The 80,946-nt window shown below is 66.9% G+C and carries 75 protein-coding genes and 3 tRNA genes (1 of these 78 cut by a window edge); 55 read left to right on the top strand and 23 right to left on the bottom strand.

Annotation, left to right across the window (positions count from 1 at the left end):
* A protein-coding gene (locus tag RIL96_RS08115; protein WP_310548514.1) for an AI-2E family transporter crosses the window boundary here: on the bottom strand, positions 1-1,019 show its 5' portion. Its footprint begins 388 nt before the window's first position; the window shows 1,019 of its 1,407 coding nt (coding positions 1-1,019); its start codon is at positions 1,017-1,019; the stop codon falls past the left edge of the window.
* Between the two features lie 254 nt (positions 1,020-1,273).
* Here RIL96_RS08115 and RIL96_RS08120 point away from each other — a divergent pair, with 254 nt between their 5' ends.
* From RIL96_RS08120 to RIL96_RS08130, 3 genes are all read left to right on the top strand, one after another.
* Positions 1,274-2,278, top strand: a complete 1,005-nt coding sequence (locus RIL96_RS08120; RefSeq protein ID WP_310548515.1) for a co-chaperone YbbN — start codon at positions 1,274-1,276, stop codon at positions 2,276-2,278.
* 107 nt (positions 2,279-2,385) lie between these two features.
* Entirely contained in the window at positions 2,386-2,724 is a 339-nt protein-coding gene (locus tag RIL96_RS08125; protein ID WP_310548587.1) for a DUF3039 domain-containing protein, read from the top strand.
* Between the two features lie 68 nt (positions 2,725-2,792).
* Positions 2,793-4,538 carry a DEAD/DEAH box helicase gene (locus RIL96_RS08130; protein WP_310548588.1) on the top strand — a complete coding sequence of 582 codons (1,746 nt, stop codon included), beginning with the start codon at positions 2,793-2,795 and terminating at the stop codon, positions 4,536-4,538.
* A 95-nt stretch (positions 4,539-4,633) separates the two neighbouring features.
* Here the strand turns inward: RIL96_RS08130 and RIL96_RS08135 are convergent, their stop codons facing one another.
* Both RIL96_RS08135 and RIL96_RS08140 read right to left on the bottom strand, forming a co-directional pair.
* Entirely contained in the window at positions 4,634-5,278 is a 645-nt protein-coding gene (locus RIL96_RS08135; protein ID WP_310548516.1) for an isochorismatase family protein, read from the bottom strand.
* A gap of 157 nt (positions 5,279-5,435) precedes the next feature.
* Complete coding sequence (locus tag RIL96_RS08140) at positions 5,436-6,800, bottom strand: nicotinate phosphoribosyltransferase (RefSeq protein ID WP_310548517.1); 1,365 nt, start codon at positions 6,798-6,800, stop codon at positions 5,436-5,438.
* 23 nt (positions 6,801-6,823) lie between these two features.
* Here RIL96_RS08140 and clpS point away from each other — a divergent pair, with 23 nt between their 5' ends.
* Genes clpS through RIL96_RS08175 form a run of 7 tightly spaced genes read left to right on the top strand, consistent with a single transcriptional unit; the run spans position 6,824 to position 12,426 of the window.
* Positions 6,824-7,132 carry an ATP-dependent Clp protease adapter ClpS gene (clpS, locus tag RIL96_RS08145; protein ID WP_310548518.1) on the top strand — a complete coding sequence of 103 codons (309 nt, stop codon included), beginning with the start codon at positions 6,824-6,826 and terminating at the stop codon, positions 7,130-7,132.
* A gap of 3 nt (positions 7,133-7,135) precedes the next feature.
* The gene (locus RIL96_RS08150) at positions 7,136-7,807 is read left to right on the top strand and encodes a DUF2017 family protein (protein ID WP_310548519.1); all 672 of its coding nucleotides are present in this window, start codon (positions 7,136-7,138) and stop codon (positions 7,805-7,807) included.
* Complete coding sequence (gene murI, locus RIL96_RS08155) at positions 7,804-8,874, top strand: glutamate racemase (protein WP_310548520.1); 1,071 nt, start codon at positions 7,804-7,806, stop codon at positions 8,872-8,874. Before RIL96_RS08150 ends, murI begins: the two co-directional genes overlap by 4 nt.
* The gene (locus RIL96_RS08160) at positions 8,865-9,698 is read left to right on the top strand and encodes an MBL fold metallo-hydrolase (protein WP_310548521.1); all 834 of its coding nucleotides are present in this window, start codon (positions 8,865-8,867) and stop codon (positions 9,696-9,698) included. The genes murI and RIL96_RS08160 overlap by 10 nt, the downstream gene beginning before the upstream one ends.
* 35 nt (positions 9,699-9,733) lie before the next feature.
* The gene (gene rph / locus RIL96_RS08165) at positions 9,734-10,507 is read left to right on the top strand and encodes a ribonuclease PH (protein ID WP_310548522.1); all 774 of its coding nucleotides are present in this window, start codon (positions 9,734-9,736) and stop codon (positions 10,505-10,507) included.
* Positions 10,504-11,250 carry an RdgB/HAM1 family non-canonical purine NTP pyrophosphatase gene (rdgB, locus tag RIL96_RS08170; RefSeq protein WP_310548523.1) on the top strand — a complete coding sequence of 249 codons (747 nt, stop codon included), beginning with the start codon at positions 10,504-10,506 and terminating at the stop codon, positions 11,248-11,250. The genes rph and rdgB overlap by 4 nt, the downstream gene beginning before the upstream one ends.
* 15 nt (positions 11,251-11,265) lie before the next feature.
* Positions 11,266-12,426: a 3'-5' exonuclease gene (locus tag RIL96_RS08175; protein WP_310548524.1), complete on the top strand. Its 1,161-nt coding sequence runs from the start codon at positions 11,266-11,268 to the stop codon at positions 12,424-12,426.
* Here the strand turns inward: RIL96_RS08175 and RIL96_RS08180 are convergent.
* Positions 12,370-13,170, bottom strand: a complete 801-nt coding sequence (locus RIL96_RS08180) for a hypothetical protein (protein WP_310548525.1) — start codon at positions 13,168-13,170, stop codon at positions 12,370-12,372. The two genes, RIL96_RS08175 and RIL96_RS08180, sit on opposite strands and share 57 nt — an antisense overlap.
* A gap of 141 nt (positions 13,171-13,311) precedes the next feature.
* Here RIL96_RS08180 and RIL96_RS08185 point away from each other — a divergent pair, with 141 nt between their 5' ends.
* Both RIL96_RS08185 and RIL96_RS08190 read left to right on the top strand, forming a co-directional pair.
* Entirely contained in the window at positions 13,312-14,658 is a 1,347-nt protein-coding gene (locus RIL96_RS08185) for an exonuclease SbcCD subunit D (protein ID WP_310548526.1), read from the top strand.
* Positions 14,655-17,831, top strand: a complete 3,177-nt coding sequence (locus RIL96_RS08190; RefSeq protein ID WP_310548527.1) for an AAA family ATPase — start codon at positions 14,655-14,657, stop codon at positions 17,829-17,831. The genes RIL96_RS08185 and RIL96_RS08190 overlap by 4 nt, the downstream gene beginning before the upstream one ends.
* Here the strand turns inward: RIL96_RS08190 and RIL96_RS08195 are convergent.
* The 6 genes from RIL96_RS08195 to RIL96_RS08220 all read right to left on the bottom strand — a co-directional run bounded on the left by RIL96_RS08195 (position 17,821) and on the right by RIL96_RS08220 (position 24,488).
* Positions 17,821-18,615 (bottom strand): alpha/beta fold hydrolase, encoded by a 795-nt coding sequence (locus tag RIL96_RS08195; RefSeq protein WP_310548528.1) that lies wholly within the window; start codon positions 18,613-18,615, stop codon positions 17,821-17,823. The genes RIL96_RS08190 and RIL96_RS08195 overlap by 11 nt on opposite strands.
* 5 nt (positions 18,616-18,620) lie before the next feature.
* Positions 18,621-20,117: a malate:quinone oxidoreductase gene (locus tag RIL96_RS08200; RefSeq protein ID WP_310548529.1), complete on the bottom strand. Its 1,497-nt coding sequence runs from the start codon at positions 20,115-20,117 to the stop codon at positions 18,621-18,623.
* 217 nt (positions 20,118-20,334) lie between these two features.
* A complete protein-coding gene (locus RIL96_RS08205; protein WP_310548530.1) occupies positions 20,335-21,975 on the bottom strand; it encodes an ABC transporter substrate-binding protein in 1,641 nt (546 codons plus the stop codon).
* 35 nt (positions 21,976-22,010) lie between these two features.
* Positions 22,011-22,094 (bottom strand) — tRNA-Leu (locus tag RIL96_RS08210).
* Positions 22,095-22,239: 145 nt separating this feature from the next.
* The gene (gene bcp, locus RIL96_RS08215) at positions 22,240-22,707 is read right to left on the bottom strand and encodes a thioredoxin-dependent thiol peroxidase (protein ID WP_310548531.1); all 468 of its coding nucleotides are present in this window, start codon (positions 22,705-22,707) and stop codon (positions 22,240-22,242) included.
* Positions 22,708-22,826: 119 nt separating this feature from the next.
* On the bottom strand, positions 22,827-24,488 hold the full coding sequence (locus tag RIL96_RS08220) for an AbgT family transporter (protein WP_310548532.1): 1,662 nt from the start codon (positions 24,486-24,488) through the stop codon (positions 22,827-22,829).
* Between the two features lie 243 nt (positions 24,489-24,731).
* Here RIL96_RS08220 and RIL96_RS08225 point away from each other — a divergent pair.
* Positions 24,732-24,807 (top strand) — tRNA-Lys (locus RIL96_RS08225).
* Between the two features lie 246 nt (positions 24,808-25,053).
* Here RIL96_RS08225 and RIL96_RS08230 read toward each other — a convergent pair.
* On the bottom strand, positions 25,054-25,614 hold the full coding sequence (locus tag RIL96_RS08230) for a hypothetical protein (RefSeq protein WP_310548533.1): 561 nt from the start codon (positions 25,612-25,614) through the stop codon (positions 25,054-25,056).
* Between the two features lie 44 nt (positions 25,615-25,658).
* Entirely contained in the window at positions 25,659-25,919 is a 261-nt protein-coding gene (locus RIL96_RS08235) for a hypothetical protein (RefSeq protein WP_310548534.1), read from the bottom strand.
* A gap of 155 nt (positions 25,920-26,074) precedes the next feature.
* Here RIL96_RS08235 and RIL96_RS08240 point away from each other — a divergent pair.
* The 9 genes from RIL96_RS08240 to RIL96_RS08280 all read left to right on the top strand — a co-directional run bounded on the left by RIL96_RS08240 (position 26,075) and on the right by RIL96_RS08280 (position 35,276).
* Positions 26,075-26,148: transfer RNA gene (locus RIL96_RS08240), tRNA-Pro, on the top strand.
* Between the two features lie 64 nt (positions 26,149-26,212).
* The gene (gene tig / locus RIL96_RS08245; RefSeq protein ID WP_310548535.1) at positions 26,213-27,640 is read left to right on the top strand and encodes a trigger factor; all 1,428 of its coding nucleotides are present in this window, start codon (positions 26,213-26,215) and stop codon (positions 27,638-27,640) included.
* Positions 27,641-27,842: 202 nt separating this feature from the next.
* Positions 27,843-28,451 (top strand): ATP-dependent Clp protease proteolytic subunit, encoded by a 609-nt coding sequence (locus RIL96_RS08250; RefSeq protein ID WP_310548536.1) that lies wholly within the window; start codon positions 27,843-27,845, stop codon positions 28,449-28,451.
* A gap of 50 nt (positions 28,452-28,501) precedes the next feature.
* Entirely contained in the window at positions 28,502-29,143 is a 642-nt protein-coding gene (locus tag RIL96_RS08255) for an ATP-dependent Clp protease proteolytic subunit (protein WP_310548537.1), read from the top strand.
* 160 nt (positions 29,144-29,303) lie between these two features.
* Positions 29,304-30,596: an ATP-dependent Clp protease ATP-binding subunit ClpX gene (clpX, locus tag RIL96_RS08260; protein ID WP_310548538.1), complete on the top strand. Its 1,293-nt coding sequence runs from the start codon at positions 29,304-29,306 to the stop codon at positions 30,594-30,596.
* 161 nt (positions 30,597-30,757) lie between these two features.
* Positions 30,758-32,068 (top strand): extracellular solute-binding protein, encoded by a 1,311-nt coding sequence (locus tag RIL96_RS08265; protein WP_310548539.1) that lies wholly within the window; start codon positions 30,758-30,760, stop codon positions 32,066-32,068.
* A gap of 26 nt (positions 32,069-32,094) precedes the next feature.
* Positions 32,095-33,054, top strand: coding sequence for a carbohydrate ABC transporter permease (locus RIL96_RS08270; protein ID WP_310548589.1), 960 nt, complete (start codon positions 32,095-32,097; stop codon positions 33,052-33,054).
* Entirely contained in the window at positions 33,054-33,905 is an 852-nt protein-coding gene (locus tag RIL96_RS08275; RefSeq protein WP_310548540.1) for a carbohydrate ABC transporter permease, read from the top strand. Before RIL96_RS08270 ends, RIL96_RS08275 begins: the two co-directional genes overlap by 1 nt.
* 105 nt (positions 33,906-34,010) lie before the next feature.
* Positions 34,011-35,276, top strand: coding sequence for an ABC transporter ATP-binding protein (locus tag RIL96_RS08280; protein WP_310548542.1), 1,266 nt, complete (start codon positions 34,011-34,013; stop codon positions 35,274-35,276).
* A gap of 55 nt (positions 35,277-35,331) precedes the next feature.
* Here RIL96_RS08280 and RIL96_RS08285 read toward each other — a convergent pair whose 3' ends face one another.
* Entirely contained in the window at positions 35,332-37,011 is a 1,680-nt protein-coding gene (locus RIL96_RS08285) for a glycoside hydrolase family 13 protein (RefSeq protein WP_374761866.1), read from the bottom strand.
* A 358-nt stretch (positions 37,012-37,369) separates the two neighbouring features.
* Between RIL96_RS08285 and gcvH the strand changes: the two genes are divergently transcribed.
* From gcvH to RIL96_RS08305, 4 genes are all read left to right on the top strand, one after another.
* Positions 37,370-37,756, top strand: coding sequence for a glycine cleavage system protein GcvH (gcvH, locus tag RIL96_RS08290; protein WP_310548543.1), 387 nt, complete (start codon positions 37,370-37,372; stop codon positions 37,754-37,756).
* Positions 37,757-37,804: 48 nt separating this feature from the next.
* Positions 37,805-38,242 carry an FHA domain-containing protein gene (locus RIL96_RS08295; protein ID WP_310548544.1) on the top strand — a complete coding sequence of 146 codons (438 nt, stop codon included), beginning with the start codon at positions 37,805-37,807 and terminating at the stop codon, positions 38,240-38,242.
* Between the two features lie 187 nt (positions 38,243-38,429).
* Positions 38,430-39,173 carry a transcriptional regulator FtsR gene (gene ftsR, locus RIL96_RS08300; RefSeq protein WP_310548545.1) on the top strand — a complete coding sequence of 248 codons (744 nt, stop codon included), beginning with the start codon at positions 38,430-38,432 and terminating at the stop codon, positions 39,171-39,173.
* Between the two features lie 280 nt (positions 39,174-39,453).
* Positions 39,454-40,089: a MerR family transcriptional regulator gene (locus RIL96_RS08305; RefSeq protein WP_374761867.1), complete on the top strand. Its 636-nt coding sequence runs from the start codon at positions 39,454-39,456 to the stop codon at positions 40,087-40,089.
* 77 nt (positions 40,090-40,166) lie between these two features.
* On the opposite strand, the gene RIL96_RS08310 is transcribed toward RIL96_RS08305, so the two are convergent.
* Positions 40,167-40,967: a ParA family protein gene (locus RIL96_RS08310; RefSeq protein ID WP_310548546.1), complete on the bottom strand. Its 801-nt coding sequence runs from the start codon at positions 40,965-40,967 to the stop codon at positions 40,167-40,169.
* A gap of 147 nt (positions 40,968-41,114) precedes the next feature.
* Positions 41,115-41,438 (bottom strand): putative quinol monooxygenase, encoded by a 324-nt coding sequence (locus tag RIL96_RS08315; protein ID WP_310548547.1) that lies wholly within the window; start codon positions 41,436-41,438, stop codon positions 41,115-41,117.
* A gap of 141 nt (positions 41,439-41,579) precedes the next feature.
* On the opposite strand from RIL96_RS08315, the gene RIL96_RS08320 reads away from it, so the two are divergent.
* Positions 41,580-43,040: a mycothione reductase gene (locus tag RIL96_RS08320; protein WP_310548548.1), complete on the top strand. Its 1,461-nt coding sequence runs from the start codon at positions 41,580-41,582 to the stop codon at positions 43,038-43,040.
* 87 nt (positions 43,041-43,127) lie between these two features.
* Positions 43,128-43,730, top strand: a complete 603-nt coding sequence (locus RIL96_RS08325) for a mycothiol-dependent nitroreductase Rv2466c family protein (RefSeq protein WP_310548549.1) — start codon at positions 43,128-43,130, stop codon at positions 43,728-43,730.
* 59 nt (positions 43,731-43,789) lie between these two features.
* Here the strand turns inward: RIL96_RS08325 and RIL96_RS08330 are convergent, their stop codons facing one another.
* Positions 43,790-44,554 carry an SDR family oxidoreductase gene (locus RIL96_RS08330; RefSeq protein WP_310548550.1) on the bottom strand — a complete coding sequence of 255 codons (765 nt, stop codon included), beginning with the start codon at positions 44,552-44,554 and terminating at the stop codon, positions 43,790-43,792.
* Between the two features lie 191 nt (positions 44,555-44,745).
* On the opposite strand from RIL96_RS08330, the gene valS reads away from it, so the two are divergent.
* From valS to ndk, 5 genes are all read left to right on the top strand, one after another.
* Positions 44,746-47,463, top strand: coding sequence for a valine--tRNA ligase (gene valS / locus RIL96_RS08335; RefSeq protein ID WP_310548551.1), 2,718 nt, complete (start codon positions 44,746-44,748; stop codon positions 47,461-47,463).
* Positions 47,464-47,783: 320 nt separating this feature from the next.
* On the top strand, positions 47,784-51,158 hold the full coding sequence (gene ileS / locus RIL96_RS08340) for an isoleucine--tRNA ligase (RefSeq protein WP_310548552.1): 3,375 nt from the start codon (positions 47,784-47,786) through the stop codon (positions 51,156-51,158).
* The gene (locus RIL96_RS08345) at positions 51,155-52,621 is read left to right on the top strand and encodes a bifunctional folylpolyglutamate synthase/dihydrofolate synthase (RefSeq protein ID WP_310548553.1); all 1,467 of its coding nucleotides are present in this window, start codon (positions 51,155-51,157) and stop codon (positions 52,619-52,621) included. The genes ileS and RIL96_RS08345 overlap by 4 nt, the downstream gene beginning before the upstream one ends.
* Complete coding sequence (locus RIL96_RS08350; RefSeq protein WP_310548554.1) at positions 52,621-53,157, top strand: DUF4233 domain-containing protein; 537 nt, start codon at positions 52,621-52,623, stop codon at positions 53,155-53,157. The genes RIL96_RS08345 and RIL96_RS08350 overlap by 1 nt, the downstream gene beginning before the upstream one ends.
* Positions 53,154-53,567: a nucleoside-diphosphate kinase gene (ndk, locus tag RIL96_RS08355; RefSeq protein WP_310548555.1), complete on the top strand. Its 414-nt coding sequence runs from the start codon at positions 53,154-53,156 to the stop codon at positions 53,565-53,567. The genes RIL96_RS08350 and ndk overlap by 4 nt, the downstream gene beginning before the upstream one ends.
* Positions 53,568-53,645: 78 nt before the next feature.
* Here the strand turns inward: ndk and RIL96_RS08360 are convergent, their stop codons facing one another.
* From RIL96_RS08360 to RIL96_RS08370, 3 genes are all read right to left on the bottom strand, one after another.
* Entirely contained in the window at positions 53,646-54,536 is an 891-nt protein-coding gene (locus tag RIL96_RS08360) for an ABC transporter ATP-binding protein (protein WP_310548557.1), read from the bottom strand.
* Positions 54,533-55,483, bottom strand: coding sequence for an ABC transporter permease (locus tag RIL96_RS08365; protein ID WP_310548558.1), 951 nt, complete (start codon positions 55,481-55,483; stop codon positions 54,533-54,535). Before RIL96_RS08365 ends, RIL96_RS08360 begins: the two co-directional genes overlap by 4 nt.
* 323 nt (positions 55,484-55,806) lie before the next feature.
* Positions 55,807-56,937 (bottom strand): hypothetical protein, encoded by a 1,131-nt coding sequence (locus RIL96_RS08370; RefSeq protein ID WP_310548559.1) that lies wholly within the window; start codon positions 56,935-56,937, stop codon positions 55,807-55,809.
* Positions 56,938-57,256: 319 nt separating this feature from the next.
* Here RIL96_RS08370 and wecB point away from each other — a divergent pair, with 319 nt between their 5' ends.
* The 3 genes from wecB to RIL96_RS08385 all read left to right on the top strand — a co-directional run bounded on the left by wecB (position 57,257) and on the right by RIL96_RS08385 (position 63,623).
* A complete protein-coding gene (gene wecB, locus RIL96_RS08375; protein ID WP_310548560.1) occupies positions 57,257-58,486 on the top strand; it encodes a non-hydrolyzing UDP-N-acetylglucosamine 2-epimerase in 1,230 nt (409 codons plus the stop codon).
* Positions 58,487-58,497: 11 nt separating this feature from the next.
* Entirely contained in the window at positions 58,498-62,274 is a 3,777-nt protein-coding gene (gene smc, locus RIL96_RS08380) for a chromosome segregation protein SMC (RefSeq protein WP_310548561.1), read from the top strand.
* Positions 62,275-62,381: 107 nt separating this feature from the next.
* Positions 62,382-63,623, top strand: a complete 1,242-nt coding sequence (locus tag RIL96_RS08385) for an MFS transporter (protein ID WP_310548562.1) — start codon at positions 62,382-62,384, stop codon at positions 63,621-63,623.
* Here the strand turns inward: RIL96_RS08385 and RIL96_RS08390 are convergent.
* Positions 63,589-64,986 (bottom strand): ammonium transporter, encoded by a 1,398-nt coding sequence (locus tag RIL96_RS08390; RefSeq protein WP_310548563.1) that lies wholly within the window; start codon positions 64,984-64,986, stop codon positions 63,589-63,591. The two genes, RIL96_RS08385 and RIL96_RS08390, sit on opposite strands and share 35 nt — an antisense overlap.
* A 190-nt stretch (positions 64,987-65,176) precedes the next feature.
* Here RIL96_RS08390 and RIL96_RS08395 point away from each other — a divergent pair, with 190 nt between their 5' ends.
* Positions 65,177-65,737 carry a GNAT family N-acetyltransferase gene (locus RIL96_RS08395; protein ID WP_310548564.1) on the top strand — a complete coding sequence of 187 codons (561 nt, stop codon included), beginning with the start codon at positions 65,177-65,179 and terminating at the stop codon, positions 65,735-65,737.
* A gap of 45 nt (positions 65,738-65,782) precedes the next feature.
* Here the strand turns inward: RIL96_RS08395 and ftsY are convergent, their stop codons facing one another.
* Positions 65,783-67,006, bottom strand: a complete 1,224-nt coding sequence (ftsY, locus tag RIL96_RS08400; protein WP_310548565.1) for a signal recognition particle-docking protein FtsY — start codon at positions 67,004-67,006, stop codon at positions 65,783-65,785.
* Positions 67,007-67,228: 222 nt separating this feature from the next.
* On the opposite strand from ftsY, the gene ffh reads away from it, so the two are divergent.
* From ffh to RIL96_RS08475, 15 genes are all read left to right on the top strand, one after another.
* Positions 67,229-68,857, top strand: coding sequence for a signal recognition particle protein (gene ffh / locus RIL96_RS08405; protein ID WP_310548566.1), 1,629 nt, complete (start codon positions 67,229-67,231; stop codon positions 68,855-68,857).
* A 193-nt stretch (positions 68,858-69,050) separates the two neighbouring features.
* Positions 69,051-69,488, top strand: coding sequence for a 30S ribosomal protein S16 (rpsP, locus tag RIL96_RS08410; RefSeq protein ID WP_310548567.1), 438 nt, complete (start codon positions 69,051-69,053; stop codon positions 69,486-69,488).
* A gap of 18 nt (positions 69,489-69,506) precedes the next feature.
* Positions 69,507-69,749 carry an RNA-binding protein gene (locus RIL96_RS08415; protein WP_310548592.1) on the top strand — a complete coding sequence of 81 codons (243 nt, stop codon included), beginning with the start codon at positions 69,507-69,509 and terminating at the stop codon, positions 69,747-69,749.
* Between the two features lie 23 nt (positions 69,750-69,772).
* Positions 69,773-70,375 carry a ribosome maturation factor RimM gene (rimM, locus tag RIL96_RS08420; RefSeq protein WP_310548569.1) on the top strand — a complete coding sequence of 201 codons (603 nt, stop codon included), beginning with the start codon at positions 69,773-69,775 and terminating at the stop codon, positions 70,373-70,375.
* Between the two features lie 5 nt (positions 70,376-70,380).
* Positions 70,381-71,139 carry a tRNA (guanosine(37)-N1)-methyltransferase TrmD gene (trmD, locus tag RIL96_RS08425; RefSeq protein ID WP_310548593.1) on the top strand — a complete coding sequence of 253 codons (759 nt, stop codon included), beginning with the start codon at positions 70,381-70,383 and terminating at the stop codon, positions 71,137-71,139.
* Positions 71,140-71,344: 205 nt separating this feature from the next.
* The gene (rplS, locus tag RIL96_RS08430) at positions 71,345-71,740 is read left to right on the top strand and encodes a 50S ribosomal protein L19 (RefSeq protein ID WP_310548570.1); all 396 of its coding nucleotides are present in this window, start codon (positions 71,345-71,347) and stop codon (positions 71,738-71,740) included.
* 54 nt (positions 71,741-71,794) lie between these two features.
* The gene (gene lepB, locus RIL96_RS08435; RefSeq protein WP_310548571.1) at positions 71,795-72,535 is read left to right on the top strand and encodes a signal peptidase I; all 741 of its coding nucleotides are present in this window, start codon (positions 71,795-71,797) and stop codon (positions 72,533-72,535) included.
* Between the two features lie 13 nt (positions 72,536-72,548).
* Positions 72,549-73,259 (top strand): ribonuclease HII, encoded by a 711-nt coding sequence (rnhB, locus tag RIL96_RS08440; RefSeq protein WP_310548572.1) that lies wholly within the window; start codon positions 72,549-72,551, stop codon positions 73,257-73,259.
* 169 nt (positions 73,260-73,428) lie between these two features.
* Positions 73,429-73,803 carry a YraN family protein gene (locus RIL96_RS08445; RefSeq protein ID WP_310548573.1) on the top strand — a complete coding sequence of 125 codons (375 nt, stop codon included), beginning with the start codon at positions 73,429-73,431 and terminating at the stop codon, positions 73,801-73,803.
* Complete coding sequence (locus RIL96_RS08450; protein WP_310548574.1) at positions 73,800-74,993, top strand: YifB family Mg chelatase-like AAA ATPase; 1,194 nt, start codon at positions 73,800-73,802, stop codon at positions 74,991-74,993. Before RIL96_RS08445 ends, RIL96_RS08450 begins: the two co-directional genes overlap by 4 nt.
* A gap of 445 nt (positions 74,994-75,438) precedes the next feature.
* A complete protein-coding gene (locus RIL96_RS08455; protein ID WP_310548575.1) occupies positions 75,439-75,891 on the top strand; it encodes a helix-turn-helix domain-containing protein in 453 nt (150 codons plus the stop codon).
* A 121-nt stretch (positions 75,892-76,012) separates the two neighbouring features.
* Positions 76,013-76,585 carry a hypothetical protein gene (locus RIL96_RS08460; RefSeq protein WP_310548576.1) on the top strand — a complete coding sequence of 191 codons (573 nt, stop codon included), beginning with the start codon at positions 76,013-76,015 and terminating at the stop codon, positions 76,583-76,585.
* A gap of 61 nt (positions 76,586-76,646) precedes the next feature.
* Complete coding sequence (locus RIL96_RS08465; protein WP_310548577.1) at positions 76,647-77,174, top strand: antirestriction protein ArdA; 528 nt, start codon at positions 76,647-76,649, stop codon at positions 77,172-77,174.
* 60 nt (positions 77,175-77,234) lie between these two features.
* Positions 77,235-77,462: a hypothetical protein gene (locus RIL96_RS08470; RefSeq protein WP_310548578.1), complete on the top strand. Its 228-nt coding sequence runs from the start codon at positions 77,235-77,237 to the stop codon at positions 77,460-77,462.
* A gap of 13 nt (positions 77,463-77,475) precedes the next feature.
* A complete protein-coding gene (locus RIL96_RS08475; RefSeq protein ID WP_310548579.1) occupies positions 77,476-77,847 on the top strand; it encodes a hypothetical protein in 372 nt (123 codons plus the stop codon).
* A 58-nt stretch (positions 77,848-77,905) separates the two neighbouring features.
* Here RIL96_RS08475 and RIL96_RS08480 read toward each other — a convergent pair whose 3' ends face one another.
* Entirely contained in the window at positions 77,906-78,442 is a 537-nt protein-coding gene (locus RIL96_RS08480; RefSeq protein WP_310548580.1) for a hypothetical protein, read from the bottom strand.
* Positions 78,443-78,648: 206 nt separating this feature from the next.
* Between RIL96_RS08480 and RIL96_RS08485 the strand changes: the two genes are divergently transcribed.
* From RIL96_RS08485 to RIL96_RS08495, 3 genes are all read left to right on the top strand, one after another.
* Positions 78,649-79,347 (top strand): hypothetical protein, encoded by a 699-nt coding sequence (locus RIL96_RS08485; protein WP_310548581.1) that lies wholly within the window; start codon positions 78,649-78,651, stop codon positions 79,345-79,347.
* A 3-nt stretch (positions 79,348-79,350) separates the two neighbouring features.
* Positions 79,351-80,187, top strand: a complete 837-nt coding sequence (locus tag RIL96_RS08490; protein ID WP_310548582.1) for a DUF4192 family protein — start codon at positions 79,351-79,353, stop codon at positions 80,185-80,187.
* A 79-nt stretch (positions 80,188-80,266) separates the two neighbouring features.
* Positions 80,267-80,491 (top strand): helix-turn-helix domain-containing protein, encoded by a 225-nt coding sequence (locus RIL96_RS08495; protein ID WP_310548594.1) that lies wholly within the window; start codon positions 80,267-80,269, stop codon positions 80,489-80,491.
* A 7-nt stretch (positions 80,492-80,498) separates the two neighbouring features.
* On the opposite strand, the gene RIL96_RS08500 is transcribed toward RIL96_RS08495, so the two are convergent.
* A complete protein-coding gene (locus RIL96_RS08500) occupies positions 80,499-80,825 on the bottom strand; it encodes an ImmA/IrrE family metallo-endopeptidase (protein WP_310548583.1) in 327 nt (108 codons plus the stop codon).
* Between the last annotated feature and the right edge of the window lie 121 nt (positions 80,826-80,946).

The following is an 80,946-nucleotide window of genomic DNA, read 5'->3' on the forward strand; positions in this document are numbered from 1 at the left end:
TTGAGCACTGCCACACAGGCCTGACCGATCACGTAATAGCCGACCCCGTTGAGGATCCGTTCGCCCAGCTGTTCCACCCGGGTGCGGCGCGACCGCGGCACCAGCCGGTAGCCCCAGGCCTTCATCGTCGGCAGCGAGGCCAGGAAGTACAGGGCAAGGACGGCGACGACGAGTACGCCGAAGCCTGTGCTCAGCACAGCTGCTCCGACGCCGAAGAGCCCTCCTAAGGCGCTGGTGGCACGGCCCGGATCGGCGATAAGCCGGTTGACCTCGGTGTCGATGATGTCCTGGACCTGCAAGTTCTGATCCAGATCCTGGAACCACTGGGATTCGGAGACATCGTTGACGATCTGCGGCACCGACATGACGAAGTTCGACATCTGCTCGGTGACCGTGGGAGCGATCGAGGCGACGAACAGGCTCACCGCTCCGAGGAAGACCAGCATCGTCGAGAGCACACCCAGTGGGCGGGGGAGTCCCAGGCGCTCGAGCCCGCGGACGATGGGGTCCAGGCCGAGTGCGATGAACAGGGCTGCCCCGATCCAGACCAGCAGTTGGGAGTTTGCTTGGGTCACATAGACGATGAGCAGCGCCAGGCCCACACCGACGGCGAACATGAATCCGGTGTAGATGGGGCGGTGTCCCAGGACTCCTGGATCGACAGAGGGAGCGACAGAGACGGAAGCCGCTGAGGAGTCGCCTGCGGGGGTGCGGAGATCCGAGGTATGGGCATCTGCGTGGGTCCCCGTGTGGTCACCGTCGGCCTCGCCGTGGGTACCCTCGCCGCTGGTGCCCTCGCCGTCGGCAGGCCCCGCTGTCGCCGTGCTGTCGGAAGGTTCCAGAGGCAGGCCGAAACGGTCCAGCACCGGCGGTTCCGGCTCCGTCATGGGCCGGCGTCGCGGCAGACGCCGCCCCCACCAGCGGCGCAGGCCGCGCCCCGAGGCGGACCGCCTGGGCGTGGCGGACCCTGCGGCGGCTGCACCCGGTTCCGGCTCGGTGCCCTGTTCTGATTCCTGCACGGTCTCCAGCTTAGGCGACGGGCAGACACGGATCAGCTCGTCAGGTCTCCTCGCTGTGAGCTGAACAGGGTGCTCGCAGGCGGTGCCGTGGCCCAGGCACGGGATAGGCTGTGGCACATCATGACCTGGAGGCCGGGAGTCTCACCGCGCGGTGCGGCTGCTCGGCACAGGTCCGAGATCTCACACCGAACCGTCCACGTTCGGCGCCCGGCCCCTGCTGCGGGCTGAGGCGTCTACGAAGGAGTTGAGCACCTGTGACCCAGCCCGGACAGGAGCACGAGCAGTCCGCCGCGACCGGCGCCTCAGTCAACACTCAGGGGGCCGTCGATCTCTCCTCTCTGGCGGGAGGCTCTGCCGCGCCCGCGGCCTCTTCCGCCCCCTCGGCCGCTGCCCACGGCCAGCCGTCCCAGGCCTCTCCATCGGCTCAGGGCGGGGCGGACAGCTGGGTCTTGGCCGTGCAGCCGCCCCAGCTGCAGGAGGTCATCCAGCTCTCCGCCCAGGTGCCGGTGGTGCTGGTGATCCACGACGGCGGCGAGGCCTCCCAGCAGATGCGCGGCACGCTCGGTGAGGCGGTCGACGCCCAGCAGGGCCGGGTGCTGATGGCGGAGCTCGATGCCGCGGTGCACCCGGAGATCGCCCAGCAGAGCCAGGGGCAGCTGCCGGTGGCCACGGCATTCCTCGGCGGCCGTCCCGTCGGAGAGTTCGACGCCCAGATCTCAGCGGATCAGCTGCGTCAGCTGGTGGAGCAGATGGTGCAGCTGGCCACGCAGAACGGGATGACCCAGCGCATGCCCGCACAGTCCCGGCGTGCCGTCGACGGTGCGGAGGGCCACCAGGAGCCGGAGATCCCGCCCCTGCATCAGAAGGCCCACGAGGCGCTGGAGGCCGGTGACTACGAGGGGGCGATCGCCGCCTATGACGAGGCTTTGCGGGAGAACCCGGGAGACTCGGATGCACAGATCGGCCGGGCCCAGGTCCAGCTGATGAGCCGGACCCGCGGGGTCGATCTGGAGACGGTCCGCACGGCGGCGGCGGAGGCGCCCGATGACGTCGAGGCGCAGATCGCAGTGGCCGACGTCGATGTGCTCGGCGGTCACGTCGAGGATGCCTTCACCCGGCTGGTGGGCTTCATCCGCACTCACCACGGGGAGGACCGCGAGCGGGCCCGGGCGCATCTGGTCGAGCTGTACTCCATCGTCGGCGACACCGACCCGCGGGTGAACAAGTCCCGTCAGCAGCTGGCGCGTGCGCTGTTCTGAGCCGCCAGTGATAGCCGACAGTGATCATGTCAGCACCGGTCGGTAGAATGGCGGCCATGATCGTTCACCCCCAGCCTGCCGAGTCGATCGAGGATCGTCCTCTGGCGATGAGCACAGCAGACCCCGCCGCACGTCCCGACGCCGGAGGTGCGGCGACGATCGAGCGCGAACACCAGGAGCAGCTCTCCGAGCCTGGGGACCATGAGCGGTTCGCCCACTACGTGAAGAAGGACAAGATCATGGAGTCCGCCTTGGAAGGCGGGGCTGTGGTCGCACTGTGCGGCAAGGTCTGGGTGCCGTCACGTGACCCTCAGCGTTTCCCGGTCTGTCCCGAGTGCAAAGAGATCTATGAGGGCTTCGGCGGCGGTGACGGTGACGACGGCGACGCGGGAGGCTCCGGCGGAAAGCGCTCCGGAGGCTTCTTCGGCTTCGGCCGCAATTCGTGACGCAGGGGCTGACCGGCGGCGGAGCCTCGCCGTCACTGTTCGATGTCGACAGCCACGCCGGCTCGTCGATGCCTCCGGTGTACCCGCACCGGGCCGCCCGGGGGACGGCTCCGGCGCTGCGTCAATGGCAGCAGGAGGCCCTCGACCTCTACGTCGATCGCGCCCCTCGGGACTTCTTGGCCGTGGCGACGCCCGGGGCGGGCAAGACCACCTTCGCCCTGCGCGTGGCGAAGATGCTCGTCGACTCCGGGGAGATCACCCGGCTCTACGTCGTCGCACCCACTGAGCACCTCAAACAGCAGTGGGCGGATGCGGCGGCGCGGATCGGTCTGGCGATCGACCCGAACTTCCGCAATGCCGATGGTCGGCACGGCCGTGAGTTCATCGGTGTGGCGGTGACCTACGCCCAGGTGGCCAATAAGCCGGCGCTGCACCGCAATAAGACTGAGGCCGGGCGGACCCTGGTGGTGCTCGATGAGATCCACCACGGCGGTGACGCGCTCTCCTGGGGTGAGGGGATCCGTGAGGCATTCACCCCGGCGGCGCGCCGTCTGGCGCTGACCGGTACCCCGTTTCGCTCCGATACGGCCCCGATCCCCTTCGTGGACTATGTCGAGGATGCCGAGGGCGTCCGCCGGTCCCGTGCGGACTATTCCTACGGGTACGGGCCGGCGCTGAAGGACCGGGTGGTCAGGCCCGTGGTCTTCATGGCCTACTCGGGCAATATGCGCTGGCGTACCTCCTCGGGCGAGGAGATGGAGGCCCAGCTCGGCGGTGCTGCCACCAAAGACATCACCCAGCAGGCTTGGCGTACCGCGCTGAACCCGGAGGGGGAATGGATCCCTGCGGTGTTGGCGGCAGCCCATAAACGGCTGCTGAAGGTCCGGGATCGGGTCGCCGACGCCGGAGGTCTCGTCATCGCCTCCGATCACGAGACCGCGCGAGCCTATGCCGCCCAGCTTGAGGCGCTGACCGGTCAGCGCACCACAGTGGTGCTCTCTGATGACTCTGAGGCCTCGCAACGGATCGAGGACTTCTCCGCCGACGGCTCCCAGCTGTGGATGGTGGCGGTGCGCATGGTCTCCGAAGGGGTGGATGTGCCGCGCCTGTGCGTCGGGGTCTACGCGACGTCGACGTCGACACCGCTGTTCTTCGCCCAGGCGGTCGGCCGTTTCGTGCGTCGTCGCAATGCCAACGAGGTCGCCAGCGTGTTCCTCCCGTCGGTGCCGGTGCTCATGGGCCTGGCCAATGAGCTGGAGGAGGAACGTGATCACGCGCTGGACGTTCCTCGGTCGGCTCAGGACGAGGAAGGCGAGATCCCCGAAGAGGATCTGCTGGAGGCGGCGAACCGGGAGGAACGCGCCTCGGAGGAGCTGGAGAAGGGCAGCTTCGCCGCGCTGGAGTCTCAGGCCTCCTTCGACAAGGTGCTCTTCGACGGCGATGAGTTCGGCCTCGGGGGAGCCGTGGGCTCAGAGGAGGAGATGGACTTCCTCGGGATTCCCGGGCTCTTGGAGCCCGAACAGGTCTCCACGCTGCTCAAGCAGCATCAGGCGGATCAGCTGCGGCGCCGTCCTACCGGGCAGGCCGCTGAGACGCACAGCCAGGACGTCGTCGATCATCGGCAGTTGAAAACCCTGCGCAACGAGCTGAACAAGTCCGTCTCCGCCTATGCCGCGAAGACGGGGATGCATCAGGGCACAGTGCACAACCGGCTGCGCGATGCCTGCGGGGGACCGGCCGTGGGGCAGGCCTCGAAGCAGCAGTTGGAGGCGCGGGTGAAGAAGCTTCAGAACTGGTTCGTCGGCCGTTCCTGATCTGATCCGCCGGGTTCTGCCGCGCTGAGGGGTCGAGGCGCCGTCCCCTCGGCGCTGGCTGCAGAGCCTGCCGAGGCTCAGGGCTCTGCTGAGGCTCAGAGGTCCTCGACGCTCAGGGCCTCGATCTCGGCCTCGGCGAACTCCTCGTAGGTCTCGGCGATGCGTGCCTCGTCGACCCCGACGGTCAGCTCTGTCAGCACCCGTACTCGGTACCCGGCCTCGGCGGCGTCCAAGGCGGTGGCGCGGACACAATGGTCGGTGGCGATGCCCACCACGGTGACCGAGGTGATCTCGCGTGCGGAGAGCCAGGCGTGCAGATCCGGGGCGCCGTCGGCTACGGCATCGGTCGGGGAGACCTTGGTGCCGTCCTCACCGGCGAGGGTACCCACTGACGCCGGGTTCCCCTCCAGTCCTTCGAAGCCGGAGTAGCCGTCGGAGTAGAGGCCCTTGAGGAAGAAGGCCTCGATGTGTTCGGTGTCGAGGTCAGGGTGCAGTTCGGCGCCTGAGGTGCCGGCGAGGCAGTGCACCGGCCAGCTGGTCTCGAAGTTCGGCTCCTCCGAGAAGTGAGGGCCGGGATCGATATGCCAGTCCTGGGTGGCGACGACGGCGTCGTACTCGGCGTGGACGTCCTCAAGAAACTCGCTGATCTCAGCGGCGGTGCGGGCGCCGCCGTCGACGCCGAGTGCGCCGCCTTCACAGAAGTCGTTCTGCACATCGACGATGATGAGTGCCTCGGCCATCGTTTCCTCCTGACCTGCTGGAATCATGCCTGCGGGAATCATGGCTACCCCCGATACTTTCGGGGTCACCTCGGATCCTACCTGGGCGATGGGCCAGACTGAACGCTCAGGTCAGCCCTGCGGGAACCTCAGCCCCGCAGGAACGAATCTGCGGGCATCAGACGAAGATCGTCGGCAGCACCGGCTCACCGGGCTGCAGGCGCAGTGCTGCAGGCGGCAGTTCGGCAGTGGACCGGCGATGCCGCTGTGCGGCTCGGCGCAGTCCCTCGGCCCCAGTGTATTCGCCGAAGATCTCGCCGTCGCGGACCAGCGGCACCATGAGCTCCCGGTGCGCCTCGTCCTCAGCCTCCGGGGAGGCTCCCACCCCGATGAGCTCCGTATCGGCCCGCCCGTCGCTTCCCAGCATGCGCAGCGGATATTTGACGCCTCCGACGTGCCTCTTGCCCACAGCCTGCTTCGCGACCTGCACCGGTGCGCCGGAGGCGTCGTCGCGTTCGACCAGCTTGTACACCATCGACGCCGTGGGCGCCCCCGAACCGGTGACCAGCTGCGTGCCTACTCCGTAGGCATCCACGGGGGCCGACTGCAGCCGGGAGATCGCGTATTCATCGAGGTCCGAGGTGACGATGATCCGGGTGCCGACATTGCCGAGGGCGTCGAGCAGCTGACGGACGTGGTGGGCCTGTTCGACGAGGTCGCCGGAGTCCAGGCGGACGGCGTCGAGCTCCGGGCCGGCGATCTCCACGGCTCGGCGGACGGCGGCGTCGACGTCGTAGGTGTCCACCAGCAGCGAGGTCCGCGGGCCGAAGGTCTCGACCTGGGCGCGGAAGGCCTCCTCCTCGGAATCATGCAGCAGGGTGAAGGCGTGGGCGGCGGTGCCCAGCGTGGGCAGCGCCCAGCGTCGTCCGGCCTCCAGATTGCTGGTGGCGGCGAACCCGGTCATGATCGCTGCCCGTGCTGCGGCCGTGGCACTCATCTCCTGGGTGCGGCGGGAGCCCATCTCCACACAGGGCCGGCCATCGGCGGCCATGGTCATCCGGGAACCGGCCGAGGCGACGGCCGAATCATGGTTGAGCACCGAGAGCACAAAGGTCTCCAGCAGGCAGGCCTCAGCGAATGTGGCCTCGACACGCAGCACCGGCGAGTGCGGCATGTAGACCTCCCCTTCGGGGTAGCCGGTGATGTCACCGCTGAACCGGTAGTCGCGCAGGTACTCCAGGGTCGGCTCGTCGACCACGCGCCGCTCGCTCAGCCAGCCGAGCTCTGCCTCACCGAAGCGGAAGTGCCGCAGCCCTTCGAGCAGACGGCCCGTACCGCCGACGACGCCGTACCGGCGTCCCTGAGGCAGCTTGCGCGCGAAGACTTCGAAGACGCAGCGGCGATGTGCGGCACCGGAGCGCAGCGCAGCCTGGAGCATGGTCAGCTCGTAGTGGTCGGTCAGCAGCGCGGTGGAGGAGGCGGTGCCGCCGGTGGAGGAGACGCTGTGGGATCCGGGGCCGCCCAGCGCGGATGAAGGTGTCATAGTCCCAGCGTAGAATAGGGCGCATGAGCACAGCGGCAGGATCGACGCTCGCCGAGGCGCAGACAGACCTCGCGCCCGAGTCTCGTCAGCATCTGCGGGCCGGGCGTCCCTACAGCGTCGTCGTCTGGAATGATCCGGTCAACCTGATGTCCTATGTCAGCTGGGTGTTCCGTGCCCACTTCGGCCATTCCCGTCGGAAAGCCCATGAGCTGATGATGCAGGTCCACGAGAACGGCCGTGCGGTGGTCTCCCACGGGGACCGGGAACAGGCCGAACGCGACGTCACCGCGATGCACCAGTACGGGCTGCAGAGCACCCTTGAGGAGTCCTAGTCAGTGGCCACAGCTTTCCGCGCCACTGCCTCCGGGTACCGCGCCGATCTGCAGAAGCATGAGCGCCGTCTGCTCAGCACACTCTGCGCCGACGTCGCCGAGATCCTCGAACGACGAGCTCAGGAGATCGCCTCGCAGGCAGAGGAAGGCTCCCGTGCAGATGCTCAGCCGCAGACAGGTGAGGACCACGAGGCTGACTCGCTGTTCGCGCATTTCTCCGCCGAGCTGGCCGGTCTCGACTCTCAGGCCCCCTTGCCGCCGCCCGCGGACCCCGTCGCCCAGCGCCTGCTTCCTGCGGCCTCCGAGGACCCTGACGACGCCGAGCAGCTGCGCCGGCTGACCGAATCCTCCCTGCGGGAATCCCATCTGGCGGATCTGCGCACTGCCCGGATGCTGCTGGAGAGCGCCCCGTTATCGGTGCCGGAGGCAGCCTCGGCCTCGTTCGGCCGGGCGCTGAACGCTGTGCGGCTGACGTTGGCCACGCGTTTGGGCATCGAGACCGAGGACGACGCCGCGCAGGTACACCGCCGCGGTGCCGGTCAGCAGCCCGAAGACGCCCAGCAGTTCATGGCCGAGGTCTACACCTTCATCACCTGGTGGCAGGAGTCCCTCTTCGAGGCCATGCTGGAGCACCTGCCCGAGAGCACGGACGACGAGGAGGGCGCTGACCAGTGACGACGCTGCCCCCTCCGCCCCTGAGCGGACTGCCGGTGGACGCCCCGATCGGCATCTTCGATTCCGGCGTCGGCGGGCTGACCGTCGCCCGCGCGGTGCTGGACCAGCTGCCGCACGAGAACATCGTCTACATCGGTGATACGGCCCACGGACCCTATGGGCCGCTGCCCATCGCCAAGGTCCGTGCCCACGCGCTGGGGGTGATGGACGAGCTCGTCGACGCCGGGGTCAAAGCCCTGGTGATCGCCTGCAACTCAGCCTCGGCGGCGGTGCTGCGGGATGCGCGGGAACGCTACACCCGGCGCCGGGGGATACCCGTCGTCGAAGTGATCCAGCCGGCGGTGCGCCGAGCTGTGGCCGCGACGCGCAACGGGAAGATCGGGGTCATCGCCACCGAGGCCACGGTGAGCTCCCGGGCCTATGAGGACACCTTCGCCGCGGCTCCGCATCTGGAGATCACCAGCGCGGCCTGCCCTCGCTTCGTCGAGTTCGTCGAGCGCGGGATCACCGCCTCGGCGGAGCTCCTGGCCGTCGCTGAGGAATACACCGCGGCCCTGCGTCAGGCTGAGGTGGACACTTTGGTGCTGGGGTGCACGCACTACCCCCTGCTGACCGGCGTGCTCTCCTATGTCATGGGTGATGCGGTCACCTTGGTCTCCTCCGCTGAGGAGACCGCCAAGGATCTCTTCCGGGCGCTGACACAGGAGTCGCTGCTCCGAGACCCGGCGGGGGAGAGCCCCGCGGCTGCTCAGCTGTCCGGCGAGGGGGCCTCCGTGGGCAGTCTTCAGTCGTCGGCCTCGGCCAACACCTTCCTCGCCACCGGTGATGCGCAGTCCTTCCAACGCCTGGCCCGGCGCTTCCTCGGCCCGGAGGTCGCCGCCGTCGAGCACATCGCCCACGTCACCGAGCGGTATCCGACCGGGCTGATACCGCGAGTCAACGCACCGGCCGTCGCGGGTCCCTCGGGCGGGCGGGACGATGACGCACCACAGGCTCAGCACCCCGGTGGCACGCCGCCGGAGCACCGGACGAGAGATGAGGGGTTGTCACACCCACGATGGAACTGACGATCATCGGATGCAGCGGGTCCTTTCCGGGCCCTGAATCTCCTGCCTCCTGCTATCTGCTCACCGCTGAGCACGAGGGGAAGACCTGGCGGGTCATCCTGGACCTCGGCAACGGCTCCCTGGGCAAGCTCCAGCAGCACATGGCCCTGGAGGATCTCGACGCGGTCTGCCTGAGCCATCTGCACCCGGACCACTTCATGGACCTCTGTGGTCTGCACGTGGCCATCCGGTGGCGCCCCGGCGGCTGGCCCGGGATCCACGTGCCCGTCTTCGGACCCTCCCACACGGCTGAACGCATCGCCTACGCCTACGGCCTGGACCCGGACCCGGGGATGCACCCCGACTTCGATTTCCGCACCTGGCAGCCCCGGACCCCGGTGACGATCGGGCCATTCACCATCACCCCGGTGCCGGTGCGTCATCCCATCGATGAGGCCTATGCGCTGCGTGTGGAGACCCTTGGCACCGACGGCAGCGTCCGGGTGCTGACCTATTCCGGTGACACAGATGCCTGTGACGGTTTGGTCGAGGCGGCCCAGGGCGCCGATGTCTTCCTCTGCGAGGCGGCCTTCGAAGACGGTCGGGACGATCACATCGACGGAGTGCATCTGACCGGTGCCCGGGCCGGTGAGATGGCCGAGCGTGCCGGAGCCGGGCGGCTGCTGCTGACCCATATTCCGGTGTGGACCTCCCAGCAGGTCCTGCTGCGTCATGCCAGGCAGAGCTTCGCCGGTGACCTCGCCGTCGCCGTGGCCGGAGTGACGTATCAGGTGGGAGGTGCCCCTGGGCGGCAGACGGCTGACACACCGCCGGAAGCACTGTGACGATGAGCCGAACGAGGAAACAGGATGAGGAGACGATGACTACCACCCCAGAAGCCGCTGCCCCGCAGGCCGGTAGCGGAGCGGCCCGCCAGGACGGCCGGGCCGTCGATGAACTGCGTGAGGTGCGCATCCACCGCGGCTGGTCCGCACAGGCCGAGGGGTCTGCGCTGATCGAGTGCGGTGCTACAAAGGTGCTGTGCACGGCGTCGTTCGAGACCAGCGTGCCGCGGTGGCTGAAGGGACGCGGCACCGGGTGGGTCACCGCTGAGTATGCGATGCTGCCCCGGGCCACCGGTACCCGCTCGGCGCGGGAATCGGTGAAGGGCAAGATCGGCGGCAGGACGCACGAGATCTCGCGGCTCATCGGCCGCTCCCTGCGTGCCGTCGTCGAGACGAAGGCCCTCGGGGAGCACATGATCACAGTGGATTGCGACGTCCTGCAAGCCGACGGCGGCACCCGCACAGCGGCGATCACCGGGGCCTACGTCGCTCTGGCCGATGCCGTCTCCTGGGCTCAGGAACAGGGGCATGTGCCGGCTCGGGCGACGGTGCTGAAGGATTCGGTGGCCGCGGTCTCGGTGGGGATCCTGCCCGATGGACGTCCGGTGCTCGACCTGCCCTACATCGAAGACTCCACCGCCGAGACGGATATGAACGTCGTGGTCACCGGCTCCGGTGACTTCGTGGAGGTTCAGGGCACTGCCGAGGGCGCGCCGTTCCGCCGTGCGGAGCTCGATGCCCTGCTCGATCTCGCCGTGCGCGGCACCGCGGAGCTCACCCGGATCCAGCAGGAGGTGCTGGCCGGATGAGCGGTGCGGCTGAGCAGCGGGCAGGCGACGGCAGCCACCATCGGCGCGCGGCCGAGAGCGGGGCCCGGCTGGTGTTGGCCACCCGGAACCTCGGGAAGGTCCGGGAGCTGCGGGCGATGCTCGCCGAAGATCCTGACCTGGCCGAGGCCGGGTGGACGCGCGAGACCCTCGAGTCGGCGGTGGTGGATGCCGCGGCGTTGGGCTGCGCCGAGGTCCCCGAGACCGGTGTGACCTTCACCGAGAACTCCCTGCTGAAGGCCCGCGCTGTGGCCGAGCAGACCGGAGTGCCTGCCGTCGCCGACGACTCCGGGCTCGCCGTCGATGTGCTGGGCGGAGCACCGGGGATCTTCTCGGCGCGCTGGGCCGGCGCGCAGGCCTCCGACGCCCGGAACATGGCGCTTCTGCTGGAGCAGCTCATCGAGGTGGGCCCTGAGCATCGTTCGGCGGCCTTCGTCTGTGCGGCGTCGCTGGTGACTCCGCAGGGTACTGAGACCACCCACCTGGGTCGGCTGGAGGGCACCTTGCTGTCGGCCCCGCAGGGTGACGGCGGCTTCGGCTATGACCCGATCCTGCAGCCGCTGGGGGAGCAGCGTTCCTGCGCGGAGCTGGGTATGGCGGAGAAGAACGCCATCTCCCACCGTGCCAAGGCCTTCAGCGCCCTGCGTCACGACGTCGTCTCCGTGCTCCTGGGCCGGGACGTGCCCGGGCCGCGCGGTGGCGGCCTGCCGGGCCGTCCGGACTGAGAGCCGGGCTGCGTGGTGAGCCTGGACTTCACCGCCGTCGATTTCGAGACGGCCAATGGGTTCCGCGGATCCCCGTGCTCGGTGGGGATGGTGCGCGTACGCGATGGTGTGGAGGTCGAGACGCTGTACCGGCTGATGAGACCGCCGCAGGGTTTCGACCGGTTCGATCCGCAGAACGTCGCGATCCACGGCATCGAGCCGGCCGATGTGGTGGCCAGTCCACGGTTCAGCGAGCTGTTCCCCGAGCTGATGGACTTCCTGGGCGGTGACGACCTCGTCGCTCACAACGCCGTCTTCGACGTCGAGGTCTTCGAGTCCTCCCTGGAGGTCAGCGGACTCGACGCCCCAGGCCTGCGCGCCTGGTGTTCGGTGCAGCTGGCCCGCGCGGCCTATCAGCTGCCCTCCCACGCGCTGCCGCACGCCGCCGCGGAGGCCGGGCACCGTCTGACTGCCCACCACCATGCGCTCGCCGACGCCAGGGCCTGCGCGGCGATCGTAGTCGACGTCGCCGCCCGCCTGGAGACCGGCTCTGTGCAGGAGACCTTCGCCGCGGAATCGCTCGAGGCGGTGACGATGCCGTCGTGGCGGGCACCGAGGCCGCGAGAGTCCCGGGCGACCCGTCAGGTCCGTAGTCTCGGTCCGATCTTCGATGCGACGAATCCGGTGGTGGCTGATGCGGATCTGCCGGATCTGATGCGGTGGCAGGATGAGGGTCGGAACCCGGAGCCGAATGCCGAGGCGGACCCGGCGCACCCGCTGTTCGGTCAGCAGGTGGTCTTCTCCGGCACGCTGGCTGTTCCGCGCCCCCGAGCGAAGGAACTCTGCGCCGAGCGCGGCGCGCGGACCAGTTCACGGGTGACCGGTGGAACGACTGTGTTGGTGATCGGAGATGGATTCACTCTTGAGCAGTGGAACACCCCTGAGGCAGCGGTCTCCGCCTCAAGGGCGCCGAAGTCAGGATCTTCTACCGATGACGAGGCTGATCTGCCCTCCGCTGAATCCGTCAATGCTGAGCCGCCGTCGTCGCTGATGACACGGAAAGTCAGGGCTGTTCGGCGGCGGCAGGCAGTGGGACAGCGTATCACCATCATGGACGAAGAACTCTTTGAGCATGTGCTCTCAGGGGGCGGTGACATCAGCCCAGTCGGCAGCGAAGCCGCGCAGGCACGGATGTAGCTCCTGCGGTCCGTCAGACCCGAGCCGGAGGGTATGCCGCATTGAGGTGACCACGTGTTCGAGAGTCTCTACACAGGGATTCTCCGGCTGCTCCTGTCGGATCGGCCGGAGCACCTCGTCCACGTGCGCCGAGAGTCCGGGCTCCTCGGCCGACCCTGCCAGCTCATCGAGGGCGCTCACCAGCGCCGCAGCCCGGTCACGCAGCCCTTGGTCCCCCTGGGTCAGGCAGAGCGACTGGTCAGCCCAGCTGTGCAGCATCTCCAGTCCCATATAGGGGACGAAGGCCAGGGGCAGCACACGCAGGAGCGCATCGGCGGCCTGGGCCGTGGGCTGGGCCGGTGCACTGGGATAGTGCATCTCACCACTTGCCAGTCCTCGCAGGGACACTGTGCCGCTGCCCGGAGCGATCGAGAACTGGCCGTCCTCGAGTGCGGTGCTCAGTGCGGCATCCAGCCCCCGCGACGGCGGCTCCGGAGCGCCGTCGGGGAACCTGCCGGTGACCAGACGGTACCAGCGCAATGACCCCAACCACAGGCAGGCCAAAGGATCGGCGGCTACTCCGCGCCGTGACCAGTCCAGCAGTTCGAGGAGTCCGTCGGCGGCGCACAGCGCATGCAGCCTCTCGGCATCGAGGGCTGCGCCTGCCGGTGTCTGGACCGGCAGCAGCGCGTCCAGCAGGGCCGGGAACCGGCGGATGCGCAGGGCGTCGCGCTGCTCGTCATCGGGCCGGGTGTCGGTGTGCATCTGCCCAGAGTATCGGCCTGATCTGTCCAGAGTATCGGCCTGAAGGAACAGCCCCGAGCACCCGTCATGAGCTGCGCCCGGTGTCCGCGGCATCTTCGGCGGTCGCACGTCGATGTCAGTGCTCCCCGGTAGCGTGTCACCATGCGTTGGTTGCACACATCGGACTGGCATTTCGGCCGCGGCTTCCACGGCGCCTCCCTTGAGGAGGCCCACCGGCAGACGGTGGAGGCAGTCTGCCGTGAGGTCCAGGAGCAGGGCGTGGAACTCGTGCTCATCTCCGGAGACGTCTATGACCGTGCCCTGCCCCCTGAATGGGCGGTGCGGCTGCTTGAGGAATGCCTGACCCGATTGGTGCGTCTGGGCACCGAGGTCGTGGTGACCTCGGGGAACCATGATTCCGCCCAGCGGCTCGGATTCGGTGCGGGGCTGATGGCTCAGGCGGGCCTGCACCTGCGGACCCGGCTCGAGGATGCCTGGGCACCCGTGGAGCTCACCGATTCCGACGGCGTGCCTCTGCTGATCTACGGGATCCCCTATCTGGAGCCGACGCTGACCGCTCCGCTGCTGGGGCTGGAACAGGCCCACCATACGGCGGTGATCGGTGAGGTGGTCCGCCGGATTCGTCAGGATCTCGCGGCACGCTGTGCCGGGGGCGCGAGACCGCGGACCATCCTCATGGCGCATCTGTTCGCCGCCCACGGTGTCGGCTCGGATTCGGAACGGATCATCGGAGCCGAGGCTGTGGCCGGGGAGCGTCTTGAGCACAGCGAGGGCAGCGCCGGGGGATTGGCCGTGGTCCCGCTGGAGCTCTTCGAGGGATTCGACTACGTGGCCCTGGGACATCTGCATGGGCGCCAGCGTCTGAGCGAGACGGTGCGGTACAGCGGCTCCCCGCTGCGGCTCTCCTTCTCCGAGGTGCACCAGGCTAAGGGCGCATGGCTCGGGGAGACCGGGTCCGGTGAGTCCTGCGGGGCGGCAATGACGGTCTCGGCCGTGGATTGGCGTCTGGGCCGGCCGATGGCCGTGCTGGAGGGAACAATCGAGGAGGTCCTCGCTCCGGAGAGAGTCGCTGAGCATGCGCAGTCCCATGTACAGGTGACACTCATCGACGACGAGCGGCCGGTCCGGGCTCACCAGCGGGTGAAGGAGGCCTATCCTCACCTGGCGGTGTTCCGGCATCGCAGCCCTCTTGACCGTGTCCATCGCACCTATTCCCAGGCCGTGGAACGTGCCCGCACGGACTCAGAGGTGGTCGCCGGGTTCCTCGATCATGTGCGCACTCGGGCGGCGGATGAGGCAGAGACCCGGCTCATCACCGAGGCGCTGGATTCCGTCCGTGCGGCGGGAGCCAGTGGCCCTGCCGAGTCAGCAGATCCGGCAGAGACGACGGATGAGACCTCGCTGACGGATCAGACCTCACCAACGGAACAGAGCGGGTCCACGGCCTCCGACACGGACTCCGCACTGAGCAGGGAGGCGGCACGATGAGGTTCCACACGCTGCGGCTGACCGCCGTCGGCCCCTTCCCTGGTACTGAGATCATCGACTTCGATGCCTTGGGCGCTGATGGTCTGTTTCTGCTGCACGGCCGGACCGGCGCCGGTAAGACCACCGTTCTGGACGCCATCACCTTCGCCTTGTACGGGGAGGTCCCCGGGCACCGGAGGACTGCGGGCATGAAGTCTACGCATGCTCCGGCGGATCGGGAGCCTTGGGTGGAGTTGGAGTTCACCCTCGGGCAGGTCCGGTGGAACATCCGTCGGCGGGCGGCTTTCGACCGTCCCAAGAAGCGCGGCACGGGAACTGTCCGGGAGAACGCCAAACTGCTGCTGAGCCGTCGTGAGGGAGAAGACCTCGTGCCTGTCAGCGACAACATCCAAGGTGCCGCCGCGGAGATCCGGCAGCTGATGCCGTTATCGATGGCGCAGTTCACGAAGGTCATCCTGCTGCCTCAGGGCGAATTCGCCGAGTTCCTCCACGCGAGCAGCCTGGAGAAACAAGAGGTGCTTCAGAAGCTATTCGACACCCGCATCTATCAGGATCTGCAATGGCGGCTGGCTGAGGACGCCAAGGACTACCGACGCCGTGATGAGGAGCTCGGCACCCGGATCACCGAGCAGACGTCGATGCTGCGCGCGGCCGCCCAGGAGCTCCTGGCCAGTACCGAGCCGCCGAGCCCGGAGGGTGAGGAGACCGGAGACGAGGAACCGCCGGCTGCCACCTTCGATGCCGAGCTTCAGGAACACTCGGGCGTCGATCTTCTGGACGTGGTGGACAAGCGTGCCGCCGAGCGTGCCGAACAGGTGATCGCGGTCGAAGAGCAGGCCGCGGTGAGGAAGCGTGAGGCCGAAGTCCATGCCGCTGAACGAGCGGAGCAGCACCGCTGCCTGACCGCGTGGGAGCAATACCGTCAGCACAGCGCAGCGCATGAGGGAGCTCGGGAGCAGGTCGAGCAGGACCGCACGGCGGTCCAGGCCCACGCCGAGGCCGAAGAGCTCTCCCGCTGGTTCGATGAGGTCATCCGGCTCGCACGCCTCCGAGACCAGCGGCGCGAGGCCTCGACCCGGGCCGAGGAGGAGGCTCAGGCTCGTCTTCGCGCGCAGCAGGACATCACCTGGGAGTCTGCTGCTGATGAGGGACAGGGGTTCGATGAGGCCTTGACTGCGCTGGTCGAGCTGCGCGGGCGGCTGGGAGCGCAGCGGGCCCAGGAGCTCGAGGCGCAGCAGAGCACGCTGCAGCGCGAGGAGGGGCAGCTCGTCACCCAGTGTGAGGCGATGAACAACCAGGTGCAGGAGGTCACGAGCGCGGCACAGGCGCTGCGGGACGAGGTCTCGAGCCTGGAGGTTGAACCGCTCGAGGACGGGCCTTTCGAAGCCGACCAGGCGAGGCTGCGGCGCCGTATCGAGCACCTGGTCCGGCGTGCGGAGCTGATCGAGCGGCGAGATGAGCAGCTTCTCGAGCTGGAGCGGGCCGAGGCGGCCGCCCGTGAACAGACCGCCACAGTTCAGGCGGCCGAGCAGGAGCATCGCCGTCGTCTCCGAGTCCACCTGGCAGGTGTGGCCTCGCGGCTTGCCGCCGACCTCGAGGACGGAGAGCGCTGTGCGGTGTGCGGGTCCCGCGACCATCCGGAACCAGCGTCCCCGGAAGCTGAGGAGATCACCGCGGAGCAGGTCGAAGAGGCCTCGGACCTGCGCCGCAGCGCACAGGAGGAATCGGCACGTCGGCACGCCGCAGAGCAGGCGGTGCGCTCCCGGCTGACCGAACTCGAAGCTGCACTCGAGGCGGCCGATGACGGCACATCTGCTGAGCCTGGGCCGCGCGTTGCAGCTGAGGGGGAAGTCCCGGGCCTGCAGGAGGCCGAGGCCTCCGGTGACATCGACGTCGTCAAGGACGGACTCGCAGCGGCACGGGTGCACGATGAGCAGATCACCGCGCACCGGCACCAGCTCCGAGACCGACGTGAGCGACTCACCCAGGCTCGCACTGAGCTGTATGAGAGGGAACGTCGAACGCTGGAGCTCACTCACCGCACCGCATCGCTGGAGCGAGAACGTCAGGACACCCGCACCCGGATCGAGTCGATCGCCGAGACGCTCACTGAGCTTCGCGGCAGCCACCCCACCGTCACCGATCGGCTGCGTGCCCTGGAGAGCCTGCGGGAGACTCTCACGCAGGCCCAGCACGCCCGACGAGCCGCTGAGGATGCCGAGTCCCGGCGCCTCGACGCCGAGCGGACCGCGGCCGAGCGGCTCGCCGAGTCTCGTTTCTCAGATCACCAGCAGGCTGAGGCCGCCCGCCTCGACCCCGAGGAACTGGCGCGCCGCACCGATCGCGTCCAGGCCTACGATAGGCAGACCCAACGCCTACAGGACCGCGCCCAGTCCCCAGAGGTCCTCACCGGAGAACGGCTCACAGCCGAGGGAACGCCCGATCCCGGAGCCGCGGCCGTGACGGAGGCACAGGAAGCAGCAGAGGCCCGACGCCAAGATCATGAGGCGGCCCGGATGGATCGGCACGCCTTCGACCGACTCCGCACCGCCGTGCAGCGCACGGCCTCCCAACTGCGCAGCAGTCTCACCGCCCAGCAGCAGCTGGCCGAGGATCAGCGTCTGCGGGCGGAGCTGGCAGCCACACTCAACGGGACCGGACCGGAAAACACCCGCAGCATGACACTGACCAGCTACGTGCTCGCGGCCCGGTTGGAACGGGTCGCCGAGGCGGCGACTCGGCACCTCCAGACCATGTCGGACGGGCGGTACCGGCTCAGTCATGATGACACCGAATCAGGGCGTGGCCGGTTGGGACTGGAGCTGAAGGTCCACGATGAGCACAGCGATGTTGAACGTCCCACCTCTTCACTCTCCGGTGGAGAGACGTTCATGGCTTCCCTGGCGATGGCCCTGGGCCTGGCCGAAGTGGTCCAGTCTGAAGCCGGTGGCATCGGGTTGGACAGCCTGTTCATCGACGAGGGGTTCGGCTCTCTGGACGAGGAAACCCTTGAACATGTGATGAGTGCCCTGCACCGGCTGCAGGGCGAGGGCCGTCGGGTGGGGGTGGTCAGCCACGTCACCGAGATGCACCGGGCGATCCCGACCCAGCTGCGGATCGACAGTGGTCCCGGCGGCTCCACTACGCGAGCGGTCCTGCCGGTCAGCGGCTGAGAAACTCCACCACAGAACGCTTATACACCTGGGAGGTCAGCACGTTGACGTGGTTGCGGTCCGGCACCGAGACGAACTCCGAGACGGTGCCCGCGCCGCGGAGAAGATCGGTCAGCTCCGCAGCGTCGGCGGCGATTCGGTCCTGTTCTCCGGCGACCACCAACGTCGGAGAACCGGGGACCGAGGCGGACGGGGCATAAGGCTCCTCGGCGAGGCTCAGCAGCAGCTCCACCGCGTGGGGCACGTGCTGGCCGGGCAGCGCGGCGGCGGTGGGGATCACTGCCCGGGTCATCTCATGGGTGGGCAGCTCGCCGGTGCGGTACCACCGGCGAGCCTGCTGGGCGTCCAGGGCGCCGATGCGGTCGGTGGCGGGAGCGCCGCCCATGACCAGGGTCGAGATCAGTTCCGGCCGGGCGGCGGCGAGCTCCCAGCAGAGTCGGGAGCCCAAGGAATAGCCGTGGAGCTCGACCGGGCCCAGATCATCCAGCTGATCCGCCAGCTCAGCGGTGAGGTCCTCGCTGCGCAGACCACGTGGATCAACATCACCGGAGTCCCCATGGCCGGGCAGGTCGACGCAGAGCACACTGCGTTGAGTGCCCATCAGTGGGGCGATCCACCCGGTCTTGACCCAGTTGTACTGAGTGGAGGAGCCGAACCCGTGCACCAGCACCACCGGTGGAGCCTGCGGCGTGCGGTGCTGCCAGGTGTGCAGCGTGAGACCACCGGCGGTGCGTCGCGAGGTACGGGCCTCAGGCTGGGTGCGGGAGCCCTGGAGAGCGGGCATCGAACTCAGACGTCGAGCTGCAGGGACCGGCGTGTGGCTGCTGCGACCTCGTCGAGCAGGGCTGGCTCGTCGTTGAGGACGTGCCCGTAGGAGGGGACCATCTCGCGCAGCCGGGGGGTCCAGCCGGAGATCTGAGCGGGGAAGCACCGTTCCAGCAGTCGCAGCATGATCGACGGCGCAGTGGAGGCGCCCGGGGAGGCGCCGAGCAGGCCGGCGATGGTGCCGTCGGCGCCGGTGACCAGTTCAGTGCCGAACTGCAGCACACCCTTGCCCTTGTCGTCCTTCTTCATGACCTGGACGCGCTGACCGGCGGTGATCATCTCCCACTCGTCAGCATCGGCCTGCGGGTAGAACTCATGCAGGGCTTCCATCTTCTGCTTCTGCGACTTTGTGATCTCCTTGAGCAGGTAGGTCACCAGGTCCGTGTTGTGGGCCCCGACCTGCATCATCGGCAACAGGTTGTGCGGCCGTACGGAGAACGGCAGGTCGGTCAGGGAGCCGTTCTTGAGGAAGTTGGTGGAGAAACCGGCGTAGGGGCCGAACATCAGTGTGCGCCGCCCCTCGACGAACCGGGTGTCCAGATGCGGCACCGACATCGGCGGTGCCCCGACCGAGGCCAGTCCGTAGACCTTGGCGTGGTGCCGCTGGGCCACTGCCGGGTCCGTGGTCCGCAGGAACTTCCCGGAGACGGGGAAGCCGCCGAAGCCGCGGATCTGGGGGATGCCGGAGGACTGCAGCAGACCCAGCGCCCCGCCACCGGCCCCGACGAAGACGAACCGCGCCGAGACCCGGCGTTTCTCACCGGTGGACTTGTTCTTCACGGAGACGTCCCAGCGTCCGTCGCCGCCGCGGCGCAGCCCGGAGACCTCATGGTTGAAGTGCAGGTCCGTGCCGGCCTCGCCCAAGTAGCGGATCAGCTGGCGGGTCAGGGCGCCGAAGTCGACATCGGTGCCGGCCTGGAACTTCGAGGCGGCCACCGGCTGGCTGTCATCTCGGCCCTCGGTGAGCAGCGGTGCCCATTCGGCGATGGTCTCGAGGTCTTCACTGTGCTCGATGTCGGCGAAGAGCGGCTGGGTGCGCATCGCCTCGTAGCGGTCCCGCAGGTAGGCCGTGTTCTTCTCGCCCCAGACGAAGGAGATGTGGGGGAGAGCGTTGATGAAGCTGCGCGGGGAGCCCAGGGTCTTCTGCTCCACCCAGTGCGACCACAGCTGACGCGAGACGTGGAACTGCTCGTTGATGCCCTGGGCTTTGACGGTGGAGATCGTGCCGTCCGCACCTCGCGGTGTGTAGTTCAGCTCGCACAGGGCTGCGTGTCCGGTGCCGGCGTTGTTCCACGGGTCCGAGGATTCCTCGCCCGCCTGGTCCAGCGTCTCGAAGAGCCCCACCGACCAGTCCGGTTCCAGCTCCTGGAGCATTGCGCCGAGGGTGGCCGACATGATGCCGCCGCCGATGAGGACGACGTCGTAGCGGTGCCCGTCAGTGTTCGAGGATGCGTCGGCCACAGGGATCTCCTTGCCTAGTTCTCGCTCAGGGGCCGCCTCTGGATGCCGGCGACCACGTCATGACTCTACCCCTGCCCGTAAGGGCCGATGAAATCACTCATGGCGGTGCTGCCGCACCGCCGCGAGGCGCCAGCGCACGCCGCTCCCGGTCACACCGCGCCCCACCGGTCACCCTGCGCACCCCGGCCACACCGACACATCCTGGTGCGGTCCTCAGTCAGCGGCGGATATCTCGGAAGAGCTCGTGCAGCACCGGAGACATCGGGTAGTCGGAGATCTCACGGCCCAGGGCCAGTCCGGAGATCGGATAGGCCACGGGCAGGGCTGGTAGGTCCTCAGAGACATGCTCGGCGATCTCTCGGTAGAGCTCCGTACGCCGTTCCTCCGAGGAAGTTCTCCGTGCCCGGTCGATCAGCCGGCGCACCGTGGCGGAGTCGTAGTTGAACTCCTCGGTCTGGCGCCCGAAGAGAGGGCCGAGGAACGAGTTCGCGGAACGGTATCCGCCGTTGCGTCCCAGCAGATGCAGCGCACGGGCGTCATCGTTGAGCAACGTCTCCAGGTAGTCGTCCTCCCAGGCCACCGGTTTCGGTTCGATGACCAGACCCGCGGCGGTGAGATCTGCGGCGATGGCCGCGTAGATGGCTTCCGGCCGTGGCAGATAGCTGCGGGTGGCGTGCATCGGATAGTAGAACCGCAGCGGCTCGCCGTCGTAGCCGGCCTCCTCGAGCAGCTGCTCGGCCTCGGTCGGGTCATAGCCGTAACGCTCCACCGCCTCGGACTGGACGCCAAGCGCCGGCGGGGTGAACTGGTGGGCGGTGCGCGTGCCGTCGAGGAAGAACCGATCCACCAACGGGGTGCGATCGATGGCGTGGGCTACCGCCTGGCGCATGCGGAGGTCGTCGAGCACCGGGTGGTTGAGGTTGAAACCGATGTAGAGCACGGAGAACGGATCACGTTGCAGGATCAGCCGCCCGGACTGGACCAATGGGCGCAGATTGTCTGCGGTGATGTAGTCGTAGACGTCGAGACGCCCGCGCTGCAGCTCACGCAGCCGGTCGAAGGACCGGGGCAGTGCGCGGACCTCGACGCGGGAGATCTCCGGTGCGCCGTCCCAGTAGTCCTCGAACGCCTCGAGTGCGATCTCCGACCCTTCGCTGTCCTCGCTGGGCATCCATCGGTAGGCTCCGGTGCCCACTGGGCGGCGGGAGACGAGCCCCGGGTCAGTATCGGAGAGGACCTCGGGGGAGGCGATGCTGAAGGCGGGCATCGTCAGCGCCTGAGGCAGATAGACGATCGGTTCGTTCAGCGTCAGGATGACGGTGCGCTCGTCCTCGGCCTCTACAGAGTCCATCATGCAGGCCGGATCGTCGAGGAACCCGCCGAAGACGGAGACGAAGGCAAGGGTGGGGGAGCGTTCGATGTTGCCCTGTCCGTAGAGCTGGTCCAGGCGTCCCCATCGCTCGATGTTGGCCACCACGGCGGCGGCGTCGCAGGTGGTGCCGTCGTGGAAGAGGACCCCGTCGCGCAGGGTGAAGGTGTAGCGCAGACCGTCGTCCGAGACGTCCCACTCCTCGGCCAGCAGAGGGGCCGTGGAACCGGTGTCCCGGTCCACGCCGAGCAGGGTCTCGAAGATCTGCCGGCAGACCCGCTCGGTCTCGGTGTCCACGGAGAGAGCCGGGTCCAGAGAGGTCGGTGCCGAGACCCCTGCGATGACTAAAGGAGGGTCCTGCTCCGCGTCATCGGAAGCTAGGACGGTGCCGTTCGTCGGCTGTCCCGGTAGCGTCATTGTGGTCACCGCGCCGAGCCCGACGGCGGAGCTGACGCCCAGCATCGTCCTGCGGGTCATCGGTTCGCTCATGCGGGCTCCTGCGCCGAGGTGGGGCCGGTGATCTGTGGTGCGGGCGGGGGGACTTGAACCCCCACGTCAAAGACACTGGAACCTAAATCCAGCGCGTCTACCAATTCCGCCACGCCCGCTCCAGGCCGCAGCTCTGCGGCGCGGCACACCAGTCTACCGCAGGGCATCGGGTGTTTCGTCGGGACTTTCGCCCAGTGCAGCACCCGGAGGCGTGATCTCACGATATCGGCCCCGGCTGACACACAGCGGTGTCACGGGATGGGATCAGGCACCGAGCTTCTGACGCAGCCGAGCCACGTGACCGGTGGCCTTGACGTTGTACTGCGCCAGTTCCACGGCACCGTTCTCATCGACCACCACAGTGGAGCGGATGAGTTCTTCGGTGACGCGGCCGTAGTTCTTCTTCTCGCCCCAGGCGCCGTAGGACTCCGCGACGGCGTGGTCCTCGTCGCTGAGCAGCGGGAAGGTCAGGCCCTCATCCTGGGTGAACTTCTCGAGTTTGGCCACCGGGTCGGGGGAGATACCGAGCACGGTATATCCGGCGGCGTGCAGGGAGTCCAGCGAATCGCGGAAGTCACAGGCCTGAGTTGTGCACCCGGGGGTGGCTGCCTTGGGGTAGAAGTAGACGATCACCTTCTGTCCGCGCAGACCGCTGAGGGTGACGCTGCGTCCGGTCGCGTCCTGGAGGGAGAAATCCGGCGCGGCATCGCCGGTCTCGAGACGTGCGTTCATGCTGGTGGCTCCTTGCGTCGGGTCCTGTTCCCTGGGGTGAGTGCTGTGCTGAGTCCTGGGTACCTGTTCCACTGTAGGGCCTGGGCGGCCGTCGGGGGCGGGAAGCTGACTCATCGGTGTTATGGCTGGTAGTAGACCGGGGAGTCCGGCCCCAGCGGCAGATCGAGCCACATCCACCCCATCGTCATCGCCGTCCAGGCCAGGACGAACGCCACCGAATACGGCAGCATCGTGGCGACCAGCGAGCCGATGCCGATTCGGCGGTCGTACTTCTGCGCCACGGCGATGATCAGGGCGAAGTAGGTCATCAGCGGGGAGAGGATGTTCGTCGAGGAGTCAGCCACGCGGTAGGCCGCCTGGGTGAACTCCGGGGAGATGCCCAGCTGCATCATGATCGGCACCATCACCGGTGCGAGCATGGCCCACTTCGCCGAGGCCGAGCCGACGAACAGGTTGACCAGGGACACGAAGAGGATCAGCGCCAGGATCAGCGGGACGCCGGTGAGGTTGATCGAGTCGAGGAAGTCTGCGCCGACCACGGAGAGCAGCAGGCCGAGGTTGGACTCGGCGAAGTAGGCGATGAACTGGCCTGCGGTGAAGGCCAGGACCAGGAACACCGCCATTCCGGCCAGCGTCTTGGAGAGCTGGTCCACGACGTCCGTGTCGTTGCGGATGACCTTGGTGGTGATGCCGTAGACCAGGCCGGGGATGAAGAACGCGATGATGATCACCACCACCAACGAGTCCATGAACGGGGACTGGATGACCTCCCCGCCCTCTCCGCGCAGCAGTCCGTTCTCCGGGACGATCAGCAGCGCCAGCAGCGCCAGCGTGACCACCAGGGAGATACCGGCGGCGATCATGCCCTTCTTCTCCAGGCGAGTGATCGTCACCGCATCCTCCCCGTCCTCGATCACCCCGGAACCGGTCCAGCGGCCCAAGCGCGGTTCGACGATGAACTGGCTGACCAGGGTGCCGACCACGGTGAGCAGGAACGTCGAGGCGATGATGAACCAGTAGTTCATCGCTAGGTTCATCCCGTCGGCGTACTCGGGGTTGACCGTCGCGGCGGCCTCGATGGTCAGCTCGCCGAGCATGACGTCGGTGCCCGAGAGCAGCAGATTCGCGCTGAAGCCCGCGGAGACACCGGCGAATGCGGCGGCGATCCCGGCCAAGGGATGCCGCCCCAGCGCGACGAAGAGGATGGCCGCCAGGGGAGGCAGCACCACGTACCCGGCGTCGGAGGCCACCGAGGACATCACTCCGGCGAACACGATGCCGGCGGTGACCAGGAACTTCGGCACCGAGAGGATGAAGGACCGCAGCAGCGTGCCGATCAGCCCCGACTGCTCCGCCATACCGATGCCGAGCATGGTCGCCAGCACCACGCCCAGCGGGGCGAAGCCGATGAAGTTGTCCACCGCAGAGGTGAACATCCATTCCACGCCCTCGGCGGAGAGGAGGTTGAACACCTCGATGCGACCACCCTCGAGGGGGTCCTCCGCACTCACGCCCAGCTGCGAGAGCAGCCAGGAGAGGACGACGACGAACACCGCCAACAGGGCGAAGAGGGTCGCCGGATGGGGCAGCTTATTGCCGGCGAACTCGACGAGGTCGAGGAAACCCTGCAGGAGGCCGCGACGGCGATGCTGGCCGTTGGGTGCGCTGTCTGCTGTCCGGTCCTTCGTGGTGTCTGCCTCCGTGCTCTCTGCCTCGGTCAGGCGCGACGATCCGGTCTCAGACGTCAGGTGCTCGTCGCGCTCATCCGGTGTTCTGCTCATCGGTGCGGTACTCCCCAGGGTTCCTCCGCGGGCTGGTTATGCCCGTCTGTGAGGAGGCAGTCTACGTCACGCTGGGTTCGCCGCTCCCTCGGTGTGTCCTCGGTGTGGGTGCGTGAGGCTGGGGGAGGCGCGGCACATGATCTCTGCCACAACAGCCTGCTGACGGGGTGATCTGAGTTGTGACCCCTGGTCGCCGGTGCTAGAGTGATCTGTCGTTGCGCTGAGCGTGCGGCATTTTCCGATGGGCCTCTAGCTCAACTGGCAGAGCACTTGACTCTTAATCAATAGGTTCCGGGTTCGAGTCCCGGGGGGCCCACCACATCAGGTGACCCCGTCTCCACACCAGGAGGCGGGGTTTCGTCGTTAACACCGGTGATGTGCTGAAGGGGCTCACCTGTCTGGGGCGTGGTCACTGCGAGGCTTTGATTTCGGCGGCCTAGGCGCGGACTTCTTGGTCGAAGTTCAGGCACAGCCAGTCCTCACCTGTAGTGGTCTCCGGAGTCCACGCGAGGGCGCCTCCTTCGGCGGGTGCGATGAGTGTGCGCACGGTGGTGTGTGGGGTCTGTCAGATCGTGCCGATCAGGCGGTGGTCGGGGTCGGAGACTCCGTCGGCGCCTTCATGGAAGCATGTCGGTCCGGCCTGGGCGCCGGTGGTGTAATCGGTGAGCTCGCCGTCCGGTGACGGTCGCAGCCACATCGCCCGGGTGCCGTCCCATGCCTCGGCGCAGTCCCGGTTGGCCTGCTGGGCTGGTGCCGAGCCGCTCTCTCCATCGGCGAGTATCGCGGCGACGTCGAACTCACCCTCGAGGTGCTCGTCTCGGCCGTTGGGAAGTCGAGTCTGGCGATCGTTGAGTTCGTCGTCGGTGTATTCCGTCGGCCACCAGGTCAGGTGCTCGACGTCCTCTCGGTCCTCGGTGCGCTCCACGGTGTAGACCCCGTCGTGATATTCCGCTTCTTCTTCCTTCTGGAGTTGCTCCTGTTCGTGGCCGGAGAGACCCTCGGCGGAGGAGCCCTGGCCGGGTGGGGTGTCCTCAGCCTCCGAAGTGCTGTCTGATGAGTCCTCGGAGTCAGTGGTACATCCGCTGCTCAGCAGTGCGAGCAGGGCCAGCGATGCGGTGGTCAGCATGGTGCGCGTGATGATGACCGTCTCCTTTCATGGTTCCTCGGGTCCTACACGCGGTGGTGGTACTTCTTCTGTGCGGCCTGGGGGCTGACTCCCAGGGCGATTCCGATCTCCAGCCAAGTGATGCCTCGATGCCGGGCGTCGATCACCGCCTGGTCCACCTCTTGCTGGGCGCGATCGCCCAGGTGGACCGCAGCGCGTATCTTCGCGGTGGCGGCGGGTGTACGGGACTGCGCGGGGTTGACGTCGATGCTTTCTTCGAACCGCTTCGCAGCCTGTTCAGGGGTGAGGTGCTGAGTAGTGCTCATCTGCTTCCCCATCATCGCAGCACCGTAAGGGGCTCGGCGCATCGCACCGGCGAGCCGTCCTCACTCGCGGGGATTCGTCGGTGACCGACCCCTCACGGTATTGTGGCCCAGTCCGTGCCGTGCGGCAGGAACCGGCATCCTCGCAGATGCCGGAACGGGGTGTGGCGCAGTTTGGTAGCGCGCGCGCTTTGGGAGCGTGAGGTCGCAGGTTCAAATCCTGTCACCCCGACTGCGGCCGCCTATCGGTCCGCGGCACAACAGATCAGTCGTCTTTCCCTATTCAGGAGCCCTACGTGGTCAAGAGCACCGTCGAAAATCTGAACCCGACTCGAGTCAAGCTCACGGTCGAGGTGTCTGCCGAGGAGCTGGAGCCGAAGATCAAGGCCGCCTATAAGTCCATCGCGGAGCAGGTTCAGGTGCCCGGCTTCCGCAAGGGCAAGGTGCCGGCCCCGATCATCGACCAGCGGATCGGCCGCGAGTACGTCATCCAGACTGCCATCAACGACGGTCTGCAGGAGTTCTACCAGCAGGGCCTGGCCGAGGCCGAGGTCGAGCCGCTGTCCCGTCCCGAGGTCGAGGTCGACGAGATCCCGGACCCGAAGACCAACGAGGGCGTGCTGCGCTTCTCCGGCGAGCTGGACATCAAGCCCGAGGTGGAGCTGCCCGAGTACTCCGGCCTCGAGGTCGAGGTCGAGTCCCGCACCGCCGACGACGAGGCCGTGCAGAAGCAGCTCGATGAGCTCCGCGGCCGCTTCGGCACCCTCGTCGACGTCGAGCGTCCGGCGGCGAAGGACGACTTCGTCTCCATCGACCTGGTTGCCACTATCGACGACGAGCAGGTGGACTCCGCCGAGGGCCTGTCCTACCAGGTCGGCGCTGGGACCATGCTGGAGGGCATCGATGAGGCTCTGGAGGGTCTCTCCGCCGGCGAGGACGCGACTTTCGAGACCACGCTCAGCGGCGGCGAGCACTCCGGTGAGGCCGCCTCGGTGAAGATCACCCTGCAGGGTGTCAAGGAGCGTGAGCTGCCCGAGGCCGACGACGAGTTCGCCCAGATGGCCTCCGAGTTCGACACCATCGACGAGCTCATGGAGGACCTGCGCTCGAAGGCCGAAGAGGAGGTCGTCGTCGAGCAGGGCGTCGAAGCTCGAGACAAGGTGCTCGAGAAGCTGCTCAGCCTCGTCGAGGTCCCGGTTCCGGAGTCGGTCGTGGAATCCCAGGTGGAGCAGCACTTCTCCCAGGGCGGGCACAACGCCGGTGACGACCACGACACCGACGAGCACCGCTCGGAGATCGAGGAGCAGACCCGCGAGGCGTTCCGCAACGAGATCGTGTTGGACCTGGTCGCTGAGCGTGAGGAGATCGGCGTCGATCAGAACGAGCTGATCGAGTACATCGTCTCCACCGCCTCCCAGTACGGTATGGAGCCCAACCAGTTCGCCCAGATGCTCGACCAGGCCGGTCAGGTGCCGATGATCATGGGCGAGGTCCGCCGCCGCAAGGCGCTGGCCAAGGTCCTCGAACTGGCCGTGGTCAAGGACACCGACGGCAACGACGTCGACCTCTCCAGCTTCGTCACCCCCGAGGGTGATGACGAGGACGCTGAGGGTGCGGACGCCGAGGGCGTTGCCGAGGAGCAGGCCGAAGAGTCCGTCGAGGCGCAGGAGGCCGAGATGGCCGAAGCCGAGGCTCCGGAGCAGGACGCCGACGAGCACAAGTGACCCCTGTGCGCAGCTGAGCAGCGCATGATGAGGCGGGGCCGGGATCGTGATCAGCGATCCCGGCCCCGCTCGTCTCTGCCGAGTCCTCACCCACCCTGCGCCAACAGCGAACAGTGCCGGTCTCGCCCTGATCATCACGGCCTCACACAGTAATGTCGTGACAGAACCGCGGACCTCAGTACACGTGAGTGGAGGAACTTCCATGACGGATAACCAGCCCAGCATGACGACGGTGGATCCGGCGTCGCGCGAGGACTACATCTACAACAGGCTCCTGAAGGAGCGGATCATCTGGCTGGGTTCGGAGGTCCGTGACGACAACGCCAATGCGATCTGCTCGCAGATGCTGCTGCTCTCCGCCGAAGACCCTGAGCGGGACATCTACCTGTACATCAACTCACCGGGCGGTTCGGTGACCGCCGGTATGGCCATCTACGACACGATGAAGTTCATCCCGAACGACGTCGTCACCGTGGCCACCGGGCTGGCGGCCTCGATGGGGCAGTTCCTGCTCTCCTCCGGCACGCCGGGCAAGCGCTTCGCCACCCCGCACGCCCGTATCCTGATGCACCAGCCCTCCGGCGGTATCGGCGGCACCGAGTCGGATGTGCGGATCCAGGCACAGCTGATCCAGCACATGAAGCAGGTCATGGCCGAGCTGACCGCTGAGCAGACCGGGCAGGACCTCGAGACCATCCTCAACGACAACGCCCGTGACAAGTGGTTCACCGCTGAGGAGGGCCTGGAATACGGCTTCTTCGACAAGATCGCCGAGCGCTCCTCCGCCGTCTCCGGCGGCGGGGGCGTCTGATGATCCCCGGCCAGCGAGACGACGCCCACAGGACCACAGGAGCTGAATCCATGCATTTCGACCCCTCTCAGACCGCGCCGGAGATGCCTTCGGCCCGCTACATCCTCCCGCAGTTCGAGGAGCGCACCCCCTACGGCTTCAAGCGTCAGGACCCCTACGCGAAGCTCTTCGAGGACCGGATCGTCTTCCTCGGCAGCCAGGTCGATGATGCTTCCGCCGATGACATCATGGCCCAGCTGCTGGTGCTGGAGTCGATGGACTCCGAGCGGGACATCACCCTCTACATCAACTCTCCCGGCGGTTCCTTCACCGCGATGACCGCCATCTATGACACGATGCAGTTCATCCGCCCCCATGTGCAGACCGTCTGCCTGGGCCAGGCCGCCTCGGCGGCTGCTGTGCTGCTGGCCGCCGGAACTCCGGGCAAGCGCCTGGCACTGCCCAACGCTCGGGTGCTGATCCACCAGCCGGCCATGGGTGGCCAGCGCGGGACGGCCACAGACCTGCAGATCCAGGCTGACGAGGTGCTGCGCATCCGCCAGTGGATGGAGCAGATCCTCGCCGAGCACACCAAGAAGACTCCACAGGAGATCAGCGACGACATCGACCGCGATAAGTTCCTCTCGGCCGCACAGGCCGAGGAGTACGGCCTGGTCGATGAGGTGCTGAACTCGCGCAAGCTGCCCGTCTGAGGGTCTGTGACACGATGAGAGGCCCGCTCTGCGGGTCCGGTGCGGCGTCGACGTCGGTAACTCTCCGGCGTCGACGCCGTCTCTGTGTCATACCCCTGGAGTACTCTGGAGTGGTCCCGCACAAGACGCCGAGTCCGTCTGCCTGAGGAGAAAAGCACGCATGGCACGCATTGGTGAGAGCGCAGATCTGCTCAAATGTTCTTTCTGCGGCAAGAGCCAGAAGCAGGTCCGCTATAAGCTCATCGCAGGTCCCGGAGTGTACATCTGTGATGAGTGCATCGAGCTGTGCAACGAGATCATCGAGGAGTACCTCAACGAGGTCCAGGAGCCCGATGACTTCGAGCTGCCCACCCCCCGGGAGATCGCGTCCTTCCTGGACGAATACGTGGTGGGGCAGGACAAGGCGAAACGTCTGCTGGCCGTCGCCGTGCACAACCACTACAAGCGCATCCAAGCCACGGGCTCGGCGGCGAAGACCACTTCCTTGGAGAAGGGGCCGCTGGATGACGTCGAGATCGGCAAATCCAACATCCTGATGATCGGTCCCACCGGTTCCGGCAAGACCTACCTCGCCCAGTCGCTGGCCAGGAAGCTGCAGGTGCCCTTCGTCGTCGCCGATGCCACCTCGTTGACTGAGGCCGGCTATGTGGGCGAGGACGTCGAGAACATCCTGCTGAAGCTGATCCAGGCCGCCGACGGCGACATCAAGAAGGCCGAGCAGGGCATCATCTACATCGACGAGATCGACAAGATCTCCCGGAAGTCGGAGAACCCCTCCATCACTCGGGACGTCTCCGGCGAGGGCGTTCAGCAGGCGCTGCTGAAGATCCTGGAGGGTACTGTGGCCTCGGTGCCCCCGCAGGGCGGGCGGAAGCATCCGCAACAGGAGTTCATGCAGATCGACACCTCCAATGTGCTCTTCATCGTGGCCGGTGCCTTCGCCGGTTTGGAGGAGATCATCGGCTCGCGCGCCGGGCGCAAGGGGATCGGTTTCGGTGCTCCGCTGAATACGATCAGCCGGGCTGAGGTCAGCTATGCCGACGTCGAGCCGGAGGACCTCCACAAATTCGGCTTGATTCCTGAGTTCATTGGCCGGCTGCCGGTTGTGGCCACCGTCGAGGATCTCGATCAGGACGCCCTGGTCAAGATCCTCACCGAACCGCGCAATGCGCTGCTGAAGCAGTACCAGAAGATCTTTGCCCTGGATGGTGTGGATCTCGAATTCGATGAGGGTGCGCTGCAGGCCGTCGTCGAGCAGGCTGAAGCGCGGGGGACCGGGGCGCGTGGACTGCGTTCCATCCTTGAAGGTGTGCTGCATCCCATCATGTTCGAGCTGCCCGGCCGTGATGACATCGCCCAGGTGACCATCACTGCCGAGGTGGTCCGTGACGGTGCCGAGCCGGAGATGCTCAGCCGCACTGAGGCGAAGAAGCTGCGCAAGAAGTCTGCCTGAGCCGCTGAACTGCGGTTTTCTGTGCGCCACAGCATGCCTGCTTAGGTGCAGAGCCCGTCTCTCCTATAGAGTGAGTCCACTCGAATCGTGACGATAGTCACTCGCTGCGAAGATGAGGCGGGGCACCGGCATCACCGGCCGGTGCCGGAGAGGGTGGACGCATGGGAAGAACACGGTCCCACGGGTTCCGACGGCGCAGCAGCGCCGTCCTCGGAACCGCCGTAGCCGCCGGGCTGCTGCTCAGCGCCTGCGGAACCGATGACGGCCCTCCGGTGCTGACCTGGTATATCAACCCGGACGACGGCGGCCAGGCCGCCATCGCCGAGAAGTGCTCCGAAGAGGCCGACGGCGACTACCGGATCCAGACCTCCCTGCTGCCCCAGGATGCGCCTTCACAACGGGAGCAGCTGGCACGCCGTCTGGCCGCCGGAGACTCATCACTGGACATCATGAGCCTGGACCCGCCCTTCATCCCGGAGTTCGCTGAGCCGGACTTCCTGGCACCGGTTCCCGATGACGTCGCTGACGCCACGACTGAGGACACGCTCGACGGCGCGCTGGCCGGTGCGATGTGGGATGACGAACTCGTCTCGGTCCCCTTCTGGGCGAACACCCAGATCCTCTGGTACCGGGAATCGGTGGCCGAAGAAGCTGGGTTGGATATGGACCAGCCGGTGACCTGGGATGAGCTCATCGCTGCCGCCGAGGATACCGACACGCTGCTGGGCATCCAGGGCATCCAGGCAGAATCGGCCACTGTCTGGCTCAACGCCCTCTACGAGTCTCAGGGCGAGCAGATCCTGCCCGATCCCACGCTGAGCTCCGATGAGATGGAGACCGCGCTGGATTCCGAAGCCGGGGCCAAGGCGGCTGAGATCATGAGCACCATCGGGGAGGAGGGGCTCGGCGGTCCGGGTGTCTCTGCGATGGACGAGAACCAGTCGATGTTCCTCTTCCAGGGCGACAACGGCTCCTTCATGGTCAACTGGCCCTTCATCTGGACGGCGACGCAGGCTTCCGTCGAGGACGGCACCGTGGATCAAGAGGTGCTCGATGACATCGCCTGGGCCCAGTATCCACGAGTCGACGAAGACACTGAATCGGCCCCTCCCCTCGGCGGCATCAACCTCGGCGTCGGGGCCGACTCGGAGCACCCGGACCTGGCCTGGGATGCGGTGGAGTGCATCGTCTCCCCGGAGAACCAGGTCGAGTACTTCATCACCAACGGCAACCCGCCCTCCTCGGCGGAGGCTTTTGAGGATGAGCAGGTCCAAGAGACCTACCCGATGGCAGATGTCATCGCCGAGTCGCTGGACGCCGCCGCGCCGAGGCCGCAGACGCCCTATTACTCGGACATCTCCCAGATCATCCAGGAGCGTTACACCCCGCTCTCGAGTGTGAACCCGGAGCGCACCCCGGAGTCCACAGACGACTACGTCAAGCAGGTCCTCAGAGGGGAGCGGCTGCTGTGAGCAAGCTCAGTACAGAGACACAGAAGATGCGCATCCTCGAAGCCGGTGAGGAGAGTGTCCGGCCCAAGAAGTCCGCCCGGGCACGCGCTGAGGCCCGGCTCGGATGGCTGATGGCGGGCCCGGCGTTCCTCATCATGCTCTCGGTGACGGCGTATCCGATCGCCCAGGCGGTCTACGAATCGCTGTTCTCGCACCGCCTGACCGAGCCGGATGCCCGAGAGTTCGTCTTCCTCGGCAACTACGTGACGATCTTCAGCGACGGAGTGTTCTGGTCAGCCTTCGCGGTGACCGTACTGGTCACAGTGATCACCGTCGCCGTCGAACTCGTCCTCGGCTTCGCCCTGGCGCTGATCATGCATCGGGCGCTGAGGGGCCTGCGCGGCACTCTGCGCACTGCGATCCTGGTGCCCTACGGGATCATCACGGTGGTCTCGGCCTTCGCCTGGTACTACATGTTCGACATCAACACCGGCTACATCAACGAGTGGTTCGGGTGGCTGCCGGGGATCAACTCCGACCTCGACTGGTTCTCGAACTTTGCCACCGCCATCACCGTGATCATGGCCTCGGAGATCTGGAAGACCACCCCCTTCATCGCGCTGCTGCTGTTGGCCGGACTGGCGCAGGTGCCCGAGGAGATGGTCGAAGCCGCCAAAGTCGACGGGGCGACCTGGTGGCAACAGATGTCCCGGGTGGTGATCCCCCATATGAAGGCCGCCATCATGGTCGCGGTCCTGTTCCGCGCGCTGGATGCCTTCCGCATCTTCGACAACGTCTTCATCATGACTCAGGGTCAACACGGCACCAAGGTGCTCTCCATGTTGGCGTATGACACCTCGATCACTCGATTGGAGATCGGCATGGGCTCGGCACTCTCCGTGGTGCTCTTCGCCTGCGTGCTGCTCATCTGTGCGGTCACCGTCTGGGGCTTCAAAGTGGATCTGGCCTCCGGCACGGACCACCAGGACGCGGGGAAGGAGAAGTGATGGCCGCTCCCGGAGGAAACACCACCAAGATCAAAGCGGGCTGGGCGGTGCTCTTCGTCGTCACCTTGGTCTACGCGCTGTTCCCGGTCTTCTCGATTCTGATGACCAGTTTCAAGACCCCCGGCGACATCGCCTCCAATACGCTGCTGCCCTCCACCTGGACCTGGCAGAACTACGAGGAGATCTTCGTCGGAGGAGCGCAGACGCTCTTCCTCACCGCCCTGCGGAACTCGATCGGCATCACCCTCATCGCCACGGCCATCGCCGTGGTGCTGGCCACGTTGTGCGCCTATGCGGTGGCTCGGTTCGATTTCCCCGGCAAGAAGGTCATTTTGGCTTCGGCGCTGGCGGTCTCGATCTTCCCGGTGATCTCCGTGGTGACGCCGCTGTTCAACCTGTGGCGCGCTGTGGGTCTCTATGACACCTGGCTCGGTCTGATCATCCCGTACCTGTCGCTGACGCTTCCGCTGTCGATCTGGACGCTCTCGGCCTTCTTCCGGCAGATCCCCTGGGAGCTGGAAGCCGCCGCGCAGGTCGACGGCGCGACCCAGTGGCAGGCCTTCCGCAAGGCCATCGTCCCGCTGGCCGCTCCGGGAGTGTTCACCACCGCCATCCTGGCGTTCTTCATCGCCTGGAACGACTTCGTCTACGGCATCTCGCTGACCTCCACTGAGACGGCTCGGCCGGTCCCGGCCGCCCTGGCGTTCTTCACCGGTGCCTCACAGTTCGAGGAGCCGGCCGGTGCTATCTCAGCCGCCGCCATCGTGGTGACCGTCCCGGTGATCATCCTCGTCGTCCTCTTCCAGCGCCAGATCGTCTCGGGGCTGACCCAGGGGGCGGTGAAGGGATGAGGAACCCCTGTAGAACCAGCGGCCGTACAGCCGCACAGCAGCTTGTCATCGTCACGCACGCACCGGACGGCCGGTCAGAGATGAAGAGATGAGAGGGCCCGCAGCATGGCATCCATCGTTCTGAAGAACCTCGTGAAGAAATACGCCGACGGGTACCCGGCGGTCAACGACGTCTCCATCGACATCGAGGACGGCGAGTTCGTCATCCTGGTCGGGCCCTCGGGCTGCGGGAAGTCGACGCTGCTGCGGATGATCGTCGGGCTGGAGGACATCACCGAAGGCGACCTGATCATCGACGGCCAGCGGGTCAATGACATCGCACCCCGTGAGCGGGATCTGGCCATGGTGTTCCAGAACTACGCGCTGTACCCGCATCTCTCGGTGTTCGAGAACATCGCGTTCCCGCTGCGGCTGCAGAAGGGCCGGTTCTCCAAGAAGGAGATCACGGACAAGGTCAACGTCGTCTCGGAGATGCTTGAGCTCAACGAACATCTCAAGCGCAAGCCCGGCAACCTCTCGGGTGGTCAGCGCCAGCGTGTGGCCATGGGACGGGCGATCGTGCGTGAGGCCAAGGCATTCCTCTTCGACGAGCCGCTGTCCAACCTCGACGCCAAGCTCCGCGGCCAGATGCGCACCCAGATCTCTCAGCTGCAGCGGCGTCTGGGCACCACCTCGGTCTACGTCACCCATGACCAGGTCGAAGCGATGACGCTGGGGGACCGGGTTGCGGTGCTGAAGAAGGGGGAGCTGCAGCAGATCGCCTCACCTCGAGAGCTCTATGAACAGCCGGCGAACCTCTTCGTCGCCGGGTTCATCGGTGCCCCCTCGATGAACTTCCTTCCGTCCACCGTCAAAGACGGCAAGCTCTCCACTCCGGTGGGCGACTTCGACATCCCCGCCAGTCATCAGCAGGCCGGTCAGGGCCGAGACATCGTCCTCGCCGGGATCCGACCGGAGTTCTTCGAAGACGCGGAGACTCTGGAAGGCACCAAGCGGGACCGCGGCAGCCTGCTGGAGGTGGAGATCTCGCACACCGAATGGTTGGGCAATGAGCAGTACGTCTACGTCCACTACGAGATGGACAAGCGAGTGGAGGACACACTGCAGTCACTGGCCGAAGACATGGACGCCGACGAGACCCGCCCGGAGCTGGTCATCGCCGTCTCCCCGGAGTCCCAGCTGCGCGGTGGTGATCGCGCGACGATCTGGGTGGACGTCAGCCGCATCCACCTCTTCGATCCGGCAACCGGGGAGAACCTCACCCATGACCCCGAAGCCGGTGCCGAGCTGACGCGGCGTGCAGCAGATGAACGCCGCCGTGACGCTGAACGTGCTCAGCACCGCGGTCAGGAGGCCGCCGGGCAGAATTGACACCGCAGAACCGGCGCCGTAGGACTGCCCGACGGCGGCCTCCTGCCTCAGAGGTTCAGGCCTGAAGCCACGCGGTGGACTCGCCGGCGAGGCGACCGTCGACCAGCGGTGCTGAGCTCAGCAACACCTCACCGTCGGGCAGGTCAGCCGGCTCGGTGCCGAAGTTGGTCACGCAGATCCACCCGTTGGGTCTGATCAGGCCGAGCACGTCGGGACCAGTGTCCAGCCACTCCAGCTCCTCAGCCGTCTGCAACTCACGGCGCAGCCGCAGTGCACGCCGGTAGAGCGCCAGTGTGGAGTTCGGGTCCTCCTCCTGGCGGGAGACGGCATGCTCGGCGAACCACTGGGGCTGGGGAAGATGCGCGGTGGCCGGGCCGAAGCCGAAGGACGGACCGTCTGCGGTCCACGGCAGCGGTACCCGGCACCCGTCGCGGCCGACTTCAACGCCCTGATTGCGGAAGAACGTCGGGTCCTGCCGGTGGGCGTCAGGGATGTCGGCGACTTCATGCAGCCCGAGCTCTTCGCCCTGGTAGATATAGGCGCTGCCCGGCAGCGCCAGCTCGAAGAGGCTGGCCGCCCGGGCCCGACGCAACCCACGCTGGGCATCGAGCGTTGGCTCGGCCCCGCGGGCCAGAAGCCAGTCCACGCCGGCCTTCTCCTCGTGGTCGGCCTTCGGGGGCAGCCCGTAACGGCTGGCATGGCGGACGACGTCGTGGTTGGAGAGCACCCAGGTGGAGGAGGAACCGGCACGCGCGGAAAGTTCCAGATTGTCGGTGACCACCGCCCGGAACTGCTCGGCATCGAAATGGGCTTCGAGGAGGTCGAAGTTGAAGGCCTGGCCCAGGCCTTTCTCGCTCGCGTAGAGCGGACGGCGGTCTGCCCCCACCCATGCTTCCGCCACGGCGAAACGCGGCGGATCATATTCGTTGAACACCTCTCGCCATTCGGCATAGATCTCGTGGACCTCGTCACGGTCCCAGGTGGGGTGGGTGCCGTCCCAAGGAAGGCCGTCCAGTTCCGCCTGACTCGGCAGCACCTCGGGCAGCTCCTTGGCCAAGCCGTGGGCCACGTCGATGCGGAAACCGTCGACACCGCGGTCGGACCAGAACCGGATGGTCTGCTTGAAGTCTTCGTGGACCTCAGAGTTGTTCCAGTTCAGGTCTGGCTGTTCCTTCGCGAAGGTGTGCAGGTACCACTGTCCGTCGGGCACTTGGGTCCAGGCGGGGCCGCCGAAGATGGAGGTCCAATCTGCAGGGGGCAGCTCGCCATGTTCTCCGCGGCCGTCGCGGAAGATGAACCGCTCGCGCTCGGCGGAACCCGGGCCGGCCTCGAGTGCGGCGCGGAACCACTCATGGCGGTCCGAGGAGTGGTTCGGCACGATATCGGCGATGAGCCGGATCCCCGCACCGTGCAGAGCGGCGATCATCTCATCGAAGTCGTCCAGGGTGCCGATCTTGGGATCGACGTCGCGGTAGTCGTCGACGTCGTAGCCGCCGTCGGCCAGGGCCGAGGGGTAGAAGGGGCTCAGCCACACGGCGTCGATGCCGAGCTCGGACAGATACGGCACTCGGGCAGTGATGCCGCGCAGATCACCGATCGTGTTGCCGTCAGAGTCGGCGAAGGAGCGCGGGTAGATCTGATAGACCGCGGCCTGGCGCCACCACAACGGATCGAGCTCGGCATCACCGGCGGTCGAAGCGGCGGACTCGGGGGAGGGATGGGAGTTCTCGGTCACGGAGATCCTTTCGGTGCAGGAGGACGCCACGGGAAGATGTCATGGGGTGATGTCACCGGATGATGTCACGGCAAGACGTCAGGAGAGAACCTCACAGATGCGATGGCCAGTCCCACCACACCCTGCGGTGCGACTATTTCAGAATCGGGACGGGGATTCCATCGACGCCCCCGGTCGGCCCCGTCTGCGGCCTTCATCTCCGGTTCCCAGCCGGGATCGGCTATGCCGACTTCCTGGCATGGGTGCTAAGTTGTTCTGGAAGCATCTGTGACGTGTCACTCGTTCGATCCCGTCTCTGCAGATGCCTCCACCCATCCGATGACCAATCCGTCCGACGACGAAGAGCGGAGCACTGATCATGAGCACCATTCCGGCAGGTCTGCGGTACAGCGCTGAGCACGAGTGGATCGCTGAGGGCGAGTCCGAGGGTGTGGTGCGCGTGGGTATCACCGACTTTGCTCAGGACGCGTTGGGTGAGGTGGTCTACGTCGAGCATCCGGAGGTGGGGGGCACCGTCTCCGCCGGTGACGTCGTCGGCGAGGTGGAGTCCACCAAATCCGTCTCGGACATCTACGCGCCGGTCAGCGGTGAGGTCGTCGCCGTCAACGAGGCTCTCGAGGACGATCCCGGTGCGGTGAACTCTGACTCCTACGGTGCGGGGTGGCTCTTCGAGATCCGTCTCTCCGATGCCGGGGAGCTGGAACAGCTGCTCTCGGATGAGGACTACCGGAACCAGGTCGGCTGAGGCTTCCCGGCCCGCCGCCCCACCCGTTTTTCAGGAGAGGAGCTCGCTGTGACACAGTCACCCGGCACACCGGAGGAGAGCCGTCATATCGCGGAGACGACGAGCATCTCGTTGCCTCCTGCCGATGCCCGCAGCGCGACGCCGCATCTCACCGAGCAGGATCAGGAGGCGATCTCGGCGCTGCCTCAGGGCTCGGGGCTGCTGATCGCTCACACCGGGGCGAATCAGGGTGCCAGGTTCCTGCTGGACCGTCATGTCACCACTGCCGGCCGTCACCCGGACGCAGAGATATTCCTCGATGACGTCACCGTCTCCCGCCGTCACCTGATGTTCCACCGCGTGCCCGAAGGCTTCGAGATCGAGGATCTGGGCAGCCTCAACGGCACCTACGTCAACCACGATCGCGTCGACCGCTATGTGCTTCGCGCCGGAGACGAGGTCCAGATCGGCAAGTTCCGGCTGACCTTCTACGCCGGGCATAAGTGACCGTCTCAGGCCAGAACACGGCGTTCTCAGGCCAGAACACGGTGTCGACCGACACGCCCGAACAGCGGCTGAGTGCACGCGGGGTGTTCGCCCAGAGCCGAGCAGGGTATCCTATCGGCAGACGGCCCTGCCGTTTTGACCCATGCCCAGGAACCCAGGGAGGCGCAGCGCTGTGAGTGCCGCACCGATGAGACAGCCGGGAAACGGGTCCGCTGCGCCGGACCCGGCGTCTTCGCATGTCTTCACGATCTCCGAGGTGCTGCGTGAGCTCCACGGCGACTTTCCTGATCTGACCGCCTCGAAGCTGCGTTTCCTGGAAGAGCGCGACCTCATCACTCCGGCCCGGACAGCATCGGGCTACCGCAAGTACTGCGCCGCCGACGTCGAGCGCCTGCGCTTCATGCTGGGGCTGCAGCGTGATCGCTATATGCCCCTGGACGTCATCAAGAAGACGATGGACGCGCTGGACGCCGGTGAGCAGCCCGAGGAGCTGCCTGATGCCGCACCGGTGGGGCCGCGTGAAGTCACCACGGAGATGGCCGCACATCTCTCGGGCCGGTCCCGGCCGCTCAGCCGCAAGGAGTTACGCGCCCAGTCAGGTGCGACCCGCGGCATGCTGGACACGCTGGAGAACTTCCGCATCATCAAGGCAGACCGGGACGGCAACTACAGTCACCATGACCTCAAGGCGGTGCGCTCGGTGCGCGTGCTGGCACGCTACGGCCTCGAGCCGAAGCACCTGGTGAACATCCGGCGCTCGGCTGACAACGAGCTCGACCTCATCGGCCGAGCGATGGCACCGTACGCGGCCCGCAAGGATGCTGCCGCACGAGCCCGGGTCGCCGAGTCCTCCAAGGAGATGCTGGAGAACCTGCGCGATCTGCGCGACTCGATGATGGACGCGGCCGTGGAGTCCCTGGATCGCAGTTGAGGGCTGGGGGCCGAAAGGGTGCATCCGGCGCGTTGCCGGGGTACAGTGACCAGACAGGTCAGCATCGCCAGGGGCGCGGCCGGAGCGCGGTCACCGATCGTTCTTTCCGACACACCGCGCCGTGCGTGCGGATGTCGTTGACCCGGGCATCGCGGCGTTCTACCGTCGGTGCATAAGGGTCACCGCATGCGCCGCCCGCACTCTCGCATCACCGGATGAACATCTGATGATGGGGGTGGCGAGACTTCCCCCGGCGGGACCGCACCGAGGAGGGTACTACGTGAGTCTCGATTCCCGCGTCAGCGATGAGCAGGCGCAGCACGACGTCGACGCCGTGCAGCACTATGCGCCGCAGCAGCGTCTGTTCGACGACGGCCTGCCGGATCTCGACGAGGAGATGGGGTACCGAGGGCCGATCGCCTGTGCTGCCGCGGGCATCACCTACCGTCAGCTCGACTACTGGGCACGCACCAAACTCGTGCAGCCCTCCCTCCGCAACGCCAGCGGTTCTGGCTCCGCCCGGCTCTATTCCTTCCGCGACATCCTCGTCCTCAAAGTCGTCAAGCGCCTTCTGGACACCGGTGTCTCGCTGCAGCAGATCCGCAGTGCGATCGAGCACCTGCGTGAGCGCGGCGTCGATGACCTCGCCCAGATCACACTGATGTCTGACGGTGCCTCGGTCTACGAGTGCACCTCTGCCGACGAGGTCATCGACCTCGTTCAGGGTGGTCAGGGAGTCTTCGGCATTGCAGTGGGACGGGTGTGGCGTGAAGTCGAGGGCAGCCTCGCGGAGCTGCCCCGTGAGCGCACGGAATCGGAAGGCGGCTCGGACGCCGCCGTGCAGCCGGAACTTGCAGCCTTCGCGCAGCAGGATGAACTGGCCAAGATGCGCCAGCGCCGTCGCTCAGCCTCCTGAGTCGCTCAGGCTCTGTCCCTCCAGCAATCCTGACCGGACCCAAAGTCAGCTCTAGGTCAGCCCTGCGTCAGTTCTCGTCAGCTCTGCTGCGTCGGGACCAACTGCTCGAGCAGCTGGTTGAACGCCTCCGCCAGGTTCCGTGCCTGCTCACCGGGCCACTGATGCACCGGGTACGCTGCTCCCTGGATCTGCTGCCAGTACGGGTTCTCCTCCAGCACCGGTACGAGCAGATTGTCGTGATAGAGCCGTTCCATCTCGTAGAGCCGATACTCATGTTCGGTGGAGTCGGTGCGCACCCGGTTGACCACCACATGGGTGGCACCCAGCTGAGGATTGAACTCCCGGGAGAAGAGCGAGATGGCACGCATGGCCCGCTCAGTGCCCGCCACCGAGAAGAGGCTGGGCTCAGCCACCAACACCACCTGGTCTGCCGCGGACCACGCCATACGGGTCATCCCCGACAACGAGGGTGGGCAGTCGAGGAGCACCAGGTCATAGCCGCTCAGCCCGGTCAGCAGGGCACGAAGCCTGCGCAGATCCCGGGGCCGGATGTCCGGACGGTCGAAGGTCGAGGACATCGCCGAACCGACGACCACGTCCAAAGCGGCACCGTTGCGGCGGTCCTCGGGCAGCAGATCCAGCCAGCCGGAGCGCACCACATGCCCAGAGATCTGGCTGCGGCGCGCATTGCGCAGCAACTGGGCGATCTCGGTGCCGTCACCGCGGGCGACGGCCAGGCTCGTAGTGGCATCGGCGTGGGGGTCGAGGTCCACCACCAGCGTGCGCAGCCCGCGCATCAGAGCCGCGGAGGCCAATCCGGTGGTGACGGAGGTCTTCCCGACCCCGCCCTTCAAACTGGAGACGCTGACTATCTGCACGCGCCCCATCATACGGAACGATACCGACGAGATGTGCAGAGCCGAGGGCCGGATCTGCGCACAGCACTGAGGGCAACGTTGTCAGCACAGCCAGCACAGCCAGCACAGTCAGCGCATCGGATGAGGAGATGATGTCAAGAGACGCTCTCAGGAGACGCTGATCTCACCCATCTCGTCCCAGTCGTCTCCGTCGATCTGCCGCGAGATGATCTTGGGAGTCGCGGTGAGCACTTCGCTGATCGGTCCGTTGACGAAGCGCTGGAAGTGCTCCGAGTTCACGTGGGCTTCCGCGGCGTCGTCATCGAAGGCCTCGACCAGGACGTATTCGTGCGGATCCTCGATATTGCGCGACCACTCGAACCACTTATTGCCGGGTTCGGCGCGAGTGGCGGCGGTGAACTCGGCGACGTGCTCGGGGAACTCCTCAGCGGCTTCGGGCTTGACGGGGAACTTCACCACGATGAAGATCATGATCTCTCCTTGTCTCCTCTTTCACTTCCGGTCAGACGGGTGAGGCCGGGCCGCGACGCGACGCATCCGGCACTGGCCCTGGTGACCACTCTATGACCCGGCCCTGACATGCCACGAGCAACGAGTCATAGGATGGGGGCCATGGCCACATTGCGACCCGACCTAGGGATCATCGGTTCCGGCTCCGGCAACACGCTCATCACCGACTTCTGGGATGACAAACAGGTGGTGATGGCGGAGAAGGGTGTGGGCAGTCACCAGGCTTTTGGCGGCACATGCCTCAACGTCGGGTGCATCCCGACCAAGATGTTCGTCCGCCCGGCAGAGCTCGCCCGCTCGGCCGAGGAGGCCGCGCGGCTCAACGTCAGCCAACGCACTGAGGCCACGGATTGGGCAGGGATCAGAGACCGGGTCTTCACCCGCATCGACGCGATCTCCGCAGCCGGACAGCACTACCGCGATGTCGAGCAGGACAACGTCGAACTGCTCACCGCGCAGGTCCGCCTCACCGGCCCTCGGAGTTTCGCCACCGAGGACGGCACCGTGGTCGCCCCGGATCAGCTGGTGCTGGCCGCCGGCTCCCGTGCAGAGCTGCCCGACGTCCCGGGAATCACCCTGCCCCAGGTGCACACCTCAGATTCGATCATGCGGCTGGACCGACTCCCCGCACGTGTCCTCATCGTCGGTGGGGGCTATGTCGCCTGCGAGTTCGCCGGAATCTTCGACGGCCTGGGCAGCGAGGTCATCCAGGTCAACCGATCCCAGGGGCTGATGAAGGCCCTCGACGCCGATATCGCAGATCGGTACACCCACTTAGCGGCACAGCGCTGGCAACTCCGTCTCGGGCGCACTCTGACCGGCATCCAGGAATCCTCCCCGGCGGAGGTGTCGCAGCAGAGCCCGCGGGTCGCGGTGACGCTGCAGGGTCCCGAAGGGGAGGAGACGGTGGAGGTCGACGCGGTGCTCGTCGCGATGGGCCGGCGTCCCAACACCGATCTCATCGGTGCCGCCGAGGCGGGCCTCGATCTGCACCCCGATGGCCGGCTCGTCGTCGATGCCTACCAGCGTGTGCTCTCCGGCGGGGAGCCGGTGGCCGGACTGTATGCCCTCGGTGACATCAGCTCTGCGGCTCAGCTGAAGCATGTGGCCAACCACGAGGCACGGGTGGTCGCCCATAACCTGGAGCACCCCCACCGGCTGCGCGCAGCCCGGCATGAGGCGATCCCCTCGGCAGTGTTCACCCACCCGGAACTGGCGCAGGTGGGCCTCACCGAGGCCGAGGCCGTCGCCGACCGGGGTGCTGAGCATGTCACGACGGCCATCCAGGACTACGGCGCGACCGCCTACGGATGGGCGATGGAGGATGAGACCGGCGTCGTGAAGGTCATCGCCGACCGCCGCGACGGCCAGATCCTGGGCGCCCACGTCATGGGCTACCAGGCCTCGAACCTCATCCAGCCCATCGTCCAGGCGATGAGCTTCGGACAAGACGCCTATACGGTCGCCCGCGGCCAGTATTGGATCCACCCGGCATTGATGGAAGTGGTGGAGAACGCCCTGCTGGGACTCGAGGTACCGGTGGGGGAAGACGCTCCGCTGTGAGCGGAGCTGTCATCAGAGCTGCGAGCAGAGCTGTCAGTAGAGTCAAGAGATGACCGCCGAACCCGGCGGAGAGTGAGGAGAGATCCGATGACGGAACGAGTGGACTTCTGGTTCGACCCGCTGTGCCCCTTTGCCTGGGTGACCTCACGCTGGATCCTGGAGGCCGCCGCCGTCCGGGACCTCGAAGTGGTCTGGCACGTGATGAGCCTGGGCGTGCTCAACGAGGACAAGAACCCCTCACCGGCGGAGGACGCCGACCAGCGCGCCCGCTGGATGCCTTCGCGAGCCTCGACCGCCGTGGCTGAGACCTACGACCAGCAGACGCTGGGACGCTTCTACACCGCGGTGGGGACCCAGATCCACGACCGCGACAACAAGGACTTCGCCTATGCGGTGTCCACAGCGCTGGCAGACCTCGGCCTCGACGCCTCGATCGCCGAGACCGCGGCCACTGACGCCTATGACGAGCCCATGCGGGCCTCCCATGAGCAGGGCATCTCAAAGGTGGGCCAGGATGTGGGCACACCGGTGGTGGCCTTCCGCGGCACAGCCTTCTTCGGACCGGTCATCACCCGGATCCCGAGGGGCGAGGACGCCGGGCGGCTCTTCGACGCCTCCGTGCAGCTGGCCGAGTTCCCGCACTTCTTCGAGCTCAAGCGCAGCCGCACCGAACGGCCTCAGTTCGACTGATTGCCGGGGTGACCACCGGCTGAGCCGCCGAACCCGGCGGCTCAGCCGGCACGGATCACTCAGCCGGTACGGATCACCTTGTGCTGGGCCGCCTGAGCCACCGGCCGCATGACGATCTGATCGAGATTGATGTGGTGCGGCAGGCTCACCGCGTGAGTGATGACCTCGGCGACGTCGTCGGCGGTCAGCGGCTTCTCCACACCGCGATAGACGGCTTCGGCCGCCGCAGCATCACCACGCAGCCGCTTCGTCGAGAACTCCTCGGTGTGGACCATCCCGGGCAGCACCTCGATGACGCGCACGTTGTGCTCGGCCTCTTCCAGGCGCAGCGCACCGGTCAGCCCGTGCTGGCCGAACTTCGCCGCGTTGTACCCGCCGCCGCCTTCGTAGGAGACGACTCCGGCGGTGGACGTCAGGTTCAGCACCGTGCCTTCGCCATGGCTGCGCAGCATGGGCAGAAACGCCCGGAGCATGGTCAGCGTACCCATGACATTGACCTCGAACATCCACCGCCAGTCCTCGAGATCGGCCTCGCCGACAGTGTCGGTGCCCAACGCCCCGCCGGCGACGTTGATCAGCGTGTCGATGCCCCCGGCGTCGCTGACCTCCTGAAGGGCAGCGCGCACCTGGTCGACGTCGGTGACGTCGCAGACCACGGGGATGATGCCCTCCTGCTCGGCCAGGCGTTCGAGCTTCTCGGCGCGGCGCGCCAGAGCGAAGACCCGCCAGCCCTCGGCGGCGAGGCGGTGGGCTGAGGCCGCACCGATGCCGGAGGACGCTCCGGTGATCAGGACACTGCGTGTGTGGGTGTGGCTTGGAATCATGGCCCCAGCCTAATGAGGCGATGGTGATGCTCACCACTGGATGACCAGCAGATGAGACTTCTCCCCGCTGGTCACCGCCCGATGGCGTGGGGTCACCGCGGTGCAGCACCGTTCGCAGCGTCGCTGAGGGCAGCTGCGACCCCGGTCTCGGCGGTGCCGGAGCCGTGATGGAACCGTGACACAATGGCGGCATGTCTGATCTGCACACGGCTGACACCCCGGGCACCGACTCGCCCGACGCCTTCGAGAACACCAGTACCCGAGCCGACGGCACAGCGGCCGCTGCGGCTCCTGCAGACCCCGCAGCCCGGGTGAGGACCCCCGACGTCCCGGAGAAGCCGGCGCTCGAAGGCCTGGAGGAGAAGCTCGCCCAGGCCTGGGCGCAGGAGGAGATCTACCGCTTCGCCGAGGACACGCAGCGCAGCGACGTCTACTCCATCGACACCCCGCCGCCGACGGCCTCAGGATCGCTGCACGTCGGCCACGTGTTCTCCTACACCCAGACCGATGTGCTGGCCCGGTTCCACCGGATGCGGGGCAAGAACGTGTTCTACCCGCTGGGCTGGGATGACAACGGCCTGCCCACTGAGCGCCGCGTGCAGAACTACTACGGTGTGCGCTGCGACCCCTCGAAGCCCTATGACCCCGACTACACGCCCCCGCAGCAGCCGGCGAAGAACCAGCGCGACTGGGATGTGATCTCCCGGCAGAACTTCATCGAACTGTGTGAGGCGCTCACCGTCGAGGACGAGAAGGTCTTCGAAGACCTCTTCACCCGGCTGGGCCTCTCCGTGGACTGGACCCAGACCTACCGCACCATCGACGACGATTCCCGAACGGTCTCCCAGCGGGCCTTCCTGCGCCACGTCCGTTCCGGGGACGCCTATACGGCCCTCGCCCCGACGCTGTGGGACGTCTCCTTCCGCACTGCCGTGGCCCAGGCCGAGCTGGAGGCCAAAGATCGGCCCGGCGCCTACCACCGCTATGCCTTCACCGCCGGTGACGGCGAGCAGGTGTTCATCGAGACCACCCGCCCGGAGCTGCTGCCCTCCTGTGTGGCGCTGGTCGCCCACCCCGATGATGAGCGATACCAGCATCTGTTCGGGACCACGGTGACCTCCCCGCTCTTCGACGTCGAGGTTGAGGTGCGGGCCCACCGGCTGGCGGACCCGGAGAAGGGCTCGGGGATCGCGATGATCTGCACTTTCGGTGACATGACCGATGTCACCTGGTGGCGTGAGCTCGATCTGCCCACCCGCACGCTCATCGGCCGTGACGGCCGGTTCTCCGTCGAGGCTCCCGACTGGCTGAACACCCCGGGCGCCCAGGAGAACTACCGGCGGTTGGCGGGTAAGACCGTGCATTCGGCGAAGGAGGCGGTCGTCGAGATGCTGCGCGAGCAGGACCTGCTCGACGGCGAGCCCGAGCCCATCACCCACGCCGTGCACTTCTACGAGAAGGGCGATAAGCCGCTGGAGGTGGTCACCTCCCGGCAGTGGTACATCCGCAACGGCGGCCGGGACGCCGAGCGCCGTGAGGCGCTGCTGGCACGCGGGCGTGAACTGCAGTGGCATCCGTCGTTCATGCGCTCGCGCTATGAGAACTGGGTCGAAGGCCTCAACGGGGACTGGCTGATCTCCCGGCAGCGGTTCTTCGGGGTGCCCATCCCGGTCTGGTACCGCCTCGATGCCCAGGGGGAGCCCGATTATGCGGACCCGATCCTGCCGGAGGAGTCCCAGCTGCCGGTGGACCCGGCCGCCCAGCCCGCCCCGGGCTTCGAGGAGTCCCAGCGTGGTGAGGCCGGCGGCTTCGTCGGGGAGCTCGATGTCCTGGACACCTGGGCCACCTCCTCGCTGACCCCCCAGATCGCCGGCCGCTGGGGCCGCGATGACCGCTTCTTCTCTCAGGTCTTCCCCTATGACCTGCGGCCGCAGGGCCATGACATCATCCGCACCTGGCTGTTCTCCACAGTGGTGCGGGCTCATGCGCTCAGCGACTCCGTGCCGTGGACCGACACCGCCCTGTCCGGGTGGATCCTGGACCCGGACCGGAAGAAGATGTCGAAGTCCAAGGGCAATGTGATCGTCCCGACCGAACCGCTGGAGCAGTTCGGCTCGGACGCGGTCCGCTATTGGGCCGCCAGCGCGAAGCTCGGCGCAGACACCGCCTATGAGATCGCGCAGATGAAGATCGGCCGGCGTCTGGCGATCAAACTGCTCAACGCCTCGAAGTTCGCGCTGAACCTCGGGGTGACCGAGGAGCACATCGTCGATGGCCCGAGCTCCGCACAGGCCCTCACCGAACCGTTGGACCGGGCGTTGATCGCGGAGCTGCGTGCCGTGGTGGAACGGGCGACCAGCTGCTTCGAAGACTATGACTACGCCCGGGCGCTGCAGCTGGTGGAGTCCTTCTTCTGGTCCTTCACCGACGACTACGTCGAACTGGTCAAGGACCGCGCCTACGGCTCCTGCGGGGAGCAGGCTCAGGCCTCGGTCCGTGCGGCCCTGGCCACCACTCTGGACGCAGTGCTGCGGCTCTTCGCCCCGGTGCTGCCCTTCGCCACCGATGAGGTGTGGCGCTGGTGGCGCTCCGGATCCGTCCATGTGGCCGCCTGGCCGCAGGCCGCGGACCTCGACGCCGTCGACGGTTCGGCGCAGATGCTGCCCACTGTGGCCGAGGCGCTGGCAGGGATCCGCCGGGCGAAGTCTGAGGCCCAGGTCAAGCAGCGCACACCGGTGCGCTCTGCGCGGCTGATCGCCCCCGCTGCGAAGGCCGGGCACCTCGAGGCTGCGCTGGGTGACCTCTCAGCAGCGACCCGTTCACACTCCCTGGAGCTGGTCTCCGAGGGGGAAGCGGGCCAGGGTGTGGTCGTCGCCGATGTGGAACTGGGCGACGCCGACGCCGACTGACCGCTGCTGCTGCTGGCTGACGGGGCGGAATGCTGGGCCTTCGTCTCTGACGTACACTGGAGCCCAGCGGCGTTGATCCGGCCATCACCGGTGAGCCTCCGGAAGAACAGAACCGCAGCACCCGACGCCGGGGCGTGGTTCCCAGTAGAACCGGACGGGTAAGCCCGTCACAGCAGTCATGGAGCGGCCCGGGGATGCCCGGGCAAGCAAGGTGGTACCGCGCCGCAGCCCTGCTGGCACCAGCCGAGGGCGGGCGTCCTTGCAGCGCACGACGACGTGCACCCCGGCCCACCAGTTCGTGACCACCCAGGACGGACCCCATGACTGAGCAGAACACCCCGCCTGTCTATCCGCGCGCCTCCTCCGGTGAGGGCGCCGGCCGCATCCCCGCCGCGCCGCGCTTCCCGGAGATCGAGGAGCGGGTGCTGCGCACCTGGGCGGCGGACCGGACCTTCGAAGCCTCCGTGGAGAGCCGCCCGGCGGAGAACCCTGACGGGACCGCCAACGAATTCGTCTTCTACGACGGCCCGCCCTTCGCCAACGGGCTGCCCCACTACGGGCACCTGCTCACCGGTTACGTCAAGGACCTCATCGCCCGGTACCAGACCCAGCGTGGGCACCGGGTGGAGCGGCGTTTCGGCTGGGACACCCATGGGCTGCCCGCTGAGCTGGAGGCCATGAAACAGCTGGGCATGACGGACAAGGCCGAGATCGAGGCCATGGGCATCGACCGGTTCAACGACGCCTGCCGCGCCTCCGTGCTGAAGTACACCGCCGAGTGGGAGGACTATGTCACCCGTCAGGCCCGGTGGGTGGACTTCGCCAACGACTATCGCACGCTCAACGTCGAGTACATGGAATCGGTGATCTGGGCGTTCAAGCAGCTTCACGAGAAGGGCCTGACCTACCAGGGTTTCCGTGTGCTGCCGTACTGCTGGCGTGATGAGACACCGTTGTCGAACCACGAGCTGCGCATGGACGACGAGGTCTATAAGGACCGCCAGGACCCCTCGGTCACCGTGGCCTTCGAGATCACCGAGACCGGTCACCTCGGCGAGGACATCGCCGCCTCGTTCCGCGGCGCGAGTCTGCTGGCCTGGACCACCACGCCCTGGACCCTGCCGACGAACTTCTCCATCGCAGTGGGCCCGGAGGTCGAATACGTGCTCGTCCAGGCCCCCGAGGCCGCCCCGGTCCCGGGGCGCCACGTGATCGCCTCCGACCTGCTGGGCGCCTATGCCGGGGACCTGGGCTTCACCGACAGCGAGGACACCACTGCCGCCCAGCATGCCGAAGCCGCCGTCCTGGCCCGGGTCCCGGGCACGGACCTGGCCGGTGTGCGCTACCGCCCGCTCTGGGACTACTACACCGACGTCGAGACCTGGGGCACGGAGCACGCCTTCCAGGTGCTCGTTGAGGACTACGTGACCACCACTGACGGCACCGGGCTGGTCCACCAGGCCTCCGCCTACGGTGAGGAGGACCAGCGATCCTCCGAGGACAACGGGATCCCGGTGATCCTCTCGGTCGACGCCGGCGCACGGTTCCTGCCGATGTTCGCCGAGCCGACGCCCACCGGTGGCACCCCGCTCGCGGAGATCGCCGGGGTCCAGGTCTTCGAGGCCAACCGCAGCATCATCAACGCGCTGAAGGCCCAGCAGCGGCTGATCCGGGAACAGTCCTATGTCCACTCCTATCCGCACTGCTGGCGCTGCCGCACCCCGCTGATCTATAAGGCGGTGACCTCCTGGTACGTCGCCGTCACCCAGTTCAAGGAACGGATGGTCGAGCTCAACGAGCAGATCAACTGGATCCCGCAGCACGTCAAGCACGGTCAGTTCGGCAAGTGGCTCTCCAACGCCCGCGACTGGTCGATCTCACGCAACCGCTACTGGGGCAGCCCCATCCCCGTGTGGGTCTCCGACGATCCGGCCTACCCGCGCACCGAGGTCTACGGTTCGCTGGCCGAGCTGCAGGAGGCCTTCGGCGATGTGCCGCGCAACGCCGACGGCGAACCCGATCTGCACCGCCCCTGGATCGACCAGCTCACCCGGCCGAACCCCGACGACCCCACCGGGCACTCGCAGATGGTCCGGGTCAGCGACGTGCTCGACGTCTGGTTCGACTCCGGCTCGATGCAATTCGCCCAGGTGCACTACCCCTTCGAGAACGCCGACTGGTTCGAGGGTCACCACCCGGCGGACTTCATCGTCGAGTACATCGGGCAGACTCGCGGCTGGTTCTACACGATGCACATCCTGGCCACCGCCCTGTTCGACCGCCCGGCCTTCACCAACGTGATCAGCCACGGCATCGTGCTGGGCTCCGACGGACAGAAGATGTCGAAGTCGCTGCAGAACTACCCGGACGTCTCCGAGGTTTTCGACCGTGACGGCTCCGATGCGATGCGCTGGTTCCTCATGGCCAGCCCGATCCTGCGCGGGGGCAACCTCATCGTCACCGAGGAGGGGATCCGTGAGGGCGTGCGCCAGGTGCTGCTGCCGATGTGGAACGCCTGGCACTTCTTCGCCCTCTACGCCAACACCGCTAATAGCGGCACCGGCTACGAGGCACGGCGGGTCACCGCCGAGGACTTCGCCGCCCGGCGGGAGGAGTTCTCCCCGCTGGACGGATATATCCTCGCCGCCACCGGGGACCTGGTGCGTGAGGCCACCGCTGCGCTGGACAGCTATGACGTCTCCGGGGCCTGTGAGGCGCTGCGCCGGTACTCGGAGACGCTGACGAACTGGTACATCCGCCGGTCCCGCCAGCGGTTCTTCGACGAGGACTTCGCCGCCTACGACGTGCTCTACACCGCGCTGGAGACCTTCGCCCGGGTGGCGGCTCCGCTGCTGCCGCTGATGAGCGAGGAGATCTGGCGTGGGCTCACCGGTGAGCGTTCGGTGCACCTGGCCGATTGGCCCGATGAGCAGGACTACCTGGCTGATCAGCGCGGCGTCGAGCTGATGGAGACCACCCGGGCGGTCTGTTCGGCCGGCTCCTCGCTGCGGAAGTCCGCGAAGCTGCGGGTGCGTCAGCCGTTGGCGCAGCTGACGGTGGTTGTCGAGGACGCCGCCGCCCTGCGGGGCACCTATCAGCAGATCATCGCCGATGAGCTCAACATCAAGGAGGTCGAGCTGCTCGACGCGGCAGAGGTCTCCGCCGAGCAGTGGGGCATCGGCCGTCAGCTGGTGGTCAACGCCCGCGCCGCCGGGCCTCGCCTGGGCCGCGAGGTCCAGACCGCGATCCGTGCGGCGAAGTCCGGAGACTGGTCGGTCACCGACGGCGTCGTCGTCGCCGGCGGGCTGCCGCTGCAGGAGGGGGAGTTCACTCTGGCCACCACGGTCTCCGAGGAACTCGGTGATCAGGCCGTGACGGTCCTCGACGACGGCGGCTTCCTGGTGCTGGACACGGCGCTGACCCAGGAGCTGATCGCCGAGGGCACCGCCCGTGACATGATCCGCGCGGTCCAGCAGGCCCGTAAGGATGCGGACCTGGAGGTCTCGGACCGGATCACCACCGCGATCACCGCCGATGGACAGACTGTGGCGGCTCTGCAGGAGCACCGGGACTTGGTCTGTGCTGAGACACTGACCGTGGAGCTGCAGCTGACCACAGGTGAGGCCGCCTCGCCGCAGATCGATGTGGCAGTGGTCCGTCCGGCCTCGGACGATGCGGGGGAGGGAGCACGATGAGCCCGGAGACGGCCCATGGTTCCGGGGGTGAGGGCGGCCTCGACAGGTTCTCCGTGGAGAGCGTCTACGCCGAACTGCTCTCTCGCACCCCGGAGAACGACATGCGTCCGCGGTTGGAGCCGGTGCGCATGGCCGTGGACATCCTCGGCGAGCCGCAGCGTTCCGCGCCGGTCATCCACCTCACCGGCACCAACGGCAAGACCTCGGTGGCCCGGATGATCGAGGCGGGTCTGATGGCCCACGATCTGCGCGTAGGGCGCTACACCTCACCGCATCTGGCGACTGTCACCGAGCGGATCTGCATCGATGGGCGTCCCGTCGCCGATGAGACCTTCGTGCGGATCTGGGACGAGATCCGTCCGCATCTGGCGCTGGTGGATCAGCGGCTTCAGGAGCAGGGGGAGCGCCCGCTGACCTATTTCGAGCTGCTGACGGTGCTGGCCTTCGCGATCTTCGCCGATGAGCCCGTGGACGTGATCGTCCTTGAAGTGGGCCTCGGCGGAGTCTGGGACGCGACCAACGTCGCCGACGGCACGGTCTCCGTCGTCACACCGATCTCCCTGGATCACACCGAGATGCTCGGCGATGACGAGCGCGATATCGCCCTGGAGAAGGCCGGAATCATCAAACCGGAGGGTTTCCTGATCTCCGCGGCGCAGGTGCCCGATGCCGCTGATGTGCTGCTCTCCGCCGCACGTGAGGCCCAGGTGCCCTACCGGTTCGAAGGTGTCGAGTTCGGCGTCGAGTCCCGTCTCCCGGGAGTCGGGGGTCAGCAGGTCACCGTCCAGGGCATCGCCGGGCGGTACCCGGATCTGCTGCTGCCGCTGCATGGGGCGCATCAGGCGGAGAACCTCGCGTTGGCTGTGGCCGCCCTGGAGGCGTTCATCGGTGGTGGGGAGCAGGAGCTGACCCTGGAGAACCTGCAGCTGGCCTGCGAACATATGAGCTCGCCCGGGCGGTTGGAGGTGCTGCGCACCGCGCCGAGCATCATCGTCGATGCCGCGCATAATCCGGCCGGCGTCGAGGCCAGCGCGCAGGCGCTGAAGGAGTCCTTCGGACTCTCCTCGTTGGTGCTGGTCCTCGGTGTGCTCCGGGAGAAGGACGCCCGTGAGATCCTCACCACTCTCTATCGGGAATATGACGGTTTGGTCGAGGACATCTGCTTCACCCAGTCGACCTCGCCGCGGGCGATACCGGCCGGTGAACTGGCTCAGCTGGCCCTCGACGTCGGCTTCCGTGAAGAGGACATGCACATCACCGAGGCCCTGGACGATGCGATCGATTGGGCGGTGGGCCGTTCGGACGACGCCGACGTCGGGCTCGCCGGAGGTGTGCTGATCACCGGCTCCATCACTCTGGTGGGGGAGGCTCGGACGCTGTTGGGAGCAGACCCCGATGGCGGACCGCAGGCCGACGGCACCGGCGGGCCGACTGTGGTGACGCCGACGGAGGGGGACTACTGATGGCGCGTCAGACCCGTGCCCAGCAGCAGTGGCGCCCCGGCCAGACCCGTCCGCCCCGTTCGGTGAAGGTGCTCTTCGCTTCCACAGTGCTGAGCCTGGAAGCGCTGATGATGTTCTTCTACGGTCTGATGGCCTGGGGGCTGCATCAGCATGAGTGGTTCGCCTGGTGGCTGTTCGGTGGCTCCCTGGTCGTCTCTGCGCTGCTGGTGGTGACCTGTGCGCTGCTGCGTGCGCAGTGGGGGTGGATCCTCGGCTGGGTGCTGCAGTTCGTGATCATCGCTGGTGGTTTCTTCGAACCGTTGATGTTCGGCATCGGAGTGATTTTCCTGGGCTGCTGGTGGTTCGCCGTGGTGAAGGGCCGGCAGCTGGACGTGGAGAAGCACGCACGGTACGTGGAAGAACAGCGGTTGGCCGCTGAGCAGGCTGAGAGGCCTGCGGCCGGCTCTGACACCACTGATGACACCGCTGACGAAACCGCTGATGAGACTGCTGAGAATGGCACTGACTCTGTCGATCCTGAGGAGAGGACATCATGACCGAACGCACGCTGATCCTGATCAAACCTGACGGTGTGGCGCGGGGCCTGACCGGCGAGATCCTGCGCCGCGCCGAGGCCAAGGGCTACCGCATCACCCGGCTCACCCAGGTGGAGGCGAGGGCCGAGCAGCTCGCCGCGCATTACGCCGAGCACGAGGGCAAGCCGTTCTACCAGCCGCTGGTGGACTTCATGAGCTCCGGTCCGCTGGTGGCCGCCGTCCTTGAGGGCGACCGCGTCATCGAAGGTTTCCGCTCTCTGGCCGGTGCCACCGAGCCCACCACCGCTGCACCGGGCACCATCCGCGGAGACTTGGGGCGTGACTGGGGGGAGAAGGTGCAGAAGAACCTCGTCCACGGCTCCGACTCCCCGGAATCCGCCGCACGGGAGATCTCCATCTGGTTCGACTGATCAGCAAGGCCTGTCAGCCCTAGCTCCAGGGACGCGGTGGTTGCTGCGGCAGGAGTCGCAGCAACCACTCACCGCGTGTCACCCCGCGCGGGTCGGACGTGTGCCGGGCACCCAGTCCACCTGCACGGAGTCCAGGTGCATCCGGGTGCGCTGATAGGCGATCTCGGCGCTGCGCCGCCGTCCGGTGGCCTGATGCTCGGTGTATTCGCGGTACTGATCGGTCACCCAGTCGGGGTCGCCGTCGGCGAGGAGCTGTCCCTGTTCGATCCACAGCACCCGCGTGCACATCTGACGGATCGTGCCCAGCGAATGCGAGACGAGGAACACGCAGCCGGCCTGTTCACGCACCTCATCGAGGCGCTTCTTCGTGCGCGAGCGGAACTGTGCGTCTCCGGTGTTCAGCGCCTCATCGATGATCAGGATGTCCGGGTCCACTGCGGTGGCGATGGCGAACTGCAGGCGTGAGGCCATGCCTGAGGAATAGGACTTCAGCGGCAGATGCAGGGACTCCCGCAGCCCGGAGAGCTCCACGATCATCTCGAACTTCTCAGTGGTCTGCTGCGGGCTCAGCCCCATCGCCAGGCAGCCCAGCCGGATGTTCTCCCGTCCGGAGAGGTCCTTGACCAGGGCGGCGTTGACCCCGAGCATCACCGGAGTGGAGGTGGCGTACACCTCCCCGGTGGTGGGGCGGATCTTGCCGGTGAGCAGCTTCATCAGCGTGGATTTTCCGGAGCCGTTGGTGCCGATCACCCCCACCGACTCGCCCCGGGTGACGACGAAGCTCAGACTGTCCAAGGCGTGGACGGTGGCCCAGCCCGAGCCGGTCACTCGTTTGAAGCGACGCGACCACCGCCCGGAATCCTCACGCAGATGCTCGCTGGAGGACCGGATCCGGTAGGTCATCGAGGCTTGATCGACGACGACGGCGAGGTCCTCCCCGCTGTCAGAGGCCACGGCAGTCGATGTCATCGTTCCCTCCCGTAGCTCTCCTCGGCCTGCCAGAAGACCACGATGCCCACCAGCAGCGCACCCACAGCCCAGCCGGCGAGCACATACCACCGCATCGGGTCGGCGAAGGAGTCATAGAGCCAGGACTGACGCACGATGTCGAGGGCACAGAACATCGGGTTGAAATCGAGGAACGGCTGGGCGTAGGGGACCTCCTCCCAGCGGGAGGGCGCGAAGAACACGCAGGAGGCATAGAACCAGATCCGGGTGCCGAAGCTGACCAGATGCTTGACATCGGTATAGGCATTGACTGCGCGGGCCAGGAGCAGGCTCAGCCCCACATTCATCAGGATCAGCAGCCCCACCACGGGGAAGAAGAACAGCCATTTCCAGTTCAGCACCATCGGTGAGGAGGCGGCCCCGCCGATCGGCAGGTCACCGAGGGCGAGCACCAACACGAACATCACGACGAAGGTGATGATGTTGGCGTAGAGCTCACGGAAATTGGTGGCCAGGGGCAGACAGGCACGAGGAAAGTTGAACGCATGGACCACGTTCTGGTTGTTCACGATCGACGTCGCCCCGGAGGTGATCGCCGAGGTCGCATACCGGAACATGAAGACCCCGATGATGAGGTACCCGATGAAGTGGTCGATCCCGCGGGAGGTCTGCAGGATGATCCCGAAGACCATGAAGAACGCGAACCCCAGCAGCAGCGGATTCATGATCATCCAGACCCGGCCCAGCGCATCGGAGCTGTTCGACGTGGCCACGCGGGTGTGGGAGTCATAGAAGATGAAGTGCCGGAATGCCCAGACCTGCTTCAGATAGTGCCACAGGTTCGGCCGTGCGCCGACGCGGATGAGCGCCTCGCCGTCGAGGGTCAGAGAGCGGGGGGCGGGCCGCAGGTCCGGGGCAAGTGAGGAGGCGGTCTGCTGCCGACTCCGGCTGCGCTGCGGTCCTGCCATCAGTGCATGGTCCTTCCCCAGGTTCTCCCGCCGCCGGTGTGGCAGCCAGGGTGGGCAGCACAGATGCTGTCCCGCATAGGCCGCCTCTGTCGGACTCTCTGAGGGACGGCCTCTGAGATGCGGCGCAATGCGTCGCTCAGTTTATCAGCGGCCTTGGCGGCCCTGGGTGAGCTCGGGTGAGCTCGGGTAAACTCGGACGAACTGTGCTGCCGCGCAGCCTGTTCCGCTCGTTCTTCGCCGCTTGCCTGCTGCCCCCGCCTGTCGCCCTCACCTGTCACTGATCGTCTGCCGTTGATCGCCTGTCACTGATCACCTGCCGCTGATCACCCTGCGGCGCGAGCGATGAGGGTTTCCATCACCGGGGTGGCTGTGGGCCGGGAGCGCCCGTAGAGCGGGAATCCGTGCAGCCCGAGGACGGGGTCCTCGCGGAACTCGGTCACTACCGCACCGGCAGCCGTGTCGAGGTCCGGGACGATCAGGTCCACTCCGGCGACTTTGACATCGGGAAGTGACCACACGGCCTCCACGGCCAGAGTGTGCAGATCTTGGCACATCGCTTCGGTCACATCAACGGTGACCCCGCCGGAGAGGGGATTATCGGAAGCAGACACCACGCGGGAGGCTCCCGACGGCGGCACCTCATCAGCGTCCTGGCCCATCAGGGCCAGGGTGTCGTCATCGAGCGTGACCGGGAACCGCGAAAGGAAGGCATGGGCGGAGCGGCGCTGAGCGGCCCGGCCGGTGAGCTGACTCAGCGTGGATTCGCCATCGCCGAGGACGTGCAGCGGCAGGCGGGCCACCGCGCTGACCACCTGCTCGGCGACCACCAGCACGCGGATCGAGAGACCCTCGTGGTGTTCCTGGACGAGGACGCGGGGATCATGCTCCGGCCGTGTCCACAGGTGCGCGGCGGCGAAGGCGAAGGCCGCGTCCACCTGTGAGGATGAGTCGGCGCGCACCCCGGTGGAGACGCCGCGTCCACGCCGCCCGGTGGCCGGCTTCACGACCGCCCGGGAGAACTTGGCGGCGACGGTGCGGGCGGCATCGGCGTCCCCGAGCCCGAGACTATGGGTTCGCGGCGTCGGCAGCCCGGCGTGGGTGAGGTAGGCGTGGGTGAGAGCCCGGGATCGGGTCACGCGCAGCCCGATGGCGCTGGGCAGCGAGGTCATCAGCGCATCGAAGCCGCCGACGACCTCACCGCCGCTGAGCACGGCCCAGTGCCCGGGGGCCAGCCGGGGCGCACGTGCCCGGTTGCGTTGGGCCCCGGTGATCAGCATCGGGACCTGTCGCTGAGCCCGGGGAAACTCATTCGGCGCATCCCAGTCGATGCCCAGCAGATCAGGGGCCTGATCGATGAAGCGCGCCACCGGAGAATCCGGCTCGTCCAGGGCGCGGGACTGGCGCTGTGCCTGAAGCTCTGCGCCGCGCTCAGCGGCCTCGGCGTCGATGCTCATGTCATACCCGTCCCTCATATCCCGGCCCTGCGGGCACGGAGGCTGATCTCTCGCGGTCGCGGCCCATCCTATCCGTCGCCTGCCCGGTCGCCTGCCCGTTCATCTGAATCGGTCATCTGCCCGGTCATGTGTTCGGTCAGGTGTTCGGGCACCTGACCGATGGCCTGATCTCTTGCTGCATCTCTTGCTGTCTTCGCCGCCGGATCACCGCGTCGCACCCTTCGCCGCAGCCGGGGCAGGGGATAGGCTGAGGAACTGGACTGGCCAGCAGGCACGGGCAGAGATCCACGTGCAGAGATCAGGGAGGGGTGAGCGAGTCATGACAGCCACGCGCATCATGCCGATCTACGGGACTCGCCCCGAAGCGATCAAGATGGCGCCGATCATCCGCGCCCTGCACGCGGCGCCGGAGTTCGCCTGCGATATCACCGTCACCGGTCAGCACCGCGAGATGTTGGATCAGGTCAACGAACTCTTCGGCATCGTCCCGGACCATGACCTCGACATCTTCCGTCCCCGGCAGACGCTCAACGGAGTGCTCACCCGCACGGTGGAGGGTCTCGATGGCCTGCTCCGCGAGGTCCGCCCCGATGCGGTCATCGTCCAGGGTGACACCACCACCACGACGGCAGCGGCCATGGCGGCCTTCTACACCGGTGTGCCGGTCATCCACGCCGAGGCTGGGCTGCGCTCCTTCGATCTGTTCTCCCCCTTCCCGGAGGAGGCCAACCGACGGATGACCACGCAGATCACCTCGCTGCATCTGGCCCCGACGGCGCAGTCCAAGCGCAACCTGCTTCGTGAGGCGGTGGCCGAGGCCGATATCGCCGTCACCGGCAACACCGTCATCGACGCGCTGCTGACCGTGGCTCAGCAGCAGGTCCCGTTCTCCGACCCTCGGCTCGAGGCGGCCGCCTCATCCGGCCGGGACGTGCTGCTGGTGACCACACATCGCCGGGAGAACCAGGGGCGGGCGATGCAGGGCGTCGGGCGTGCTCTGGCGCAGCTGGCCGCGGCCTACCCGAACAAGCTCATCGTCCTGCCGGCCCACCGCAACCCGGTGGTCCGTGAAGCGATCCTGCCGGCACTGCAGGGTCTGGAGAACGTGCTGGTCACCGAACCGCTGCCCTACGGGGAGTTCACCCGTCTGATGGACTTGGCCACTGTGGTGCTCACCGATTCCGGCGGCGTGCAGGAAGAGGCGCCCAGCCTCGGCAAACCGGTGCTGGTCATGCGGGACAACACTGAGCGCCCCGAAGCGGTGCAGGCCGGTACGGTCCGGCTGATCGGCACAGCACAGGAGCGTGTCGTCCTCGAAGTCTCCCGGCTCTTCGATGACGCCGAGGCCTACCGTGCCATGGCCCAGGCGGTGAATCCCTACGGTGACGGCCGTGCCGCACAGCGGACTCTCGCCGCGGTGCGTGCACTGTTCGGCCTGGGGGAGCGGGAACCTGATTTCACGGCGGAGCCGGAGGCCGGATCCCAGCACCACACCGGAGCACATCACACCGGAGCAGTGGGCAGCCCCTCCGCGGCTCCGACGAGCTGAGGTCGGCGCCTGTGCATCTGAAGACCCTCACCGTCCGCGGATTCAAGTCGTTCGCCTCGGCGACGACCTTCGCCTTCGAACCCGGTGTCACCGCAGTGGTCGGTCCCAACGGCTCCGGGAAGTCCAACGTCGTCGATGCGCTGGCCTGGGTCATGGGGGAGCAGGGCGCGAAATCCCTACGCGGCGGTTCGATGGAGGACGTGATCTTCGCCGGCACCGCCGAACGCCAGCCGTTGGGGCGCGCCCAGGTGGCGCTGACCATCGACAACGCCGACGGCGCGCTGCCCATCGAATACTCCGAAGTGACGATCTCCCGGACGATGTTCCGCACCGGAGGGTCGGAATACACGATCAACGGCCGCAAATGCCGCCTGCTCGACATCCAGGAGCTGCTCTCCGATTCCGGACTCGGCCGGGAGATGCACGTCATCGTCGGTCAGGGTCAGCTGGACCAGATCCTCCAGGCCACACCCGAGCAGCGCCGCGGCTTCATCGAAGAGGCCGCCGGAGTGCTCAAACACCGCCGTCGGCGCGAACGCTCAGTCCGCAAACTCGAGTCCATGCAGGGCAACCTCGATCGTCTCGAGGACCTGATCTCGGAGATCTCACGTCAGCTGGCTCCGCTGGGCCGCCAGGCCAAAGTCGCCCGGCGCGCCCAGCGCATCCAATACGACGTCCGCGACGCGCTCTCCCGGCTCATCGCCGATGACCTCATCGCAGCGGCCACAGCACTGGACGAATCCAGCCGCGGTGAGGAGAGCGACCGGGCCCGTGCAGCCCAACTGCGAGAGAATATCGAGGCCCAGGACACCGAGATCGCCGCGCTGCAGGCCCGTGCGGACACGGCTCAACAGACCGTGCGACAGCTGGTCTCCGGTCATCACCGCCTGGCCCAGGCCCAGGAACGGCTGCGCTCCACCGCCTCTGTGGCGGCCGAACGGGCGCGCAGCCTCTTTGCCTCCGCGGTGATCGAGGACAGCGGGCGCGATCCCGAGGACCTGCGCCGCCAGGCTGCACAGGTCGAGCAGGACGCGGCGGCGCAGAAGACGGAGACCGACGATGCCGCCGCCGCACTCACCGCCGCCTCCGAGGTCCGCGCTGCAGCGGAGGAGCAGCTGCGTGCTGAGGAGACCCGGGTGACCGAGCTGCTGCGCGCGGCAGCCGATCGGCGAGCCGGTCTGGCGACTCTGCGCGGCCGGGTCGAGGCGGCCCAGGGTCGCATCGATGCCGCGGCAGTGCGCCGCCAGAAGGCAGAGTCCCAGCGTGAGGAGGCTGAGCGGACCCGGCAGGAGGCTGCGGGGCAGTTCGCCGAGCTGGAACAGGCCGTCGCCGGTATCGAGACCGGGGAGGCTGACCTCGACACCGTCTATGAGACGGCGCGGCGCCGTCACGAGGAGCTCACAGCGGCCCAGCAGCAGCGCGAGGCCACTCGCCGTCGGCTCGACGCCGCCGTGGGTGAGCACCGTGCGACATTGAACGGGCTCACCGCGGCACGGACCCCTAAGGACGGTGCGGCCGCGCTCCGTGAGCGGGCACCTGAGGAGATCGCCGCCGTGCTGGGCGGCCCCTTGGCTGACCAGCTGCAGATCACCGCCGGATGGGAGACGGCCATCGCTGCCTGCCTGGGCAGCCTGGAGACGGCCCTGGTGGCTGACGGGCCGGAGGCAGCGGCTGCCGCCGTGCGTTGGTTGGGCGCAGAGCAGGGCGGGCGCGCCCATCTGGTCCACCCCGAGCCCGAGGGTTCCTCAACCACCCCGGAGCTGTTGCCGCTGCCCGAGGGTGCGTGCTGGGCCTTAGGGGTGGTCAGTGTGCCGCAGACACTCGCGACGGCGCTGATCCGGCGGCTCACCGGTACCGTGCTGGTCCTCGGCGAGGCCGAGGGCAGTGCGGCGCACCAGGACGGGCAGCTGGAGAAGTACTCAGAGGAGAACTCCGATGAGGCCCCGGACCTCGAGGCGTTGCTCAGCCGTGAGGATGTCGACACGGTGGCCACGGCCAGCGGAGAGCTGATCCGCGCGGCAGAACGTATCGGCGGCACCGCACTGGCCGGTTCGGATCTGGCCCTGAATGCCCGTATCCAGGAAGCGACCGCCGCCTGCGAGGCAGATGAGCAGCAGCTGCGCGAGATCAGCGCCGCCATCGAGGCCCACGCTGATCAGCTCCAGCACGCCGAGGCCGAAGCAGACCGTGCGCTGGAGGCTCTGCACGCCAATGACGCGGAGCTCACCGCTGTCACCGACCAGCTGGCCCGGCTCAGCGCGGAGTCCGAGCGCGCAGCCGAGCGGACCCGCAGCGCGGAGGCGGAGATCGCCGAGGCCGAGCGCATCGCCGAAGAGGCCACCGGGGAGCGCCACGAGGCACAGAGCAGACTGCAGGCCGCAGAGTCACAGGATGTCGACGAGGACCCCTCCACCGATGAGCGTGACCGTCTCGCCGAGCAGGCCTCCGCGCGGCGCGGCGAGGAGGTCGACGCACGGCTGAGCCTGCGTGCCGCTGAGGAGACCCACGCTCAGCTCCTGGACCGTGCCGCCGGTCTGCGCCGCAGTGCCGCCGCCGAAGAGAACCGCCGGGAACAGGCCCGCCGAGCGGCGGAGCAACGCACCGCCGGAGCCCGGCGCGCCGAGGGCATCCAGACACGTGCCGAAGCCGCCGTCGAGGAGCTGCACGCGGTGCTCAGCCGCGCCGAACAGGCTCAGCAGGAAGGGCAGGCCGAACACCGTGCGCTGACCGAGGAGATCGCCGCCGCCCAGCAGGCCCGCAGCACCGACGCCGCCGCTCTGGAAGAGATCACCGACCGTCTGCACCGAGCCGAAGTCCGGCGCACCGAGTTGCGTCTGGCCCTGGAATCCGCCGAGCAGCGGGGCCGAGATGAGCTCAGCCTGAGCCCGGAATATCTGATCGAGCACTACGGCCCCGATCAGCTGATCCCGGATCCGGACAGTACGCGGAGCGAGCCGGCTCAGACCGTGCAGGGTTCCGCCGACCCTGGTGCAGCCCAGAACCCGGTGGAGGACCCGGCGGAGAACCCGGCGGAGGACACCGACACAGCAGGGCCAGCCCCGGCTGGCTACCCCTACGACCGGGCCGAACAGGAGGCCCGGCTCGTCGCGGCACGCAGAGACCTCAAAGCCCTCGGCAAGGTCAACCCCCTGGCCCTGGAGGAACACGCCGCACTGGAAGAACGGCACACCTACCTCCAGGAGCAGCTGGCCGATGTGCAGGCCTCCCGGCAGGACCTGCTCGATCTCATCGCCGACGTCGACGCCACCGTGCAGACCGTGTTCACCGAAGCCTGGGAGGACACCCGCCGTCAGTTCGAGCATGTGTTCTCCCGGCTCTTCCCCGGCGGGGAGGGCCGGCTTGAGCTGACCGACCCCGAGGACATGCTCCACACCGGAATCGAAGTCCACGCCCGGCCGCCCGGCAAGCGGATCCGACGGCTCTCCCTGCTCTCCGGCGGAGAGCGCTCGCTGACCGCCGTCGCCCTGCTGGTGGCGATCTTCAAGGCCCGGCCCAGCCCGTTCTACGTCATGGACGAGGTGGAAGCCGCCCTCGATGACACCAACCTCTCCCGGCTGCTGGTGATCTTCGAGGAGCTGCGGGAGTCCTCCCAGCTGATCGTCATCACCCACCAGAAGCGCACGATGGAGATCGCTGATGCCCTCTACGGGGTCTCCATGCGTCAGGACGGCTCCACCCGGGTGGTCTCGCAGCGGCTGCGCCGTGACGGCAGCGTGGAGGATGAGGCCTCCGCGGAGGAGGCCCCGGCGGAACAAAACGCGCAGTAGTTGCGTTGTACAACCTCGGACTGGAAGGCCGCGTCGTCCAGAGTGTGGATCGGTGAGCGGCCAGACGACGAAGAGGGCCCCACAGAAGACGAGGGCGAGGAGCGCAGATGGCTGAGGCGGAGACGACCACCCCGGAACCGGTGAAGATCCCGCCGGAGCTGAAAGTCATGATCGGTGCCTCGTTCATCGTGGCGATCGGCTTCGGCATCGTGGCGCCGATTCTTCCGCAGTACGCTTCGGACTTCGGGGTCTCCGCCCTGGCCGTCTCCGCCGTGGTCTCCGCCTTCGGGCTCTTCCGCCTGCTGTTCGCTCCGTTGTCCGGTCGGCTGACCCACAGTCTGGGGGAGTCCCCGGTCTACGTGGTCGGCCTGCTCATCGTCGCGGTCTCCATGATCGCCACCGCCTACGCGCCGAGCTATGAGCTGCTGCTGGCGTTCCGCTCGGTCGGCGGCATCGGGTCCACTTTCTTCACCGTGGCGGCGATGACCTTCCTCGCCCGGAAATCGCCGCCGCAGATCCGCGGAAAAGTGGCCGGGGCCTTCGCCTCGGCCTTCCTGATCGGCAACGTCGTCGGCCCGCTGATGGGCTCAGGCCTGCTGACCTTCGGGCAGAAGGTGCCGTTCCTGGTCTACGGGGCCGCCCTGGTGCTGGCAGCGATGATCGTCTTCATCATGCTCCGCCGCTCGCGGCTGGAGGACCGCAAGACACAGGACACCCGCGAGGTCACCACGCTGCGCACCGCCTGGGGCCACCCCTCCTACCGAGCGGCGCTGACCGCCGGTTTCGCCAACGGCTGGGCCACCTTCGGGATGCGCAACTCCGTGGTCCCGCTCTTCGCCGCAGCCGCCTTCGCCGGCACCGGCTGGATCGTCGACTCCGGCCAGCTCGCCGGAGTGGTGCTCGCCGCCTTCGCAGCCGGCAACGTCGCCGCAGTGCTGGTCTTCTCCCGGCGCAGCGACCTCTACGGCCGACGTCGGCCGATCATTCTCGGTATGGCCGTCGCCGCGGTCTCCACCGGAGTCTTCGGCCTGGCTCCACACCCGCTGGTGCTCATCATCCTCAGCGTCATCGCCGGTGCCGGCACCGGCCTGGTGAACCCCGCACAGCAGGCGGCCCTCGCCGACATCGTCGGAGAGGGCCGCAACGGCGGACAGGTGGTCTCGACCTTCCAGATGGTCCAGGACTCCGGAGCGATCGTCGGTCCGCTGCTCGCTGGGCTGCTGGTGGACCAGTTGGGTTACACCTGGGCGTTCGCCATCACCGGGGTGATCCTGATGATCGGCGCCGCCGCCTGGACCCGAGCGCCGGAGACGCTCATACGGAACCGGCCGACGCCGACTGAGCGCTGACCTTCCCCGCCGCAGCCTCCGGGGAGTCCTCGGCAGCAGAATCTGAGGCGAGGCTCGCTGCGCTCGACTGGGCCTGATCGTCAGCTGCGCTCGACTGGACCTGCCCATCGGCCTGGGCCGGGAACAGGCCGTCGAAGATGTAGGCGGACTCGTCGTGCTGGGTGGCATCCACGCCGCGGGCCTCCTCGTCAGCAGGGACGCGGAAGCCCATGGTCGCGTGGATCGCGCCGCCGATCAGCAGCGTCATCACCACTGTGAAGCCCAGTGTGATCGCACAGGCCACCAACTGGGCCACCATCAGATCGGCACCGCCGCCGAGCAGCAGTCCCGAACGTTCGCCGTCGATGAGCTCGGCACGGCCCACCAGGCCGATGGCCAATGTGCCCCATAGCCCCGCTACGAAGTGCAGGCCGACGACGTCGAGAGTGTCGTCGAAGCCGAGGCGGTACTTCAGCTCCACCGCCAGGCAGCAGACCGCACCGGCGATGGCGCCGATCGCGATGGCGCTGACGGGGTCGACGAAGGCGCAGGCCGGAGTGATGGCGACCAGACCGGCCACGATGCCCGAGGCGGCGCCCAGCGCGTTGGGGCGGTGACCACGCAGCTGCTGTGTCAGCAGCCAGGCCACCAGCCCGGCGGCCGGAGCCACCAGCGTGTTCACCCAGATCAGGCCAGCCTCGCCGGCCTCCTCGGCGGCACCGGTGTTGAAGCCGAACCAGCCGAACCACAGCATCGAGCAGCCCAGCAGGACGAATGGAGTGTTGTGTGGACGGTGCTGTTCCCGGCGATCGAAGTTGCCGCGCTTGCCCAGGATCAGCGCCAGGACCAGAGCCGCCAGACCGGCGCACATGTGGACGACGAGACCACCGGCGTAGTCGACGGCCTCACCGAGGGCGTCGCCCACGGCGCCACCCTCGACGAGCAGACCACCGTCGCCCCAGACCATGAAGGCCAGGGGGCAGTAGACCAGAGTTACCCAGACGGGGACGAAGACCATCCAGGCGGAGAACTTGGCGCGGTCGGCGATCGCACCGGAGATTAGGGCCACGGTGATGATGGCGAAGGTGGCGCCGAAGCCGACGCCGATCAGCGCAGCAGGGTCCTCGGCGAGAGTCGTGTACAGCCCGAAGTCGCTGAACGGGTTGCCGAAGACGCCCGCCACCGAGTTACCAGCGGCCACGGAGGAGCCCCAGAGGGCCCAGACCAGGGCCACCAGGCCCATCGCGGCGAAGCTCATCATCATCATGTTGACTGAGGACTTCGCCTGAGTCAGTCCGCCGTAGAAGAAGGCCAGGCCCGGTGTCATCAGCAGCACCAGTGCTCCGGCCACGATCATCCAGACGTCCAGAGATCCCAGTTCCATCACAACCTCCCGGATACGAGTGTCCGCCGGTGCCTCTCACCGGTGGACGGCAGGCTCCATGATTCGCCGGTCATGTTTCCGAACGGGCTCGGCCATGTTTCGGCCGCGTAAAATGCGGTGAGCCGAAATTTCCGTCAGACGCGCCAGAGTTGAGAGATGACAGGACCAGAGAAATTCAGAAGGGGCTGCCGTGATACCCCGTGATCCGGTGGAGCTTCCAGCAGTGCTGGAGACCGGTGGGCGTCGCTACACAGTGCAGAGAGCTGTGGAGGCTGACGTCGAGCCCATCGTGGAGCTGTTGGCCGATGACAGCTTAGGTGCCCGACGCGAAAGTGCCGATGCCGAGGTCTATCTGCGTGCGTTCCGGGCCATCGATGCCGACCCGCAGCACCTGCTCATCGTCCTCCGCGGCGAGCCTGGGAAGCCGGAACAGGCGGGGGAGCAGGCCCCGGAATATCCTTTGGGACATGCTGAAGAAGCGCCGCTGCTCGGCACGATGCAGCTGACCCTGATCCCTGGGCTTTCCCGCGCCGGAGCTACCCGTCTGCAGATCGAATCGGTCCGGCTTGCCGCCTCAGTCCGCGGTGCGGGCGTGGGGACGGCGCTCTTCGACTGGGCGCACCAGTATGGACGCGCTCACGGGGCGAGTCTGGCACAGCTGACCACAGACCGCAGCCGCCTCGACGCGCGTCGCTTCTACGAACATCTCGGCTACGCACCCAGCCATGACGGTATGAAACGCCCGCTCTGAGCCGGGCGAAGCTATGAGCCGGACGAATAAGCCCGGCTCAGGTGTTCAGCGGTCCTCGAGCAGGGCGTCGACGAAGCTCTCGACGTCGAAGGGCGCCAGGTCATCCGGTCCTTCGCCGAGTCCGACGAGTTTCACCGGCACACCGAGCTGCCGCTGGATCGCTACGACGATGCCGCCGCGGGCCGTCCCATCGAGCTTGGTGAGCACAATCCCGGTGACGTTGACCACCTCGGAGAACACCTTGGCCTGGTTGAGGCCGTTCTGGCCGGTGGTCGCATCCAGCACCAGCAGGACCTCATCGACCTCGGAACGCTTCTCGATGACTCGCTTGACCTTGCCGAGTTCGTCCATGAGGTTCGCCTTATTCTGCAGGCGGCCCGCCGTGTCTACCATCACCACATCGACTTCATGCTCGATACCGGCATCCACCGCGTCGTAAGCGACTGAGGCGGGGTCCGCGCCCTCGACGTCGGACTTCACCGTCGGTACTCCCACCCGGGATCCCCAGGTCGCCAGCTGCTCCGCGGCTGCCGCGCGGAAGGTGTCGGCAGCGCCGAGCACCACGTCTTTGTCCTCGGCCACCAGTACACGGGCCAGCTTGCCCACTGTGGTGGTCTTGCCCACACCGTTGACCCCGACCACCATCACCACGGCGGGACGCCCGGCGGCCTCGACGTTGAGACTGCGGTCCCAGGCGGGGTCGATCAGAGCGGTGAGCTCTTCATGCAGCATGGCCCGTACTCGGTCCGGATCGGTGGAGCCCTCCACCTTCACCCGCTCACGCAGCCGGTCCACCAGCTCCATAGTGGGCTCAGTGCCCAGGTCAGCGGTGAGCAGAGTCTCCTCGATCTCCTCCCAGACGTCCTCATCGATGTCGTCAGAGGCCAGCAGGGCCAACAGCGAGCGACCGAAGACGTTGTTGGACTTCACCAGGCGGGCGCGAAGGCGAGCAAGCCGCCCCGCCACCGGTTCCGGGGTCTCGACAGCCGTGGCTGAGTCCTCGGCGCCCTCGGCTGCCTTGTCCGGGGCAGCTGCTGTGCGCTCCTCTTCGGCGAGAGCCACCGACCCTCCAGAGTCCGCAGAGCCGCCTGAGTCCGCGGTCCCGGACGCAGAATCAGCAGAATCGCCGGGGGCGGGATCGTCGGCGTCGCGCGTCTCGGGGTAGTCTTCGAGCCCCCGTGCGCGACCGGCACGGACGAAGAAGAGGCTGACGAGGCCGACCAGCACGGCGGCCAACACGATGAAGAGAATCAGTACCTGAGAATCCACCCGTCCAGTGTGTCACAGCCCTGTGACATCACCGCCGACCAGGGGAGCCGCGCGGATTGGTACCCTGGTTCTCCGACGAGACTCTCCATTGCGCGCCTGCCGCCTGGTGCTCAGCATGAGGTGCCTGACGGCATGGCGAGGAGCCCGTGATCTGCTGAGACTCGGACTGAGCAGGCCGAGACCACGATCTGCCGACCCCACGATCCAAGGACCGACCACCCCGTGTTCAACTCCCTCTCCGACCGTCTGACAGCCACCTTCAAGAACCTCAAGGGCAAGGGGCGGCTGAGCGAAGCTGATATCGACGGCACCGCCCGTGAGATCCGCCGGGCGCTGCTCGACGCCGACGTCGCCGTGCCGGTGGTCCGTCAGTTCATCGCCAAGATCAAGGCCCGAGCCCTGGGCGCAGAGGTCTCCGAAGCGTTGAACCCGGGTCAGCAGGTCGTCAAGATCGTCAACGAGGAGCTGGTGGGCATCCTGGGTGGAAAGACCCGGGAGCTGGCCTTCGCCAAGCAGCCGCCGACGATCATCATGCTCGCCGGTCTGCAGGGCGCCGGTAAGACCACGCTGGCGGGCAAGCTGGCCTACCGGCTGAAGAACCAGGGGCACACCCCGCTGCTGGTGGCCTGTGACCTCCAGCGCCCCAACGCGGTCAACCAGCTGCAGGTCGGTGGTCAGCGTGCCGGTGTCCCGGTCTACGCGCCGCACCCCGGGGTGTCTTCGGAGGCTGAAGTGGCCACCGGGGACCCGGTGGCGGTGGCCCGCGACGGTGTGGCCCAGGCGCGGCAGGCGCTGCATGATGTGGTGATCATCGACACCGCCGGGCGCCTCGGCGTCGATGAGGAGCTGATGCGTCAGGCCTCCGATATCCGCACCGCTGTCGGCGCCCATGAGGTCCTCTTCGTCATCGACGCGATGATCGGTCAGGACGCGGTCGCCACCGCCCAGGCCTTCGACGAGGGTGTGGACTTCACCGGCGTGGTGCTCTCCAAGCTCGACGGTGACGCCCGCGGCGGTGCGGCGCTCTCCGTGGCCTCGGTGACGGGTAAGCCGGTGATGTACGCCTCCACCGGTGAAGGGCTCAAGGACTTCGAGGTCTTCCACCCGGACCGGATGGCCCGGCGCATCCTGGACATGGGGGATGTGCTCTCGCTGATCGAGCAGGCGGAGGCCTCCTGGGACAAGGGCGAGGCCGCGAAGATGGCCAAGAAGTTCGCCGACCAGGAGGACTTCACGCTCGAGGACTTTCTCGCTCAGATGCAGCAGCTCAAGAAGATGGGTTCGATGAAGAAGCTGCTGGGCATGATGCCCGGAGCTCAGGGCATGCGCAAAGAGCTGGAGCAGTTCGACGACTCCTCACTTGGACGCATCGAGGCGATCATCTATTCGATGACCCCTCACGAACGGGCAGCGCCGAAGATCATCAATGGGTCCCGGCGAGCCCGTATTGCCAAGGGCTCCGGTGTGCACGTCTCCGAGATCAACCAGCTGCTGGAACGCTTCGGCCAGGCGCAGAAGATGATGAAGCGCATGGCCTCCGGAGGAGGCATGCCGGCCGGGATGCCCGGCATGGGTGCAGGAATGCCCGGGGGCGGGATGCCTCCGGGGATGGGAGCCGGTGCCGGCAGTGCGAAGTCCAAGCGCAAGCAGCAGCAGGCCAAGGGCAAGAAGAAGGGCCGTTCGGGGAACCCGGCCAAAGCCGCCCAGCAGGCCCGGGAGGCAGAGCAGCGTCGTTCGGCCGCCGCGGAGAAGCGATTCGACGGCTCCAGCTTCGGCGGAGGCGGCTCCTCGGGGGAGTTCTCGCCCGAGGAGCTGAATCTGCCGCGGGGATTCGATAAGTACCTGCGCTGAGGCTCTGCGGGTCGGATCGCGTCAGAGGTGCTTTTCTGGCACACTGTATCCGTACTGTGGTCAGCGGCGGACACCCTCTACCTCCGCCGTCCGATCATCGTCATTTTGCGGTCGTATCGCCTGAGCAGCACTCCCCACGCAGCCGGATAGTCGACCGCGCCTCTGATACGAGCAACAGGAGTTGACCACACCCGTGGCAGTGAAGATTCGCCTCAAGCGGATGGGCAAGATCCGCGCACCGTTCTACCGCGTCGTCGTCATGGACTCTCGCGTCAAGCGCGACGGAGCCGCGATCGAGCAGATCGGCAAGTACCACCCGACCGAGGAGCCGTCGTTCCTCGAGATCGATTCTGAGCGTGCCCAGTACTGGCTCGGCGTCGGCGCCCAGCCGACCGAGCAGGTCCGGGCGCTGCTGAAGGTCACCGGTGACTGGCAGAAGTTCAAGGGCCTCGACGGCGCAGAAGGCCGCCTGAAGACCAAGGCGCCCCGAGAGGAGTTCGTGGCGCCGGACAAGGGTTCGGTCGTCGTGGAGAAGTCCGAGGAGCCGAAGGCGGCAGAGCAGGCACCGGCTGAGGAGCCCGCTGCTGAAGCCGCACCCGCCGAGGACGCCGACGCCGAGAAGGCTGAGTGATCCATGTCTGCTGACGCCGTGCTGACCGACGCCCTGGACCACCTCGTCCGCGGCATCGTGGATTCTCCGGACGACGTCGATGTCCGCCGCAAGCTCGGCCGACGTCACGGCGTCCTGCAGGTCCGCGTCCACCCGGATGACCTGGGGCGGGTGATCGGCCGGGCAGGCCGCACCGCCAAGGCACTGCGCACTGTGGTCGGTGCGCTGCCCGGCGGCGAGGGGGTTCGGGTCGACGTCGTCGACACCGACCGTCGTCGCTGAACGGCACGGAGGACCACGCAGATATGACATCGACTGACCGTCCCGCACGAGGTCGGCAGCCCAGCGACCCGCAGGCCGAGCGCCTGCGGGTCGCTCGCATCGGTAAGCCCCACGGCGTGCGCGGTGAGGTCACCGTCCAGCTGTTCACCGACGAGCCGGAGACTCGACTCGCACCCGGCGAAGCGCTCATCCGTCAGCACGGCCGAGACACCGCTGACCGTGAGACCCCAGCACTGACCGTGCGCACCCAACGGTGGAACAAAGACATCTGCCTGCTCGGCTTCGAGGAGATCACCGACCGCAACGCTGCCGAGGCCCTGCGCGGGTCGATGCTGCACATCGAGGTCTCCGACGACTCCCACCACGATGACGAGGGCTGGTACACCCACCAGATCGCCGGGCTGCGCTGTTTCTCCGGACGCCAGCGAGATCGCGGAACCGTCCTGGGCACGGCGGAGGAGATCCTCTCGGGTCCGGCGCAGGACCTCCTCGTCGTCCGGGCTCCAGACGGTGAGGAAGTGCTCGTCCCCTTCGTCGACGAACTCGTGCCCGAGATCGACCCCGAGGTGGGACGAATCATCCTCACCCCGCCCGAGGGTCTCTTTCCGCAGGACCAGCAGCGATGACGCCGATGCGCCTGGACCTGGTCTCCATCTTCCCGGAGTTCTTCGACGTCCTGGACCTCTCCCTGATCGGACGGGCCCAGCAGGACGGGCTCTTACAAATCCGCCGCCATCAGCTGCGCGAGCACACCACGGACCGGCATCGCACCGTCGACGACACCCCCACCGGTGGGGGCGCCGGGATGGTGATGCGGCCTGAACCGTGGGCGCTGGCCCTGGAGGGTGTGTTGGCAGATGTCACACCGGATCCTGCTGAGGCGGCAGAGCCTGCGCCGGACTCCGCCCGTCCGACCCTGATCATTCCGACTCCGGCCGGTGCCGTCTTCACCCAGAGCATCGCCGAGGACCTCGCCCGCCGTGAGCACCTGGTCTTCGCGGCCGGGCGTTATGAAGGCATCGATCAGCGGGTGGCCGACTGGGCCCAGGAGCGTTTCGAGGTGATGCCCCTGAGTATCGGAGACTACGTGCTCAACGGCGGCGAGGTCGCGGTGATCGCCATGGTCGAGGCCATCACCCGGCTCATCCCCGGTGTGATCGGCAACCCGGTCTCCCTGGAGGAAGAATCCCACTCCGACGGGCTGCTCGAGTATCCCGTCTACACCAAACCGGCTCTCTGGCGCGGCCTGCCGGTGCCGGAGGTACTCCTCTCAGGTGATCACGCGCGGATCGCGGAACACCGCCGTGAGCAGCAGCTGCGCCGGACTCGGGAGATCAGGCCCGATCTCTATGCGCGCCACCTGGCCCAGCGTGGGGATCATCTGGCATAATTGTGCCTCGCGCCTGCCGGACGTACCGCTCTGCCATGGGGGACGGTCGTCGACAGCAGCCGCCCGTCTCCGCAGTTCGCGCGGAGGACGGCACTGACGAGTCTTTGGCCAGTATCAGCGTGCTGAGAAGAGTCCGCACCACGCGGCTCCGCTGGCTTGTGACATCACGGACCTCTGACCTGTGGCAGTCGTCCGAGGAGAAGATATGAAGCCTCTCGACTTCGTCGACGCAGCCAGCCTGCGTTCGGACATCCCCGAGTTCAACGCCGGTGACACCGTCAACGTCCACGTGAACATCATTGAGGGCCGTACCTCGCGTGTTCAGGTGTTCAAGGGATATGTGATCGGCCGTCAGGGCAGCGGCGTCGGTGAGACCTTCACCGTGCGCAAGGTCTCCTTCGGCGTGGGCATCGAGCGTACCTTCCCGGTGCACTCCCCGGTGCTTGAGAAGATCGAGGTCGTCGCCCGTGGTGATGTGCGTCGCGCCAAGCTGTACTACATGCGTGAGCGTCACGGTAAGGCCGCCCGCATCCCGGAGAAGCGTGAGTCGGCCATCGCCCGTCAGCTGGGCGAGGACGTCGAGTCCTCCGTCGAGGGCTGATAGCCGTACCGTCGAGCCGTGGACCTGTGGGTCCGCCTCGAGTCCGTCTCACAGATGACTTCACCCGCAGGCCCCGCACCGACCGGAGACACCGGTCAGGTGCGGGGCCTGCGGGCTGTCTGCCGCCGGTTGCCGGCGGGTCTGCGGCTGCGTCACCTGGTGATCATCGTTGCCGTCCTGGCCGTGGTGCTCGTCGCCGTGCTGCGCAGCGCCGTCGTCGATGTCTATACCGTCCACCAGGAGTCCATGCGGCCGACGCTTCATGACGGAGAACGGATGCTGGTGGACCGGACGGTGGGCGAGGGCGACGTCGAATCCGGCGCCGTGATCGTCTTCGACGGCACCGGCTCCTTCACGCCATACCAGGAGGATCAGGGGGCGATGGCTGCCGCTGTGGCGAGGATTGGCCATTGGTTCGGCATCGGGTCACCCCCGGAGACCTATGTGAAGCGTGTCATCGGCGTCGGCGGTGAGACCGTGACCTGCTGTGATGACCAGGGGCGGCTGAGCATCGACGGCGAAGCCCAGGACGAGGAGTACCTCGCCCGGGAGATCTCCGCGGATGACCCGGCCTCGCGTCAGGAGTTCGATGTGGTCGTGCCGGAAGGCCGGGTCTGGGTGATGGGCGATAATCGGCACAGCTCCGTCGATTCCCGAGATCTCCTCGGTGCCCCCGGGGGAGGGATGATCAGCGAGGATCGCGTGGTCGGAGAGGTCACTGAGGTGTTCTGGCCCTGGTCCCAGCGGCGCAGTCTCGCCGCCGGAACCGGCGATGCCGCTGAGGCAGTGCCGTGAGAGGACGGACGCCATGCCGCTAGATGCCACACTGATCCCTGAACTCGCGCTGGCGCAGAGCACCGGTGCACGGTTCGTCGCCGGAGTCGATGAGGTCGGCCGCGGCGCTTTGGCCGGGCCTGTCAGTGTGGGCGTGGTGGTGGTCGATCTGGACCATCCCGAGATCGGTGCGGAGCAGACCGGCGTCTGGCCTGTGCTGCGTGGTGTGCGCGATTCCAAGGCGCTGACCCCGCAGGCCCGGATGAGGTGGGCCCCGATCATTGAGGCCCAAGTTACCGCGCACAGCGTGCAGCACCGGGCGGCGCACCGGATCGATGACATCGGCCTCAGTGCTGCGCTGCGTGAGGCTGGGCTCGCCGCCTTGCACGCCGCCGAGGCCGGATTGGGGCATCGGGTCGATGCCGTCATCGTCGACGGTGCCCAGGACTGGCTCACCGGCGGGCGGTCCGAGCGGGTGCACCCGATGATCAAGGCCGACTCCTCAGCATTGTCTGTGGCTGCTGCCAGTGTGCTGGCCAAGGTGGCGCGTGATGAACTGATGGCGGGGTTCGCCCGTCAGTACCCGCCGTATGCCTGGCAGTCCAACCGGGGTTACGGTTCTGCCGCCCACCGTGAGGCGCTGGCCGATCACGGAGTGACGCCTCTACACCGCAAGAGCTGGAATCTGGGCCCGACGGCGAGAGACTCCTCCGCAAGCTCCTCCACAGGTGCCTCCACCGACTGACGACACGCCCGGGCCCTCCACAGCCTGCCCATCTCGACTCGTGCCGTACCGGCTGACCCCGGCAGAGTGATGCCTCAGACAGCGAGACCGGGTTCCCCGGCGCTGGGTCTGAGCACCGGCCGGAAGGATGGCGATCCTCTCCGGCCTACGGGGAGGAGAACGAGGGCAGATGCGGGCGAAAGATCGGACCGGCCTGATCGGCGAGGAATTGGCGGCAGATCATCTGCGCGGCCTCGGGCAGGTGGTGCTGGAACGCCGGTGGCGCACCGGACGTGGTGAGGTGGACCTGATCACCGTCGACGACGGCGAACTCGTCGCCGTCGAAGTCAAAACCAGGCGGGGGCGCGGATACGGGCATCCGGCAGAGTCTGTCTCGGCGGAGAAGCTGCGCCGACTGCATCTGCTGCTGGCCGACTACGCGGCCCAAGCCGGGGCGTTACGCTGCCCGCGGCGCGTCGATGTGGTGGCCGTGATCCTCGGTGCGGCGCAGACGGACCATCACGGGGCGCCGAGCATCGAGCATCTGCGAGGCGTGTACCGATGACGATGGGACGTACGCGCGGTGTGGTGCTCGTGGGTCTGCGGGGACATCTCATCGACGTCGAAGCCGATATCGGACAGTCTCTGCCGGCGTTCGTGCTGCTGGGCCTGCCGGATGCCTCCTTGCGGGAGAGCCAGGACAGGATCCGGGCCGCGGCGAAGAACACCGGCGTGGCGCTGACCGACCGTCGACTCACCATCAATCTGCTGCCGGCCTCCCTGTCGAAGTCCGGGTCCGGGCTGGACCTGGCGATCCTCATGGGTGCCTGGGCCGCCGACGGACGAGTCCGGGGCACTGACGAGGTCGTCTTTCTCGCCGAACTGGGTTTGGACGGGCGGCTGCGCCCGGTTCGAGGCGTGTTGCCCGCGGCCGCCGCAGCGGCGCGGGCGGGCGTGGAGATGATGGTGGTCAGCCGGGAGAACGCCGCCGAGGCCGCTCTGGTGCCCGGGCTTGAGGTCCTCTCCGCCTCTCACGTCGCCGAGGTCTTGGCGGCCTTCGCGGTGGTGTCGAAGACCAGGCAGGAACTGCGCAGCGCCGGATTCGACAGCCAGAGGCTGCAGCTTGACCGTCACACCGGCGGAAGCTCGGACGGTGCGGAGCCCTGGTATACAGCAGAGTCTGTTGAGAATGCACAGCCTGCTGCGGCTCCAGGGGCGTCCCAGATGCACGGTGAGAGGGCTGAGGTCCTGGACCTGCGAGATGTCCGAGGCCAATATGAGGCCCGGCTGGCGTTGGAGATCGCGGCCGCCGGAGGACATCACTTGTTGATGATGGGGCCACCCGGTGCGGGGAAGACCATGTTGGCCGAACGTCTGCCGAGTATTCTGCCGCCGCTTCAGGATGCGGCGGCCACTGAGGTCACCGCGATCTCGTCGATCGCCGGTGGGGCCGAGCCGGTCACAGCACTGCGCCGACGTCCACCCTTCGAGGCGCCGCACCACAGCGCCTCCACGGCGTCGTTGATCGGTGGTGGGGCGCGGATGGCCCGCCCGGGTGCCGTGACGCGGGCTCACCACGGCGTATTGTTCCTCGACGAGGCCCCGGAGTTTCCCCGCACTACCTTGGATGCCTTGCGACAGCCTCTGGAGACCGGCGGGATCACCCTGCACCGTGCCGCCGGAGCGGTCACCTATCCGGCGGAGTTCCAGTTGGTGCTGGCCGCCAACCCCTGTCCCTGCGGTTATATGCTTTAGGTGTGTCAAGCGTGGCCAGGAAGCCCGGGAAGTGAGCACAGTGACCCGGCTAAACTGCCTCCTCACCGCTCTGCTCACCGGTGAAACCCTAGGTCAGAGCAGGTTTGGTGAGCAGAGTGAGCACGGTGAGCAGGAGTGGCCGGCCCTCCGGTTGCGTACATAATGACCGGCTTCGGGGTGGGGTGATGGATTTTGGTCCCGCTGAGCGCGAGATCAAGAATCTTGCTCACTCTGCTCACCGCAGCCCCGAAACCCCCGGAATGACGGGCCAGAGGCGGTGAGCAGAGGGGTGAGAACCTGGTGAGCAGAGGGGGTAGGTGGAGAACCGCTGCTCACCAGGAGCTGTGGTGGGGTTCTGTGCGTGCTTCATCGTGAGTGTTAGTAGATCACCAGACGCGCGATAGTATTCACACAATGGCCTCGTAGACCAGGAAGGTACGCACCCATGACTGATGAGCACACCGTCCCGCCTGAGTCCAAGCTGCTGAAGGAAGTCCAGTCCCTCTCCGGCATCCCCGTGCCCGAGCTGGCCGAGGCCACCGGCCTGTCGAAGGCCACCATCCACTCCGCCATCCAGGGTGTGCGCTACAAGACCGGCGGCTCCATCCCTGCCCCGCCGTCGGACAAGACCCTGGTGAAGCTGGCCCGAGCCCTGTCCATCACCCCTGACCAGCTGCGCCACGCCAGCCCCAACCGTGCCCGGGCGATCCACGAGCTCTCCGAGGAGCCCGCGCTGGAGAAGTCCCTGCCCAGCGATGAGGAGAGTCAGGCTGCTGCGGCCGCTCACCTGAGGCTGGCCCGCAGGGTGCTGTCCACCTTCACCGACCAGGAGCTACTCGACGAGATCGCTCGACGGGCGGCTGAGCGCAACGAGCGTGAAGCCTCGGCGGGTTCCTGATAGTCTCTCCGGCACTACCTCTCCAAGCTGAGACCCCACCGGGGTTTGTCATGCCCAGAAGCAGCCGCAGGCTGCACCGGGCAGCAGAGCAGCTTGGTAATCACATAGTGGAGGTAGTTCTTTGAACGACATCATCACCCTGTCCCCCGCAGCACAGTCTCTGATCCGTGATCAGATTTCGCTGCTCGAGGGGATCTACCCCGCTCGGGTGAACCACGATTTCGTGGTCCAGCGCCTGCAGGAGGCTCGCCACAACCTCGAGCATCTGCTGACGCTGAGCTCCTCCGAGACTCCAGGTCTCACTGCGGAGGACGCCGAGCACTTCCGCACCATCCAGGTCGCTCCCTTAGTCGCCGAGCCCATCGAGGCCGAGCGTCTGATGGCGGTGGAATCCACCCCTCAGCATCGTGCTGCGACGCATCTGCTGACTCGCTCCCCGCACTATGCGGAGCTGGTCACAGCGCTGGTCGCCAGCGATGACTGCGGCTGGATGGGGTTCGTCTTCCCGCTGGATGACGAGCTCACCACCTTCGAGGTTCCCCAGCATCTCTCCGACGAGGCCCGCCGCGTGGGCTCGCTGGTGCTGATGCTGCTGGGCGTCTCGATCCGTGAGTCCCTGGGTGAGCTGCTGCCTGGTCTGGACCCTCAGTCCTCGGTGGCCTTCGCCGAGGCCTGCCAGATCCTGCAGCAGTAGCACCGCCGGAGGCGGAGCCGGGTAGCTCCTCGAACGTCATCCCGACCGAGAGGAGCTGCCCGTGTCTGTCGCCACCATCACCCCCGCTGTCTGGATCGGCTGCCTGGCCTGCTACAACGCCGGTGCCCTGACCGGCAACTGGTACGAAGCCGCTACAGCTGATGAGATCACCCCGGAGAAGCTCCACGGCCACCAGACTCCTCACGAGGAGCTCTGGGTCATGGATCACGAGCACCTGCCCATCGAGGGCGAGTGCTCGCCGCATGAGGCTGCCAAGCTCGCCCGGCACCTCGACGAGGTCGACGAGCACCTGCTGCCGGCATTCCTGGCCTGGATCGGCTCCGGCTCCTACGTCCTGGACGGGGAGAACCTGCCCGACCACGGAGAGTTCACCGACCGCTACGCCGGCCACTGGGACTCCTTCGAGCAGTACGCCCACAACCTCGCCGACGAGACCGGGATGCTCAGCGGCATCCCCGAGCACATCGCCCGGTACTTCAACTGGCAGTCCTGGACTGACGACCTGCAGCACGACTACACCGTGCTCGATGCCTCCGAGGGAGGCGTCTACGTCCTCCGGGACCACTGATTTGTCGCTTCCTTAAGCGTCCCTCTCACACCCAAGACCACCCTCACCAGGAGGTTCCCCATGCCCAAGATCGCCTACGTCAACAGCCCGTTCGGTGACCCCGAGATCCACGCCCCGGGATGCGCCGACATCAAGAAGAAGGTCCGCCGAGGCTTCGACCTCGCCGGCTACGCCGAGGCCACGACCCAGCGCGAGGCCTTCTACGACTACAACGCCGACTTTATCGACGACGGATACACCGAAGAGGACTTCTGGAACCTGAAGTTCTACCCGTGCGCAGGACTCTGAAGAGAGGAGAACCATGACCACCGACGAGAAGCTCATGCGGACCGAGGAGATCATCCGCGCCCAGATCAAGCGGTTCGATGAGGTCCTAGCCGATCCTGACTGGGAATGGGACGCGATGGTCGAAGCTGCCCTGGAGGTCCGTGACGAGCTGAAGAGGACGATGCCTGACCCGCCTGAGATCCAGGCGTTCATCGCCTGTGCGACCTGCCGCGAGGGCGGGATCAACATCGGTGACTGGTACACCGCCCGCACCGCGGACGAGGTCACCCCCGAGATGATCCACAAGGGGCCGACGCCTCACGACGAGCTGCGGGTCTACTGGCTGGAGAAGACCTTCCTCGAAGAGCCGCTGACTCTCGCAGAGACCGCTCAGCGGATTCGGTAAGACAGCAGAAGACCCCCGACACCTTACGGTGCGGGGGTCTTCTTTTCTGCTGTGAGGGTCAGTCCTGCTCAGCGGCTTCCTCCTCCTCGGCCTCACCCTCACCCTCACCCGGGTGCATGCCGAGGCCGTGAAGATATTCAGTCGTCAGTGCCATCATCAGGGCCTTGAGAATCACCTTCTCCGGCTCGGCGGCGGCGTCCAACACCTCACGCACCTCATCCACGTAGGTGTCCCAGTCCTCGTGGTGGACCTTCTGCACGACGATTCCCTCGTTGTCACGGTAGTTGTCGCTGTTGATCTGGCGAAGTTTCCATGCAAGCTCTTCGTCCTTCTTCTGCGCCTCAAGAGCCTCGACCACCTTCTTGTGCTCTTCGAGCTGCTCAGGGGTCGCGTTTGCCTTGAAGTGCTCCCACTGCTTCTCCTTCTCCCGGTATTCCTCCAAGAGTCGAGGCCGAATCGCGATCATGTGTTGCTCCATCGCGCGCAGCTCTTCAGGAGCGGTCTCGGGGATTCGCGGCTCATCCCCTTCGCTCTCCATCTTCTCGATCTTCTCGCGCACCTCGCGGGGGTCGAAGTCGGGGATCTCAAGGGTCATGCCTGTCACTCTCCTCATGCTCAGTTACCGCTGACTCTGTGAACGCTCCCAACTGAAGCTGAACGCACCCTGGTGTTGATCATCACATTGCGCAAGGCCACTTCGACTATGTGTTCTCGGTGGCCCACGTCTTCAGCTCCTAGTGCGCCGCCGAGGGCGGCCCCGGGCGGCTCCTGACACCTGCCCTGAGTGTGAGGAGCACGCCTTTGAATGCTGACACCACCACCCGGACTGCTGAGAACCCCCTGCTTCCCGATTCTGCTGAGGCGAACTCCGCCCTCGAGGCCGCCGCACAGTGCCTTGCTGACACGCAGGTTGCGGGGTTTGAAGCGGAACCCGATCAAGTCAATCGACAACACGAACAGGCCCTGAAACGCGTTGCCGCGACTGCCGAAGGGCGCGAGCATCTTCGCCGTCAGCTCGCCGAGGCCCAGAGCGTAGTAGACACCTTCACGGAGCCCACTGCGGCACTTGGCCGGGACTACCCAGACCTACCTCCGGCCTCTCAACTCAGTCGCAAGAACTCACTGGAGACGGTCAGGACTTACCCGCAGTTGATCGCACGCGGCGAGTCCCGGCAGGCGTGCTTGGCGGCGTTCGCGGATGCAGGCTTCGGCCAGCAATCGCGCCGCATCGCTGCAGCCGAGGCCAGGAGAGTCCTTCAGGCCTGGGGCGACCACGAGGTGCGGTACACGTTCGGCCCGTACCGCGAACCGCGCCCTAGGCGGATTGTGAAGGTCACGCGAGACCACATCTACACCGAAGCGCTGGGTCTAGAGGGCCCCAGTCAGATCACCCTCTCCCGGCAGCACTTTCACCAGGACGCTGCGGGAAACCTCCTCGTCGCCGATCCCCGTATGCACGGCGGCCTGCCCTACGCCATGTACTCACCGATTGGAGACTGATCCATGACCGAGACCGCCCACGGCACCAACCCGCTGTCCATCGTCGAGCTGGGCGATGCCCTTGCACTGACCCAGCACACCTTCGGCCGTGTGCCCGAGGACTCCCTGGTCCTCATCGGCCTGCGTGATGGGACGACCCAGGGCCACCTGCGAGTGGACCTGGACCCCATCGCCTCCATGCCCGAGGCTTACGCCGAGCAGGTGGCCACGTGGCTGACCGCTGACCCGGAGAAGGCCCCCGAGGGTATCTGCGTGATCGTCTGCGACCAGCAGCACAACCACGCCGAGGAGACTCTGGACCGGATCTCCATCGCGCTCAGCTCAGCGTTCGGCGAGATCCCCATCGCTGTGGAACACCGCCTGACCGACGAGGTCCGCGGGCCCATCGCTCTGCGGAAGGCGCTCACCCGGCATCCCTACCTGCAGATCGACCAGAAGCCGGACCCGGCCGAGGAGGCTGCTGCCTGGGTGAACCAGCCGCGGCAGGAGATCTCCTACCCGGACAAGGCCTCAGTGGACTACCTGCTGACTCCGCTGATCCCGATGCTGCTGGACGCCGAGGAGCCGGACTGGCCGGCGATCACCGAGCTGGAGCACCAGATCGACGATGCTGTGGCTCGGTGCGCTCCCCACGTGAAGCCGCTGGTGATCGGCGCGAAGACGCTCATCGTCCACGCCCAGGGCCAGGGCACTCTGGCGGCTGAGATCCTCACCCACGCCGAGGACTCCGACAGCCCGGTGGTGGAGTTCGCCCGCAGGATGACCGCCACGATCCACCCGTTCGCGCAGACCTACGCGACCAGCCATGCCAGGTTCAGGAAGGAGAACCGCAGCCAGTAGCTGCGCCACGAGATCCCTCGCTCTGGAGCATCACCTCCGGGGCGGGGGATCTTTTTTTCACACCCCTCGCTTGGACGCAGTGACTGTGCCTAAGCTCGAGGGCATGGGGAGGAAGTTCTACACGCTGGATGAGGTCGCCGAGGCGCTGGCGATCTCGATGTCTCAGATGCGAGCACTGATCAAGCGCGGTGAGATCGAGGGCATCCAGATCGGCGGGCGCGGTCAGTGGCGCATTGAGGACGCGAAGCTCGAGGAGTACATCGAGCGGATGTACGAGGAGCAACGCCGAGAAAGACGCGAGTAGGACTCTCTCAGCTGAAGTCACCCCATGTGGCGGATAGGTCCACGAAAAGCTGATTCCCGTACTTGTAGTCGAGCCATCTGCTCCGGTGAAGCTGATGCACGGCAACACCTGGCGCGATGCCAATTTCCTTGGCCACTGCCCTGATCTCGTGGTCCTTCAGACGGCCACGGAACGGCTCGAGTCCCGCCTCTCCGAAGAGGATCTTGCGCGCGAACTCGTTGGCGTTCTTCTCCGCGGCTGAGTTGCGCTTCTTCGGAGTGGAGTACTCCACGTGCATCTCCCCGCGTGGGTCGTTGAGCACGTGCCCGATCTCGTGGAAGAGAGTCCAGATCACGAATCCGCACTTCTTGCCCCATCGGCCTGTCTGCTGAATGACAGGTACTCGCTCATCGATCCACCGGGGACTGCCGCACGGATAGGTGACATCTGATCTGGCTTGCCCACTGGGCGGCCTG

Source organism: Nesterenkonia aerolata (genome assembly GCF_031470965.1).
Lineage (GTDB): Bacteria > Actinomycetota > Actinomycetes > Actinomycetales > Micrococcaceae > Nesterenkonia > Nesterenkonia aerolata.

Bases quoted from the DNA above. Each gene is read 5' to 3' on its own strand.
- RIL96_RS08330 (WP_310548550.1), bottom strand. From the start codon at position 44,554: ATGATTCCAAGCCACACCCACACACGCAGTGTCCTGATCACCGGAGCG.
- valS (WP_310548551.1), top strand. From the start codon at position 44,746: ATGTCTGATCTGCACACGGCTGACACCCCGGGCACCGACTCGCCCGAC.
- RIL96_RS08320 (WP_310548548.1), top strand. From the start codon at position 41,580: ATGGCCACATTGCGACCCGACCTAGGGATCATCGGTTCCGGCTCCGGC.
- RIL96_RS08315 (WP_310548547.1), bottom strand. From the start codon at position 41,438: ATGATCTTCATCGTGGTGAAGTTCCCCGTCAAGCCCGAAGCCGCTGAG.
- RIL96_RS08280 (WP_310548542.1), top strand. From the start codon at position 34,011: ATGGCATCCATCGTTCTGAAGAACCTCGTGAAGAAATACGCCGACGGG.
- RIL96_RS08470 (WP_310548578.1), top strand. From the start codon at position 77,235: ATGCCCAAGATCGCCTACGTCAACAGCCCGTTCGGTGACCCCGAGATC.
- RIL96_RS08385 (WP_310548562.1), top strand. From the start codon at position 62,382: ATGGCTGAGGCGGAGACGACCACCCCGGAACCGGTGAAGATCCCGCCG.
- RIL96_RS08350 (WP_310548554.1), top strand. From the start codon at position 52,621: ATGGCGCGTCAGACCCGTGCCCAGCAGCAGTGGCGCCCCGGCCAGACC.
- rdgB (WP_310548523.1), top strand. From the start codon at position 10,504: ATGAGCGGTGCGGCTGAGCAGCGGGCAGGCGACGGCAGCCACCATCGG.
- RIL96_RS08370 (WP_310548559.1), bottom strand. From the start codon at position 56,937: ATGAGCATCGACGCCGAGGCCGCTGAGCGCGGCGCAGAGCTTCAGGCA.
- RIL96_RS08220 (WP_310548532.1), bottom strand. From the start codon at position 24,488: ATGAGCAGAACACCGGATGAGCGCGACGAGCACCTGACGTCTGAGACC.
- RIL96_RS08480 (WP_310548580.1), bottom strand. From the start codon at position 78,442: ATGACCCTTGAGATCCCCGACTTCGACCCCCGCGAGGTGCGCGAGAAG.
- RIL96_RS08365 (WP_310548558.1), bottom strand. From the start codon at position 55,483: ATGGCAGGACCGCAGCGCAGCCGGAGTCGGCAGCAGACCGCCTCCTCA.
- RIL96_RS08390 (WP_310548563.1), bottom strand. From the start codon at position 64,986: ATGGAACTGGGATCTCTGGACGTCTGGATGATCGTGGCCGGAGCACTG.
- bcp (WP_310548531.1), bottom strand. From the start codon at position 22,707: ATGAACGCACGTCTCGAGACCGGCGATGCCGCGCCGGATTTCTCCCTC.
- RIL96_RS08195 (WP_310548528.1), bottom strand. From the start codon at position 18,615: ATGCCCGCTCTCCAGGGCTCCCGCACCCAGCCTGAGGCCCGTACCTCG.
- clpX (WP_310548538.1), top strand. From the start codon at position 29,304: ATGGCACGCATTGGTGAGAGCGCAGATCTGCTCAAATGTTCTTTCTGC.
- RIL96_RS08275 (WP_310548540.1), top strand. From the start codon at position 33,054: ATGGCCGCTCCCGGAGGAAACACCACCAAGATCAAAGCGGGCTGGGCG.
- lepB (WP_310548571.1), top strand. From the start codon at position 71,795: ATGACTTCACCCGCAGGCCCCGCACCGACCGGAGACACCGGTCAGGTG.
- gcvH (WP_310548543.1), top strand. From the start codon at position 37,370: ATGAGCACCATTCCGGCAGGTCTGCGGTACAGCGCTGAGCACGAGTGG.
- wecB (WP_310548560.1), top strand. From the start codon at position 57,257: ATGACAGCCACGCGCATCATGCCGATCTACGGGACTCGCCCCGAAGCG.
- RIL96_RS08180 (WP_310548525.1), bottom strand. From the start codon at position 13,170: ATGCACACCGACACCCGGCCCGATGACGAGCAGCGCGACGCCCTGCGC.
- rplS (WP_310548570.1), top strand. From the start codon at position 71,345: ATGAAGCCTCTCGACTTCGTCGACGCAGCCAGCCTGCGTTCGGACATC.
- RIL96_RS08235 (WP_310548534.1), bottom strand. From the start codon at position 25,919: ATGAGCACTACTCAGCACCTCACCCCTGAACAGGCTGCGAAGCGGTTC.
- RIL96_RS08125 (WP_310548587.1), top strand. From the start codon at position 2,386: ATGAGCACAGCAGACCCCGCCGCACGTCCCGACGCCGGAGGTGCGGCG.
- RIL96_RS08490 (WP_310548582.1), top strand. From the start codon at position 79,351: ATGACCGAGACCGCCCACGGCACCAACCCGCTGTCCATCGTCGAGCTG.
- RIL96_RS08445 (WP_310548573.1), top strand. From the start codon at position 73,429: ATGCGGGCGAAAGATCGGACCGGCCTGATCGGCGAGGAATTGGCGGCA.
- RIL96_RS08255 (WP_310548537.1), top strand. From the start codon at position 28,502: ATGCATTTCGACCCCTCTCAGACCGCGCCGGAGATGCCTTCGGCCCGC.
- RIL96_RS08140 (WP_310548517.1), bottom strand. From the start codon at position 6,800: ATGACACCTTCATCCGCGCTGGGCGGCCCCGGATCCCACAGCGTCTCC.
- RIL96_RS08475 (WP_310548579.1), top strand. From the start codon at position 77,476: ATGACCACCGACGAGAAGCTCATGCGGACCGAGGAGATCATCCGCGCC.
- RIL96_RS08135 (WP_310548516.1), bottom strand. From the start codon at position 5,278: ATGGCCGAGGCACTCATCATCGTCGATGTGCAGAACGACTTCTGTGAA.
- RIL96_RS08160 (WP_310548521.1), top strand. From the start codon at position 8,865: ATGGAACTGACGATCATCGGATGCAGCGGGTCCTTTCCGGGCCCTGAA.
- clpS (WP_310548518.1), top strand. From the start codon at position 6,824: ATGAGCACAGCGGCAGGATCGACGCTCGCCGAGGCGCAGACAGACCTC.
- ndk (WP_310548555.1), top strand. From the start codon at position 53,154: ATGACCGAACGCACGCTGATCCTGATCAAACCTGACGGTGTGGCGCGG.
- RIL96_RS08345 (WP_310548553.1), top strand. From the start codon at position 51,155: ATGAGCCCGGAGACGGCCCATGGTTCCGGGGGTGAGGGCGGCCTCGAC.
- rimM (WP_310548569.1), top strand. From the start codon at position 69,773: ATGACATCGACTGACCGTCCCGCACGAGGTCGGCAGCCCAGCGACCCG.
- rph (WP_310548522.1), top strand. From the start codon at position 9,734: ATGACTACCACCCCAGAAGCCGCTGCCCCGCAGGCCGGTAGCGGAGCG.
- RIL96_RS08250 (WP_310548536.1), top strand. From the start codon at position 27,843: ATGACGGATAACCAGCCCAGCATGACGACGGTGGATCCGGCGTCGCGC.
- RIL96_RS08230 (WP_310548533.1), bottom strand. From the start codon at position 25,614: ATGCTGACCACCGCATCGCTGGCCCTGCTCGCACTGCTGAGCAGCGGA.
- ftsR (WP_310548545.1), top strand. From the start codon at position 38,430: ATGAGACAGCCGGGAAACGGGTCCGCTGCGCCGGACCCGGCGTCTTCG.
- RIL96_RS08450 (WP_310548574.1), top strand. From the start codon at position 73,800: ATGACGATGGGACGTACGCGCGGTGTGGTGCTCGTGGGTCTGCGGGGA.
- RIL96_RS08190 (WP_310548527.1), top strand. From the start codon at position 14,655: ATGAGGTTCCACACGCTGCGGCTGACCGCCGTCGGCCCCTTCCCTGGT.
- RIL96_RS08205 (WP_310548530.1), bottom strand. From the start codon at position 21,975: ATGAGCGAACCGATGACCCGCAGGACGATGCTGGGCGTCAGCTCCGCC.
- RIL96_RS08270 (WP_310548589.1), top strand. From the start codon at position 32,095: ATGCGCATCCTCGAAGCCGGTGAGGAGAGTGTCCGGCCCAAGAAGTCC.
- RIL96_RS08455 (WP_310548575.1), top strand. From the start codon at position 75,439: ATGACTGATGAGCACACCGTCCCGCCTGAGTCCAAGCTGCTGAAGGAA.
- RIL96_RS08265 (WP_310548539.1), top strand. From the start codon at position 30,758: ATGGGAAGAACACGGTCCCACGGGTTCCGACGGCGCAGCAGCGCCGTC.
- RIL96_RS08130 (WP_310548588.1), top strand. From the start codon at position 2,793: ATGCCTCCGGTGTACCCGCACCGGGCCGCCCGGGGGACGGCTCCGGCG.
- RIL96_RS08360 (WP_310548557.1), bottom strand. From the start codon at position 54,536: ATGACATCGACTGCCGTGGCCTCTGACAGCGGGGAGGACCTCGCCGTC.
- RIL96_RS08325 (WP_310548549.1), top strand. From the start codon at position 43,128: ATGACGGAACGAGTGGACTTCTGGTTCGACCCGCTGTGCCCCTTTGCC.
- RIL96_RS08185 (WP_310548526.1), top strand. From the start codon at position 13,312: ATGCGTTGGTTGCACACATCGGACTGGCATTTCGGCCGCGGCTTCCAC.
- trmD (WP_310548593.1), top strand. From the start codon at position 70,381: ATGCGCCTGGACCTGGTCTCCATCTTCCCGGAGTTCTTCGACGTCCTG.
- rnhB (WP_310548572.1), top strand. From the start codon at position 72,549: ATGCCGCTAGATGCCACACTGATCCCTGAACTCGCGCTGGCGCAGAGC.
- ileS (WP_310548552.1), top strand. From the start codon at position 47,784: ATGACTGAGCAGAACACCCCGCCTGTCTATCCGCGCGCCTCCTCCGGT.